Below are 115103 nucleotides of genomic sequence, written 5' to 3'. Positions count from 1 at the left end.
ACTTGGCCGGGGCCGCCTTTTCGGCCTTTTGCGCCTTAGCGGCCTGAGCCGCGGCCTTGGCCGGGGTGGTGGCCACAGGCGCCGCCTTCTTGGCAGCGGCCTTTTTGGCTGCAGCCTTCTTGGCTGCGGGCTTGGCTTCGACCTCAGGCTTGGGCGCGCCCAGCTTCAAGCGAACCGGGGTGGCACCCCAAATTTCTTCCAAGCGGTAGTACTGGCGAATGGCGGGCTGCATCACATGCACCACGGCTTGGCCGCAGTCCACAATGATCCATTCGCCGTTTTCTTCGCCTTCGGTGCGGGGCTTGTTGAAGCCGGCTTCACGCACAGCATCGCGCACGCTGCCGGCCAGGGCCTTGGTCTGGCGGTTCGAGGTGCCCGAGGCCACGATCACACGCTCAAACAGCGGCGACAGGGCTTCGGTGTTGAACACCTGGATGTCTTGGGCCTTCACGTCCTCCAGGCCATCGACGATGGCCCGCTGGAGTTTCTGGATGTCTTTTTTGGCGGTGGAGTCCGTGGAGGTGGTCATCAGGCGGATTTGTAAAGATGATGTTGTTCAATATAGCGCGCAACGCCGGCTGGAACCAGATGGTGAATGTCCAGACCTGAGGCGACGCGCCACCTGATGTCCGTTGCACTCACGGACATGAGGGGCCATTGCAGCGGCTCCCATCGCCCTCCCGGGGGATGTTGGAGCTCAAATAGACCGCCGGCCTTCGCAGAATTTTCGCGGCCAGCTACCGAAATTATAGCTTTGTGCAAAATGTCCTGATAACGGTGCCACTGCGGAAAGGCCGCAGCTTGGTCGCCACCGATGATCAAAACCAGTTGTGAGCCGGGGTATTCGCCCTGCAATTCGTCCAGGGTGTCGACGGTGTAACTGGGGCCAGAGCGTGCAAATTCGCGCGCGTCGACCACCACATCCGGCAGTTCGGCAAAAGCCAGACGGGCCATGGCGAGCCGGTGTTCGCCAGCGCTCACAGGGCGACTGCGGTGGGCGGGCCGGCCCGTGGGCAGGATGTGCAACCGGGTCAGTCCCAGCTGCGTCAAGGCCGCGCCGGCCAGGGCCACATGCGCCAGGTGGGGCGGATCAAAAGCCCCACCAAAGACGCCGATGCGGGGCTGCGCGTGGCTCAGACCCACGCCCGGGGCACCAGGAAGTGATCGGTCAATTGCGCCTCATGCGAGCCCGGCTCGCTCTGGCGCTGGTAAGACCAGCTGGCCAACGGGGGCATGGACAGCAAAATCGACTCGGTGCGACCACCCGACTGCAGTCCAAAATGGGTCCCCCGGTCCCAGACCAGGTTGAACTCCACATAGCGGCCTCGGCGGTACAGCTGGAACTCACGCTCGCGCTCGCCATAGGGCTGGTCGCGGCGGCGCTCCACGATGGGCAGGTAGGCGCTCAAAAACGCATCCCCCACGGCCTGCGTCATGGCCAGGCTGCCCTCCAAACCAAGGGCTGAGAAGTCGTCAAAAAAGACCCCACCCACGCCGCGTGCCTCTTGCCGGTGTTTGAGGAAGAAGTACTCGTCGCACCAGGTCTTGAAGCGCGGGTATTTGTCCTCACCGAACGGCGCCAGCGCGTCACGGCACACGCCGTGAAAGTGCTGTGCGTCCTCGTCATAGCCATAAAAAGGCGTCAGGTCCATGCCCCCCCCAAACCAGCACACGGGCGCTTGGCCCGCCGGCGTGGCGGCGATCATGCGCACGTTCATGTGCACGGTGGGCACATAGGGGTTGCGCGGGTGAAAGACCAGCGACACGCCCATGGCCTCAAAGGGCGCACCCGCCAATTCGGGCCGGTGCTGCGTCGCCGACGGGGGCAACTGGGGGCCACGCACATGCGAAAAGCCACAGCCAGCGCGCTCGAAGACGGTGCCGCCTTCCAGGATCTTGGTCAGGCCATGGCCTTGCAGCTTTTCACCCTCGGGCTTGTGCCAAGCGTCAGCCAGGAAACGGGCCTGGCCGCCTCCGGCTTGCTCTTGCGCCTCCACAGCGTCGGTGATGCGGGCTTGCAAGCCCAGCAGCCAGGCGCTGACGGCTTCAACGGAGGTCGACTGGCTCATCTCAGCTCTTGAGAGCGCGGTAGCCGATGTCCCGGCGGTACTGGGCGCCATCGAAGTGGATGCCCGCAGCCACTTCGTAGACACGTTGCTGCGCCAGCCTGACGCTGTCGGCCAAAGCCGTCACGCACAGCACGCGGCCTCCGGTGACGCGCACTTCGCCATCCTTCAGTTCGGTGCCGGCATGGAACACCACGGCATCGTCGGCCTCGGCGGGCAGGCCCGTGATGACATCGCCCTTGCGCGGGTTCATGGGGTAGCCGTGAGCGGCCATGACCACACCCAGCGCAGTGCGGCGGTCCCATTGCAACTCGACCTGGTCGAGCTTGACATCGACAGCTGCCGACAGCACGTCGGACAGGTCGCTCTTCAAGCGCATCATGATCGGCTGGGTCTCTGGGTCGCCCATGCGGCAGTTGAATTCCAGCGTCTTGGGACGGCCTTGGGCATCGATCATCAGACCGGCGTACAGGAAGCCGGTGTAGGGAATGCCGTCCTTTTCCATGCCACGGATGGTGGGCAGGATGATCTCGCGCATGGCGCGGGCGTGCACATCCGCCGTCACCACGGGGGCGGGCGAATACGCGCCCATGCCGCCGGTGTTGGGGCCTTCGTCGCCGTCGAGCAGGCGCTTGTGGTCTTGGCTGGTGGCCAAAGCGGTGACGTTCTTGCCGTCGCACAAGACGATGAAGCTGGCTTCTTCGCCTTGCAGGAACTCTTCGATCACGACGCGCGCGCCGCCATCGTTGTGCACCACGCCCAGCTTGTTGTCGAGCAGCATGAAGTCGATGGCCTCATGGGCCTCGGCAGCGGTCATGGCCACGACCACGCCCTTGCCTGCGGCCAGACCATCGGCCTTGACCACGATCGGCGCCCCCTTGGCGTCCACATAGGCGTGGGCCAGTGCCGCGTCGGTGAAGCTTTCGTATTCGGCGGTCGGGATGCCGTGGCGCTTCATGAAGGCCTTGGAGAAAGCCTTGGAGCTCTCCAGCTGAGCCGCGGCCTTGGTCGGACCAAAGACACGCAGCCCGTGGGCGCGGAACTCGTCCACCACGCCCGCGGCCAGAGGCGCCTCGGGGCCAACCACGCTGAGGCCGATTTTTTCAGCCTGGGCCCATTCACGCAGCGCCTTCACATCGGTGATGGGCACGTTGATCAGGCGGCTGTCCAGGGCCGTGCCGCCGTTGCCAGGGGCCACATAGACCTTGTGCACCTTGGGCGACTGGTTGAGCTTCCACGCCAGAGCGTGTTCGCGGCCACCGCCGCCAATGACTAGAACTTTCATGCTTACTTTTACAGTGCCGCGTTGTGATAGACCTCCTGGACATCGTCCAGGTCTTCAAGGATATCGAGCAGTTTTTGCATCTTGGCCGCCTCTTCGCCGACCAGCTCGATGGTGTTTTCGGCCCGCATGGTGACTTCCGCCACCTCGGGTTGGAGGCCTGCCGCCTCCAGCGCATTCTTGACCGATTCAAAGTCAGCGAAAGCGGTCAGCACTTCAATGGCGCCGTCGTCATCGGTGATGACGTCCTCGGCGCCCGCTTCCAAAGCCACTTCCATGACTTTGTCTTCGCTGGTGCCGGGCGCAAAAATCAGCTGCCCGCAGTGCTTGAACTGGAAGGACACCGAACCTTCGGTGCCCATGTTGCCGCCGTGCTTGCTGAAGGCATGACGCACTTCAGCCACAGTCCGCACCCGATTGTCGGTCATTGTGTCGACGATGATGGCTGCGCCCCCGATGCCGTAGCCCTCGTAGCGGATTTCTTCGTAGCTCACGCCTTCGAGGTTGCCCGTGGCCTTGTCGATGTTGCGCTTGATGGTGTCGGCCGGCATGTTGGCGGCCTTGGCCTTGTCCACGGCCAGGCGCAGGCGCGGGTTGGCCGTGAGATCACCGCCACCGGTGCGGGCTGCCACCATGATTTCGCGGATGACGCGGGTCCAGACCTTGCCGCGCTTTTCGTCCTGACGGCCCTTGCGGTGTTGGATATTGGCCCATTTACTGTGTCCAGCCACGGGGGAGTTCCTTCATTAATTGTTTAATCTACTGGCCTGATTTTACTTTTCGCACACCCACCCATGGCCGAACCGATCCTGATTGCCCAAAATGCCCACGCCCAATGCCAGTTGCTGCCGGCTTTGGCCAACCGCCACGGCCTGATCACCGGGGCCACCGGCACGGGCAAAACCGTCACCTTGCAAACCTTGGCGGAGAGCTTCTCCAAGATCGGGGTGCCCGTCTTCATGGCCGATGTAAAGGGCGACTTGACCGGCATCAGCCAGGCCGGCCACCTGAGCGACAAGTTGGCCGCTGCGTTGAAAGAGCGCCAACTGCCCACGCCCACCGCCCTGGCCTGCCCCACCACGCTGTGGGATGTGTTTGGCGAGCAAGGCCACCCCGTGCGCGCCACGGTGTCCGACATGGGCCCGCTGCTGCTGGGCCGCATGCTGAACCTCAACGAGACGCAAAGCGGCGTGCTCAACCTGGTGTTCAAGATCGCCGACGACCACGGCCTGCTCCTGCTCGACCTCAAAGACCTGCGCGCCATGCTGCAACATGTGGCCGAGCACGCGTCCGACTTCACCACCAGCTACGGCAACATCAGCGCCGCCAGCGTGGGCGCCATCCAACGTGGCCTGGTGCAGATCGAGACCCAGGGCGGTGACCGCTTCTTCGGCGAGCCCATGCTCAACATCAGCGACCTGATGCAGACGGTGGACGGCCAAGGCGTGGTCAACATCCTGGCCGCCGACAAGCTGATGAACTCGCCGCGCCTGTACGCCACCTTCCTGCTGTGGATGTTGTCCGAACTGTTTGAGCAGCTGCCCGAAATCGGCGACCCAGACCAGCCCAAGCTGGTGTTCTTCTTCGACGAGGCCCACCTGCTGTTCAACGAAGCCCCCAAGGTGCTTGTCGAGCGCATCGAACTGGTCGTGCGCCTGGTGCGCTCCAAGGGCGTGGGCGTCTACTTTGTGACGCAAAACCCGCTGGACATTCCCGACACCGTGTTGGCCCAACTGGGCAACCGCGTGCAGCACGCGCTGCGTGCCTTCACCCCGCGCGACCAGAAGGCGGTCAAGGCCACGGCCCAGACCATGCGCCCGAAGGCCGGTCTCAACATCGAGGCCGCCATCACCGAACTGGGCGTGGGCGAGGCCCTGATCAGCCTGCTGGACGCCAAGGGCCGCCCGACCGAGACCGAACGCGTCTACGTGCTGCCGCCGGGCAGCCAGATCGGCCCCATCACGCCAGCCCAGCGCCAGGCCTTGCTGCAAAACTCCCTGGTCGCCGGGGTGTACGAAAAGGCGGTGGACCGCGAATCCGCCTACGAAGTGCTCAAGGGCCGCAGCGCCAGCGCCCCGCCCGCCCCCAGTGCGCCGGGCACCAAGCCGACTTTGCCTGGGCTGACCCCAGCTGCTGGCAGCGCCGACGCCAGCAGTGGCCTGGGCTCAGTGCTCAACGACGTGTTGTTTGGCACCACCGGCCCACGCGGCGGCCACCGCGACGGCCTGGCCCAGACCCTGGCCAAATCAGCCCTGCGAACCATGGGTACCACCGTGGGCAAGGAAATCATCCGCGGCGTGCTGGGTGGCATTTTCGGCAGCAAGAGCCGCTGAGTGACGCGAAGCGTCGACCGCCCTGCCCGCCTCTGCTGCCCCAACGCCCCAACCACACCATGACCGATCTGACCCTGCCCACCTACGCCGATGTCGAAGCCGCTGCCGCACGCCTGGCCGGTGTCGCCCACCGCACCCCTGTGCTGCGCTCGCGCCAGGCCGACGAGGCCCTCGGTGCCCAGCTGTTCTTCAAATGTGAAAACTTCCAGCGCATGGGCGCTTTCAAGTTCCGGGGCGGCTTCAATGCGCTGAGCCGCTTCACGCCTGAGCAGCGGCGCCAAGGCGCGATTGCGTTTTCATCGGGCAACCATGCCCAGGCCATCGCCCTGTCAGCCCGTGATCTGGGCATGCCCGCCGTCATCGTGATGCCAGCCGACGCCCCCGCGGCCAAGCTGGCCGCCACGCGCGGCTATGGCGCCGAAGTCATCACCTACGACCGCTACACCGAAGACCGTGACGCCATCACCCGGCGTCTGGCCCAAGAGCGGGGCATGACCCTGATCCCGCCTTTTGACCACGCGGATGTGATCAGCGGCCAGGGCACGGCTGCCAAGGAGCTGATCGACGAAGTGGGGCCACTCGACGTGCTGCTGGTCTGCCTGGGCGGCGGCGGTCTCTTGTCCGGCAGTGCCTTGGCCGCGCGGGCTTTGTCGCCCCAATGCCGGGTTTATGGCGTGGAGCCTGAAGCGGGGAACGACGGCCAGCAATCGCTGCGGGCGGGCCAGGTGGTGCACATCGCGCCGCCGCGCACCATCGCCGACGGTGCCCAGACCCAGCACCTGGGCCAGTTGACCTTTGCGATCATCCAGCGCGAGGTCAGTGACATCCTGACCGTGACCGATGCCCAGTTGGTGGAAGGGATGCGCTTTTATGCCGAACGCATGAAGATGGTGGTCGAACCCACTGGCGCGCTGAGCCTGGCCGGCGCCCGGCACGGCGGCCTGGACCTGCGCGGTGCCCGCGTGGGCCTGATCGTCAGCGGCGGCAATGTGGACTTGGCGCAGTACGCGCGCCTGCTCAGCGAAGGCCCGGGCGCCTGATCACAGCTCGGGACAGGCCCTCTTTCCAAGGCGACCAACGGGCGTCAGAATGCACTCAACAGGCGCTGCAAGCTGGTGCAGCACCACCCAATTTTCTTGACCGTTTGATCAAAAATGGTGCCTGATCGGCACCACCCGGGGGCACGAGCATGGTATTCTCCGCGCGCATTTCAAGCGCGTGCCTCGTCGCGGCGGGCCTGGCTTGCTGCGAAAAGCAGAGCAAACTGGCTGAGTCCGGGCCCTTGCGGACCGGCACAAACGCAGTCTGCAGCCCCCTTCGCGGCCCCTGGCCCCCTGCAGGACTCGCCCTCCGCCCCCGATCACCCCAAGCCCCCAGCCGTGCGCCTGACCTGCCAGCCGCCCTGGTTGGCACACGGCTTGCGTTAAAGCCCCTGGGCACCGTGGGGCCCACCTGGGCCGACCACGCGCTTGGGACACCTGACCCCCTTTGCCTGGAGACCTCTTATGAGCAACGTTCACGTCATTGACCACCCCTTGGTTCAGCACAAGCTGACCCTGATGCGCAACAAGGAAGCCAGCACCAACAGCTTCCGCCGCCTGCTGGGCGAACTCGCCAGCCTCATGACCTATGAGATCACGCGCGACATGGCGCTGCAAGACATCGAGGTGCAAACCCCGCTGGAGACCATGACCGCCAAGGTCATTGATGGCAAGAAGCTGGTCTTCGTGTCCATCCTGCGTGCGGGCAACGGCATCCTGGAAGGCATGCTCAACGTGGTGCCGGGCGCCCGCGTGGGCCACATCGGCCTGTACCGCGACCCCGAGACCCTCAAGCCAGTCGAGTACTACTTCAAGATGCCCTCGGAAATGACCGAGCGCGACGTCATCGTGGTCGACCCCATGCTGGCCACGGGCAACTCGGCGATTGCCGCCATCGACAAGCTCAAGAGCCTGAACCCCAAGTCGATCAAGTTCGTCTGCCTGCTGACATGCCCCGAAGGCGTGGCCGCCATGCAGGCCGCCCACCCCGACGTGGCCATCTACACCGCCTCCATCGACCGCCAACTCAACGAGCACGGCTACATCCTGCCGGGCCTGGGGGATGCGGGCGATCGGATCTTCGGCACCCAATAAGGCGCAGCGGCCATCCGGGCCTGGCGCCAGCGAAGCTTTTCACCCCTCGTCAAGGAGCTTTCATGTCCGTTCGTTCCGTTCTGTCCCGTCGCCAAGTGATGACCGCTGTCGCGGCCCTGGCCGCCGCATCGACGCTGCCGGCCCAGGCCCAAGCCAAGATCAAGGTGGCCGCCATCTACACCGTGCCCTTCGAGCAGCAGTGGGTGAGCCGCATCCACAAGGCCTTGAAGGCGGCGGAGGCGCGCGGCGAGATCGAATACAAGGCTTCGGAGAACGTGGCCAATGCGGACTGCGAACGTGTCATGCGCGAGTACATCGCGGCTGGCAACCAGTTGATCGTGGGCGAAGTCTTCGGCGTGGAGGCGGCGGCCCGCAAGGTGGCCAAGGACTTTCCCAAGATCAGTTTCTTGATGGGCTCCTCGGGCAAGCCCCAGGCCCCCAATTTCAGCGTATTTGATAACTTCATCCAGGAACCGGCCTACCTCAGCGGCCTGGTCGCGGGTGGCATGACCAAGAGCCACAAAATCGGCATGGTGGGCGGCTTCCCCATCCCCGAGGTGAACCGCCTGATGAACGCCTTCATGGCCGGCGCCAAGGAAGTCAACCCCAAGGTGGAGTTCAGCGTGAGCTTCATCAACAGCTGGTTTGACCCACCCAAGGCCAAGGAAGCGACCTTCGCCATGATCGACCAGGGCGCCGACGTGCTCTACGCCGAACGCTTTGGCGTCAGCGACGCCGCTAAGGAAAAAGGCAAGCTGGCCATCGGCAATGTGATCAACACCCAGGACAAGTACCCCGACACCGTGGTGGCTTCGGCACTGTGGCACATGGAGCCCAGCATCGACCGCGCCCTGAAGCTGGTCAAGGACGGTAAGTTCAGCGCCGAGGACTACGGCCCCTACTCGATGATGAAGTACAAGGGCTCGGAATTGGCGCCGCTGGGCACCTTCGAGAAGAAGGTGCCCGCCGAGGTGGTGGCCAAGGTCAAGGCCCGCGAAGCGGACATCCTGGCGGGCAAGTTCACCGTCAAGGTGGACGACAGCCAGCCCAAGTCCTCCGCCAAATAAGGCGCCCATGAGCCTGGTCGTCGCCCCCGTGCTGCGCCTGCAAGGCATCACCAAGCGCTTCGGCGCTCTGGTGGCCAATGACGACATCTCGCTGGACCTGGGGCCCGGCGAAGTGTTGGCACTTCTGGGTGAAAACGGCGCGGGCAAATCCACGCTCATGTCCATCCTGTTTGGCCACTACCGGGCCGATGCCGGTCACATCAGCGTGCACGGCCAGCCCCTGCCGCCGGGCAACCCCAAGGCTGCGCTGGCCGCCGGCATTGGCATGGTGCACCAGCATTTCACGCTGGCCGACAACCTCAGCGTGCTGGACAACGTCATCCTGGGCACCGAGCCCTTGTGGCGCCCCTGGTCGGCACGGGCCCAGGCGCGTGAACGGCTGATGGCCGTGGGGCAGCGCTTTGGGCTGACGGTGCAGCCCGACGCCCGGGTCGGGCAGTTGTCGGTGGGCGAGCGCCAGCGTGTCGAGATCCTCAAAGCGCTCTACCGGGGGGCGCGCATTCTGATCCTGGACGAGCCCACGGCCGTGCTCACCCCCCAGGAAAGCGAAGCTTTGTTTGCCACGCTGGGCCAGTTGGTGGCCCAGGGCCTGTCGGTGATCTTCATCAGCCACAAGCTGGCGGAGGTGCTGCGCGTCTCGCACCGCGTGGCCGTCCTGCGTGGAGGCCGCCTGGTGGCCCAGGCCGCAGCCGCGGGCACCAGCCAGGCCCAACTGGCGCAATGGATGGTGGGGCATGCGGTGTCTGCGCCCCAACGGCGGCCCAGCCCAGGTCGCGGTGGGGTGGTCTGCGAGCTCGCCGGCGTCGACACCGATCCACGGCAACGCGAACGTCTGAAGCAGGCCTCGCTGACCCTCTATGCGGGCGAAATCGTGGCCGTGGCCGGTGTCTCGGGCAACGGCCAACTGGCGCTGGCCGAGTTGCTGTGCGGCACCCGGCAGGTCAGTGCGGGCCAGGTGCAACTCAAGGGCCAGGCTTGGCGCGCCTCACCGGCTTGGCTGGTGCAGCAAGGCGTGGCCCGCATCCCCGAAGACCGCTATGGCGTGGGCGTGGTGGGCGACCTGCCCGTGTGGGAGAACGCCGTGTCCGAGCGTCTGCGCAGTCCCAGCCTGTCGCGCTGGGGCTGGGTGCGCCGGCGCAGCGCACGGGCCTTGGCGCAGCAACTGATGGAACGCTTTGACGTGCGCGGCGGCGGCCCACTGAGCCCGGCGCGGGCGCTGTCGGGCGGCAACATGCAAAAGCTCATCCTGGGTCGGGCCCTGCTGCCGCCCGCCGGGGCTCAGGCGGGTCAGCCCCCCAGCCTGATCGTGGCGCACCAACCCACTTGGGGCTTGGACATTGGTGCCGTGGCTTACGTGCAGCGGCAGCTGATCGAGGCACGCGACGCGGGCGCTGCGGTGCTGTTGATCTCTGACGACCTGGACGAGGTGCTGGCCCTGGGCGACCGCATCGCCGTGCTGCACCACGGTCAGATCAGCCAGGCCCGTGCTGCGGCCGACTGGACGCGCGACGCCATCGGCCTGGCCATGGCCGGCGCCCACAACGACTTCAACGCCCACACCGCATGAGACTCGAAAAGCGAAACACCCCCTCCCGCTGGGCCCTGCTGCTGGCCCCTGTGGGGGCCATCGGCGCCACGCTGCTGATCAGCGCTTTGCTGGTGTTGTGGGCTGGCGCCCCCGTGGGGCAGACCTACGCCTTGCTGCTGCGCGGTGGCTTTGGCTCGGTGTTTGCCTGGAGCGAGACCCTGACCCGGGCCACGCCCTTGATCTTCACCGGCCTGGCGGCTGCGCTCGCCTTTCGAGCGCGCTTGTTCAACATCGGCGCCGAGGGGCAGCTCTACGCCGGGGCGCTGGCGGCGGTGGCGGTCGGCGGCATGCACGATGGCAGCGGCTGGGCCCTGCCCTGGCCGCTGTTGTTGCCCCTGATGCTGTTGGCGGCAGCCGCTGCCGGCGCCTTGCTGCTGCTGGGGCCGACCTTGCTCAAAACCCGGCTCGGCGTGGACGAGGTGGTCACCACCTTGCTGCTCAATTTCATGGCCCTGCTGGCGGTATCGGCGCTGCTGGATGGCCCCATGAAAGACCCCAGCGCCCTGGGCTGGCCGCAGAGCGTGGCCTTGCAAAGCGAACTGGAATTGTCGCGGCTGGTGGAAGGCACCCGCGTCCACACCGGACTGCTGCTGGGCGCTGCGCTGGCCTGGGCCCTGTGGGCCTTGATGAAGTACAGCGTGCTGGGCTTTGACATCCGCGCCAGCGGCGCCAACGCGCGTGCAGCGGCGTTTGCAGGCGTGCCCACCGGCCGCACGGCCTGGGTGGTGGCCGTGCTCTCAGGCGGACTCGCAGGCTTGGCCGGCGCGGTGGAAGTGGCCGGCCGCACCAGCTACGTGACCCTGGACCTGTCACCGGGCTATGGCTACAGCGGCATCGTGATCGCCATGCTGGCGGGCCTGAACCCCTTGGGCGTGCTGGCGGCCAGCGTGTTTGTGGCGGGGGTGTTGGTCGGCGCCGACAGCATGAGTCGCGCCGTGGGCGTGCCCACCTACATCGCCGATGTGATCGTGGCGGCCTCGCTGATTGCGGTGCTGGTGGCCACCTTGCTGACGCAGTACCGGGTGCGCCTCAAATGATGGAATGGATGAACCTCCTGGCCCAAGAGGCCTTCTGGATCGCGGTGCTGCGCATCGCCACACCGCTGATCTTTGGCACGCTGGGCGTGCTGCTGTGTGAACGTGCCGGCGTCTTGAACCTCGGCATCGAGGGCATTTTGGTGGCGGGCGCCTTCAGCGGCTGGCTGGCGGTTTACCTGGGCCTGCCCCTGTGGGGTGGCGTGGCGGTGGCGGCCTGCACGGGCGCGGTCTTTGGCCTGCTACACGCACTGCTGACCGTGGGCCTGGCCCTGTCCCAGCATGTGGCCGGGCTGGGCATCACCTTGCTGGCCACCGCCCTGAGCTATTACGGCTACCGGGTGAGCTTTCCCAAGGTGAGCACCCCGCCCACGATCACACCGTTCGCCCCCTTGCAGGAATGGGGGATTCCCGTTCTGTCAGCCCAAACGGCTCTCACCTGGCTCGCTTTGATCTGCGTTCCCCTGCTGGGCTGGTGGCTGCAAGCCACCCCGGCTGGCCTCGCTTTGCGCATGGTGGGCGAAAACCCGCAGGCTGCCGAGGGCCAGGGCATCAGCGTGGCGCGCACGCGAACGGCCGCCATCGTCGCCGGCTCGGCCTTGATGGGGGTGGCCGGGTCATTTTTGACGCTATCGGCCTTCAACGCCTTCTTCTTCAACATGGTCAATGGCCGGGGCTGGATTTGCGTGGCCCTGGTGGTGTTCGCTTCCTGGCGTCCTGGCAAGGCCTTGCTGGGGGCCTTGCTGTTCGCCTTCTTTGATGCCTTGCAACTGCGCCTGCAGCAGTCAGGCCAGTCGCTCCTGCCCTACCAGGTCTACCTGATGCTGCCCTATGCGCTGTCCATCCTGGCGCTGGTGGTGGTGGCGCGCAAAGCCAGCTACCCCCAGGCCCTGATGAAGCCCTACCGCAAAGGCGAGCGCTGAGCACGCCCAGGCTCAGCGCCTGGATTGGCCCCTTCCCACACACCGCACCCAGACTACCCCATGCTTGACTTGCTGATCCAACACGCGACCTTGCCAGATGGTCGACAAGACCAATCGATCGCGGTGCAAAACGGCCGCATTGTGGACGTCGCGCCCGGACTCCACGCCCCAGCCCACGACACCCTGGACGCCCAGGGCTTGCTGCTCAGCCCCCCCTTTGTGGATGCGCACTTCCACCTGGATTCAGCCCTCAGCTACGGCCAACCGCGCGTCAACCAAAGCGGCACCTTGCTGGAAGGCATTGCGCTGTGGGGGGAGCTCAAACCCCACCTGACCCATGACGCCATCGTGGAGCGCGCCCTGCGCTACTGCGACTGGGCCGTGGGGCGCGGCCTGCTGGCCATCCGCTCGCACGTCGATGTCTGCGACGACCGCCTGCTGGCCGTGCAGGCCTTGTTGCAGGTCAAGCGCCAGGTCGCGCCCTACCTGGACTTGCAACTGGTGGCCTTCCCCCAGGACGGCGTGCTGCGCTCCCCGACGGCTCTGGCCAACCTGAAACGCGCGCTGGACCTGGGGGTGGAGGTGGTGGGCGGAATTCCCCACTTCGAACGCACCATGGCCCAGGGCAGCGACAGCGTGCAGCTGCTGTGTGAACTGGCTGCCGAACGCGGCCTGCTGGTCGACATGCATTGCGACGAGTCGGACGACCCGATGTCACGCCACGTCGAGACGCTGGCCCTGCACACCCAGCGCCTGGGCCTGCAGGGGCGCGTCACAGGCTCGCACCTGACCTCCATGCACAGCATGGACAACTACTACGTCAGCAAACTGCTGGCCTTGATGGCCGAAGCCGACCTGGGTGTGGTGGCCAACCCCCTGATCAACATCACCTTGCAAGGCCGCCACGACAGCTACCCCAAGCGCCGGGGCATGACCCGCGTGCCTGAACAGCTGGCGGCCGGCCTGACCGTGGCTTTCGGCCAAGACTGCGTGATGGACCCCTGGTACAGCCTGGGCTCGGGGGATTTGCTGGAGGTGGCGTCCATGGGTCTGCATGTGGCCCAGATGACCAGCCAGGCGGCCATGCGCCAGTGCTTCGAGGCCATCACCACCGCGCCAGCGCGCTTGCTGCACCTGAAAGATTACGGTTTGGCCCCGGGCTGCCATGCCGACTTTGTGCTGCTGGACGCGCGCGACCCGGTCGAAGCGCTGCGCCTGAAACCCGCCCGTCTGCGCGTGTACCGGCGTGGCCAGTGCATCGCCCAGACCGCCGCGAGCCCCACCCAATTGAGCTTGCCGGGGCGTCCTGAAGCCACCCAGTTCCGGCTCTGAAATTTGGACAGCCTTCCACTTTAGCGAGTATTTGTTCGCTCGTCGCGGGCAAAACGAAAAAATCGAGCTGATAAATTAAACTATTTTTAACAGCAAAGTCTGCAAGATTGACACTCCCAACCAACATCCGGCAAGATGTAAGTCATTGTCACGGGGAGCGAGTTCAATGCAGATGGAGGCACATGACGCGCCCAGCGCACACCCAGCTCACTGGATGCTTCTTGGCGGGAGCCTGCTGGCCGCCTTGAGCTGGACTGCCGCCTGGTGGCTGGGCCTGGGCTGGCTGAGCACCTTGAGCGCCGTGGCCCTGATCCTGTTGGCCCTGGCCCAAAGCCTGCTGCGGCTGCGCCCGGCAAGCAGCCACCCAGCGTCAGGCACCGCCGCCAACCCGGCCCAACTGGTGGTTCAACGGGTGAGCCAAGGGGTACAACGCTGGTCCCTGCACATCGAGAGCGCTCAAACCCAGATGCGCCAAGGCACCGATGAGTTGCTGCAGGGCTTCATCGCCATCCTGGACCAGCTCGACCGCATCACCCAATCCCCGGCCGACGCCGCGCACGCCAACCCAAACGATCAAGCCCATACCCTGGCCGCTTGCGAAAGCGAGCTGCGTGATTTGGTGGGGCAGTTCAGCGCCTTCGTGCAGTCCCGTGACCGCATGCTGGCCACCGTGGTCTCACTCAACCAAAGCTCGGCGGGCCTGCGGGGCATGGCCGAAGACGTGGCCATGATCGCGCGTCAGACCAACCTGCTGTCCGTCAACGCCACCATCGAAGCCGCCCGGGCCGGGGCCTCGGGTCGGGGCTTTGCCGTCGTGGCGGCGGAAGTTCGGCGCCTGTCCAGTGCCTCAGGGGACACGGGCAAACGCATTGGCGATCAGGTTGAAGCCTTCAGCGCCCAGGTCCAACAAACCCTCAACGACACCGCCAGCCGGGCCGAAACGGACACCCGCCTGGTCAAGGCCTCGCAAGACACCATCAACACCGTGGTGGAACGGGTGACCTCCACCGTCGCCGTGCTCAACCATCGCGCAGACCAACTGGGCGAAAGCAGCCAGGCGGTGCGCGCGCTGGTGGAGCAGATGATGATGTCCTTCCAATTCCAGGACCGGGTGCAACAGATCCTGGAGCAGGTGACCCAATCCATGCAGCGCGGCAGCCAGCGTTTGAGCGAGGGTCTGCCACAAGGCCACTGGCCCGATGAGGCCGAGTGGGAAGCCCTGCTGAGCGCCGGCTACACCACGGCCGAGCAGCGCCAACTCCGCGTGGAGCGCAGCGGCGACCGGAACAGCGCCACGGCCAAGGCCGACGCCAGCCCCGAATCCGCCACCTTTTTCTGAACCAAGCCCCTGACCCCAAGAGCATGAGCAAAACCATTCTGATCGTCGACGACTCCTCCTCCCTGCGCCAGGTGGTGAACCTGAGCCTGACGCGCGCGGGCTACCAAGTGCTCGAAGCCGTTGACGGCGAAGACGCCCTGCGCCAGCTCGACGGCCGCAAGATCAACCTCATCGTCAGCGACGTCAACATGCCGCGCATGGATGGCATCACCTTCGTCACCCGGGTCAAGCAATTGCCTCGCTACAAATTCACGCCGGTGATCATGCTCACCACCGAAGGCCAGGCCGAAAAGAAAGAGCAAGGCCGCGCCGCCGGTGCCAAGGCCTGGATCGTCAAGCCCTTCAGCCCCGCCGTGCTGCTGGACGCCGTGTCCAAGCTGGTGCTGCCTTGAAAGTCACCCCATGAGCGAGCCCTTCACCCTGCCCGACGAGCTCACCATCTACACGGTGGAGTCCACCCGCCAAGCCCTTTTGCTCTGGCTGCAGGACCCCCATCAGAGCAACGTGATGAGCCGTGCGGTGCACGGGGGGGCCGTCAACGACGTCGACGGGGCCGGCTTGCAATTGCTCGGGGCGCTCGCCAACAGCCTCAGCGCCCAAGGCCAAGCCATGGACTTGATCGAGCCCAGCCCCTTGTTGCGCGATGCTTTGCAAGCCCTGGGCTGCGCCCATTGGTTTGCCCTCAACCCGGAGGACAGCACCCCATGAGCCAGACGGATTCAGACGCCGACTACGACTTCATCGCGGCCGCCATGCCGGCCTTCATCAATGAGGCCCGCGAGCAGGTGACGCAAATCGAGCAACTGCTGTTGCAGCTGGAAGAAGACCCGCACAACCGGGAGCAACTCGACGCCTTGTTCCGCTGCGCCCACACCGTCAAAGGCTCGGCCGGCATCTTCGGTCTGGACCAGGTGGTGAACTTCACCCACCACATCGAAACCCTGCTCGACGAATTGCGCGAAGGTCACCTGCGGCTGGACACCGTGCTCAGCTCCCTGCTGCTGGCCTGCAATGATCAGATTTTGGCCCTGGTCAACCAAGCCGCAGGCGAGGCCCAGGACGATGCGGCGCAACAAGACCGCCGGGAGGCCTTGGTCCGCCAACTGCGACAAGCCATGGGGGGGCCCAGCGAGGCGCCCGCGGTGGAGGCCGCCGACAGCGCAAGTCCGTCAGCGGCTGAAGCCCGCTTGGGCCGCTGGCACTTGTCGGCGCACTTTGGGGCCGACTGCTTTCGCCATGGCATGGACCCCCTCAGCGTGGTGCGCTACCTGAGCAGCCACACCGAAGTCATGGCCTTGGCCAGCGACCGCAGCCGCATTCCCGCTTTGGCCGACCTCGACCCCGAAAACTGCCACCTGAGTGTGGAAGTGTCGATGCGCTCCGACGGCCCGCAAGCTGCCGTGGACGACGCCTTCAGCTTCATCCGCGACGACTGCCAGCTGCACCTGATCCCGCCGACCGCGCCCACCTCCCGTTTTGTCGACCTGATCGAAGACCTGCCTGACCACCCCCGCCTGGGTGACTTGCTGGTCAGTGTCGGCGCCATCACAGAAGACCAACTGGCGGCGGGCCTGGAGCAACAAGCACAGGACCGGGTTCTGCGCCCGCTGGGGACAGCGCCCCGGCTCGGTGAAATCCTGCAAGAGCAGGCCGGCCTGGACCAGGAGGTGCTGGCCGCGGCGGTCCACAAGCAGCAACGCCCGCGCGAAGCCGCCAGCGACGAGCAGCGCTACATCCGCATCCCAGCCGACCGGCTGGACGCCGTGATCAACCTGCTGGGCGAACTGGTCACCGCCGCCGCCGGGGCTGACATGCTGGCCCGTCAAACCCGGCAGAGCCGCTTGATCGAGACCAATGAGCACATCGGCCACCTGATCGAAGAGATCCGCAACGGCACCTTGCAACTGCGCATGGTGCCGATGGGCGCCACGTTCAACCGCTTCCGCCGGGTGGTGCGCGACACCGCCGCCGAGTTGGGCAAGGAAGTGGCGCTGGAAATCGTCGGAGCAGACACCGAATTGGACAAGGCGGTGGTCGAAAAAATTGGCGACCCCCTGATGCACTTGGTGCGCAACGGCCTGGACCACGGGCTGGAAACACCCGCCGAGCGCTTGGCCAAGGGCAAGCCGGCCCAAGGCCGCCTGGTGCTCAGTGCCCAGCATGAATCGGGCAGCATCCTGATCCGCATCAGCGATGACGGGCGCGGCGTGGACCGCCAACGCGTGCTGCAACGCGCCTGGGAGCGTGGCTTGGTCGAGCCGGGCGTGGTGCCTCCGGATGAAGACATCCTGCAGCTGATTTTTGAGCCTGGTTTCTCGACCGCCGCGCAGGTGACCAATCTGTCGGGCCGGGGCGTGGGCATGGACGTGGTGCGGCAGAACATCGAGGCCTTGCGCGGCAGCGTCACGGTGTACAGCGAAGCCGGCCAAGGCACGGACATCGACATCCGCCTGCCCCTGACCTTGGCCATCATCGATGGCTTTTTGATCAGCGTCGGCCCCTCCAAATTCGTGCTGCCGCTGGAAGCGGTGGTGGAAGTGGTCGAAGGCCAGGCCGGGCAGCACGAGGCGCAACTGGCGCCATCGGCTGACCCATCCGGCCGTTTTTGCATGCCCCTGCGCGGCCAGTTGCTGCCGGTGATCAGCCTGCGCCAGCTTTACGGGTTGGACAGCCCCCGCCCAGACCGGGTCAGCATCGTCGTGGTGCAAGCCGGCCCGACCCGCTTTGGTCTGGAAGTTGACCAGTTGCTGGGCCAACACCAGACCGTGATCAAGCCCCTGGGGCGCCTGTTCCACACGCTGCGCGGGATCTCGGGCTCCTCCGTCCTGGGCAGCGGAGAGGTGGCCCTGATTTTTGACGTCCTGGCCCTGGGGTCACTCGCGGTGCAGGGGCTGCGTCGCCCCAGCCCCCAAGCCAGCAGCCTGTCGCCCTGAGTCGCCCTGCCTCACAACGTCCTTCAGAACAACCCTGTCCAAAAGAGAGCGTCCCATGTCCAACACCAGCCACCAAACCTCCTGGATCTCCCGCGTTTTTTCCTCTGGGCCCAGCCCGGAAGAACTGGCGCAAGCCGCCAAAGAGGCCGAGCTGATGAAGCAGGCCCAGGCTGCCATGCAGGCGGCCGCCCTGGGGGACCTGTCACAGCGCATCGACGTGGGTGATCAAAGCAGCGCGCTGGCGCAGCTGTGCAAGGGCATCAACACGCTGCTGGTGGAATCGGAGCGCAACTTCCGCATCAAGACCGCGCTGGACAACTGCTCCACCAACGTCATGATTGCCGACGACAGCAACCACATCGTCTACATGAACCAGACGGTGACGGAGATGATGCAAAAGAACGAAAGCGAGCTGCGCAAGATGCTGCCCGAGTTCGACGCCCGCCGCCTGATTGGTCAAAGCATCGACACCTTCCACAAAAATCCGGCCCACCAGACCAGCATGCTGGCCAGCCTGCGTGGCACCCACCGCACGCAAATCAAGGTGGGTTCGGTGAGCTTTGGCTTGGTGGCCAACCCCATCTTGGACGCCGCCGGCACCCGCCTGGGCACGGTGGTCGAGTGGGCTGACCGCACGGCCGAAGTCGCGGCTCAGGCACGCGAGCAGGCCGCAGCGGCGGCAGCGGCCGAGGTGGCTGCGGAGAACGCCCGCATCCGCAATGCGCTGGACCGCTGCAGCACCAATGTGATGATTGCCGACGCCGGCAACCACATCATCTACATGAACGAAACCGTCACGCAGATGATGCAGCGCAACGAACCCGAGCTGCGCAAGAGCCTGCCGCACTTTGACAGCCGCAACCTGATTGGCCAAAGCATCGACGTGTTCCACAAGAACCCGGCCCACCAGGCCGGCATGCTGGCCCTGCTGCGCAGCACGCACCGCACCCAGATCCGTGTCGGCGCCCTGCATTTCGGCCTGACGGCCAACCCCATCATCGATGCCGAAGGCCAGCGCATTGGCACCGTGGTCGAGTGGGAGGACCGCACCCAGGAAGTGGGCATTGAAAACGAAGTGGCCGCCATCGTCGAAGCCGCCACCCACGGCGACTTTGCCAAGCGCGTCAACCTGGACGGCAAGAGCGGCTTCTTTGCCAAGCTGGGCTCCGGCGTGAACGCCTTGATGGAAACCAGTGAAGACGGGCTGAACGATGTGGCCAGCCTGCTGGAGGCCTTCTCGCGCGGCGACCTGACCTTCCGCATCGAGCGCGACTACGACGGCCTGTTTGGCCGCGTCAAAGCCAGTGGCAACAAGACCGCCGACGAACTGACCCGGATCATGGGCGAGGTGCGCGCCGCAGCCAGCGCGCTCAGCGGGGCGGCGGGCCAGGTCAGCGCCACCGCGCAATCGCTGTCGCAAGCGGCCAGTGAACAGGCCGCCTCGGTGGAAGAAACCACGGCGTCGATCGAGCAGATGTCCGCCTCGATCTCGCAAAACAGCGACAACGCCAAGGTCACCGACTCCATGGCCACCAAGACCGCGGCTGAAGCCGATGAGGGCGGCGGCGCCGTGGCTGACACGGTCAAGGCCATGAAACAGATCGCCTCCAAGATCGGCATCGTCGACGACATCGCCTACCAAACCAACCTGCTGGCACTCAACGCCGCCATCGAAGCTGCGCGGGCCGGTGAACATGGCAAAGGTTTTGCCGTGGTGGCCGCCGAGGTGCGCAAGCTCGCCGAACGCAGCCAGGAAGCGGCCAAGGAAATTGGCGACCTCGCCAGCCACAGCGTGTCCACCGCCGAGCGTGCTGGCAAGCTGCTGGACGAGATCGTGCCCTCGATCAAGCGCACCTCGGACCTGGTGCAGGAGATCACCGCAGCCTCGGAGGAGCAAAGCACCACTGTCAACCAGATCGGCAGCGCCATGAACCAGCTCAGCAAGGCCACGCAGCAAAACGCGTCGGCGTCGGAAGAACTGGCGGCCACCTCGGAAGAACTGTCGGGCCAGGCCGAGCAACTGCAGGACGTGATCGGTTTCTTCAACGTGGCCGAGCTTGAACTGACGCCCGTGCGCACCCGCCGCAGCGATGCCGAAGCCCTGCCCCGCCGCCGACTGGCCGACAGCGCCCCCGTGCCGCGCCTGGGTGGTGCAGGCCTGCGTGGGGCCAGCGGTGAAGCCAACTTCCGCCCCTACTGAAGCCCACCGACCGCAGCGCCTCCCGCCCCCCTTGAGACCAAAGGTTCCCATGAGCATCCGCCAGGCACCGACCCGCGACGAGCCGCCCAGCGAGGCCGCCGCCCAGTACCTCACCTTCGTGTTGGCCGATGGCGTCTACGCCATGGACATCAGCAGCGTGCGGGAGATCATCCAGCCCGGCCCCCTGACGCCCGTGCCCTTGATGCCGGCGTTTGTGCGGGGCGTCATCAACCTGCGCGGTGCCGTGGTGCCGGTGATTGATCTGCAAGCCCGACTGGGCAAGCCGCCCGCCGTGGCCGGCAAGAAGACCTGTATCGTGATCTTTCAGGCTGAGCGCGAGGGCGAAACCATCGCCCTGGGCCTGTTGGTGGACGCGGTCAGTGAAGTGCTGGACATTCCCGCCACCGAGATCGAGCCCCCACCGCCTTTTGGCACCAGCATCCAGCGTGAATTCATCCTCGGCATGGGCAAGGTGAAGGGGCGATTTGTCATCATCCTGGACCCGGCCAAGGCCCTGGACGTGGACGAGATGGCCGCCCTCGCGGCGCCGGGCGGCTCGCCTGCAACGGCTGGCTGAGAACGCCCTTCGATGCCCCAACTCAGCGACGCAACCTTCCAACGCATCAGCGCCCTCATGTACGAGAGTGTGGGGCTCTCCTTTGCCGACCATAAAAAAGCCTTGATGTCCTCGCGCCTCGCGCTTCGCCTGCAACGCCTGGGGCTGAGCCGCTTCGAGGACTATGCCGAGTTGCTGGAAGACCCCGACGAAGGGGCCGAATTCCAGATGGCGGTCGACCTGTTGACCACCAACGAAACGTATTTCTTCCGCGAGCCGCGCCATTTCGAGTGGCTGCAGCAGGAACTGCTCAGCCAGCGCCCCCGGCCAGGCTTGTCGATCTGGAGCGCAGCCTCGTCTTTTGGCGACGAAGCCTTCAGCCTGGCCATGCTGCTGTCCGACTTGCAGGCCCAGGGCTTGGTGAACAACAACTGGTCCATCCTGGCCACCGACATCAGTCACCGGGTGTTGACCGCCGCGCGCGAAGGCATTTACCCCGAAAGCCGGCTGCGCTATGTCAGCCCCGAGCGCCTGCGCCGCTACTGCCTGTGCGGCGAGGGCCCCGCCGAAGGCCAGGCCATGATCAAACCCGAGTTGCGCACGCGCGTGAAGTTTGGCCAGCTCAACCTGACCCAGCCTTTCAGCGGCCTGGGCCCCTTCGACGCGATTTTTCTGCGCAATGTGCTGATCTACTTTGACCCACCCACCAAAACCGCGGTCGTCGACCGCGTGCTGGGCGCACTCAAGCCCGGGGGCCTGTTTTTTGTCGGCACGGCCGAAGGCCGCGTGCCTTGCAAGACGCCGCTGCAAGCCCTGTCGCCCGGGGTGTTTCGGAAGATGGCATGAGCCGCCCTTTTGAGTTTTTGCCCTCCCAACCCCTGGAACCACGGGTGCGCTTCTTGCACCCGGGTGACGTGGCGCTGGCTCAACGCGGCGAGCGCCTGGACACCTTGCTGGGCTCCTGCGTGGCGGTGCTGCTGACCGACCCCAAACGCACGGTGGGAGCGATGTGCCACATCGTCCACACCTCGCAGCGCGCGCCACAGGACCCACACGACACCCGACACGGACAAGCCGCCATGCGCACGCTGTTCGCCCAGTTGCGCGCCGTGGGCTTCGCGCCCGAGCATTGCGAGGCCTGGGTCTGCGGCGGTGGCAACATGTTCCCGGAGCGGGTGAACAGCTACGCCGTCGGCGATGCCAACCTAGACTGGGTCAATGAATTCTTGGCCAACGCCGGCATCCCGGTGCTGGCGGAATCCGTCGGAGGCCCGTTTTACCGCCGCATCGCCTGGACGATTGGCGACGCCGAACCCATCATCGAAGAAATTCCGGTCGAAGACCTGAGCCACTGAGTACAAGGACACGTTTCGTTATGGCCGCCATCAAGGTCTTTCTCGTCGACGACTCCGCCGTGATGCGGCAGACCATCGCCTATTTGCTCAAAGACTTGCCCGATGTGGAGCTGCTGGGCAGCGCCCCCAACCCCTTGATCGCCATGCGCAGCCTGCAACAGCAGCGCCCCGACGTGCTGCTGCTGGACATCGAAATGCCGGGCATGGATGGGCTGACTTTTTTGCGCCAGGTGATGGCCCAAGACCCCATCCCCACGGTGATCTGCTCCAGCCTCAGCACCCAGGGCAGCAAGGTGGCCCTGGACGCCTTGGCCGCCGGGGCCGTGTCGGTGGTGGCCAAACCCAAGCTGGGCTTGAAGCAGTTTTTAGAAGAGTCACGCCAAGAACTGGTGGCTGCCCTCAAGGCGGCGGCCCGGGCCCACCCGCGTTTGCGGGTGCAAAACGCACCGGCGCTACGCCAAAGCGCGGGCCCCACCACGGGCGCGATGAGCACGCCAGCGCGCGTGGCGGGCAGCAGCGGGCTGCACGCTTTTGCCGTCAACAAGCCGGTGGTGATTGGCAGCTCCACCGGTGGCACGCAGGCCCTGGAACAGATCCTGACGGCCCTGCCGGCCGATGCGCCCGGCATCGCCATCACCCAACACATGCCGGAGAAGTTCACCGCCATGTATGCCGACCGCATGAACCAAGCCTGCGCCATGCAGGTGCGCGAAGCGCGCGATGGTGACCGGCTGGAGCGTGGCCTGGTGCTGATCGCCCCGGGAGGTCGCCACCTGCACCTGCGCAAGGCCGCAGGCCAGTACTTTGCCGTGGTCAGCGATGGCCCGCCCGTGAACCGGCATCGCCCCTCGGTGGACGTGCTGTTCAAGTCGGTGGCGGAATGTGCGGGCCGTGACGCCTTGGCCATCATCCTGACCGGCATGGGCGACGATGGGGCTCGGGGCATGAAACTGATGCACGACGGCGGCGCCCGCACCATCGCGCAAAACGAAGCCAGCTGCGTGGTGTTTGGCATGCCGAACGAAGCCATCAAGCTCGGTGGCGTGGACGACATCCTGCCACTGGATCAGGTGGCGCGCGCCATTTTGCAGTTCGACGCGCGCGGCTGAGGCTGCGCTGCCGAGCCCTCTGCGCGGGACGCTCTGCCGAGCCCCCCGGCGTGGGGACCCGGTCCAAGCGCTCGCTCAGCCCAGGGCTTGAGCGAAGTCAGCGATCAGGTCTTCCGCCTCCTCCAAACCCACCGACAGCCGGATCAAGCTGTCGCCAATGCCCATGGCAGCGCGCACCTCGGGGCCGGCCTCCCAGAAGATGGTGTGCGCCACCGGGATGATCAGCGTGCGGGTGTCCGCCAGGCCCGTGGCCTTGATCGGCAGCTGCAGGCGGTTGCACAGGCCCAGACAGTCGTCGGCGTTCTTCAACTCAAAAGACAGCAGCCAGGAGCCCGCCTTGAAATGCTTTTTGGCGCGTGCATGCTGCGGGTGCGAGGCCAGCATCGGGTAGTGGACGCGGGCAATGGCGGGGTGCTGCTCCAGCCACTGGGCCAGGGCCAGGGCGGTGGCACTGGTGCGGTCCATGCGCAGGCCCAGGGTCTCGGCGCCGGCAGCGATCTGGTGAGCGGCGGTGGACGACAGCGTGCCGCCCAGGTCGCGCAAGCCCTTTTTGCGGATCTGCTGCAGGCCCCAGCCCTTGGCGTCGCCCTTGCGGTAAGCCGGGAAGATGTTGGGGTAGCTCGCCCAGTCAAACAAACCCGTGTCGGTGACCGAGCCGCCCAAGGCATTGCCGTGGCCACCAATGCTCTTGGTCAGCGAGTGAACCACCAGGCCGGCGCCCACGCTGGCGGGCTTGAACAGGTACGGCGAGCCCACGGTGTTGTCCACCACGTAGAGCAGCCCCTTGTCGCGGCACAGCTGACCAATGCCTTCGAGGTCGGCCACCTGCGTGCCGGGGTTGGCAATGGTTTCAACAAACACCATGCGCGTGTTGGGCTGCACGGCGGCGGCCACTTGGGCGGCGTCGGTGGCGTCCACCGTGGTCACGCTGATGCCCAGATCGGCCAAAGTGCCAAAGACGCTGTTGGTGTTGCCAAACACATAGCGGCTGGCCACCAGGTGGTCGCCGGCCTTCAACAAGGTGAAGAAGATGGCGCTGATGCCGGCCATGCCCGTGGCGAAGGTGATGGTGCCCAGGCCTTGCTCCATCTGGGTCAGCTTGGCCTCGAGCGCGTTGGTGGTCGGCGTGCCTTGGCGGGCATAGTTGAAGCCGCCCTTGGCCGTGCCCTGGAACACGGCAATCAGGTCTTCCACCCGATCAAACCCATACTGCACCGAGGTGTGGATGGGCTTGTGGATGGCACCGTGCTCCACGGTAGCGCGGCGGTCGGCATGGACGATTTGCGTCGTGAAGCCGGGGGTGTGGGAATCGGTCATGGCAAAAATCAGTTCGGGTCAGGGTCGAATTGGGGTCAAGCGGAGGAGCTGCAGCTCAAAACTCGGGGGCAATGTGTTCGGCGTAATCGTACAGGGCGCCCAGCAAGGCCTCGCCTCGCTCGTCTGCGGTCTCGGAAAGCGTGTCGATCTCGGCAAACAGCTGGTCCAGGGTGCGGGCCCCACCCTCCCCTTCAAACAGGCGCGCCGCACGCAAGGCCTCCCAGCGCTGCGCCTCTTCAGGCTGCAAGGTGTGCGGAAAGTTGCGCGCCCGGTAGCGGAACAGCAGCTCACTCAAGCGCGGGTCGTCAAAGCCAGTGCGGTTGGTGGCCAGCTCTTCGGGTGACTGGGCGCGCACCTGGTTGAGGCGGCGGCGGTCGTTGTTGCCGACAAAACCACCGTACAGGTCCTGGTCCACATCGGCTGGGGCCTCGAGGGCGCGGGTGAACACCTCAGCCCACAGCGCACTGAGGTCGGGCAAAGCCAAGGCACGCTCGGCGTGTTGCAAGGCCAGCGGCAGGTCGGTGCCCCAGCGCGCGGCCATGGCCGGGCTCAGGGTTTTCAAGTTGCCCACCACCATGGGCGACTTGTTCAGGTGAACCGACTTGAGGGGCAGACGGGTGACACCCTCGGGCAGTTCGTCGCGCTTGCTGAACAGGCGCTGGCGCACGGTGGCCGCGTCCAGGCTGGCCAACTCACTGGGGTCGTGGGCCAGGTCCCAGGCCAGCAATTCGTTCTTGTTGCTGGGGTGGCTGGCGAGCGGCCACATCACGGCCAGGCAGCCCTGGGCTGCCGGGAACATGCCCGAGACATGCAAAAACGGCTTGGCGTGCTGGGGCGAGGTGGGTAAGCCCAGTTCGCTGGCGACGCGGTCTTTTTTGTGCAGGCTGAAGCAGAAGTCAAACAGGCGCGGCTGCTTGTCGCGGATCAAGCGCGCCAACGCGATGGTGGCACGCACATCCGACAAGGCATCGTGCGCCGCTTCGTGCAACAGGCCATTGGCCCGGCTCAAGTCCTCCAGCTTGAAACTGGGGTTGCCATCCTCTTTGGGTGGAAACACGATGCCATCAGGCCGCAGCGCATACGCCATGCGCACCACATCCAACAGGTCCCAGCGGCCACAGCCGTTTTGCCACTCGCGCGCATAGGGGTCGATGAGGTTGCGCCAGAACATGAAGCGCGTGATCTCGTCATCGAAGCGAATGGTGTTGTAGCCCACGCCGACGGTACCGGGCTCGGAGAATGCCGCCTCGATGCGCGCAGCGAAATCGTGCTCGGGCAGGCCTTTTTCCAGGCACAGCTGCGGCGTGATGCCCGTGATCAGGCAAGACTGTGGGTCGGGCAGGTAGTCTGGCGCCGGCTGGCAGTAGAACATCATCGGCGCGCCGATTTCGTTCAGGTCCGCATCGGTGCGGATGGCCGCAAACTGAGCCGGTCGGTCACGCCGGGTGTTGGCGCCAAAGGTTTCGTAATCGTGCCAGAGAAAGGTATGCGACATGGGCGCCCATTATCCTTGCCCGCGCAGCCGTGACTGGACAAGCAAGCGCCAAAGCACGCTGCCGCGGCCCCAAGTCCCAAGAAAAAAGGCGGTGCACTGCACCGCCTTTTGGCATGAACCTGGGCTGAGCCACGGCTCTTGGGGCTGGGTCGCTTCAGTCGGCGGCAGCGGCCTCTTCGGGCTCGGTCGGCTCGGCCTTGGCCTTGCCTTCCTTCTTGGGCAGCGGCTGGATGTCCAGCATGACCTCGGGCTTGGCCGCATCCTTCTCGTCCAGGTCCACGGTCAAGCGACCGCCATCGGTCAGGCGACCGAACAGCAGCTCGTCGGCCAGGGCCCGGCGGATGGTGTCCTGGATCAGGCGCTGCATCGGGCGGGCGCCCATGAGCGGATCGAAGCCCTTCTTGGCCAGGTGCTTGCGCAGCTTGTCGGTGAAGGTGACATCCACCTTCTTCTCGGCCAGTTGCGTTTCGAGCTGCAGCAAGAACTTGTCGACCACGCGCAGGATGATCTGCTCGTCCAGCGCCTTGAAGCCAACGATGGCATCCAGACGGTTGCGGAACTCAGGCGTGAACAAGCGCTTGATGTCGGCCATCTCGTCACCCGCTTCGCGCGGGTTGGTGAAGCCGATGGTGGCCTTGTTCATGGTCTCGGCACCCGCGTTCGTGGTCATGATCAGGATCACGTTGCGGAAGTCGGCCTTGCGCCCGTTGTTGTCGGTCAAGGTGCCATGGTCCATGACCTGCAGCAGCACGTTGAAGATGTCCGGGTGCGCCTTCTCGATTTCATCGAGCAGCAGCACCGCGTGCGGCTTCTTGGTGATGGCTTCGGTCAACAGACCGCCCTGGTCAAAGCCCACATAGCCGGGCGGCGCGCCAATCAGGCGGCTCACGGCATGGCGCTCCATGTACTCCGACATGTCGAAGCGGATCAGGTCGATGCCCATGATGTAGGCCAGCTGCTTGGCCGCTTCGGTCTTGCCCACGCCGGTGGGGCCGCTGAACAAGAAGGTGCCAATCGGCTTGTCGCCCTTGCCCAGGCCCGAACGCGCCATCTTGACCGAGGAGGCCAGCACTTCGAGGGCCTTGTCCTGGCCGAAGACCACGCTCTTGAGGTCGCGCTCCAGGGTTTGCAGCTTGCCGCGGTCGTCGTTGGAGACGTTGGCGGGCGGAATGCGGGCGATCTTGGCCACGATCTCCTCGACCTCGGTCTTGCCAATGGTCTTCTTGCGCTTGGACGGCGCCAGGATGCGCTGGGCCGCACCGGCTTCATCGATCACGTCGATGGCTTTGTCAGGCAGGTGGCGGTCGTTGATGTACTTGGCGCTCAGCTCGGCAGCGGCTTGCAGGGCCGCCGCAGCGTACTTCACGTTGTGGTGCTCTTCGAAGCGCGACTTCAGGCCCTTGAGGATTTCCACGGTCTGGTCCACGGTGGGCTCGACCACGTCAACCTTCTGGAAGCGGCGCGACAGGGCGGCGTCTTTTTCAAAGATGCCACGGTACTCGGTGAAGGTGGTCGCACCCAAGCACTTGAGCTGGCCACTGGACAGGGCAGGCTTGAGCAGGTTGGAAGCATCCAGCGTGCCACCCGAGGCGGCACCGGCACCGATCAAGGTGTGGATTTCGTCAATGAACAGGATCGCGTTGGGCTTTTCCTTGAGCACCTTGAGCACGCCCTTGAGGCGCTGCTCGAAGTCGCCGCGGTACTTGGTACCCGCCAGCAAAGCGCCCATGTCCAGCGAATACACCTGCGCTTCGGCCAGGATTTCCGGCACGTCGTTTTGGGTGATGCGCCAGGCCAGACCTTCCGCGATGGCGGTCTTGCCCACACCGGCCTCGCCGACCAGCAGCGGGTTGTTCTTGCGGCGGCGGCACAGGATCTGGATGACGCGCTCGACCTCGTAGTCGCGCCCGATCAGGGGATCGATCTTGCCGTCCTTGGCCATCTGGTTGAGGTTCTGCGTGAACTGCTCCAGTGGCGAGGCCTTTTCGTTGCGCTCGCCGCCTTCTTCCTGCTCCGCAGGGGCTGCGTCAGCGCCCTTGACAGGCTCTGGCGGCTCGCCCTTCTTGATGCCGTGGGCGATGAAGTTGACCACGTCCAAACGGGTCACGCCCTGCTGGTGCAGGTAATAGACCGCGTGGGAGTCTTTTTCACCAAAGATCGCCACCAGCACATTGGCGCCGGTGACTTCTTTTTTGCCATTGCCAGTCGACTGGACGTGCATGATGGCGCGCTGAATGACGCGCTGGAAGCCCAAGGTGGGTTGGGTGTCGACATCGTCGGTCCCGGCCACCTGGGGCGTGTTGTCCTTGATGAAGTTAGTCAAGGACTTTCGCAAGTCGTCGATGCTGGCCGAGCAGGCGCGCAGCACCTCGGCGGCGCTGGGGTTGTCCAACAAGGCGAGCAACAGGTGCTCCACGGTGATGAACTCGTGACGTTGCTGACGGGCCTCAACAAAGGCCATGTGCAAGCTGACTTCCAATTCCTGGGCAATCATGTGAATTCCTTTTGCCTTGCGTTGAGTGGTTTAACTTTAAATCGGATTGAAAGCCATTTATTCAACAGGCTCACTCACGCATTGCAATGGATGACCCGCCTTGTTGGCCGCATCCATGACCTGGTCAACCTTGGTGGCCGCCACGTCGCGTGAATAAACCCCACAAATCCCTTTGCCGTCGAGGTGAATCTTCAGCATGATTTGGGTCGCCGTTTCACGGTCCTTGTTGAAAAACTCTTGAATCACGAACACCACGAACTCCATCGGGGTGTAATCGTCATTGAGCATGACCACCTGGTACATCTGAGGCGGCTGCACTTTTTGGGTCAGTCGCTCCAGCACCACCGAGGCGCCGCCCTCGCCATCGGAGGGCGTGAGCTTGGGTGCGGCAGGTTGGGAAGGTGATTTCGTTGCCATGATGAATTTCATTCTAATGACGCCGCAGGGGCTCGCCGAGGCTGGCCGTCCATTTGGCCGGTTCTGGAAGGGTTTTCCAGGCCATCTTTTTCATTTGATGCTGAATTAGCGCAGTTCAAGCCCAGTTCGGAAGCCGCCGCGGGCAGCCAAGCCTGCGGCGGCGACGGCCAGCGCCTTCTCAACATCAGTCATACACGATGCGGGCGCGCCCCTCGTGGGCCTGGGCCACCCAACTGGCCAAAGCCGCGTCGGTGGGGAAGAACTTGGCGCCATCGCCCAAATGCAGCTCGGCCGTGGCCGCCACGCCGTCTTTTTCACGGTGAACCAGCAGGCGGATGTCCAGCCCGCGCTCGAAAGTGCCTTGTTCAGACTCCTCCACCTTGGCGGGGAACTCGCGCAGCAGCCTGGCGATGTCAGGCGCGCGCCCATTGACCGCCACCTGCAGGTGCTTGCCGAAGCGGCAGCGCGCCGTGGGCAGGTCCCAGACCTGCTGCACGCTCAGGCGCAATCCACCGGAGAACCGGTCCGGCTGGCACTTGACGCTGACGATGAGCATTTCATCGTCCTTGAGCAGGTTCTTGTTGGCGTTGATCACGGCCTCGTCGGCGGTGGCTTCGATGGTGCGGGTCTTGTCATCCAACTTGAAGATGGCCAGTTTGCCGCGCTGCCCATTGATGACGCGCAAGTCGCTCACGATGCCGGCCACCATTTGCGGGTCGCGGCTCTCGGCGAGTTCATCGAGCTGGCGGCGCACGAAGCGGCGCACTTCGGTCGAGACCTCATCGAACAAGTGCCCGGAGAGGTAGAAACCGATCGCCGTCTTCTCGAGGGTCAAGCGCTCCTTGATGCCCCAGGGCAGCACTTCGACCAGGTCGGGCTCCTGGGTGCTGGAGCCGTGGGCGTCATCGCCCATCATGTCGAACAGGCCGCCCTGATTGGCGTTGGCCGCCGTCGCGGCAGCGAATTCAAAGGCGCGGTCGATGCTGGCCACCAGCGAGGCGCGGTGCGGATTGATGGCATCAAACGCACCGCCTTTGATCAAGGCCTCGACCGTGCGCTTGTTCATGCGGCTCTTGTCCACACGAACGCAGAAGTCAAACAGACTCTTGAAGGGGCCGTCCTTCTCACGCGCAGCCACCATGGCTTCGATCGCCGCCTGGCCCGTGCCCTTGATGGCGCCCAGGCCGTAGCGGATGATTTTGTTGGTGACCGGCTCAAAACGGTAGCGGCCCCGGTTGACGTCCGGCGGCTCAAAGGTCAGTCCCATCTTCACAGCGTCCTCGTACAAGACCTTGAGCTTGTCCGTGTCGTCCATTTCGACGGTCATGTTGGCGCAGAAGAACTCCGCCGTGTAGTGCACCTTGAGCCAGGCCGTGTGGTAGGCCAAGAGCGAGTAAGCAGCGGCGTGCGACTTGTTGAAGCCGTAGCCTGCGAACTTCTCCATCAAGTCGAAGACCTCGTCGGCCTTTTCTTGATCAATGCCCTTCTCGGCCGCGCCCTTGCGGAAGATGGTCCGGTGCTCGGCCATTTCTTCGGCTTTTTTCTTGCCCATGGCGCGGCGCAGCATGTCGGCGCCCCCGAGGGAGTAGCCGCCCAGCACCTGGGCGGTCTGCATCACCTGCTCCTGGTACACCATGATGCCGTAGGTCTCGGCCAGCACGGGCTCGACCAAGGGGTGGGGGTAGATCACCTCTTCGCGGCCGTGCTTGCGCGCCACGAAGCTGGGAATCAGGTCCATCGGGCCGGGGCGGTACAGCGCGTTCAGGGCGATCAGGTCTTCCAGGCGCGAGGGCTTGGCGTCGCGCAACATGCCTTGCATGCCGCGGCTTTCAAACTGGAACACGGCCTCGGTCTTGCCCTCTTGGAACAGGCGGTAGGTGGGACCGTCGTCCAGTGGAATGGTCTCGAAGGTGAAGTCCTCCTGCCCCTTGTGGCGCTTCATGATGAATTCGCGCGCAATTTCCAGGATGGTCAGCGTGGCCAGCCCCAAGAAGTCGAACTTCACCAGGCCGATGGCCTCCACGTCGTCCTTGTCGTACTGACTCACCGCCGACTCACTGCCCGGCTGTTGGTAGAGCGGGCAGAAATCGGTCAGCTTGCCCGGCGCAATCAACACGCCCCCGGCGTGCATGCCGATGTTGCGGGTCATGCCTTCGAGTTTTTGCGCCATCTCGATGATGGTCTTGACGTCTTCTTCCTTCTGGATGCGTTCGGCCAGCACCGGCTCCAGCTCGATGGCGTAGTTGTTCTTGTCGCCTTCCTTTTTGGGATTGGGCGGGTACTGCAAGGTGTAGGACATGCCCGGCTTGCCCGGCACCAGCTTGGAAATGCCGTCGCAGAAGGTGTAGCTCATGTCCATCACCCGGCCCACGTCGCGGATGGCGGCCTTGGCCGCCATGGTGCCGAAGGTGGCGATCTGGCTGACAGCGTTCTTGCCGTACTTGTCCTTCACGTAGTCGATCACGCGGTCGCGGTTGCTTTGACAGAAATCGATGTCAAAGTCAGGCATGGACACCCGCTCCGGGTTCAGAAAACGCTCGAACAGCAGGTTGTATTGCAGCGGGTCCAAGTCGGTGATCTTGAGCGCATAGGCCACCAGAGAGCCTGCACCCGAGCCCCGGCCCGGTCCCACCGGACAGCCATTGTTCTTGGCCCATTGAATGAAATCACCCACGATCAGGAAGTAGCCCGGAAAGCCCATCTTCAAAATCGTGACGAGTTCAAACTCCAGCCGCTCCACATAGCGCGGGCGCTGGGCGTCGCGCTCAGCGTCGGTGGCGAACAGCAGCTTCAGACGCTCTTCCAGGCCCTCATGCGACGCGAAGCGGAAGTACTCGTCAATCGGCATGCCGTTGGGCGTGGGGAAGTTGGGCAACTGCGGTTTGCCCAGCACCAGGGTCAGGCTGCAACGGCGCGCGATCTCCAGGGTGTTTTCCAAGGCGGACGGCAGGTCGGCGAACAAGGCCTGCATCTGCTCAGTGCTCTTGAAGTACTGCTCCCGGGTGAACTTGCGCACCCGGCGCTGGTTGCCCAGGATTTCGCCCTCGGAAATGCAAACCCGTGCCTCATGGGCCTCATAGTCATCGGGCCCGGCAAACTGCACCGGGTGGGTGGCCACCACCGGCAGCTTCAAACGGGCCGCCAATTTGACGGCGGCGATCACATGCGCCTCATCGTCGGCGCGCCCCGCGCGTTGCAGCTCCAGGTAGAAGCGGTGCGGAAACAGGCCTGCCATCTGCAGGGCCAGCTCCGACGCACCCGCCTCATCGCCGCGCAGCAAGGCCTGACCCACTGCCCCGGAATGGGCCCCGGACAAGGCAATCAAACCCTCGTTGAGCTCGGCCAGCCACTCGCGCTGGCACACCGCCAGGGCACCCACCACATTGCGCGTCCAGCCACGGGCCAACAGTTCGCACAGGTTCAGGTAGCCCTGGGTGTTTTGAACCAGCAGCAGCATGCGCGACAACTGCGTCGGCGCGTGGGGGGGCCCCTCTAGCACGATTTCGGCCCCGATGATGGGCTTGACGCCCTTGCCCCGGGCTTCCTTGTAGAGCTTGATGGCGCCAAACAGGTTGTTGAAGTCCGTCAAGGCCAGAGCGGGCTGGCCGTTCTTGGCGGCCATTTTGACGACTTCGTCGATGCGGGTGGTTCCGTCAACGACGGAGAACTCGGAGTGAAGGCGCAGGTGAACAAACATCTGCCCATTGTAGGAAACGGCGGCACCGCCCCTCATCAAACTGACGCCCAAGCTGAGCCGCTCACCATCCGCTCAGCGGTCAGATGCACCACTCATCGTTCACTTTCGGCCAATCATCTGGCAAAACCGTCAAAAATGAACGATTACGAACCTTGCTGCTAAATTTCAACAAGGATGTTAAATACCCTACATCCGGTTACGTAACAGAAACACATGAAAAACAGCCCCCCCCCTGCCCCGTGTGCCCCCTTGCCCGGCCAAAGCCAGGCAGCGGCGCTGCCACAAGCGCCGCGTCGTGCCCGGGGTTTTTCTTTGCTGGAAGTGCTGGTGGCCATCTTTGTTTTGTCGTTCGGCATGCTGGGCATGGTAGGGATGCAGGCCTTTGCCTTGCAGTCCAACACCCAAGCCCGGCTCCAGTCCAGCGCGGCAGCCCTGGCCCGGGAACTGGCCGAAATGATGCGCGGCAACAAGGACGAAGGTCTGAGAGCCGCCGGCGCCAACCTTTACCTGGGCACGTTCAGTGGCAGCGCCATGGCGCCCGCCACCACCTCCTACTGCTTGAACGCCACCGCCACCACCAACTGCACCAGCACCGCCGACGTGGCCAACGCTGAGATGACGGATTGGCTGACCCGCGTGGCGCAAGAGCTGCCCGGTGCCCGCGTCAGCATCTGCTATGACAACGCCCCCTACGACAGCAACGGCCTGCCGGTCTGGGCCTGCAGCGGCACCGGGACCGACGGGCTGATCATGATCAAGATGGGCTGGACCCAGACCAGCACCAACCGCAGCAACACCGGCGAAAGCGCGTTCAACCTGAGCGGCGCCACAGGCTCGCGCCCCGCTTTGGTCTTCCCGGTCACCAGTGGTAACTCATGATGCGAAACCATTGGCATCTTTTCAAGCTCCCGGCGCCGGGCCAGGGAGCCCGCGAGACCCAAAAGGGCTTGACCCTGGTGGAGTTGATGGTGGCACTGGCCATCAGCACGGTCGTGGCCCTGGCGGCCGTGGCGGCCCTGAGCATTGCGCGCCAGGGCTTCAACGCCAACGACGCCAGCTCGCAACTGCGGGACAGCGCCCGCTTCGTGACCGACCTGCTGCAACGCCTGGGGGTGCAAACCGGGTTCCGAGACCTGACCTACGTCGCGACCCCCCGCGAAACCAACACCAACGGCATTGCGGTCACGCCCATCCCCAATGTTTATGGGTTGAACAACGCCAGCCGCGTCAGCACCGACGCCTGGGATGGTGGCACCACCCGCACCGCCAACACCTTGGGCGATGGCAGCGACATCCTGGTGCTGCGCTTTCAGCCAGCCAGCACCTCCCTCAACGCCAGCAGCACCGACGCCAGCATGATTGACTGCACGGGAACGCCCCTCGCCACCGTGCCGCTCAACCGGGATGACCGCTCCACCAGCATCTTGCATGTGGGAGCCGACGTCGACGGCGAACCGGCACTGCTGTGCTCGGTGGCCAATGCCGGCACCACCACCTTCACCGTCACCCCCTTGGTGCGCGGGGTGGAAAACTTCCAAGTGCTTTACGGGGTGGACGGCATCGGTGCCAACAACACGACGGTCACGGCCACCTCCACCCCCACCACGGCAGACTCGGTGCCCGACCGCTACCTGCGGGCCGACCAGATCACGGTCACAGGCAACCAAACCGCCACCTACTTCAACTGGAGCCGAGTGCGCGCCTTGCGCGTGGGCATGGTGGTGCGCGGGGCCCCGAACCAGGCGCCGGACAGGAGCACCACGCTCACCTACTACCCCCTGGGTCTGGGCAAGGACAGCAACTCGGGCACGCTGGGCTCCGCGATGTCCAACACCAACTCCAACGACCGCAATACGGTCTACAGCCCCACGCCCGACGGCCGCATGCGCAAGGCCTTCACTTTCACCATCCACCTGCGCAATGCCCAGGACCTCTGACATGCACGCCCAGCCCATCTCATTGCATCGGTCACCAGCGCGCCCGCTCCAGAGCGGGGCGTCGCTGGTGGTCGTGCTGCTGCTGCTGGTGGTCGTGTCTTTGCTGGGGATTGGCGGCATCCAGATCGCCACCATGGCCGAGCGCACCACCCGCAACGACCGTGATCTGCAAATCGCCTGGCAAGGGGCCGAAGCCGCCCTGATGGACGCGGAGTTCGACATCGACACGGAAAGCGTGGGGGGAATCACCGGCACCCGGCGCGCCCTGTTCAGCGACAAACCCGACCTGACCAACTTCATCGCCGACTGCGGCACCACGGGCAATCAAAAAGGCCTGTGCGCCTATGTCGAGGGCGATCGCCCCTACTGGCTGACGGTCGATTTTTTGGCCACCAGCAGCACCAGGTACGTGACCTACGGTGATTTCACCAGTGCGTCAGGAAGTGCTCGCCCGTTCAGCGTCGGCAAGGGCTTGCAAGCCGCCTTGAAGCCCCGTTACGTGATCGAAGCCATTCCCGACCCGCGCGACGCCGAAGTCGAAAAGCCTGCCGACCGCCGCTATGTGTACCGCGTCACCGCCATGGGCTTCGGGCCCAACCCGACCACCCAAGGGGTGCTGCAAATGATTTACCGCGATTGACCGCCAGAGGCCGCCCATGAACCAGACCTTGTCCCCCGCCGCCTCCTGGCTCGCGCGCCTGCGCCCCCAATGGACAGGCACCCCCCGGCAAACGCTCAGCTGGGCCCTCGGCGCCCTGGTGCTGGGCAGCCTGGGCCTGTCGTTCATGGTGCGGGGGGCTGCGACGCCGCCCAACATCCAGGCCATTGCCCTGTCGTCCACGCCGCTGTACGCTGCCACGCCAATCGACAAGCCTTCGTTGGCGCTGGCCCTGTCGGTGGAATTCCCGACCGTGGGTTCGCAATACCCGTCAGGGGGCTCCAACGACAGCAGCTACGCCAACACCACCGAGTACCTGGGCTACTACGACGCCGAGAGTTGCTACACCTACAACGACGCGCCCAGCGAAACCCCAGCCGGTGGACTCACCACCACCGATTACAAGCGCTTTGACCGCAGTGGCGCCGCCACCAACCGCAAGTGCAGCAACGCTTTCAGCGGCAACTTCCTGAACTGGGCCACCAGCTCGGCCATCGACATGCTGCGCCTGGCCCTGTCGGGGGGCGACCGCTACATCGATCAGGATGGTTTGACCATCCTGCAGCGCGCCGTGCTGCCCAACGGCGACCCGACCTGCTTCTGGAACACCAGCAACTTCCCCGCCAAGCAACTGACCCGCAACGGTGGCGGCAGTGGCACCTACTGGGGCGCCGTGCCCACGGCCATGATCACCGCCGCAAACGGCAACGACATCTACGTGGCCAACACGCTCAACCGCATTTACTTTGGCACCTCGGCCACAGGGGATTGCTGGAGCGGCCCAGCCAACTATGTGCTCAATTCGCCAGCCTCCAACAAGGCGATCGGAACCGTGAGCTCCACCGTCAGTTCCCGCGGTAGCGGCACCACCAAGTGCGCGGATGAAGGTGGCGTCTGCAACTTCACTGGCACCAAGCAAGTTTGGTACGGCGCCTCCAACAAATGGCGCTGGGCGCCCGCCTCCAACGGGGTGGACTGCACCAACGGCGTGTTTGGCGACCCCATCCCCGGCACGGGCAAGGCCTGCTACATCAAGGACTACACGGGCACTTGGACCCCGCCAGAGGGCCAGGGCACGATGTTGAATTCAGACGGCTATTTCTTCTCTCGGGTTCAGGTCTGCAACAAGGTCAGTGGCGTACTGGCCGATGTGCGCGACTACGGCCTGTGCAAGCTCTACCCCAGCGGCAACTACAAGCCCGCCGGTGTGATCCAGAAGTACAGCGACCAGCTGCGCTTGGCGGCCTTTGGCTACCTGATGGATCAAACCGCCAGCTACAGCGACGGCCGCTATGGCGGCGTCTTGCGCGCCCCCATGAAGTACGTGGGCTACAAGACCTTCGACGAAAACGGCGCCGACACCACCCCCAGCACCGGCAACGCCAACATGGAGTGGGACAACACCACCGGGGTGTTCAAGACCAACCCGGACGGCGACTCCAGCTTCAGCATCAGCGGGGTGATCAACTACCTCAACAAGTTCGGTCGCACGGGCTCCGTGGCGGGCCGCTACAAGCAATACGATCCTGTGGGTGAACTGCATTACGAGACCCTGCGCTACCTGCAAGGCCTGAGCCCCAGCGCCGACGCCATCAGCAACATCACCACCGACATGAAGGACGGCTTCCCCGTCTACACCACCTGGACCGATCCCTATGGCGGCACCCGCTCGGCCACGGCGGATTACTCCTGTGTGCGCAGCAACATCGTGGTGATCGGTGACATCAACACCCACGACGGCAACCGCCTGCCCTCCCCCAGCGTGGCCAACAACATCATTGACATCAATGCCTGGCGCACGGTGGTGCAGAACTTCGAGCAAAACGTGACCAGTGCCACCTATGTCGACGGTCAAGGTGTCACCCGCAACACGGGCAACCCCAATGGCGCCAACGGCGGCGTGCCCAGCGGCAGCAGCACCAGCCAGATCATGGGCAGCGCCTACTGGTCGCACACCCACGACATCCGCCCCAGCACTTGGACCAACGCCCCGACCAAGGTGCGCCCCGGTTTGCGGGTGAAAAACTACCTGTTTGACGTCAACGAATACGGCAGTCAATCCGACGCGAACAACCGCCGTTTCAGCAACCAGTTCTTCATGGCCTCCAAATACGGTGGTTTTGAAAGTGACGCCAGCAACACCGGCAGCAACCCCTACAACACCTGGGGCAACCCCTTCCGCAACCAAAGCGGTGGCGCCGACAACAACGTCTGGCAAAACCTCAGCTCCCCCGGCGAAGCCAGCACCTATTACCTGCAAAGCAGTGCGCGCGGCGTGCTGAGCGCCTTCGACGGCATCTTCAGCCGGGCAGCCAACTCCTCGCGCAACATCGCCGGCGTCGCCATCCAGTCGCGCGAAGTCAGCACCACGGTGGACAACGTGATCTACCAAGGTGCTTTTGACACCAGCAGCTGGACCGGCGATGTGCTGGCCTTGCCGCTGACCGTGGTCGGCACCAGCACCCTGACCCTGAGCAGCCAGGCGGACTGGAGCGCCGCCGACATCCTGACCAACCGGGCCAACCCATCGACCACCCGCACCATCGTCATGGGCCGACCCGGCGCCACGGCCAACCCGACCGCCACCGACTTCACCTGGGCCGCCATCACCGACGCCAGCATCAAAAGTGACCTGAACAAGGCTTCGAGCAATGCCGCTGCCGACGGGCTGGGTTCCAGCCGGGTGGCCTTTCTGCGCGGAGACCGATCACTGGAAGGCAGCACCTTCCGCTCACGCAGCAAGCTGCTGGGCGACATCATCAACTCCAGCGTGGTGTATTCAGGCACACCCACCACGGCCTACATCGAAAACAGCTACAGCACCTTCTACACCAACAACAAGAGCCGCACGCCGGCCGTGTTCGTGGGCGCCAATGACGGCATGCTGCACGCCTTCAACGCCAGCAAGGGCACCAGCGGTGGCACGGAGTTGTTCGCCTACATCCCCAGCTGGATGTCCTCCAAGCTCTCTGAGCTGACCTCCACCAGCTACCTCAACAACCACCAAAGCTATGTGGATGGCGTCCCCGTCGTGGGCGAAGCCTGCGTGGGCCCCGCCCACACCCTGACCGCCACCACCTGCACTTGGAAGACGGTGCTGGCCTCGGGCACCGGCGCCGGTGGCCAAGGTGTCTTTGCCCTGGATGTGACTGATCCGACCGCCTTCTCGGCCTCCAAGGTCATGTGGGAGTTCACCAAGACCGACGACGCCGACATGGGCTATGTGGTCGGCGCACCGCAAATCGTGAAGATGAAGGTCAGCAGCAACACCGCCACCACGCCGACCTACCGCTGGTTTGTCGCCGTGGCCAGCGGCGTCAATAACTACGTGAGCGACAGCGCCGGCCGCTTCAGCACCACCGGCAACCCCGCCATCTTCTTCTTGGCCCTGGACAAGGCCGCCGGGGACGCCTGGACCCAAGGGACCAACTACTACAAGGTCTTGCTGCCCTTTGACGCCACGCTGGCCATCACCAAAGCCACCGGGGTGGCCAACTTCACGCCCATGTACGGGGGCGCCGGTGAGGTGACCTATCTGTTTGCAGGCGACTTGCACGGCAAGCTGTGGAAGCTCGACTTCACACCACGTGACGCCACCCACCCCACCAGTGCCTTCGACCCCAGCAACAGCAGCCACTGGACCATGGAGCGCCTGTCCTTCTTCAACAAGGGCACCGCCACCACCCCCATCCCCTACCCCATGTACAGCGCCACGGACGCGGCCACGACACCCAATATCCAGCCGATTTTCTCGGCACCGCGCATCTTCACCGGGCCGGTGGTGAACGGCAAAAAGACCTACTACGTGCTGTTTGGGACCGGTAAATTCCTGGAAGCCAGTGACAAGACCTCGACCGCCCAGAACACGATCTACACCATCTTTGACAACGGCGTCACCGGGGTGAACCAGTCCGACTCCAGCCCCACCAGCGCAACCACGGCCAACGTCATCAGTGGCCGGGGCCGCCTGCAGAGCGGCACCGTGAACACCAGCACCTTGACCATCACCGTGCCGGCCTTCCTGTGGGGCCGAGCCGCCTCCAACGCCGACACCACCCAGCGTTCGGGCTGGTACTTCGACCTGCCCAGCACGGGCGAGAAGATGATCAGCGCCTTCCTGGGCCTGACCAACTACGCCACCTTCAACACCATCGTCCCGGGCGCAGCCGGGGCGGCGGGCTCATGCACGGCCACGCCGGGCTCGGGCAACTCTTACAGCGTGAACATTGCGACAGGCAACGGCACCTACATTTCGTCCTCTGTAGGGCTGCTGGGCTCGACCATGTACGTCAAAAACTCGGGGCTGATCACGCCAGGCCCCAGCAACAGCACGGGGCGCAAAGAAAGAAAAATCACCTACGAGTCCATCAGCACCGGCTCGTCCGGCTCGGCCCTGACCAACACCAAGGTCGAAATCAAGGAAGCCTATGGTCGCCTGAGCTGGCGCCAAGTCAATAATTACTGGGACCTGCACCAGAAAGCCACCGAATGACCTACGCCCCTCACCCCACCCAGCGGGGTTTCACCCTCATCGAACTCATGATCACCGTGGCCATCGTGGCCATCCTGGCCAAGGTGGGCCTGGGGGCCTATCAGGACTCGGTGCTGAAAGGCAAACGGGCCCAGGGCCGCAGCGCGGTGATCGAGCTGATGCAGCAGCAAGAGCGCTTCATGACCCAGCGCAACTGCTACCTGGCCTTCACCTCGACGGCGCCCGGCGCAGCGACGGTGGCCTCGGGCGATTACGGCGGCACGCTGTGCGGTGGCGTCACCCCCAGCTTCACCTCGTCCACCTTCCCATTCAAGAACTTCTCGGGCGATACCGCCAGCAATGCGGCCTACCTGCTGAGTTCGGCCAAGTGCAGCACCACGCTGACGATTGACCTGTGCGTGCGGGTGGCGGCCACCCCCATCGTGGCGGACCCGGTGGTGGGCACCTTGCAGATGACCAGCACCGGCACCAAGACCTGCACCGGAACGGCCTCCTCGGGCAACCCCAAACTGTGCTGGCCATGACGCTGCAGCGCGGGCCCACGCGGGGCTTCACCTTGATCGAATTGATGGTCGTGCTGGCCCTGGTGGCCGTGCTGGCCACCATCGCCGCGCCCAGCTTCATCGCTTACCAGCGCAACTCCGAGCTGACCTCGATCAGCAACACGCTGCTGGCCTCGATCAATGCCGCCCGCAGCGAGGCCATGAAGCGCAACCAACATGCCTTGGTCGTGCCTGTCAGTGGCACCAACTGGGCTGGGGGCTGGCGCGTTTACGTGTCCCAGACCTACGGCGCGAATGCGACCACCTACACCGAAGGCACCGACCTGCTGATTCAGCAACAAGAGGCCATGCCAGGCTACATCGCCGTCAGCACCAGCGACACCACGGGCACGGCGGTGAACCAAATCCGGTTTGATGGCTCAGGCTATTCCCGAAACGCTGCTGGCGCCGCCTTCCAAGCCATGACACTGCGGGTGCGGCGCACCGATGTCGCCAGCAGCGCCCAAAGCACCGAATCGCGCATCGTGGTGGTTTCGCAATCCGGTAGGGTGCGTGTCTGCAAGCCCGCCACCGACACGACCTGCACCACCACAGCCACCCAGTGACGCGCTGGCGCTGACCCGGGCACATCCCCTCAACCCGCTGGCCCCCAGCTCACTGCCAGGCGGGGCCCCTACAATGCGCGCCGTGAACACCGTCCTCAACATCTCCTGCTACAAGTTCGTCCCCTTGCCCGACGCCGAGGCCTGGCGCGAACGCCTGGCCGCCCAATGCCAAGCCCTGGGCCTCAAAGGCACCATCTTGCTGGCCGAGGAAGGCATCAATTTCTTTCTGGCCGGGCCCCCTGAAGCCGTCCACGCCGTGGTGGGCACGCTGCGCGCCGATCCGCGCCTGGCGGACCTGGCGCCCAAAGAAAGCTGGTCCGCTGAACAGCCTTTCAAGAAGATGCTGGTCAAGGTCAAGCGTGAAATCATCCGCATGAACCACCCCACCATCCGACCCGCTGAAGGCCGGGCCCCCGCCGTGGCAGCCGCCACCGTGCGGCGCTGGCTGGACCAGGGGCATGACGATGCGGGCCGGCCCGTGGTGACGCTGGACACGCGCAACGCGTTCGAGGTGGACCATGGCACCTTCACGGGCGCCATCGACTGGCGCATCAGCAAGTTCACCGAATTTCCCGATGCCTTGCGCGCCCACAAGCAAGACCTGCAGGACAAGACCGTGGTGAGCTTTTGCACCGGTGGCATCCGCTGCGAAAAAGCCGCCATCCTGATGCGTGAAGAAGGCCTGGAGCACGTCTACCAGCTCGAAGGCGGCATCCTCAAGTACTTTGAAGAAACCGATGGCGCCCATTACCAAGGGCACTGCTTTGTGTTTGACGAGCGCGAAGCCTTGGCGCCCGACCTCGCTGCCCTGAAAAACGGGGGCTGACGCGCCCCCGCCCTGGTCTGGCCACGCGCCTCAGTGCGCGCCTGGTCGCGGCGGCATGGGGATGCGCTCGGTTTCACCAGGCACCTGCCCCATGCCGGCCTCGGCCACGCCGGCTTCCCAATCGCGCCCGGCTTGATCCAGGCGGGCGGGATCGGAGGACACAAAATTCCAGCGGATGTGCCGGTGCCCCAGGGGTTGACCGCCCACCAACACCAGACGGCACCCCTCAGGCCCCGCCTGCAACACGCTGGCCTGGCTGAGCACCCCGAGGTGCCGCTCGGGCAAGACCTCGCCCGAGAGCGAGACGCTGCCTGTGACGGCATAAAGGGCCTGTTCCTGAGCCAGCATGGGCAAGTCAAACGACTGACCCGGTGCCAGGTTCAGATCCAGGTACAGCGTGGGCGACAGCGTGGCCACAGGCGAGCGCAGACCAAAGGCCTCCCCCACCAGCACCCGCACGGCAGCGCCCTGCACCGCGGCCTGCGGAATCGCATCGGCCGGGGTGTGGACAAAGCTCGGCGCCACCTGCTCCAGCGCTGCAGGCAAAGCCACCCACAGTTGCAGGCCGTGGTTGGTGTAGTGCTGGCCCGCCAGATCGGCGGGACGGCGCTCGGAATGCACGATGCCGCGCCCCGCCGTCATCCAATTGATGGCGCCCGGCTCGATGCGCTGCTCAAAACCCAGGTTGTCGCGGTGCAGGATGGCGCCCTCGAAGAGGTAGGTCACTGTGGCCAGGCCGATGTGGGGGTGCGGCCGCACATCAAACTGATCGTCGGGCCGAACAGACACCGGGCCAAAGTGGTCAAAAAACAAAAACGGTCCCACCGCCTGGCGCAGCGCCGAGGGTAGCAGGCGGCGCACCACAAAGCCGCCGCCCAGGTCTTTTTCGTGGGGCTTGATGGCTTGCAGGGCACTCATGCCTGGTGCTCCACCGTGGTGCTGATCTCGGTGGTGACCGAACTCATGAGCTTGTGCACCGGGCATTTGTCGGCCACCGTGCGCAACTCGGCCACCTGGGCGGGCGTGAGCTGGGGGCCCACGATCACCAAATGGGCGGCCAGGCGGTACACGCCCTGGCGCTCGGCCGAATCGTCGCGCTTCACCTCCGAGCGCACATCCTCTACCGGCAAGCCTTTGCGCCGGGCGTACCACAGCACGGTCAGGGCCTTGCAGGCACCCAAAGCGGCGTCATAGAGGTCGTGTGGGCTGGGGCCGGCGTCCTCGCCGCCTTCCGCCACCGACACATCGGACAGCAAGCGGTGGCTGCGGATTTGCAGGCGCTGCGCCATGGCAGCCCCCGGCTCACGTTGAAGCTCGACGGACATGGGGTCTCCTTGGGTCACGGGCCCCGTGGGGCCCAGAAGCCCGCCACACACTGCGTGGCGGGGCCTGCGGGCTTACTTCACCCAGCGGGCGGCAGCTGCGGCGACTCGGGTGCCGAACAGGCGGGCCGTGTCCAGGTCGCCCTGGGGCATTTCAGCGGGCGAAGCGTCCGACGGCGATTGCGCCATGGCGCCCGAGAACGAGCCCACGAAGTTGATGTCGTTGCGCTGAGCCGCCTTGCTGTTGCTGGGCATCTGGCCCGTGCCGACCCACAGGCCGCTGTGCTGCATGGCCAGGGTGAACAGGTAGTGCAGCGTGGACAGCTTGTCACCGTTCATGGTGGCGCTGTTGGTGAAGCCGGCGAACAGCTTGTCCTTCCAGGCTTGGGTGAACCAGGCCTTGGACGAGGCATCCGCAAACTTCTTGAACTGCCAGCTCACGCTGCCCATGTAGGTGGGCGAGCCCATGATGATGGCGTCGGCGGCGTTCAGCGTGTCCCAGCCGCCCTCGGGCAGATTGCCTTCGGCGTCGATGGCCAGCAGCGTGGCATCAGCGCCTTCAGCCACGGCTTGCGCCAGACGCAGGGTGTGGCCGTAGCCCGAGTGAAAAACAACAACGATCTTTGCCATGAAAAACTCCGGTTAGGGGGGTGAAACTTCAGTCTATTTTGCGGTCAATTCGGCCGTTCAGGGCGCCAAATCGAACACCAGCACCTCGGCCCCAAGGCCTTGGTTCAGTTGCAGCAGCGCCACGCCTTCGGCCTGCACGGCGTCGCCTGCCTCCAGGGCCTGGCCGTTCACGCTGATCTGGCCTTGAAGCACCTGCACATAGGCCTTGCGCCCGGGTGCCAGCGCCAGCTCCGCCTGCTCCCCAGCGTCAAACAAGCCGGCGTAAAGCCGGGCGTCGGCATGGATCAGCACCGAGCCCTGCGCCGCGTCAGGCGAGGCTACCAGGCGCAGTTGGCCACGCTTGTCGCTCTCGGGAAAAGCTTTTTGCTCGTAACTGGGCGGGATGCCCGTCACGTTCGGCTCGATCCAGATTTGCAGAAAATGCGTGGTCTGCTCTGGCGCATGGTTGAACTCGCTGTGCTGTACGCCGCGGCCCGCGCTCATGCGCTGGACTTCGCCCGGCGGGATGCCGACCACGTTGCCCAGGCTGTCCTTGTGCGCCAGCTCACCGCTGAGCACATAGCTGATGATTTCCATGTCACGGTGGCCATGGGTGCCAAAGCCAGCGCCGGGGGCGATGCGGTCTTCGTTGATGACGCGCAGATTGCCCCAGCCCATGTGGCGGGGGTCGTAATAACCCGCGAAAGAAAAACTGTGGTGCGACTTCAACCAGCCGTGATCGGCCCAGCCGCGGTCTCGTGATTTGCGAACGGTCAACATGGTGTGCTCCTGTGAGTTCGTACTGTAGGCCGCAGCACCGGCAGCGCGTTGCGCGGGCTTTGATGGCATCATTCACTTTTTTTGAAGCTCATGGCCGGCCACCCTCCCACCCCCCGCGATGTGCTCACGCCCGACGCCCTGGGCATGCTGCAAGAGATCGCCCAAAGCGGCAGTTTTGCGGCGGCAGCGCGCCAGCTGGACCTGGTGCCCAGCGCACTGACCTACCGGGTGCGCGCGATCGAAGAAGCACTGGACGTGCTGCTGTTCGACCGCAGCAGCCGCCAGGCCAAGCTGACCGAGGCTGGCCAGGAGCTGCTGCGCGAGGGCGAACGCCTGCTCAATGAGATCGACGCCGTGGCCAACCGGGTCAAACGCGTGGCCACCGGCTGGGAACCCCAGTTCACCCTGGCCTGCGACGGCATCATCAACCGCACCACCACCCTGGAAATATGTGGTGACTTCTTCGCCCTGCAACCGCCCACGCGCTTGCGCATCCGCGACGAGATCATGACAGGCACCTTGCAAGCCCTGGTGCTGGGCCAGGCCGATCTGGCCCTGGGGGTGGTGATGGACACCTCCACGCAAACTGACATCCAGCAGCGCGAATTGGGCGTGATGAACTTTGTCTATGTGGTGGCCCCCCACCACCCCCTGGCCGCCATCGAGGGCCCGCTGCGCGACGAGCAGGTACGCCAGCACCGCGCTGTGGCCGTGGCCGACACCAGCCAGCGCGGGCGCGGCATGACCGTCAACCTGCTGCCCGGCCAGGACGTCTTCACCGTGCCCACCATGCAGGCCAAGGTCGACGCCCAGCTGCGCGGCCTGGGCGCAGGCTACCTGCCCGAGTCCATGGTCAAGGCCTACCTGGACACCGGCATGTTGGTCCAAAAGACCTTGGAGCGCCCCCCGCGGGTCATCCGCAGCGGCTACGCCTGGCGTGCCGCCCCAGGCACCCGGCCCGGCCGGGCCTTGCAGTGGTGGCTGGACCGTCTGGAGTCGCCCGCCACGCGCCAGGCCCTGCTGCAACAGGCCTACATCTCTGCCCAGTGAAGCGCGACGCAGGCCCACACACCCAAGGGAAATCCCCCAGCGCAAAGCGGCTGCGGCGCGACCCAACTCAAGAGGCGGTGCTCTGAATTGCGTTAGTCTTTGCTTGTCCACATCCCCAACGGAGACACGCCATGGCATCCCGCTCACGCAACACCCCCGGCCCCCGCAAGAAGGCAGCGTCCGCCCCCCTGCCGCGCCAGCGCATCGCCGTCATTGGCGCCGGCATGGCCGGCATCAGTTGTGCCCGCACCCTGGTCCAGGCCGGCCACGATGTGACCGTGTTTGAAAAGAGCCAGGGCGCCAGCGGGCGCATGGCCAGCACCGAATCCCCCTTTGGCAGTTTTGACAGCGGTGCCCAGTACTTCACCGTGCGCGACCCACGCTTTCAGCAAGCCCTGGCCACCACGCCACAAGCCGCCCGCCCCTGGAGCGCCAACGCCGTGCGCGTGCTCGACGAACACGGCCAACTGTCCTCGCCCAGCCTGGCCCACCCCGAGGCCCACTGGGTCGGCGCACCAGCCATGAACCGCCTGGTGCGCGGCTGGGCCGCGCCCTTGCAAGCCGCTGGCCGCTTGCACCTGAACACCCTCGTCAGCGCCATTGAGCGCGACAGCCTGAACCCTGAACGCTGGCAACTGCGCTGCGAAGGCAGCGGCCCCAGCCAAGGCGTGCACGCCGGATTTGACACCGTGCTGCTGGCCCTGCCCGCTCCGCAGGCCGCCGCCCTGCTGGCCCCGCTGAGCGTGGCCGCCGAGCTGGCCACCGCCGCCCAACAAACCCGCACCGCCCCGTGCTGGACGCTGATGCTGGCCTTCCCGCAGGCCGAGCAACCGGGTCTGATCACCCTGGGCCCGCAGTGGAACGTGGCGCGCAGCACCCACCACCGCATCGCCTGGCTGGCACGCGAGTCGTCCAAGCCTGGCCGCAGCCAGGTCGAACGCTGGACTGTGCAAGCCAGCGACGTGTGGTCCACCGAACACCTGAACGACGATCCGGCCCGCGTGCAGGCCAAACTGCTGCGCGCCTTTGTCGACGTGACCGGCATCCGCGCGGAGCCTGCGCACCAGGAGGTCAAGCTGTGGCGCTACGCCAAGACCTTGCAGCCCTTGGGCCAGACCCATGTCTGGGACCCGGCCAACGGCCTGGGCCTGTGCGGTGACTGGTGCCTGGGCCACCGTGTGGAAGACGCTTTTGTCTCCGGTCTGAGCCTGGCCCTGACCCTGGCCTGAGCGGTTCCCCGTGATGTGATGCGCCACGCCCCACACCGGGAGCGTGGCGCGGCCCCTGCCTTTGCCCCATGCCCGACGAATTGAGTTCTCGCCCGCCGCAACCCATCGCTGCGGAGGCTCCAGCCCTCGCGCGGCCTTACATCGGCCGCTTCGCCCCCTCGCCCACCGGCCCGCTGCACGCGGGCTCGCTGGTGGCGGCCCTGGCCAGTTGGCTCGATGCCCGGGCCCACCAGGGCCAATGGCTGCTGCGCATCGAAGACATCGACCCGCCCCGTTGCCAGGTAGGCGCAGACCGGGTGCTGCTCAAGCAGTTGCAGGACTGCGCCTTGCTGCCCGATGCGCCGCCCGTGTGGCAGTCCCAGCGCCATGCACACTACGACCAAGCCCTGCAGCAACTGCTCAAGGGCGGCTTGGCCTATGGCTGCGCCTGCACGCGCAAGGACATTGAAGACGCACTGGCGGCCAGCGGACAGACCCGGGCCCGCCACCAGGCGGCGGTCTACCCAGGCACTTGCCGCCAGGGGCTGAAGGGTCGCGCCGCCCGCGCCTGGCGTTTGCGCACCGACCCCCACACGTCACAGATCGCCTGGCAAGACCGCCGTTTGGGCGCGCAACAGCAGGATGTGGCGGCTGAGGTGGGTGACTTTGTGCTGCGCCGCGCTGACGGCCTGTGGGCCTACCAGTTGGCCGTGGTGGTGGATGACGCCGCCCAAGGCGTGAGCCACATCGTGCGTGGCGCTGACCTGTGCGACAACACCGCACGCCAGATCCTGCTGCAGCGGGCCCTGGGCCTGCCCATCCCGGGCTACCTGCACACCCCCTTGGTGTTGGACGCGCGCGGCGACAAGCTCTCCAAACAACACGGCGCGCCGGCCGTGCCCACCGAAGGGACGCCCGCGGCCAGTGCCGCCCTGTGCGCAGCCGCCAGCGCACTGGGGCTGCCTGTGGAGGGCAGCGCCCGAACACCAGCTGAATGGCTGCAACGCTGGGTGCCTGCCTGGCAAGCGTTGTACAGCCCGCGCCACGGGTGAGCGCCCAGCGCGCCTCCAGCTTGCCTACAATTCAGCCCTCACGCCCGACCGGACAGCCCAGCGCTGACCCGGCCGGCACGATTGACCCCCAAGGCCCCCATGCAAGAACCCCAAGCCACCACCCCGCCCTCGTCCCCTGACACCGATGCCGCTCCCGGCACCACGGTGGGCGGGGCTCCCGCCGGCGTGGCCTTCCCCAAGACCATCAAGAGCTTTGTGCGCCGTGCAGGCCGCACCACCACGGGCCAGGCCAAGGCCTTTGAAGCCTGGGGCCCCGCCTATGTGCTGCCCTACCAGGCCCAGACCCTGGACCTTGAAAAAGCCTTTGGCGGCCCCGGCCCGGTGGTGATGGAAATTGGCTTTGGCATGGGCGACGCCACCGCCCACATTGCCGGCCTGATGCCCGAGACCCACTTCTTGTGCTGCGAGGTGCACGAGCCCGGCGTCGGCGCCCTGCTCAAGCACATTGGCGAGCGCAACCTGACCAACATCCGCATCCTGCAGCACGACGCGGTCGAGGTGATTGACCACATGCTGCCCGAGCAAGTGCTGGACGGCGTCCACATCTTCTTTCCCGACCCCTGGCACAAGACCAAGCACAACAAGCGCCGCCTGATTCAAAGCCCGCTGGTGGCCAAGTTGGCGGCTCGCCTGCGCCCGGGCGGCTACCTGCACTGCGCCACCGACTGGCAGCCCTATGCCGAGCAGATCCTGGAAGTGCTGGGCGCAGAGCCCAGCCTGCGCAACCGCCAAGCCGATGGCGGGTATGCCGAAAAACCTGCTTACCGGCCCCTGACCAAGTTTGAAAAACGCGGCCTCAAACTGGGCCACGGCGTCTGGGACGTGGTGTTCGAAAAGCGCTGAGGCCCTGAGGCGTCGCCCCAACCTGCGGCGCCCACGCGACAAATGAATGACATATTTTTTATTTGCACGCACTTGACCATCAAATACCCTCGTTCGTCATATTTTTTAGCTAACATCGCGCGTTTCCGACCCTGCAATGGGCCAAACAAGCCTCAGCCTGGCTGATGCCTTTGGCGGCTGCACCCCGTGCAGCCAGTCCACTGAGGGGTCGACGGGCCGCCGTGGTCATTGCCTGCACGGATGGATGAGAGCTCGGTTGATCACAGCGCAAAGCGGTTCTGACAATGAAGCCTTTACTGCAGCATCTGGTTGAAATCACGGGTCACCGTGATCATGCACGCTTGGAAATTTCCGTCATCTCAGCCCTGCACCAGCTGGGCGAAGTGAAGGAAATTCGCGCCTTGGAGGTGGTCAGCATTGGCGAGGAAACCCACGTCCGACCCAAGGCCTGGATTCAGGATGGCAAGCTGCACTCCATCGAAGAGTCTGAACACGCCGACCTGCCCCGGCTGCCGCTGGCCGCCTACCCGGCGCTCGGTGAGTGCATTCAAAAGCACCTGAGCAACCTTGAGACCCAAGGCGAGGCGGGAGAGACCGAGTTGTGGTTGCCCGTGTGGTTGCACGAAAAGGTGGTGGCCTGCCTGGAGTTGCGCAATGACAAGCCGCTCAGCCAAGACATGCTCAATGTCATCCATGGCATTTTTCATGTTTACCGCAACTACCAAAGCCTGCTCGATTACAGCGAGCGCGACGCCCTGACGGGCTTGTTCAACCGCAAAACCTTTGATGCGGAGTTTGCCCGCCCTGGCGCCACCGGCTCGGCCGGGACCGCCACCCCGGCCGATGCGCCGCAGCACTGGCTGGCAGTCGTGGACATCGACCACTTCAAGCAAGTCAACGACCGCTTTGGCCACCTTTACGGGGACGAAGTGCTGATCCTGATGGCCAATTTGCTGCGCTCGTCCTTCCGCGCGCAGGATCGCATCTTCCGCTTTGGCGGCGAAGAATTCGTCATCTTGCTGCGCTCGGCCACGTTGGAGACCGCACGCCAGATCTTCAACCGCTTCCGGGCCTCGGTGGAGTCACACGCTTTTCCACAGGTGGGACAGGTCACCGTCAGCCTGGGCTTTGTCAGCACCCAGCGCGGCACGGCCGTGGAGATCCTGGGCCACGCGGACCAGGCGCTGTATTACGCCAAAGAGCATGGTCGCAACCAGGTCTGCCACTACGACGAGCTGGTCAACAGCGGTGAATTGGCCACCCAAACGGTGGTGGCCGAGGACGTCGAACTGTTCTGAGTCTGGCGCAGCTGGGCGGCTGGCCCGTGCCCGCGGCCAGCGCCCCCCTCAGGCGCGCAGCAACTCGGTTTGCATGCGCTTGGCGTACTCTTGCAAGGCGGCCAGGGACAAGGGGCGACTGAAGTAAAAGCCCTGCATGCAACGGCAGCCATGGGCCAGCAAAAAGTCGGCCTGGCTGCGGGTCTCCACCCCTTCCGCGATGACGTCCAGTCGCAAATGCTGGGCCAGGTCGATGATGGCGGTGATCACCGCCATGTTCTTGGGGTGGGTCGCGTAGGCGTCGACAAAGAACTTGTCGATCTTCAGCACATCCACAGGCAAGGAGGCCAGGTAAGCCAGGCTGGAATAGCCGGTGCCGAAGTCGTCAATGGCAATGCGCACGCCCAGCGCCTTGATCTTGCCCAGCACCTCGGCGGCGGCCTCCATGTTTTGCATCAGGACGCTCTCGGTGACCTCGATCTCCAACGCGTGACCTGGCAGACCGCTCTCGGCCAGGGCCGCCTTCAAGTCCCCAATGAAGCCGGGATCCGTCAGTTGACGAATCGACACATTCACCGCCACCGGCACCGAGAACAAAGGCCCCACCAGCACCTCACAGGCATCACGGCAAGCGGTGCGCAGCACATGGCGGCCGATCTCCACAATCTGGCCGCTGTCTTCAGCCACGGGAATGAATTGGGCGGGCGACACCACCTGCCCATTGCGGCGCCAGCGCACCAGGGCTTCCACCCCGACCAGCTCATCGCTGCTGAAGTCCACCTTGGGCTGGTACTCCACATAGATTTCTTGGTTTTGCAGGGCCGACTTCAGCGCCTGCTCTTGCTGCAAGCGCTCCTGCGCTGCCACCCCCAAGGCCCGGGTGAAGAAATGGAAGCGGTTGCGCCCAGCGCTCTTGGCCGCGTACAGCGCGGCGTCGGCATGCTTGGCCAACTCGTCAAAACTCTCACCATCGCCGGGGTAAAGGCTGATGCCGATCGAGGCCGACACATTGAGCTCGTGGCCGTGGAGCATGAAGGGCGCAGCGCACAGGCGCAACAATTTCTGAGCCAACTGCCCGGCCTGGGCTGGGTCGCTGAGCCCGGTTTGCAGCACCACAAACTCGTCGCCGCCCTGGCGACTCAGGATGTCGGTGTTGCGGATGGCGGTGGACAGGCGCCGCGAGAACTCCACCAGCAAGCGGTCACCGGCCTCGTGTCCCAGCGAGTCGTTGACCGTCTTGAAGCGGTCCAGGTCCAGGTACATCACCGCCACCTGACGCCCATCACGCTGCGCCATGTCAATCGCGTGCTGGGCCCGGTCGTGCAGGAGCAAGCGGTTGGGCAGGCCTGTGAGCGCATCGTGCTGTGCCAGGTGGGCCATGCGGATGGCCATGGAGCGCATCTCCGAGATGTCGTGGAAGACCATCACCGCGCCAATGATGTCGCCATGCCGGTCCGTGATGGGGGCGGCCGAGTCCTCGATGTCAAAGCGCTGGCCATCCAGGCGCACGAGAGCGCTTTCGGTGGCCAGACCGACGGTCTTTTGGAGCTCCAGCGCCACCCGGACCGGGCTGCGCACCGGGCTGCCGTCCTGGGAGTGCACGATGGGCATCACCCGCTCCACCGCCAAACCTTGGGCCAGGTCATTGCGCCATCCGGTCATCAGTTCTGCCACCGGGTTGAGGTAGGTGACCCGACCGTGCACATCCACCGTGATCACGGCGTCACCAATGGAGCTGAGGGTGACGCGAAAGCGCTCCTTCTCCTCAAACACCTGGGCCTCGGCCTGCTTGCGTTCGCTGATGTCCACAATTTGCGCAAACACCCCTGCCACCTCGCCCGCGCGCAGGTCGGGGGCCAGTGACACCAGCAAGGTGCGCGGCACGTGATCCGGCCCCTGGACCGGCCACTCAAAAGTCTGGGCCCGGCCCAACAAAGCCTGTTCCAGGTGGTAGCCATAGCGGCGGGTCATGGTCGCGCCCAGCAGATCAGGCAAGCGCTCACCACGCATGAACTCCGGCAGCAGGCCAAACCAGTCCCGATGCAAATGGTTGGCAAACAAATTGCGCCAATCCCGGTCCCAGTAGCTGACCAGGGATGGCAGGTGGTTGAGGATGGTGCGCAAATGCCCTTCAGCGTGGCTCAGCTGCAGGGACACCCGCTGGCGGCGTCGCAGTTCACGCTCAAACAAAGCGGCCATGCCCAGGCAGCCGATCATCAGCATCAGGGTCACCCCGGCAATGCCGGCCGTGCGTTGCCACCAGGCCGCCTCGATGGACCCCCGGCTGCGGGCCAACACCAGCCGCAGCGGCCAATCCTGCACATTGAGGTAACTGATCACCCGCGTCGGCAGGCCGCGCGCCGCCGGCAGGCGCAGGTGCCCAGGGCCGGACAGCTCGGAGAGCTGCGGGAGCCACTCAGTGGCCTCGGCAGGCCGAGGTGCCCCCGCCAGCCAGGTGCCATCCCGGCGCTCCAGCCACAGCGCAGCCCCGTGCTCCAACTCCAGCCCTTCGATCAGGTTCTGCAAATAAGCCTGGTTGAGCGTCCCCAGCACCACGCCCTGGAACTGACCTTGGCCCCCATTGAGGCGGCGACTCAGACCCAGCTCGCGTTGCCCCGTCACCTTGGACAGGTAAGGCCCGCTCACGAACAGGGCATCTTCATTGGCGTCACGCTGAGCACGGAAGTAGTCGCGCTCGTCCACCTCGCCAGGGGCAGAGTTCAGACTGGCCGCCTCTTCCTTCACCAGGCCGAATCGGTCCATCACCTGCAGGGAGCCCAGGGCGGGCCGGTCTTGCAGACGCCCAAACAACAAGCGGTGGCGCAAGACAGGGGAGGCGCTCTGCACCAGCGGGTCGTGCAGATCGCTTTGCAGCCCCTGCAACGTACTGTCAGCGGCCGAGAACAGGCGGTCGAGTTGTTGGCCCACGTGGATCAGCAAATGGGCATCGCGTTCATCAGCCCGGTCCCAGGTCGCCTGGAAGTCGGCGCGTGCCAAGTAGGCCGACAAACCCGCAATCAGCAGTGTCAAGGCCAGGGCTAAAAACAACAACCGGCGAGAGATCAAGGAACGGAGCATCAGATGGGGTGGGTCGGGCTGGGCCGATTCTAGAAACGCCCTTGAATCGCCTGTTGATCCCAGTCAAGAAACGGCCAAGCCAGCCCGGCTGTCAAGTCCTTGACATGCGCCCTGCCCGGCCTCGGGCAAGATGCGCCAGGGCCGCAATCAGCCCCCCATCAAACCGGAGACAGACACCATGAACATCCCCTCGCTCAAGAACCAGGTCAGCGCCGAAGAATGGCAGCTGCGGGTCGACCTCGCGGCCTGCTACCGCCTGGTCGCTGCCTACGGCTGGAGCGACCTGGTCTTCACCCACATCAGCGCCAAGCTGCCGCACTCCGTCTCGGGTGATGAGCACCAGTTCCTGATCAACCCCTACGGCTTGATGTTCGATGAAATCACGGCGTCCAGCCTGGTGAAGGTCGACATGCAGTGCAACAAGCTCCATGAGAGCCCGTTCCCGGTCAACCCGGCCGGCTTTGTCATCCACAGCGCCGTGCACGAAGCTCGGCCTGAAGCGGGCTGCGTGCTGCACACCCACACCCGTGCCGGCATTGCCGTCAGCGCGCAAAAAACCGGCATCCTGCCCATCAGCCAGCAGTCCACCTTTGTGCTGAGCTCGCTGGCCTACCATGACTACGAGGGCGTGGCCATCCGCGACGACGAGAAGGCCCGCCTGCAAGCCGACCTGGGCAAAGCCAACTACCTGGTGCTGCGCAACCATGGCTTGCTGACCGTGGGGCGAGGCATTGCCGAGGCCTTTTTGTCCATGTACACGTTTGAGAACACCTGCCGCATCCAGGTCGACGCGCTGGCGGGTGGGCTGGACTTGGTGCAGGTGGACCCCAACATCCTCAACGGCGTGGCGCACGCCATGAAGGTGCAGACCGGCGGCATTGGGGGCGCTTTTGTGTGGCCGTCCTTGCTGCGCAAGCTGGAGCGGCTGGACCCCAGCTACAAGGATTGAGCTTCAGGGCCCAGGCCCAGGCCTGCTGGCTGGGCCCCGCCTCAGCCGCTGACCGACACCCGGTTGCGACCTTCGGTCTTGGCGTGGTAGAGCATGGCGTCGGCACGGGCCAGCAAGTCGGCCACACCCTCGTCGGGACCACACTGGGCCACGCCAAAACTGGCCGTCATGGGCACCAGACGGCCTTCGACATGCACGGGCTGGGCCTCGATCATTTCGCGCAAGCGGTTGGCCGCGCGCGAGGCGTGGTCCAAGTCGCTTTCGGGCAGCACAATCAAAAACTCCTCACCGCCGTAGCGGGCTACCCAGTCCACCGGCGTGCGCAACTGCCCCAGCAACAGGGCGCCGACATCGCGCAACACCGAATCCCCCGCGGCATGCCCCAGGCCATCGTTGATGGTCTTGAAGTGGTCGATGTCGACAAAAATCACCGACAAAGGTCGGGCATAGCGGCGCGAGCGTTCGATTTCAGCGGGCAGGCGCTCCTCAATCACACGGCGGTTGTAGCAGCCGGTCAGAGCGTCGGTGATGGACAGGCGATGGACTTCCTCGATCAGGCGCTCCAGCTGCTGGGTGCGCTCAGCCACCATCTGGTCCAGGTTGGCAATGTGGCTGCGCAGATCGCTTTGCAACTGCGCAAAACCCTGGGTGACCAAATCGATCTCATCTTGGTGGTCGCGCGGCGGGCGTTCCAGCAACAAGGGGCGCGACAGCTCTTGCGGCTTGAGCTCCGCGGCGAAGCGTGCAATTTGCTGCATCGGTCGCTGCAGGTCACGGCGCAGCATCCAGCCCACCAAGAGGCACAGCAGCACCGTGAACAACACATAGCCTGCCACGATGCCCAGGGTGTCGTGCAGCACCTGCTCAGCTTGGTAGCCAGGCTCGACCCACAACTCCAAACGCCCCACCGGCTTGACGCCCTGCGGAGCCGGGATCTCCAGGGTGCGCAGGGGCTCGCCCCGCAAATCCATGGCCAACGCACCGGCTTCGAAAGTCTGCCCGGTGCTGGCCAACACGCGCACGCGCCCAATCTCGGGCAGGCTGGCCAACCAGTTGACCTGGCGCTGCACCACCTCGGGCTCGATGTCCCACAGTGACACCGACAACATGGGCAGGCTGTTGTCTGCAATTTCGGCCAGGGCATGGTCCATGCGCAGTTGGGTCTCGCGGAAGGTCAACCAGCCCTGCAACACCAGCATGACCAGCAAGCACCCCCCCGCCAGCCACACGATGCGCTGGATCAGCGTGGCCGCGATGGAGCGAAAACGAGATCGGTTCTGAAACATGAATGCTTGCTAGCGTAACAGCACCGCGACATCAAATTGATAGCGCTGCACACGGGGATTCAGGGCCTTGCTGTACTGGCGAAAGTCCAGCGGCAGCTGCGCGCCGCCAAAGCGCTGCACAAAATAACGGGCGCGCTCCGGGTTGAACAGGGTGAACATCGGGCGCACCAAATCCAGGCCTTCCTCGCTGAAGTCACGCCCCCGGGCGTGGTCGTGAACCATGACCAGTCCCCAGGCCCCCGCCAGAAAATGGCCACCTGCCAAGGCGCTGAGTTCACCGCGCTGAATGGCCTCCATGGCTTGGGTCGAGGTGTTCACGCCACTGAACAAGCCGTCACGGCCAGGGGTGCCACCCCGTTCGCGCCAGGCCTTCATGGCACCAAACGCGATTTGATCGCTGCCCGACCACAGCAGCCGGGCCTCGGGGTGACGGCGGATCAGCCAGCGGGTCTTCTCGGCCGCCTTGTCCAGATTCCAGTTGGCGTAGACCAGTTGATCCAAAACCACATCGGGCGCCTCGGCCAGAGCCCGCTGCAAGCCGGAATTGCGGGCGGCTGAACTCGGGGTGGATCGGTCCCCCGCCAATGCCAGCAAATGCAGCAGACCATCCGCGCCTTGCAGCCGCGCTTGCCGTCCTTTTTCGATCAGGGATTTGGCCGTCAGGTAGCCCGCCTCCTCGGCATCGGGCTCCAGCGAGCCCAACCAGAAGGGGTACTTCTCGCGCGGCCGGCCCACCTGGCGCTGATCCGCCCCGTGAATGGAGCTGAAGACCAAAAGCACCCGGATGCCCGAGCCGTCGACCAGGCGCAACATTTCAGGAGCCGTGCCGTAGTCATTGGAAAACAGGAGGTAATCGGGCCGCTCGGCCGGCGGCCGGGCCACCAGGGCTTTGACCAGCTCCAGCCCGCGCAGGTGCTCGCGCTCGGCGTAGAGCACTTCGAGGCGAATGCCCAGACTCTGCGAGGCCTGGGCCATCGCATTGGAAGCCGCCAGCCAAAACGCCTCGGAGGATCGACCAGGGTTGATGAAGGCCACCGACACCGCCTGGGCAGGCCAGGACAGGAGGGCGGCGATCAAAAACAAGGCCAGGCGTTGCAACATAGGTGGGACAGGTTCAGCGAGCCCCCGCAGCGGGCATCCACATCCATGGCGCGCCGGCAGGATCAAAGGCATTGGACAAGAGCATGAAAGGCATTATCAATGCCTTGGCTGCGCCTGAGGTCCGCAGAAAAACCCCTAAGCGAGGGGCTCAGGTCACCATGTGGCGCTGGGACCCAAGCCGGTGCCGGGGGACCTGCCCCCCACCGCCGTCCAGCCCAAAGGGCCGGACGCAGTGGGTTCAGGCTCAGGCGCGGTCGGCGACCCAGGCCGGCACCGAAGCCAGGGCCTTGGCCAGACCGGACGGGTCGGTGCCGCCAGCCATGGCCATGTCGGGCTTGCCACCGCCCTTGCCACCCACTTGGCTGGCCACAAAGTTGACCAGCTCGCCGGCCTTGACCTTGCCAATGCTGTCAGCGGTCACACCTGCGGCCAGCTGCACCTTGCCGCCGTCGACAGCGGCCAGCACGATGGCGGCGGTCTTGAGCTTGTCCTTGAGCTTGTCCAGGGTGTCGCGCAGCGTCTTGGCGTCGGCGCCGTCCAGCAAGGCGGCCAGCACCTTGATGCCCTTGACCTCCACGGCCTGGCCCACCAGTTCATCGCCTTGCGACGAAGCCAGCTTGCCCTTGAGCGCGGCGACTTCCTTCTCCAGCGTCTTGACCTGCTCCAGCACCTGGCTGATGCGGCCTTGCAGCTCGGCGGTCGGGGCCTTCAGCGTGCCGGCGGCCTGGTTGACCGTGTCTTCCAGGTTTTGCAGGTACGCCAGCGCGTTGGCGCCCGTGACGGCTTCGATGCGGCGCACGCCAGCGGCCACACCGCCCTCGCCCACCACCTTGAACAGGCCGATGTCACCGGTGCGCTGCACGTGGGTGCCGCCACACAGTTCGCGGCTGCTGCCGATGTCGAGCACCCGCACGGTTTCGCCGTACTTCTCGCCGAACAGCATCATGGCGCCGGTCTTCTGGGCCGATTCGATGTCCATCACCCGCGCCTGGGTCGGCGAGTTGGCGAAGATTTCGGCGTTGACGCGGGCCTCGATCTCACGGATCTGCGCGTCGGTGACGGCGGCGTTGTGCGCGAAGTCGAAACGGGTGCGCTCGGCATTCACCAGCGAGCCCTTTTGCTGCACGTGGTCACCCAGCACTTCGCGCAAGGCCTTGTGCATGATGTGGGTGACCGAGTGGTTGCGCATGGTGGCGGCGCGCACCGTGGTGTTGACGGCCGCCGTCACGGTGTCACCCACGTTCAGCGTGCCCGCTTCCAGCGTGCCGTGGTGGCCAAACACATCGGCCTTGATCTTGAGCGTGTCGCCCACCGCGAAGCTGGCCGAGCCACTGCGGATCCAGCCTTCGTCGCCCACTTGGCCGCCGCTTTCAGCGTAGAACGGGGTGGTGTCGAGCACCACCACGCCGGTCTGGCCGGCCTTCAGTTCGGCGGCCGGCGTGCCGTCCACGTACAGGGCGACGATCTTGGCCGGGGCTTCGAGCTGCTCGTAGCCCACGAAGGTGTTGCCAGCGCCGGTGTATTCGAGGGCGCGGTCCATCTTGAACTTGCCGGCGGCGCGGGCCTGCGCCTTTTGCTTGTCCATGGCGACCTTGAAGCCGTCTTCGTCAACGGCCACATCGCGCTCGCGGCAGACGTCGGCTGACAGGTCGAGCGGGAAGCCATAGGTGTCGTGCAGCTTGAAGGCCACTTCGCCCGGCAGGGTCTTGCCGCCGTCGGCGAGGGCCGCGTCGAGGATCTCCATGCCATTGGCCAGGGTTTCAAAGAAGCGCTCTTCTTCGGCCTTCAGCACCTCGGTGATGCGCTTTTCGTCTTCGCGCAGCTTGGGGTAAGCCTCGCCCATCAGCACGACCAGGTCCTTCACCAGCTTGTGGAAGAACGGGGTCTTCTGGCCCAGCTTGTAGCCGTGGCGGATGGCTCGGCGCACGATGCGGCGCTGCACATAGCCGCGGCCTTCGTTGGACGGGATCACGCCGTCGCTCACCAGGAAGGCGGTGGCGCGGATGTGGTCGGCGATCACGCGCAGGCTCTTGTTGCCCAGGTCTTGTTCGCCGGTTTCGCGCGAAGCGGCCTTGATCAGGGCATCAAAGATGTCGATTTCGTAATTGCTGTGCACGTGCTGCAGGATGGCGGCCAGGCGCTCCAGGCCCATGCCGGTGTCCACGCAGGGCGCGGGCAGCGGCTTGACCGAGCCATCGGGCTGCATGTCGAACTGCATGAACACGTTGTTCCAGATCTCGATGTAGCGGTCGCCGTCCTGATCGGGGCTGCCCGGGGGGCCGCCAGCGATTTCGGGGCCGTGGTCGTAGAAGATTTCCGAGCAAGGGCCGCAAGGGCCGGTGTCGGCCATCATCCAGAAGTTGTCGGAGGCGTACTTGGCGCCCTTGTTGTCGCCAATGCGCACCACGCGCTCGGGCGGCAGGCCGATTTCCTTCGTCCAGATGTCGTAGGCCTCGTCGTCATCGATGTAGACCGTGGCCCAGAGCTTGTCCGCGGGCAGCTTGTAGACCTCGGTCAGCAGCTCCCAGGCCCACTTCAGCGACTCGCGCTTGAAGTAGTCGCCAAAGCTCCAGTTGCCCAGCATTTCAAAGAAGGTGTGGTGGCGCGCGGTGTAGCCCACGTTCTCCAGGTCGTTGTGCTTGCCACCGGCACGCAGGCAGGCCTGCACCGAGGCCGCGCGCACGTAGGGGCGCTTGTCGGTGCCCAGGAACACGTCCTTGAACTGCACCATGCCGGAGTTGGTGAACATCAGCGTCGGGTCGTTGCCCGGCACCAGCGAGCTCGACGCCACCACGGTGTGGCCCTTGGAGGCAAAGAAGTCGAGGAAGGTCTTGCGGATCTGCGCGACGGTGATGTTAGGTGTGCTCATGAGGTGCCAACGGATCGTTCTGGGATGAGAGGGGCGGCTCGGGACGCCAACCGCCCCGGTCGTGCCCTGTGCACCCGGCCTGAGGCCGGTCGGGCCAAACCCCGGATTATAGGATTTGGCGCCGCCTCACTGGGCGAGCTGCTGGCCTTGCTCGATGCGCTGGGCCAGAAAGCGCCACAGGCGCTCGTCCTCGCTGAAGGCGACGTTGAAGCGCAACCAGCCCGTGGGGCGCGGTTCGACCAAAAACAACTGGCCCGGGCCGAGCATGATGCCCTCCTGCGTGCCCAGTTGGGACAGCTCAGCGCTGTCGGGCAGGTCGGGGTGGCGCGCCCACAGGTACATGCCCGCCTCGGGTTCGTGAAAGAGCTCAAAACCCAGGCTGTCCAGGCGCCGGCCGACCCGGCGGTGCGCCTCGGCCAGGCGATCGCGCAAGGACTTGAGGTGCTTGCGCCAGCGCCCATCGGTGATGACGCCAAAGGTCACCCGCTCGGCAATGTCCGAGGAGGTCAGGCCGGCGATCATCTTGAGCTGCACCAGCTCGGCCAGCAAATCAGGCCGCGCCAGCAGGTAGCCCACGCGCAGGTTGGGTGAAATGGTTTTGGAATAGCTGCCGATGTAGATGACGCGGTGTAATTGATCCAGGCTGGCCAGGGACGGCCGCGAGCTGGCATCCATGTCGGCGTAGAGGTCGTTCTCGACCAGCAGGAAGTCATGCTGCTCCGCCAATTGCAGCAGGCGGTGCAGGTGGGCCGCCGAGGCCATCGAGCAGGTGGGGCTTTGCAGCCGAGGCTGGGTGAAAAAAGCCTTGGGCTTGTGTTCAAGGATCAAGGCCTCCAGCGCCACCAGGTCGTAACCCGTGGGCGTGCGCGGCACGCCGATCGGGCGCGCACCCACAAAGTGCAGCATGAACAGCAAATTGGGGTAGCCGGGGTCGTCGACCAGCACGGCATCGCCGGGCTTCAGCACCCGCCGCGCCACCAGGTCCAGCGCCTGGCTGGAGCCATGGGTCAGCAGCACCTGCTCGGCTTCGACGGCGATCTGGTGCTCGGCCAGCGACTCCGCAATCATCATGCGCAGCGCCATGTGGCCCGAGGGCAGGCCATAGCCGTCGAGTTCGGGCCCCTCGTTGGAAAGCTGCCGCATGCTGCGCCGCACAGCATCGCCAAACAACCAATCGTGTGGCAACCAGCCACAACCCGGCTTGAGCGGCAGGTTGCGGTTCTCAAAAATCTGCTTGAGGTACCAGCGTGCATCAAAACGGGGCGCCTCACGCGCCACCGAGGCCGCGCCCACCAAGGGCCCGCCCTCATCGCGGCGCTTGACGAAAAAGCCCGCATTGGCGCGCGACACCAGCCAACCCTGGGCCACCAGGCGGTCATAGGCCTCGACCACGGTGAACACGCTGACGCCGTGGGTGACCGCAAAAGCGCGGATGGAAGGCAGCTTGCTGCCGGGTTTGAGCACCTGGCCGGCAATCAGGCCCCGCAGGCCGTCCACGATCTGGCTGACCAAGGGAGTCTGGAGTTCAGGGCTGAGTGTGAGCATCTGGGAAGGAAAAAGAACGAAGTGCGCTGGCGCCGGACGCACCAAATCAGGGAAACCCTGTACAGGATTTTAGACCTGCACAGTGTGTGGAAATTCTCGTGGCGGTGTACATGGACGGCGGGTGGCGGGCTTTTTACAGTCCATCCATTCCTTCAACGCCCGGTGCACACCATGCAAAACGAACGCCATTTCACCAACGCCGCCCTCCTCACCCGCCGCCAAGCCGCCGTGGCCCGAGGCGTGGGTCAGTCGCACGAAATCTTCATCCAGAAAGCGCTGAACGCCGAGTTCTGGGACGTCGAAGGCCGCCGGTACATCGACTTCGCCGGCGGCATTGCCGTGCTCAACACGGGCCACCTGCACCCCGAGATCATCGAGGCCGTCAAGGCCCAGCTCGACCTCTACACCCACACCTGCTTCCAAGTCGTGGCCTATGAGCCCTACGTCGAAGTGTGCGAACGCCTCAACACCCTGGCCCCGGGCGCCTTTGCCAAGAAGAGCCTGCTGCTGACCACCGGCGCCGAAGCCGTGGAAAACGCCATCAAGATCGCCCGCGCCTACACCAAGCGCCCCGGCGTCATCGCCTTCACCGGCGGCTACCACGGCCGCACCAACCTGACCCTCGGCCTGACCGGCAAGGTCGCGCCCTACAAGATCGGCTTCGGCCCCTTCCCCGGCGAGGTCTACCACGCCCTGTTCCCCAATGCCCTGCACGGGGTCAGCGTGGCCGACGCCCTGCACTCGGTGGAACTGATCTTCAAGAACGACATCGAGCCCGAGCGCGTGGCGGCCTTCATCGTCGAGCCGGTGCAAGGCGAAGGCGGTTTCTATGTGGCGCCGGCTGAATTCATCAGCGGCCTCAAGGCCCTGGCCGACCGTTACGGCATCTTGCTGATCGCCGACGAAGTGCAGACCGGCGCCGGCCGCACCGGCACCTGGTTTGCCTGCGAACAATGGCCCGTGGCACCCGACCTGATCACCACCGCCAAGTCGATGGCCGGCGGCTTCCCGCTGTCGGGCGTGGTGGGCCGCGCCGAGGTGATCGACGCCCCCGCAGCGGGCGGCCTGGGCGGCACCTACGCGGGCAGCCCGGTGGCTTGCGCCGCCGCCCTGGCCGTGTTGAAGGTGTTTGAAGAGGAACAACTGCTGGCCCGCAGCCAGGCCATGGGCCAACACCTGGTCCAAAGCTTGCAAGCACTGGCCACCAAGGTCCCTGCCATTGGTGATGTGCGCGGTCTGGGTGCCATGGTCGCCATCGAGCTGTTTGAAGAAGGTGGCGAAGGCCTGCGACCCGACGCGGCCCTGACCAAGCGCGTGGTGACCGAAGCCGCCCAACGGGGCCTGGTGCTGCTGTCCTGCGGTACCTACGGCAACGTGATCCGCATCCTGGTGCCCCTGACCGCTTCCGACGCCCTTCTTGACGAAGGCCTGGCCATCCTGGCCGACAGCTTCGCCGCCGCGCGCTGAGCTGCCAACGCCCACCTCCCCCGCCAAACCAGAACAACATGTCTCACGCAGAACCCTTGGTGCGCTTCACTGGCGTGCAAAAAACCTACGACGGCGAACAGCTGGTGGTGCGCGATCTGAACCTGGACATCCAGCGCGGCGAGTTTCTCAGCCTGCTGGGCCCGTCCGGTTCGGGCAAAACCACGACGCTGATGATGCTGGCCGGGTTCGAGTCGCCCACCGCGGGCGACATCCTGCTCGATGGTCGCCAGATCACCGGCACGCCGCCCCACAAGCGCAACTTCGGCATGGTGTTTCAGAACTACGCGCTGTTTCCCCACCTCACCGTGGGGCAGAACGTGGCCTACCCGCTGACCGTGCGCAAAGTGCCCAAGGACGAGCAGGCCCGTCGCGTCGCCAAGGCCCTGGACATGGTGCGCTTGGGGGGCATGGCCGACCGCTTGCCCACCCGGCTGTCGGGCGGCCAGCAGCAGCGCGTGGCCCTGGCCCGCGCCCTGGTGTTCGAGCCGCAGCTGGTGCTGATGGACGAGCCCCTGGGCGCGCTGGACAAGCAGCTGCGCGAGCACATGCAGATCGAACTCAAGGAGCTGCACCGCCAGCTCGGCGTGACCTTTGTCTACGTGACCCACGACCAAGGCGAAGCCCTGACCATGAGCGACCGCGTGGCCGTCTTCAACGAAGGCGTGATCCAGCACCTGGCCTCGCCCGAGGCCTTGTACGAAACCCCGGCCAACCGCTTTGTGGCGGGCTTTGTGGGCGACAGCACGGTGCTGCAAGGCACGCTGGAAGGCCGTGACACCCTGCGACTGCCCGACGGCCAATGCCTGCAAGGCGTGAACGTCAACCAGGCCGCCGCCGGTGCCCGCGTGGAAGCCTGTGTGCGCCCCGAGCGCATCGCCTTGCAAGCGGCCAGCGGCCCCACCCCGGCCAATGCCCTGGACGCCCGCGTGGCCCGCGCCATCTACTACGGTGACCACCTGCGCCTGTTGTGCGCGCTGGGCGCTGGCCAGGCCGAAGCCACCGTCAAGGTGCCGCTGACCCGCGCCGACAGCAACCCCCACCCGCAAGCGGGCGAGGCGGTGCGTCTGGTGTTCGAAGCGCCCTCCACCCGTTTGTATGCCGTTTGAGCCGAGCGCGCCGCCCGACGCGCTCGCCCCTTCCCCTGTGTTTGTTGTAAGTCGATTTTTTCTCTCCCAACCTCAAGGAACCCGTGCCATGAAAAAGAGCCTGATCACCTGCGCCGCCCTGGCCGCCTGTGTGGCGCTGCCCAGCTTTGCGCAGCAGCAACTGACCATCGTCAACTTTGGCGGTGCCAATGCCAACGCCCAGAAGAAGGCGTACTACGAGCCCTTCGAGAAGACGGGCACCAAGGTGGTGGCTGTCGAATACAACGGCGAACAGGCCAAGATCAAGGCCATGGTCGAGACCAAGAAAGTGACCTGGGACGTGGTGGAAGTCGAATCGCCCGACGCGGTGCGCGGCTGCGATGAAGGCCTGTTCGAGAAGCTCGACTACAGCAAGATCGGCGACAAGGCGGACTTCCTGCCCGCGGCCGTCACCGAGTGCGGTGTGGGCGTGTTCGTGTGGTCCACCGTCATGGCCTACAACGGCGACAAGCTCAAGACCGCCCCGAACAGCTGGGCCGACTTCTTTGACACCAAGAAGATCCCGGGCAAGCGCGGCATGCGCAAGGGCGCCCGCTACAACCTCGAGTTCGCGCTGATCGCCGATGGCGTCAAGCCCGCTGACGTCTACAAGGTGCTGGCCACCAAGGAAGGCGCTGACCGCGCCTTCAAGAAGCTGACCGAACTCAAACCCAACATCCAGTGGTGGGAAGCCGGTGCCCAGGCGCCGCAGTTCCTGGTCGCGGGCGACGTGGTGCTGAGCACGGTCTACAACGGCCGCATCGACGCCGCCAACCGCGAAGGCCGCAACCTGAAGATCTACTGGCCGGGCGGCATTTACGACCTGGACTACTGGGTCATCCCCAAGGGCGCCCCGAACAAGGACCTGGCCATGAAGTTCCTGGCCTTCGGCACCCAAGCCAACAACCAGGCCGTGTACGCCCAGAACATCGCCTACGGCCCGACCAACACCAAGGCCCTGGCCAAGCTCGACAAGAAGGTGCTCGACGACCTGCCGACCTCGGCCAGCAACGCCAAGGAAGCCCTGCAGTTCAACGTGAGCTTCTGGGCCGACCAGGGTGAGGCGCTGGAGAAGCGTTTCGCCGCCTGGGCCACCCAGTAAGCCCCGCCCACCTGACCGACCCTGAGTAGAAGACGGAGCCCCGACCCCATGGCCGACACCCTGACCGCCCTCGACGGCGCTGAGCCCGGCGCGCTGCGCCGCGCCCTCTCCCGCGCTGAATCGCGCCGCCAATGGCGGGCGTTCGGGCTGACCCTGCCTTTGCTGGTGTTTTTGCTCCTGACCCTGCTGGTGCCCATCGTCGCGCTGCTGCAGCGCGCGGTGGAGAACCCCGAGGTCGCCAATGCCCTGCCCCAGACCGTGCGTGCGCTGGACGGCTGGGATGGGCGCGAGGCCCCGGGCGCCTCGGCCTACGCCGCGCTGATGCGCGACCTGGCCCACCTGCCCGACAGCGCCGACGCCGGGCAACTGGCGCGGCGCCTCAATTCCGAAGTGCCCGGCGCCCGCTCGCTGGTGATGGGCGCTTACCGCGCGCTGCCCATGGCGGGCAGTGCCGACGAGGTGCGCGAGCGCCTGCTGCAAACCGACGCCCGCTGGGGCCAGCCCAGCTTCTGGCAGGCGATTGCCAAGAATGGCTCGCGCTGGACGCCCGACTACCTCTTGGCCTCGGTCGACCTCAAGCGCGACGCGCAAGGCCAGGTCGAGCGCATGCCCGAAGACCAGCGCGCGTTTGGCGCCATCTTGCTGCGCACCTTCCACATCAGCCTGGTGGTGACCGTGCTGTGCCTGTTGCTGGCCTACCCGCTGGCCTGGTGGCTGGCCTCGCTGCCCGAGCGCAGCGCCAATGTGCTGATGATCGTGGTGCTGGTGCCGTTCTGGACCTCCATCCTGGTGCGCGTGGCCGCCTGGATCGTGCTGCTGCAGTCCGAAGGCCTGGTCAACCGCGGCCTGATGGGCATCGGCCTGATCAGCGAGCCCCTGCCCCTGCTGTTCAACCGCACTGGCGTGGTGATTGCCATGGTGCACATCCTGCTGCCCTTCATGATCTTGCCGCTGTACAGCGTGATGAAAAGCGTGCCGCCCACCTACCTGCGCGCAGCGGTGTCGCTGGGCAGCTCCCCGCTGGCCGCCTTCTTCCGCGTCTACGTGCCCCAAACCTACCCCGGGATCGGCGCAGGCGCCCTGCTGGTTTTCATCCTGTCGATTGGCTACTACGTGACCCCGGCCTTGCTGGGCGGTGCGGACGACCAGATGCTGAGCTACTACATCGCCCGCTACACCAATGTGGAAGTGAACTGGGGCATGGCCTGCGCCCTGGGCGCCCTGCTGCTGGCCGCCACGCTGCTGCTGTACGGCGTGTACCGCCGCATCGGCAAAGCAGAACTCAGTCTGGGCTAACCCAGAAAGGACGACAACATGATCAAAATGCCTGTGTTCCCCCTCTATGCCACGGCGGCCGACAAGGCCGGCTGGTGGCTGGTGCGCATCGTCTGCGTGCTGGTGCTGGCTTTTTTGCTGGCCCCCATCCTGGTGATGGTGCCGCTGTCGTTCTCGGACAGCTCCTTCCTGGCCTACCCGATTCCGGCTTGGTCGACCAAGTGGTATGTGCATTTGTTTGAGTCGCCCGAATGGGCCCGCGCCACCCGCAACAGCTTCATGGTGGCCCCTGCGGCCACGCTCATTGCCACGACGCTGGGCACGCTGGCGGCGGTGGGTCTCTCGCGCGCCAGCTTCCCCTTCAAGGGCTTGCTGATGGGCATCCTGATCGCGCCCATGGTGGTGCCCATCGTGGTGGTGGGCGTGGCCGCTTACCTGTACTTTGCACCGCTGGGCCTGGCCGACAGCTATGTGGGCCTGATCATCGTGCACGCCGCGCTGGGCGCGCCCTTTGTGCTGACCACGGTGCTGGCCACGCTGGCGGGCTTCAACCACAACCTGGTGCGAGCCTCGCTGAGCCTGGGCGAAACGCCGTTCAACACCTTCTTCCGCATCACCCTGCCGGTGATCGCACCGGGCGTGGTGTCGGGCGCGCTGTTTGCCTTTGCCACGTCTTTTGACGAGGTGGTGGTGACGCTGTTCCTGGCTGGTGCCGAGCAGGCCACGCTGCCGCGCCAGATGTTCACCGGCATCCGCGAAAACATCTCTCCCACCATCGCCGCGGTGGCCACCCTGCTGATCCTGTTCACCACCAGCTTGCTGCTGGCCCTTGAATGGCTGCGCGGTCGCAAGCGCTGATCGGCCCCGAGACCTGGTCATGACCACTTCATCCGACCTCAACCAGCCCTTGGGCGGCAACACCATGCCGCGCTTTGGCGGCATCGCTAGCATGATGCGCCTGCCCGTGGTGAACACCGCGCAAGGCCTGAACGCCGCCTTCATTGGCGTGCCGCTGGACCTGGGCACCTCGAACCGATCGGGCGCCCGCTTCGGGCCGCGCCAGATCCGCGCCGAGTCCTGCCTGCTGCGGCCCTACAACATGGCCACCGGGGCCGCGCCGTTTGACGCGCTGCAAGTGGCCGACCTCGGCGATGTGCCGATCAACCCCTACTCGCTGAGCAAGTCGGTGGATTTGATCGAGTCCTTCTACGACGAGGTGCTGGCCCACGGCTGCACGCCCCTGACCCTGGGCGGTGACCACACGATTGCCCTGCCGATCCTGCGCGCGGTGGCCAAGCGCCATGGTCCCGTGGCCCTGATCCACGTGGACGCGCACGCCGACGTCAACGAACACATGTTTGGCGAACCCATCGCCCACGGCACGCCCTTTCGCCGGGCCGTGGAGGAAGGCCTGCTGGCGGGCGACAAGGTCTGGCAGATCGGCCTGCGCGGCACCGGCTACGCGAGCGACGACTTCGACTGGCCGCGCCAGCAAGGCTTCACCGTCGTGCCCGCGCACGAGGTCTGGTGGCAGTCGCTGGCCCCGCTGATGGCCCAGGTGCGCAAGCGCATCGGCCCCGATCACCCGGTGTACATCAGCTTCGACATCGACGGCCTGGACCCCAGCTTTGCAGGCGGCACCGGCACCCCGGAAATCGGCGGTCTGAGTGTCGCGCAAGGCCTTGAAATCGTGCGCGGCTGCCGTGGCCTGAACGTGATAGGCTGCGACCTCGTTGAAGTCAGCCCACCCTACGACAGCAGCGGCAACACCGCCTTGCTGGCGGCCAACCTGCTGTACGAAATGCTGTGTGTGTTGCCTGGCGTGCCCTGCCGCTGAGCGCCACGCCTCCCTGATCAACGACCCCTTCCAACCCAGGAAATCCAAGCCATGGACATGAAGACCTCCCCCCTCGCCCTGCTCAACGACCCCAGCCTGCTCAAGACCGACGCCTTGATCAACGGCCAATGGGTGCCTGGCAGCAGCCGTTTTGACGTGCACGACCCGGCCACCGGCCTGAAGCTGGCCGACGTCGCCAACCTGGGCCCGGCCGACGCCGAAGCCGCCATCGCCGCCGCCAACGCCGCCTGGCCCGCCTGGCGCGCCAAGACCGGCAAAGAGCGCCACGCCATCCTGCTGAAGTGGTTCCACCTGCTGATGGCCCACCAGGAAGACCTGGGCCGCATCATGACCGCCGAGCAAGGCAAGCCCTTTGCCGAAGCCAAGGGCGAAGTCGCCTATGGCGCCAGCTTTGTGGAGTGGTTTGCCGAAGAAGCCAAACGCGTCAACGGTGAAACCCTGCCCCAGTTCGACAACAACCGCCGCCTGATGGTGATGAAGCAGCCGATCGGGGTCTGCGCCGCCATCACGCCCTGGAACTTCCCGCTGGCCATGATCACGCGCAAGGTCGCCCCGGCCCTGGCCGCCGGCTGCACCGTGGTCATCAAGCCCGCCGAGCTGACCCCGCTGACCGCCCTGGCCGCAGCCGAACTGGCCGTGCGCGCCGGCATCCCCGCCGGCGTGCTGAACCTGCTGAGCGCCGATGGCGACAACAGCATTGCCGTGGGCAAGGTGTTCTGCGCCAGCGACATCGTGCGCCACATCAGCTTCACGGGCAGCACCGAGGTGGGTCGCATCCTGATGGCGCAAAGCGCGCCCACGGTCAAGAAGATGTCGCTCGAACTGGGCGGCAACGCGCCCTTCATCGTGTTTGACGACGCCGACCTGGACAGCGCCGTCGAAGGCGCCATGGCCAGCAAGTACCGCAACGCGGGCCAGACCTGCGTCTGTGCCAACCGCCTCTACGTGCAAGACGGTGTGTACGACGCCTTCGTCGAGAAGTTTGCCGCCAAGGTCAAGGCCCTGAAGGTGGGCAATGGTTTCACCGACGGCGTGAACCAAGGCCCGCTGATCGAGCCCGCCGCGGTGCAGAAAGTGCAGCGCCACCTGGCCGACGCCCTGGCCAAGGGTGGCCGCGTGGTGGCGGGCGGCACGCCCCTGGAAGGCCAGTTTGTTGAACCCACCGTGGTGGCCGACGCCACGGCCGACATGCTGTGCGCCCGTGAAGAGACCTTTGGTCCCTTCGCCCCGGTGTTCCGCTTCAAGACCGAGCAAGAAGCCATCGATGCGGCCAACAACACCGAGTTCGGCCTGGCCAGCTACTTCTACAGCCGCGACGTGGGCCGCATCTTCCGCGTCAGCGAGGCGCTGGAGTACGGCATGGTCGGCATCAACGCGGGCGTCATTGCCACCGAGCACGTGCCGTTTGGCGGCGTCAAGCAGTCCGGCCTGGGCCGCGAAGGCTCGCACCACGGCATGGACGACTACGTGGAACTCAAGTACCTGTGCCTGGGCGACATCCTGAAGTAAGCCCTGCGCTGCCGGGTTGACACCACAAAGGCCCCGCTGGACTGCATCCAGCGGGGCCTTTTTTTTCATGTTGCCAGACCGCGATGAACGTCAGCCGGGCTGACGCCGGTGGGGCTGAGCGCCGATCAGAATTCCGCGTGCAAGCGCACAGAACCCACGTTGACCGGGCCCCGGTCCGCGTTGTAGGCCGGGTTGGCAATGCGCTGGTAGTCCAGCGACACCCACAGGCCCTTGCTCACCTTCATGTTGTAGTAGACCTCGAACAAGGTCTCGGGCCGGTAGCGCAGCGCGCCGTCGCCAATGAAGAAAGAAATGCCACCCGCCGCCAGGTACTTGCGCCGGTCGGCCGAGAGCATGTTGCGCGCGTACATCAGGCCCAAGGTGTCCTGGTCGCGCGACCAGGCGGTGCCCCGGGTCGAATAGCCGGTGGAGAACGAGGCATCGGCTTCGGCAAAAGCGTAGGTTTCGGTCTTGCCATCGCCCTTCATGGCGCGCAGGAAGACGCCCGACCGGTCGTTGACGGCCTGCTCCACGTTCAGGCCCAGACCGTACTTGGTCTTGTCACCGTTGCGCACCGCCGAAATCCACTCTTTGCTGGCGTTCGGGTTGGCTTGGCCATAGGCCAAGGCTTCGGCATAACTGGACAGCAAGGCCCGAGAGCGCCAGGCCAGCACCCGCACCTTGCCCGGCTGACCGGCCAGGGTGTGGGCGTGTTCGACTTCAACTTGGTCGCCGTAGTGCTTGAAGATGCGCAGATCGGTGGGCAAACCATTGGGCGTGGTGGGCCCGGTCATGCGACCGGCGCGCAGCACCCAGTCCCCCGTGTACCACTCCAGCGCCGCCCCCCAGCCAAAGCCGCGCGCGTCGGCCGCGTAGTCGTAGGCGAGGTGCGACATGCCCGACCAATTGAGAAACTGGCTGCGCGGGTCCTTGGCGTAGAGGTTGTCGTCAAAGATGTCCAGGGTAGAAAAGTTACCGGCGGTCAGAACCACCCGGTCACGGTCCACAAAACCGGCCAACTGGTCGACATCGGCATCCACCCTTTGCTGGCCACCGCCCTGGTTCCAGGTCTGGCGCAGGAAGAGCTTTTGGCGGTAAAGCGTGGGGTTGGTGCCGCTGACCCGGGTCGCCTCACCACTGGTGAAGCCGCCCAGGCCCGTCAGGTTGGACAAAGGCAGGCCCTGGGTGATCTCGGGCACAAAGTACAACTCGGCGTTTTGCCAGGGCCGAAAGCCAAAGTAGCCATCAAAAGTCAGCGTGTAGCTGCGCTCAGATCGCGGGATCAGGCTGTTGGGTCCCGAGTAGGCCGCAGAAAAGTTGGACTTCTTTTGCCAGATGTAGGTGCTTTGGAAGCGCGCCATGGCCTGCTCGGTGTCGGCAGCGCCTGCTGACTCATCGGCTGCCGAGGCCAGGCCGCCCCACAACAAGGGCCAGGTACAAGCCAAGAGGCCCAGGGGTTTGAGGATGCGGTTCTTCATGGGTTTCCAGTCACCAGAGCCGGCGAGTATAGGTGGCGCAAATGACCTTCCGGTGACGAAGCCAGCCTCGGTCTGACCGTATAATGCGAGGCTTCGCGGGTGTAGTTCAATGGTAGAACGGCAGCTTCCCAAGCTTCATACGAGGGTTCGATTCCCTTCACCCGCTCCAGATTCCTGTCTCACCCGGCCTCAAGGCCCCTCAGAACCCGCTGACCTTCCTCTGGCAGCGGGTTTTTTGTTGCCCGGTCTTCCATGCCACCAGATCACCGCCACTCGGTTATTTCTGTGAGCAGTGGCTCTGGTCGCAGGGGCTGCCACCGCCCCCACTGAGCGGCCTCAGCCGGCGGGCTCCCTGGTCGTCTTGTACAGCTGGCTGGCCCGTGTCAGGTGCGCCCGCATGGCTTGGTCGGCGGCCTCGGGGTCGTGTTGGGCAATGGCCTCCACGATGCGCTCGTGCTCGGCCAGGGTCAGGTCCTCCACCCCAGGGGCGCGCACCATGGCCTGGTAGTACTCCCCCGCCCAGCGGAACAAGGCCTCGACGATGGCCGGGAAGATGGGGTTGCCGCTGACCATGGCCAGTTCGCGGTGGAACACCATGTCCAGCTCCATGAAGGTTTCCAGGTCATTCAGCGAGGCGCGGTGCCGGGCCACGGCCTCACGCAGGCGCGCGATGTCCGCCGCCGTGGCGCGTTCGGCCGCCAGGCGCGCCATGCCGGTCTCCAGAAAAAGCCGCGCGTCCTTCAGGTGCTCCAGCGAATCGGGCTGACTGCGCAGCAAGTGCATGGCGCCTCCGGCCACCTGGCCGATCAGGCGCGCCGCCGTGGGCACCACCACGCGTGCACGCTCGCCATGCGCGATTTCCACGATGCCCGAGCGCTCCAGGGTTTGCAGAGCCTCGCGCACGGCGGGGCGTCCCACCCCGTATTCCTCCATCAGCTCCCGCTCCGACGGCAGCTGCGCGCCGGGCGGGATGTCCCCCGAACGGATGCGCTTCATCAATCGGTCCAGAACCTCTTGGAACAGTTTGCGGCGCTGAATCGGTTCGGTCATGCAGGGCTTGGGGGAATGGGGAGGTCTGAGGGCTTGGACGGGTGGCACGGGCCACCGCTTTGGATTATGGCCCGGGCCGATTCACCCAGCCGTGCAGGGACCCTGTCCGTGAAAACCCCAGTTTTTCCTGAAATCACAAAGTGGTCTACTCATCACACCAGTTAAGCCAAATGCGGTGTCGACGCTGCGCAAACCCAAGGGGTGCGATGCCGCCTTTTTCAATTCAGCGCCCCCACAGCGGGGCCAGCCCTCAAGGAGATCAGCCCGTGAATCCCAAAATTGCCTTGTTTGGCGCCGGCGGCAAGATGGGCGTACGCCTGTCCAAGAACCTGTTGAACTCGCGCTTCCGCGTGGCCCACGTCGAACCCGGTGCCGCTGGCCAGCAGCGCCTGCGCGATGAGCTGGGCCTGTCGGTGGTCAGCACCGAAGACGCTTTGCAAGGTGCTGATGTCGTCATCCTCGCCGTACCCGACAACCTGATTGGCAAGATCTCGCACCAGATCGAGCCCCTGCTCAAGCCCGGCACCATGGTCATGGTGCTGGACGCAGCCGCCCCATTTGCGGGCCACCTGCCGCAACGGGACGACCTGACCTACTTCGTGGCCCACCCTTGCCACCCACCGATCTACAACAACGAAACCACCGAAGCGGCCCGCAAGGACTACTTTGGCGGCGGCTTTGCCAAGCAGTCCATCACCAGCGCGCTGATGCAAGGCCCCGAGTCGGCCTTTGACCTGGGCGAAGAACTGGCCAAGACCATTTACGCCCCCATCCTCAACTCCTACCGCCTGACCGTGGAGCAGATGGCGCTGCTGGAGCCCGGCCTGTCCGAAACCGTCTGCGCCACCCTGCTCGACGTGATGCGCGAAGCCATGGACGAAACCGTGCGCCGGGGCGTGCCCGCCGAGTGCGCGCGCGACTTCCTGCTGGGCCACATGAACATCCTGGCCGCGGTGATCTTCAAGGAAGTGCCAGGCGCCTTCTCGGACGCCTGCAACAAGGCCATCACTTTCGGCAAGCCTCGCCTGATGCGCGACGACTGGATCAAGGTCTTCGAGCGCGACGAGATCGCCGAAAGCATCCGCCGCATCACCTGAGCCCCCTTTGGACACCATGGAACGCATCTACGCCACCTACTGGCTGGAGACCGGCGACGACCCAGCGCACGCGGCCGAGGTGATTGCTGGCGAGCAGTCCAGCGGCACCTTTGTCGCCCTGCCCACCGAGACGCCCGAACTCAAGGCCCGGGCCGGAGCCCGGGTCGAGCACTTGGAAGTCCTGGGCCACAGCGCCCAGCCCAGCCTGCCCACGCCGGCCCCAGCGCCCAGCGGCCGCTACACCCAGGTGCGCTTGACGCTGTCCTGGCCCTTGGCCAACCTGGGCCCTTGCCTGCCCACGCTGATGGCCACGGTGGCTGGCAACCTGTTTGAGCTGCGCTGCGTCACCGGCTTGCGCCTGCTGGACCTGCAACTGCCGCCCGCCTTTGCCCAGGCCTACCCAGGTCCGGCCTTTGGGGTGGACGGCACGCGGCACCTGAGTGGGGTGGCGCACGGCCCTTTGATCGGCACCATCATCAAGCCCAGCGTCGGCCTCAGCGTGGCCGAAACCGAGCAGCAGGTGCAACTGCTGGTGGACGGCGGCATCGACTTCATCAAGGACGACGAGCTGCAGGCCGACGGCCCCGCCTGCCCCTTTGACGAGCGCGTGCGCGCCGTGATGCGTGTGGTGCGCCAGGCCGCCGACAAGCTGGGCCGCCAGCCCATGGTGGCCTTCAACCTGACGGGCAACCTGGACCAGATGAAGCGGCGCCACGACCTGGTGCTGGCCGAGGGCGGTACCTGCGTGATGGCCTGCCTCAACTCGATCGGGCTGGTCGGCATGACCGAACTGCGCCGCCACGCCCAACTGCCCATCCACGCCCACCGGGCCGGCTGGGGTTACCTGAGCCGCTCGCCCCAACTGGGCTTCGATTACGGCCCCTGGCAAAAAATCTGGCGCCTGGCCGGGGCCGACCACCTGCATGTGAACGGCCTGCGCAACAAATTCAGCGAAGCCGACGACAGCGTGATGGCCGCGGCGCGCACGGTCCTGGCCCCGGTCATGGAAAGCGCCCCCATGACCGCCATGCCCGTCTTCAGCTCGGGCCAGACCGGGCTGCAGGCCCAGGACACCTTTGACGGCCTGGGCTGCGCCGACCTGATCCACACCGCAGGGGGCGGCATTTTTGGCCACCCCGGGGGCGTGGCCGCTGGGGTGCAATCGTTTCGCGATGCCTGGCAAGCCGCGCAAGAGGGGGTCCCGCTGGCGCAGGCAGCCCAACAATCGCCGGCGCTGCGGCAGGCTTTGGAGTTTTGGCGATGAGCCCCAACGACGACCACCAGCCTGCCCCACTGCCCGAGGGCCTGCTGCTGGCCTATTACGGCGATGACTTCACGGGCTCCACCGACGCCATGGAAGCCATGACGGCGGCGGGCGTGCCCACCGTGCTGTTTCTGGCGCCCCCCACGCCCGAGGCCCTGCAGCGCTTTCCCGGTGTGCGCTGCGTGGGCCTGGCTGGCTCCTCACGGGGCCGCTCCCCCGAGTGGATGCGCGCTGAACTGCCCCAGGCCTTTGCCAGCTTGAAGGCCCTGGGCGCCCCGATCCTGCATTACAAGGTGTGCTCCACCTTTGATTCATCGCCCAGCCTCGGCTCGATTGGCTGCGCCATCGAGATCGGCCTGCAGCACATGGGCGGCCACTGGAGCCCCACCGTGGTCGGCGCGCCCCGGCTGCGCCGCTACCAAGTGTTTGGCCACCTGTTTGCGGCCGTGGACGGCGTGGGCTACCGGCTGGACCGCCACCCCACCATGTCGCGCCACCCCGTCACCCCCATGGGCGAATCGGACCTGCGCCGCCATCTGGCCGCGCAAACCCCCCGCCGCATGGGCCTGGTGGACATGGTGCAACTGAAATCGGGCGACGCCCATGCCCAGCTCACGGCCTGCCGCCAGCCTGAGGCCGACGAAGCGGGCGCGACGTCCCCCCAGGCGGAGGCCCCCATCGTGTTCATCGACGTGCTGGACGAGGACACCCTGCTCGAAGCGGGCCGGCTGGTCTGGCGCCAACGGGGCCAGGGTTTGTTCAGCGCCTCGTCCTCGGGTCTGTGCTATGCCCTCACCGCCTACTGGCGCAGCGAGGGCTGGCTGCCGGCCCACACGGCGTTGCCCGAGACCCAGCCCGTGTCCCAGATCGCCGCCGTCAGTGGCAGCTGTTCCCCCGTGTCAGCCGCCCAGATCCGCTGGGCGCGCGCGCACGGCTTTGCCACCGAACGCCTGGCCGTGGCGGCCTGCTTGCAGCCGGCGCGGCGCGAGGCCGAACTGCAGCGCGTGCTGGCCCAGGCGGGCCAGGCGCTGTCGGCCGGGCGCAGCGCCCTGGTCTTCAGCGCCGAAGGCCCTGATGACCCGGAGGTACTGGCCTTCGACCAGCATGCCGCGCAAGCCGGGCTGAGCCGGACCGAGGCCGCCCGCTGCGTGGGGGCCTGCCTGGCCGAGGTCATGAAACGCCTGCTCGACCAACACCCGCTGCGGCGCATTGTGGTGGCTGGCGGGGACAGCTCTGGCGAAGTGGCCAGCGTGCTGGGACTTGACGCGCTGACCGTGCTGGCCCGGCTCACCCCCGGGGCACCGCTGTGCCGCGCCTGGTCCACCCACCCCCAGCGGGATGGGCTGGAAGTGGTGCTCAAGGGCGGGCAGATGGGGGGCGAGTCCTTTTACGGACAGGCCTTGCACGGGGGCTGAACGGCGCCAGGGGCCGCGGGCCCGCTCCCCGGGGACTACCATGGCGGACTGACTAGATTTCAACCGATCCCCGCCATGACCCGTCAATCCCGTTTCACCGCCGCCTGCGCCCCCTGGGGCGACGCCTTTGAAGGCCCCATCCAAGCGGGTGGCCATTACCTGCCGGTGCTGCAGCACGGCGAGACGCTCTATGTCAGCGGCCAGGTGCCGCGCGTGGGCAGCACCGTGGTGGTCACGGGCCGGGTGGGCAGCGACACCTCGCTGGACCAAGCCCGCACCGGCGCCCAGATCAGCATCTTGCGCGCCCTGGCCCTGCTGGCCCGGCACCTGGGCAGCCTGGACGACCTGGCCCAGGTGCTGCGGGTGACGGTGTATGTGCAGTGCAGCGACGACTTCACCCAGCACAGCGAGGTGGCCGACGCCGCGTCTGACCTGCTGTTTGACATCCTCGGCGATGCGGGCCGGCACACGCGCACCTCGGTGGGCGTGCGGCAACTGCCCAAGAACGCCAGCGTGGAAATCGACCTGATCGCCGCCTGCAACCCGCCGCCGCCCCGGCTGGAAATGCCCGGCGGCTGAGGCCTCAGTCCTTCATGGCGGGCCAACTCAGCTGCAGCCCGCTGCTGAAGCGCCGCGACTGGCCCGTGACCGGGTCCTCAAAAGCGAGCCCGCGCGCCAACAAGCGCAGCGGCTGGGCGTAGTCACCTTCGGGTGGGTCGTTCACCACCGGGTAGAAGTGGTCGTCCAGGATGGGCAGGCCCAGGGCGTTCATGTGCACACGCAGTTGGTGGCGCTTGCCGGTCACAGGGCTCAAGCGGTAGAGCGCCAGGTCACCGCGCACCTCCTGGACCTCGATGGTGGTGTCGGCATTGGGCTCACCAGGCACCTCGCAGCAGCGGAAGAACTGCTCACTCTCCACGATGCGGCTTTGGCGGCGCAACGGAAAGCTCAACCCGGGGCGCCAGGGCGCGATGGCCTCGTACTGCTTGCCCACCTGACGCTCGCGGAACAGGGCCTGGTAAGCGCCCCGCGTGGCCGGGTTGACCGAGAACAGCACCAGGCCCGCGGTCTCGCGGTCGATGCGGTGGATGGGCGACAAGGTGTCGATGCCGAGCTTGTGCTTCAAGCGCACCAGCAAGGTCTCATGCAGGTAGCGCCCGCCCGGGGTGACCGGCATGAAATGGGGCTTGTCGGCGACCAGCAGCTCCTCGTCCTGGAACACCACCGACTCGTCAAACGGCAACTGAGGCTCGGTGTCGAGCTGGCGGTAATAGAACAGGCGCAGGCTGTGCTCGAAAGGCCGCTCGGGCGTCACGGGCTGACCGCGCTCGTCCACCACATCGCCCTGGGCCATGCGCTCCAGCCATTGCTCGCGGGTCACCGCCGGCAAGCGGTGCAGCAAGAAATCAAGCAAGGTGGGCCAAGGCCCCGCGGGCACCGCCACGCAGCTGGGGCTGACGCCCTGGCGGGTGGGCAGGACCTGGGGACGATCGGGTTTGTGCATGGGGCGGTGTCAAAGAGGCCTGGGCCGGCCGCAGAACCGGGCCAGCGCAAGGCCCCGAACTATAAGCCAGACCCGGCCCTGGCCTGCCGGGTCTGGGGACTCTGCGCTGGGTCAAGCACCGACAGCACCACACCCAGGCAAAATCGAGGCATGAGCAAAACCAGTACCTCCATCGCCGACCTGCGCAAAAGCTATGAGCGCGCCGAACTCAGCGAAGACGCCTCGCAAGCCGATCCGCTGAAGCAGTTTGAGCAGTGGCTCAACGAGGCCATCTCCAGCGAGGTGCCTGAGCCCAACGCCATGACCCTGGCCACCGTCGGCGCCGACCTGCGCCCCAGCACCCGCGTGGTGCTGATCAAGGGCTTGGATGAGCGTGGCATCGTCTGGTACACCAATTACGACAGCCGCAAGGGCCGCGAACTGGCCGGCAACCCCTTTGCCGCCTTGCAGTTCCATTGGGTGGAACTGGAGCGCGTGGTGCGCATCGAGGGCGTGGTCGAGAAGGTCAGCGACGAAGAGAGCGACGCCTACTTCCACAGCCGCCCGCTGGACTCGCGCATTGGCGCCTGGGCCAGCCCGCAAAGCGAAGTCATTGGCGGTCGGGCCGTGCTGGTGGCCAATGCCGCGCGCTACGGCGCGCAGTTCATGCTGCAGCCGCCGCGTCCACCGCATTGGGGCGGCTACCGACTCAAGCCCGAGCAGTGGCAGTTCTGGCAAGGCCGCAAGAGCCGTCTGCATGACCGCCTGCGCTACCGCCAGGACGACACCGGCCTGTGGGTGCGCGAACGCCTGGCGCCCTGAACCCCGCTGGCCGCCTCACAGGTGGCCAGCCAGCAACATCACCAGCGGCAAAGTCACCAGGGCCATGACGGTGGTGACGGCCACGCTGGCCGTGGTCAGGTCTTCGGCCACGCCGTAGCGCTGCGAAAACAAATAAACATTGGCCCCGATTGGCAGCCCGGCCGTGACCACCATCACGGTCAGCGGCACGCCCCCCAGACCCAGCAGCCAGCCCAGCGCCCCCACCATGGCCGGGTGCAACAGGTTCTTCACCCCAACCATGGCCAAAGCCCCCTTGAGCTGGGCGCCCACTGAGCCATAGGCCAGGGTCACGCCCACCAGCACCAGGGCCATGGGGCCCATGGCACTGCCCAGCAGCTGCAAGGGCTGGTCCAGCAACGGCGGAATGCTCAGCCCGGTCAGGCCAAACAGCAGGCCGGCCATGATGGGCAGGGGAATGGGGTGGATGATGCCGTTGCGCAAGGCGCGCAGCACGGTCACCCACACTGAATGGGCAGGCGCGATGCCCCGCAATCGGTCCTCGCGCTGGGCGGCCAGCTCCAGCACGATGTTGCCCGCCGTCAACAGCACCAGCGAGTGCAGCGAGATCAGCGTGAACAAGGTCACCAGGCCCGGCTGGCCGTACGCCAGGCCAATCAGCGGGATGCCGATCATGCCGGTGTTGCTGAACGTGCCCGCCAGGGCCAGCACCGCCCCCCGGCGGTTGTAGCCCTGCACCAGCAACACCAGGGCATAGACCAGGCTGGCGGCCAGGAAGTACATGCCAATCGGCTTGAAGTCCAGCTGCTCCAGGTGCACCGCGCTCATGGTGCGAAACAGCAGCGCCGGCAACAGCAGCATGAACACCAGGTTGGACAGGTCGCGCACCGCGCCCCCACCGATCCAGCGGCGCCGGCCGGCCACGAAGCCCGCCAAAATGAAGAGAACAACAGGCAGCAGCGCGGTGATGACGGGGTGGTTCACGGGGGCCCAAAAACGGTCGGGGTGGACAGAAACGGGCCCGGTGCAGGCTCCCTGTCGTTCACGCACCGGCAGCCGGGTGGATGGCGGGCGGGGATCGCAGGCCTTGAGGGCTCGAATTGTCGCCGCTTTTAGCCCAGCCTGCCGGGCCCACCCACCGAGCCCGTCCCTCAGAACGCGAGCTGCAAGCCCACTTTGAGGCTGCGCCCTGGCAGCGGGGCCTTGGGGAAGGCCGTGGTGGTCAGAATGGACGTGGCGCTGTAGGCCAGCTGATTGGTCAGGTTGTCCAGGCGCGCATACCACAGCAGTTGGGTGCGCTGGCCGCCCCACTGGGCGGTGGTCTTGTAGCTGCCCATGGCATTCCACAAGGTGTAGGCCGCCGTGGCACGGCTGTCGCTGGGGACCCGGCTTTGCGCCGCCGCGTGGTCAAAGCCGCCGCGCAGCGACCAGGGGCCCAGGCTCCAGGCCAGGCTGGCGCCCAAGCGGGCCGGGGCGATGCGGGGTAAGGCCTCCTGGGTGTCGGCATTGATGGCGCGCACCAGGTCGCCGCGCAGTTGCAAGTCCAAAGCCCCCCAGTGGCTGACGGGGCGCAGGCCGCCCGGGCCCTGCAGCCGCACTGTGGCACGGCCTTCCAAGCCGGTGAAGCGCGCGCGGATGCCCACATAGCGGTACTCCGGGTAGGTGCTCACGCTGGCGTCGCTGGGGTTGCGTTGGCCCTCGGCACTCAGCACATCGCCACTGGGCAGCAGGCCGATGTAGTTGGCAAAGCGGGTCTGGTAGGCGTTCAGGGCCGCTTGGTGCGGGCCCGACTTCCACTGCGCGCCCAACTCGAGGCTGGTCGAGCGCTCCTTGCCCAGCGCACTGTTGCCGGTCTCCCAGGCCGCCGTGGCCAGGTGGGGGCCGTTGGCAAACAACTCGTAGTCCTTGGGCGCACGTTCGGTGTAAGCCAGGTTACTGGTCAGTTGCCAGGCGGGCGCCACGTTCCACAGCGCGCCGAGCGCCAGGCTGTGCGGGTTGAAGCGACGCTCGCCGACCTGGAAGCGGTCCACGTCGGCATTGCCCAGCGAGCGCACCGTGACCTGCTCCGTGCGGGCCCCCGCACTCAGCTTGCCCCAAGCCGTGGGCAGCTCTTCATGCACAAACAAGGCTTGGCTGCTGCTGCGGCTGTAGGGCGCAAAGGCCTCGTCCCCCACGGCCGCAAAGCGCCCGGATTCGGCCTGAAAGCCGACCACGCCCTGCACGCCCGACCAAGGCTGGTGCCGCGCCTCCAGGCGCAGGTCGTTGCCCTGGTTGCTGAAGCGCGTGCCGGCCACCCCGGATTCGTACTCGGTGTGGCGGTAGTCGCTGTGGCTGAACTGGAACTTCAGGTTCTCCAGCAGCGCCACAGGTTGGCGCCATTCGCCTTCCAGCGCGTAGCGGTTGGAGCGCATGCCAATGCTCACGTTGTCCTCGGCCACGGTGCCGTAGGTGGTTTGGTAGGTGGCCACAGACGCGCCCAGGTAGCCCCGGTCAAAAAACACGCTGCCGCCCAGCGCCCCGCCCTGCGCCCGGCTGGCCGAGTTGCAGATGCGGCTGGCCTGGGCAGGCGAGCCAGCGCGCTCGCAAGCCAGGCTGAGGGGCACCTTGACGTCATCGGTGCGGCGGTCAAAGCCGTCGACGTGCAGGGCATAGCGTTCATTACCGCCCTCGACCATGGCGGCGCTGCTGCGCTCGCCATTGCCGGTGGCCCCGCCCAGGTCCACCTTGCCGGTGACCCCATTCAGTGCTTCACGCGGGATGCGGTTGTCGATCACATTGACCACGCCCCCGACCGCGCTGCCGCCGTACTGCAGGGCACCTGGGCCGCGCAGCACCTCGATGCGGTCCACGGTGATGGGCTCCAGCGGCACGGCGTGGTCAAAACTCAGGGCCGACGCGTCCAACGTGGCGCCACCGTTGTTCAGCACGCGGATGCGGTCACCGTCCAGCCCGCGGATGATGGGGCGGCTGGCATTGGGGCCAAAGTAGGTGCTGCTGACGCCGGGCGTGCCGTTCAAGGTCTCCCCCAGGGTGCCACGCGCCTGCTGGGCCAGTTCAGCCCCCTGCAACGTGCTGACGGGCACGATCAAGTCGGTGGCCCCCAAGGGGTTGCCGGTCACGGTGACCTCACGCAGGCTGGGGCCTGAGGCTGCCGCCGTCGCCGCCGGGGGGCTGGCCTCTTGGGCCTGCACCGGGTGACTGAACCCGGCGACCGCCCCGGCCAAGCAGGCCATTGACAGCGCACTGAGGCGAAAACGTGGCCCCGTCAAAGAAGCCGCCGCAGAGGAAGACAAAGGAGAGAAAAAGACGCCCGACACAGCGGCGCCCAGCGAGCCACGCCCGCGAGACATTGAAAAAGCCATGAAAAAATCCGGTTGAAACCATCAAAACCCGCGTGGCTGTGCGCACTCAAGCCGCACAGCCCCACGTGGGAGCCCTGTCAGGGCCCCCGCTGGGTGAGAGAGATCAACGCAGGACCGGGGGGGCGCGCGCCTGGCAAGGCGCGGCGGTGGTGGCCACCAAGGCGGCGTCCAGCCACCAGGCCACAAAACGCAGGGGCGGCAAAGCCGCATCTGGCATCACCCACTGGGTGGCGGCCGAATCAGGGCTGAGCTGGTCGAAGACCAAGCAGTCGGCATCGCTGGTGTGGGCGGCGAACAGGCGCTCCAGCCAGGACTGCGCGCCCGGCCCTTCAGCCTTCGCGCTGTGCCCGCGTTCAGGGGCCCGCCAAGGCGCCGAAACCGCCAACCCGGCCGTTGGGGGGCTGGCGAAAGACGCCTGCAGCCCGGCCGTCGGCACCGCTCGCGGCCCGCTGGCGTGGTAGGCCCGGTGCATCTGCCCCAAGACCGGGGCCAGCCACAAGGCCAACAGCAGCAGCCACCCGAGGCTCAGCGAGAAAGCGCCCCGGACCACGGCGTGCCCACGCGAGCGCCGACCCGAGCGTGCAGCCCGAGCCCCAGTGCGGTGAACCATCCGATTGGCCATCAATGAAATGAAAACAAAAATCCGGGGGAGAAGGGGTGGCGGGACTTCAGGCGTGAAGTGGCTGCCAACCCTGAAGCTTAACCGCCCCAAGGGCCTTCGGCGCGACCCAAACAAGCCATCAGCCCCCCGACGCGCCCCAAGCGCCCCTTCAGTCCTTGGCGAACTGGGCGAAGGTCTTTTGGAACTTCTCCACCTTGGGGCCCACCACGAAAGCGCAATATCCCTGGTTGGGGTGCTGCTCAAAATAGTCCTGGTGGTAGTCCTCGGCAGGCCAGTAGTTGTCGCGCAACACCGCTTCTGTCACCACAGGGCTGCGCCAGGTGCTGTCCTGCCGCGCGGCCTCCAGCCAAGCCGTGACCTCGGCCAACTGAGCCGCGTCTTGGGCGTAAATGCCGCTGCGGTACTGCGTGCCCACATCGTTGCCTTGGCGGTTCAGCGTGGTCGGATCGTGAATGACAAAAAAGATCTCCAGCAACTGCGCCAGGCTGATCACCGCCGGATCAAACACCAGTTGCACCACCTCCACATGGCCCGTGGTGCCGCTGCACACCTGCTCGTATTGGGGCCGCTGGATGTGGCCGTTGCAGTAGCCCGACTCGACGTCGAGCACACCTTTGACGCGCACGTACACGGCTTCGGTGCACCAGAAGCAACCGCCGCCCAAGGTAATGGTTTGTGAAGCCATGGGATCTTTCCTGAAAACAAGAACTCAACTCAGAGCCTGCCACTGTAGGGCCTGCGCCTTACCTGAGGGCCGCCGGGGTCAAAGCCCGGCCGGGCGCCCTGCGGGCTTCAAACTTGACGGACGGCAAAGCCGAACGTTATATTACTAACCGACCAGTCATTAACAACCATGCCGCTCCCCAAGTTCCCCTGTTGCCCCCTGGCCGAGAGCCAGGCCAAACGCGAGCGCCGCAAAGAGGCTCGGCCGGGCGAACTGCTGGCGGCAGCGCTGGACCTGTTTGTCGAAAAAGGGTTTGCGGCCACCCGCGCAGAGGAAGTGGCGGCCCGTGCCGGGGTGTCCAAAGGCACGCTGTTTTTGTATTTTGGCAGCAAGGAAGAGCTGTTCAAGGCTGTGGTGCGTGAAAACATCTCGGGCCGTTTCACCGAGTGGGAAGCGGAGCTGAACAACTTCACCGGCACCACCCCCGAAATGCTGGCCTATGCGATGCGCAGTTGGTGGGAGCGCGTGGGCATGACCAAAGCCTCGGGCATCACCAAGCTGATGATGAGCGAGGCGCGCAACTTCCCCGAGATTGCCAGCTTCTACCAAGCCGAAGTCATCCTGCCCGGACACCAACTGATCCGCCGCATCCTGGAGCGCGGCATCGAGCGCGGCGAATTCCGGGTGCTGGACCTGGACCACGCGGTCTACAGCGTGATCGCCCCCATGATTTTCCTGATGATGTGGAAGCATTCCGTGGGGGCCTGCGCCCCGGCTTCCTTTGACATGCAGCCCGACTTGTTCATCACCCAGCAAATCGAGTTGTTGCTCAACGGCCTGACGGGAAAAGCTGAACGGGCCGTCACCCGGCCTCCTCTCTCATCCCAACCATAACAAGAGACACGATGAACGCACCAACCCCCCGGCGGGCCCGCCCCTGGCTGAAGTGGATTTTGATCGCCCTGCTGGTGGGCGGCATCGGCGCCGGCGTGCTGCGCGCGCTGTCGGCACGCAAGGCCCAGCAAGCCGCGGTGGCCGCCTCGGCCCACCAGGGCGTGCAGTCGGTGGTCGAACTGGCCCCTGGGGATGTGATTCAAGCCCGGGTCCACGAACTGAGCCAGGGCTTGGCGGTGTCGGGTGCGCTGCGGGCCGTCAACTCGGCCTTCATCCGCACCCGGGTGCCAGGCGAGCTGCAAGACTTGAAGGTGCGCGAAGGCGACGCCGTGCAAGCGGGCCAGGTGCTGGCGCGCATCGAGGTCACTGAATTCCAATTCCGCCTGCGCCAGGCGCAGGACCAGGCCGAGTCGGCCAAGGCCCAGATCGACATCGCCCAGCGCCAGTACAACAACAACAAGGCCCTGGTGGCCCAAGGCTTCATCTCGCAAACCGCGCTGGACACCTCGCAAGCCACGCTGAACTCGGCCATCTCCACCTACCGCGCCGCGCAAGCCGCCGCCGAGGTGTCGCGCAAAGCCTTTGACGACACCGTGCTCAAGGCCCCCATCAGCGGCCTGGTGGCCCAACGCCTGGCCCAGCCTGGGGAGCGCCTGCCCATCGACACCCGGGTCTTGGAGATCGTGGACCTGAGCCAACTCGAACTCGAAGCCACCTTCAGCCCCGCCGAATCGCTGGGCCTGCGGGTGGGCCAGCGCGCCCGCCTGAACATCGAACAAAGCAACGGTAGCAACCAGACCGTGGGCGCCACCGTGTCGCGCATCAACCCCAGCACCCAGGCGGGCAGCCGCAGCGTGGTGGCCTACCTGACGCTGGACAAGCCCGGCGCCAACGGCCCCGTGCTGCGCCAAGGTCTGTTCGCCCAGGGCCTTCTGGAGACCGACAAGGTCCGCGCCGTGGCCCTGCCCCTGAGCGCGGTGCGCACCGACAAGCCCCGGCCCTATGTGCAGGTGGTCGAACAGGCCGCTGTGCGCCACCTGCCGGTGCAACTGGGCCAGCGTGGCGAGTTGGAGCAAGCCCCCTGGGTCACGCTGCAAGGCGTGAGCGAAGGCACCCAGGTGCTGCAAGGCGCCGTGGGCCCCTTGCGAGAAGGCACGGCCGTGCGCTTCACGGGCGCCGCATCGCCTTCGGCCGCCGCCACGCCTGCGGCGCCCGACGCAGCCGCAGCCCCTGCCCCTGCCCCGGCTGCTGCCCGCTGACCCGCCATGTGGTTCACCCAAGTCAGCCTCAAAAACCCGGTCTTCGCCACCATGGTCATGTTGGCCTTGGTCGTGCTGGGCCTGTTCTCGTACCAGCGCCTCAACGTTGACCAGTTCCCCAACATCGACTTCCCGGTGGTGGTGGTCAGCACCGATTACCCCGGTGCCTCGCCTGAAATCGTGGAGAGCGAAGTCACCAAGAAGGTCGAAGAAGGCGTCAACGCCATTGCCGGCATCAATGCCCTGACCTCGCGCACCTACCAAGGGCAGTCGGTGGTGATCATCGAGTTTCAACTGCACATCGATGGCCGCAAGGCCGCCGAAGACGTGCGCGAGAAGGTCGCCGCGATCCGCCCCAACTTCCGCACCGAGGTCAAAGAACCCCGCGTGCTGCGCTTTGACCCGGCCAGCCGGGCCGTCTGGTCCTTGGCAGTCCTGCCCTCGGCCCAGGGCGGCGCTGGCAGCGCCATGAGCCCAGTGGAACTCACCAACTGGGCTGACCAGGTGCTCAAGAAGCGGCTGGAAAACGTGCGCGGCGTGGGCTCGGTCACCCTGGTGGGTGGCACCAAGCGCGAGATCAACATCTACCTCAACCCGACGGCACTCGAGTCTTTTGGCATCACCGCCGACCAGGTGGCCACCGCCATCCGCAACGAAAGCCAGGACCTGCCCGTGGGCGCCGTGCGCTCGCTGACGCAAGAGCGCGTGGTGCAGATCGACGCACGCATGCAGCGCCCCGAGGACTTTGGCCGCATCATCGTGGCGCGCCGCGGCGGCAGCCCGGTGCGGGTGGAACAGGTGGCGCGGGTCAGCGACGGCGCACAGGAAATCGACAACCTGGCCCTCTACAACGGCCAGCGCACCTTGCTGCTGTCGGTGCAAAAAGCCCAGGACGAAAACACCATCCAGGTGGTGGATGGCCTGGCCCGTACGGTGGCCGAACTGCAAAACCAGCTGCCCCCAGGCGTGCAGCTGCAGCCCATTCTGGACGCCTCCCGCCCCATCCGCGTGGCGGTGGACAACGTGCAGCGCACCCTGATCGAAGGCGCCATCCTGACCGTGCTGATCGTGTTCCTGTTCCTGAACTCCTGGCGCTCGACCCTGATCACCGGCCTGACCCTGCCCATCGCCCTGATCGGCACCTTCCTGTTCATGAACCTGTTCGGCTTCACCATCAACATGATCACGCTGATGGCCTTGTCGCTGTGCGTGGGCCTGCTGATCGACGACGCCATCGTGGTGCGCGAGAACATCGTGCGCCATGTGCAGATGGGCAAGAGCGCCTACCAGGCTTCGCTGGAAGGCACGCAGGAAATCGGCCTGGCGGTGCTGGCCACCACCCTGTCCATCGTGGCGGTGTTTTTGCCGATTGGCTTCATGCAAGGCATCATCGGCAAGTTTTTCCACGAGTTCGGCATCACCATCGTGGCCGCCGTGATGATCTCCATGTTCGTGAGCTTCACACTCGACCCGATGCTGTCGTCCATCTGGCACGACCCCAGCATCCACGCGCACGGCGAAAAGCGCGCCCCAGTGGGCTTTTACGACAAGACCATTGGCCGCGTCACGGGCTGGTTTGACGACGCCACCGAGCGCCTGGCCGAGGGCTACCAAAGCCTGCTGCGCTGGGCCCTGGGCCACCGGCTCATGACCCTGGGCCTGGCCCTGGTGATTTTTGTGCTGAGCGTGGTCATGGTGCCGCTGCTGGGCACCGAGTTCGTGCCCAAGGCCGACTTCTCCGAAACCACCTTGAATTTCTACACCCCGGTGGGCTCCTCGCTCGAGGCCACCGAGGCCAAGGCGCGCCAGGTCGAGTCCATCGTGCGCGAGTTCCCTGAGGTTCGCTACACCCTGGCCACCATCAACACCGGCAATGCCCAGGGCAAGATGTACGCCAGCATCTACGTGCGCCTGGTCGACCGCCAGCAGCGCCAGCGCAGCGTGGACGCCATGTCCGCCGTGCTGCGTGAGCGCCTGCGCCAGGTGCCCGGCATCACCGTGACCCACGTTGGTCTGCTGGACTCGGTGGGCGGCAACAAGCAGGTGGAGTTTTCTTTGCAAGGCCCTGACCTCAAGGAGCTGGAGCGCCTGAGCCGCCTGGTCATGGAGCGGGTGCGCCCCATCCCCGGCCTGGTCGACCTGGACTCCAGCGTCAAGGACGGCGTGCCGCAAATCTCGGTCGAGCTGCGCCGTGACGCGGCCTCCGACCTGGGCCTGAACGTGGGCCAGTTGGGTAAGTCGCTGCGCTTGCTGGTGGCCGGTGAAACCGAAGGCACTTGGCGCGCCCCGGACGACCAGACCTACGACATCAACGTGCGCCTGGCACCCGACGCGCGCAACGCCCCCGAGGACCTGGAACGCCTGCCCTTCGCGCTGAGCAACGCCAGCGACGGCAGCAGCCGCGTGGTGCGCCTGAACCAGATCGCCCGCGTCAAAGAGTCGCTGGGCAGCAACCAGATCAACCGCCGTGACCTGATGCGCGAAGTGGCCATCAACGCCAACGTCTACCAGCGCTCGGCCGGTGAGGTGTCGGGCGACATCAAGAAGGTGCTGGAAGGCCTGCAGCTGCCACCGGGCTACCGCTACAGCTTCAGCGGCTCGGCCAAGAACATGGCCGAATCGTTTGGCTACGCGGTGTCGGCCCTGGCCCTGGCCATCATCTTCATCTACATGATCCTGGCCAGCCAGTTCAAGAGCTTCTTGCAGCCGCTGGCACTGATGACCTCGCTGCCCCTGACCTTGATCGGCGTGGTGCTGGCCTTGCTGATGTTTGGCTCCACCTTGTCGATGTTCTCCATCATTGGCGTGGTCATGCTGATGGGCCTGGTGACCAAGAACGCGATTTTGCTGGTCGACTTTGCCATCCGCGCCCGCGAAGGCGGCGTGGACGCCCAGGGCCAGCCCGTGCCCGGCCTGGAGCGCTCGGCCGCCCTGCTGCTGGCCGCCCGGGTGCGGCTGCGCCCCATCCTGATGACCACGCTGGCCATGATCTTCGGCATGGTGCCCCTGGCCTTTGCCATCAGCGAAGGTTCCGAGCAGCGCGCCCCCATGGGCCAGGCCGTGATTGGTGGGGTCATCACCTCCTCCTTGCTGACCCTGGTGGTGGTGCCGGTGGTGTATTGCTACATGGACGATTTGGCTTCTTGGGCCCGTCGTGTGCTGGGCCGCGGCCAAACCCCGGCCAGCCCGCCTAAAATCGATGGTTTGTCCTGATCCAACGCCGGAGTTACCCCATGTCACAGCCCCTGAACCTCGCCCAAGCCCGCTTCAACATGATCGAGCAGCAAATCCGCCCCTGGGATGTGCTGGACGCCGACATCCTGGCGCTGCTCAACGAAATCCACCGCGAGGACTACCTGCCCCTGGCCAGCAAGGCCCTGGCCTTTGTCGACATGGAAGTGCCCCTGCCCGCTGGCCAATCCATGCTGGCCCCGCGCGTGGAAGCCCGCGCGCTGCAGGACCTGAAGGTGCAAAAGAATGAAAAGGTGCTGGAAATCGGCACCGGCTCGGGCTTCATGGCCGCCCTGCTGGCCCACCGTGCCCAACGCGTGATCTCGCTCGAAATCAAGCCGGAGCTGGCCGAATTCGCCCGTGGCAACCTGCAAAAAGCCGGTGTCAGCAACGTCGAAGTGCGCGTCGCCGACGGTGCCCGTGACGTGCAGGCCGATGGCCCCTTCGACGTGATCGTGCTCAGCGGCTCGGTGGCAGAAGTGCCCGCCGCCTTGCTCGACCAACTCAAGGTCGGTGGCCGCCTGTTCGCCATCGTTGGCTATGAGCCCGTGATGCGCGCCACCTTCATCACCCGCAACAGCGACAAGACCTTCAGCACCGTGCAGCCCTGGGACACCGTGGCCGCTCGACTGCACAACTTCCCCGAGCCTTCGCGCTTCAAACTCTGACCTTCACAGGAACCCTGGAATGATCACCCAAGTCCGTCCCGCCAGCCTCAGTGCCTGGCTCCACAGCGTCAGCGACGCCCAGCCCATCGTGCTGGATGTGCGCGAACCCTGGGAACTGCAAACCGCCAGCGTGCGGCCAACGGACTTTCGGCTGGTCAGCATTCCCATGAACGAGATTCCGACGCGGCTGGCGGAGCTGGACCCGGCCACGCCCGTGGCCTGCCTGTGCCACCACGGGGCCCGCAGCCTGCGCGTCGCTGCCTTTTTGGCAGAAAACGGATTTGAGAACGTCGTGAACATCGCCGGGGGCATCCATGCCTGGACGGTGGAACGCGACCCCGAAGTCCCCGTTTATTGAACTTGTCTGGAGTGCCCCTTCCATGTTTTCTCCTCTGTTTGCCTTGCGGCAGATCCCGGCCTGCCTGAGTCTGGGCCTCGTGTCGGCCCTGGCCTGGCCCAGCGCCCAGGCACAAAGCCTCACCGAGCTGTACCAGGTGGCGCGCGATTACGACGCCTCCTACCGCGCCGCGCGCTCCCAATACGAAGCCACCCAGGCCCGGGCCGACCAGGCCAAGGCCAACCTGCGCCCCACGCTGAACTTGCAAAGCACGGTGTCGCGCAGCCAGGTGTCGGGCAACATCGACGGCGTGCCTTACTTCAAGCACCCCTATGGTCTGCGGCAAAACGGGCTCAGCCTGAGCCAGCCGCTGTACCGCCCAGGCAATCTGGCGTCCTACCGTCAAGGCGAAAAGCTGCTCATCCAGGCCGATGCCCAGTTGGCCTTGGCCGAACAAGACCTGATCGTGCGGGTCAGCCAGGCCTACTTTGACGTGCTGGCGGCCCATGACAGCCTGGTCTTTGTGCAGGCCCAAAAAGTGGCTGTGAAAGAGCAACTGGCCTCGGCCAAGCGCAACTTTGAAGTGGGCACCGCCACCATCACCGACACCCGCGAAGCCCAGGCCCGCGAAGACCTGGTGATCAGCCAGGAGATTGCCGCCCAGAACGAGCTGCGCGTGAAGCAACTCTTCCTGGACCAACTGGTGGGCCGCAGCAACACGCAACCGCTGCCGCTGAAGCCGCAAGCCGAACTGCCCACCCTGCCTTCGGACCGGGTCGAGTCTTGGGTCGAAAGCGCGCAGGAGCACCCCCAGGTGCAACTGGCCCAAACCACCCTGGACGTGGCCACGCTGGAAATTGCCAAGGCTGAAGCAGGGCAAAAGCCCACGGTGGACCTCAATGGCAGCTATGCCGTGGCGCACAACATGGATGGCTCCAGCTTGTCGCCCACCAGCCGGGTGAGCTCGCGCATCACGCAGGCCTCCATCGGTGTGACGCTGAACTTCCCGCTCTATGCCGGGGGCGCACTGCAGTCGCGTGTGCGCGAAGCCCTGTCGCTGCAAGAGAAGGCGCAAGCAGACCTGGACACCGCCCGCCGCAGCACGGCGCAGGCCACACGCACCGCCTTCTATGGCGTGCTCTCTGGCACCAGCCAGGTCAAGGCCTTGCAGGCCGCCGAGGTGTCCAGCCAAAGCGCGCTGGACGCCAACATGCTGGGCTACAAGGTGGGGGTGCGCATCAACATTGATGTGCTGAACTCACAAAGCCAGCTCTACCAAACCAAGCGCGACCTCGCTTTGGCGCGCTACAGCGTGCTGGTCGGTGGGCTCAAACTGCGTCAGGCCAATGGCAGCCTGACGCCGGACGACCTGCAGTCCGTCAACGCCCTGCTCGCGCCCTGAGAGAACAGGGCTTGCGGGGGCTGGTGAAACGCCCCCGCCCGCCACCTCACAAACGCCTGGGTGCCAGGCTGTGCAAGCGCTGGCTCAGCAACAGTTCAGCGGCAACGTGTGCCGTGCGCGCCGCGGCACCCCGGTGCGCCGCAGCAAAGCCTTGGGCGGCCTGCGAGGCCGCTTGCAAACGCTCGGGTTGGGCCAGCAGTTCAGCCAACAGGGTCAAGGCAGCAGGCACATCGGCGACGCGCCAGGCCGCACCCGAAGCCTCTGACAGCGCCGCCGCATCGGCAAAGTTGAAGGTGTGCGGGCCCATCAGCACCGGGCAGGCGCAGGCCGCGGCCTCGATCAGGTTCTGGCCGCCCAGGGGCTCGAAGCTGCCCCCCAGCAAGGCAGCGCGGCTCAGGCTGTAGTAGAGCGCCATGTCCCCCAGCGTATCGCCCAGCCACACGTCCGCCACGGGGGGCAGGTCATCGGGCTGCTGGCTCGACCATTGGCTGCGTCGGGCCACCGACAGCCCCGCCTCGGCACACAGCGCCGCCACGGCGTCAAAGCGTTGCGGGTGGCGGGGCACCAAGAGCCATTGCACACCGGGCAGGGGCGGCACCTGGCGCAGGGCTTGCAGCCACAGTGCTTCTTCCCCCTCGCGCGAACTGGCCAACAAAAGCACCCGCTGGCCACGCTCCACCCACAAACGCTGCGCCAGGGACTGCCCCAGGCTGTGTTGGGTCGGATCAGGCCGGGCATCAAATTTGACGTTGCCCAACACGGCCTGAACGGGCGCACCGAGTTGGCGCAAGCGCTGGGCGTCGGCCTCGGTTTGCGCCCACACGGCGCGAAAGCCCTGGTAAGCCGGCTCGCTGAGCCAGCGCAAGCGCTGGGCCGAGGCCAGTGATTTGGCATTCAAGCGGGCATTGGCCAATGCCAGCGGCAGGCCTTGACTGCGGCAAGCCGCCACCAGATTGGGCCAGACCTCGGTTTCCATCAACAGCCCCAGGGCGGGACGGAACTGACGCAAAAAGCGCTGCACGGCGGCCGGGGTGTCCCAGGGCTGCCAGACCTGCACATCGCCCTCGCGCAACAAGCGCTGCCCTTCGGCCCGGCCTGTGGCCGTGCCATGGGTCAACAGCAGGTGAAACGGCCAGCCCCGGCGCGCCCATTCAGCGCGCAAAGCCTCGATCAGGATGCCAGCGGCCCGGGTCTCCCCCAAAGACACCGCGTGCACCCAAACCCAGCCCTGGCTGGGCGCCTGGCTGTAGTGGCCAAAGCGCTCCTCCACATGGGTCAGGTAGCCCGGCTCGGTGCGCCCACGCCGCGCCAGCTTGCGGCGCAGCAGGGGCTGCGCCAGGCGCAGCACCGTCGAGTACAGCGCACGCGCCACGCTCATGCGCCGCTTTCCCGGGCGCCCAGGGCACGGTCGGCGAGCCGCATCAGTGCGCTGCGCTGCCCACGTGGGCGTCGGGCTTGACGCTGTGCAACAGGGCCAGCATGTCGCCCTCGATGCGGGCCAGGGCCTCGGCGTTTTGGCCTTCAAAGCGCAGCACCAGCACCGGCGTGGTGTTGGAGGCGCGGATCAGGCCAAAGCCGTCGGCCCAGTCCACGCGCAGGCCGTCGATGGTGGAGATTTGCGGGGCTGCTTCAGCGCCACGTGCCGCAGCACGGGCTGCCAAGAAGGCCGGGGCGGCGGTTTGCAGCTCGGCGGTGACGCGGTGCGGCTCACCTTCGGCGCAGGCCACATTCAGCTCGGGCGTGGAGTGGCTTTGCGGCAGGCCGTTGAGCACGGCGTTCGCGTCGGGCGAGCGGCTCAGGATTTCCAGCAGGCGGCAGCCGGCGTAAGTGCCGTCGTCAAAGCCGAACCAGCGCTCCTTGAAGAAGATGTGGCCACTCATTTCGCCACCCAAGGGGGCATTGGTCTCGCGCATGCGTGCCTTGATCAGCGAGTGCCCCGTCTTGAACATCACGGGCACGCCGCCAGCGGCCGCGATCTCGGGCGCCAGGCGCTGGGTGCACTTGACGTCGAAGACGATCTCGCCGCCGGGCACGCGGCTGAGCACATCGCGGGCAAACAGCATCATCTGGCGGTCGGGGAAGATGTTCTGGCCGTCCTTGGTGACGATGCCCAGTCGGTCGCCATCGCCGTCGAAAGCCAGGCCCAGCTCGGCGTCGCCGGCCTGGAGCGCAGCGATCAGGTCGTTCAGGTTCTCGGGCTTGCTCGGGTCGGGGTGGTGGTTGGGGAAGTTGCCATCGACCTCGCTGAACAGCTCGGTCACCTCGCAGCCCAGGGCGCGGAAGATGCCCGGGGCGGTGGCCCCGGCAATGCCGTTGCCCGAATCCACCACGATCTTCATCGGGCGGGCCAGTTTGACGTCGCCCACAATGCGTTCGACATAGGCCTGGGTCACATCGGCCTGGCGCACGCTGCCGCCGGCGCGGCGCGGGGCGCTGTCAGCCTCCATGGTGCGGCGCAGGGCCTGGATTTCTTCGCCATAGATGGCCTTGCTGGCCAACACCATCTTGAAGCCGTTGTAGTCCTTGGGGTTGTGGCTGCCCGTGACCTGGATGCCGCTGCGGCACAGGGTGCTGGCCGCAAAGTACAGCATGGGGGTGGTGACCGCGCCCACATCAATCACCTCGATGCCGGCAGCCACCAGGCCACGCACCAGGGCCTGCACCAGGGCCGGGCCGCTCAAGCGGCCATCGCGGCCCACGGCCACCGTCGTTTCACCCTGTGCCAAGGCAGCGGCCCCAAAGGCCAGGCCCAGGCCTTCGGCCACGCTTTCGTTGAGGGTGCTGGGCACGATGCCGCGGATGTCGTAAGCCTTGAAGATCGCTGCGTTGACTTGCATGGAAGATGTTGGGTTGGGACAGGTTGAAGAACAGCCGGACAGGGCCAAGCCCGACCTGCAGGCCGGGCTGGCAAACGCTTTGGATTGTAGAGGGCGAGCCCGGACCAAATGACAAACTTCAGACGCCGCGTTAGACAAGGATCAAGTCCGAAAACGGCCAGTCAGCGCCACAGGGCCTGCGTATCATCGTCCCACCATGTCCAGACGCCGCCTTGACTGCCCCCCTGCCGAGCCCCAGCCCGACCTGAGGTCGGCCCACCCCGGCCACCTGAGCCAGGACGCCGACGCCTGTTACCTGGCCTTGCAAACCCGGGATGCGCGCTTTGACGGACAGTTCTTCACCGGCGTCACCAGCACCGGCATTTACTGCAGGCCCGTCTGCGCCGTGCGGGCGCCCAAGCGTGAAAACTGTCGGTTTTTTGAGTTGGCGGCCCAAGCCGAACAGGCCGGCTTTCGACCCTGCTTGCGCTGCCGTCCGGAACTGGCCCCCCAGTTGGGGGCCTGGTCCCACACCGACGCCACACGCATCATGGTGGCGGAAGCCGCCCGCTGGCTGGATGAACCCGCCCACTGGCCCCGGCCCCACGGCGCTTCAGCCCAGGCCAGGAGCGAGGGGCCCTTGATGGCGCGGCTGGCCGCGCGCCTGGGCGTCAGTGACCGCCACCTGCGGCGCCTGTTTGAAACCACGCTGGGCGTGTCGCCCCTGCAGTACCTGCAAACCCAACGCCTGCTGTGCGCCAAGCAACTGCTGGCCGACACCGACCTGCCCATCACCGAGATCGCCTTGGCCAGCGGATTTGCCAGCGTGCGCCGTTTCAACGCGGCCTTCCTGGCGCACTATGGCCTGTCGCCCAGCGCGCTGAGGCGGCCCCGGCTGGAGCCCGCACGGACCCGCGATGCGACGCCTGGACCACGCCCTCGGGCTGTCGAGCCCCGCACGCCCTCGGGCCCCGCGACAGCGCCCATCCGCCTGGGCTACCGACCGCCTTACGACCTGGCCACCCTGGGCCGTTTCATGGCCGCGCGGGCCGTGATGGGCCTGGAGACCGTCGAGCCGTCAGTCGACGGCCTGCGGCTCCAGCGCACCCTGCAACTGCAGGCACCCGCCGATGGCCGACGCCTGACAGGCTGGCTGCGGGTCGAATGGCAGCCTGCGCGGCAGCAGGTCCAACTGAGCTTGAGCGACGCCTTGCGCCCCGCCCTGCCCAGCCTGATCCGGCGGGTGCGCCAGTGGCTGGACCTGGACGCCGACCCGGCTGCCATCGACGCCGTTCTGGCCCCCCACTTCGGCCCCCTGCAGGGCCTGCGTGTGCCCGGCGCACTGGACGGCTTTGAGATGGCGGTGCGGGCCATCCTGGGCCAACAGATCACCGTGGCCGCCGCCCGCACTCTGTGCCAACGCCTGGTCACCCAGTGGGGTGCCCCCCTCCCCCCCGAGCCCGGCCTGCCCCCCGGCCTGAGTCACCTGTTCCCCGACGCCGCCACCTTGGCGGGTGAAGGCGATGGCAGCGCGCTGTGCGCCACGCTGGGTGCCCTGGGCGTGGTGCGGCAACGCCAACAGGCCATCCTGGCCCTGGCCCGGGCGGTGCACGCCGGGCAGTTGGTGCTGGACGGCAGTGCGCCGCTCGCGGCAACCCTGGCTGACTTGCAAGCCCTGCCGGGGGTGGGCGACTGGACCGCGCAGTACATCGCCATGCGCGCCCTGCGCTGGCCTGACGCATTTCCAGCCGGTGACGTGGTGCTGCAAAACGCGCTGGCCACACGCCTGGTCCCAGCGGCCGACCCCCACAGGGCAAGGCCGGCCGGTGGCCCTGGGCCGCGCCCCTCACCACGCGCCGCGGCCCAGGCCACAGAAGCCGCGTCAGCGCCATGGCGGCCCTGGCGCAGCTATGCTGTCGTCCGGATTTGGGAACACGGTGCTCCGACCGCCCTCCAGGCAGTGGCTGACGCAGCGCCGACCGAAGCCGACATGACACCCCATTCCTTGTGAGGCGGCCCCCAGATGCCCCCACACCCGTCTTCTTCACTCCCCGCCGAGGACCTTCTCACCATGAGCCCCACCCCACGCCCTTCGGCGACGGCCCCGCTTCAACTGGCCTTCGACAGCCCCTTGGGACCGCTTCACCTGGCCGCCACCGAGCGCGGCCTGTGCGGGGCCTGGTTCCTGGGCCAGCGCCATGCCCCCGCCGAACTGACAGGCCCACAAGCCTGGCCCCAGGCGCCCACGCACCCGCTGCTCTGCGCGGCGCGGGACCAGCTCCAGGCCTACCTCCGGGGTGAAAGCACCGGCTTCTCCGTGCCGCTGGACCTGAGCCAAGGCACCCCTTTCCAGCAAGCTGTCTGGCAGGCTTTGTGCGCCATTCCCCGAGGCCAATGCACGGGCTATGGCGCCTTGGCCGCGCAACTGGGTCGCCCCCAGGCGGCACGGGCGGTCGGGGCCGCCGTGGGCCGCAACCCCGTGTCGGTGATCGTGCCCTGCCACCGGGTGCTGGGCGCCGACGGCAGCCTGACCGGCTATGCCGGCGGCCTGGACCGCAAGACCGCCCTGCTGCAACTGGAAGGATTGGCCCTGCCGACCGTGGCGCAAGCCCAGCCGCAGGCCCGCACGCGGGCCCACGCGGCGTCGACGCAAGGCGTCTTGTTCACCGGAGCCACCGCATGAAGCTGGGCTGGAGTCTGGAGTACCTGATCCTGGCCGCCCTGTGGGGTGCGTCCTTTTTGTTCATGCGCCTGGGCGCGGCCGAGTTTGGCCCGCTGGTCACCGCTGGTCTGCGCGTCAGCCTGGCCACCTTGTTCCTCTGGCCCATCATGGCGATGCGCGGCCAGTGGCCGGCCCTGCGCCAGCACTGGCGCCCGATCTTGCTGGCGGGCGTGGTCAACTCCGCCGTGCCTTTTGCGCTGTACGCCTGGGCCGTCCTGTCGATCAACACCGGCCTGGCCTCCATCCTCAACGCCACCACGCCTTTGTGCGGCGCCTTGCTGGCCTGGGTCTGGCTGGGCGAGCGCCCGGGCAGCAGCAAAGCAACAGGCCTGGCCATTGGCTTTGCCGGGGTGGCCTTGCTGGCGGCAGGCAAAGCCAGCTTCAAGCCCGGGGGCACCGGCTTGGCCATCTTGGCCTGCTTGGCCGCCACCCTGTGCTATGGCTGGGCTGCCACCTTCACGCGGCGCTACCTCAGTGGTGTGCCGGCGCTGGCCCTGGCCACTGGCAGCCAACTGGGCTCAGCCCTGGTGCTGCTGCTGCCCACGTGGTGGCTTTGGCCGGCCACGCCCCCCAGCGCGGCGGCCTGGGCCTCGATTGCCGCGATTGCGGTGTTCTGCACCGGCATCGCCTACATCCTGTACTTCCGCCTGATCGAGCACGCAGGCCCCGCCCGGGCGCTGACGGTGACCTTTGTCACCCCTTTGTTTGCCGTGCTCTATGGCAGCGTCTTCCTGAACGAGCAAATCACCGCCTGGATGGTGGGCTGCGGCCTGGTCATCGTGTGTGGCACAGCCTTGTCAACGGGGTTGATCCGGATTGGCCGGCAGGCTCGGCCAGCCTCGTAACAGTTTTACACTACTTCTTGTACAAGTTCGCAGAACGCACGGTTGAAAAGCGTTCTGCGGCGCGGCGTGATGCCTTGAACTCTTCCCGGCATGGGTTCAGGGCACACAAGTCGGGTGGGGTTGATGCGGCGTCTGGATTGGGAGAACTTCCTGACCTGTGCACCGTGCCAGACCCGGCCAAAGGTGGCTACTGGCCACCGTAGACAACAAGAATGAGGTGTCCGGGTGATCGATTTTCCGCTGGATGTGGCGGTCAACAGCGTCGTGATGGCGGCCGTGGTGGGCACTTTGTTGCTCCTGCCCCCGCAATGGTTGATCGCACCCCAAGGTCGGCAACGTTGGCTCATTGCCTTGCTGATGGGCACGGCCACGACCGTGGCCATGTTCTGGTCCCCGCTGGCCGGCCAGAGCAATGAAGCGGTGCTGCGCCCCGCCTACCAGGCCCTGGGCATTTTCCTGCTGGGCCGCCAGATCGGTGTGGCGGCGACCTTGATCCCCGCAGCCGTCGCGATCCTCCTGCAATTGCCGCACACCCTGGGCCACCTGGCCGTGATGGGGGTGGTGCTCGTGTGGTCCGAGGGCTGCCGAACGCTCTACCACCGCCGCAACACCCGACTGCAGCTGTGGCTGTCGTTGTTGATGCTGTCCGCAGGGGTGCAGGCCGTGGTCACCGTGTGCTACCACCTGAATTGGCTGGGCCCGCTGCCCGAGAGCCACCTGTGGCGCTTCATGGGCAGCACCTTGCTGCTGGGCCTGTGCCTCGAATTGCTGCTGGGGCGGGCCCGCTATGAGGTGCAACTCAAGCGCCGCGAAAACGAGTTGCTGCAGGTGTTGGACGCCTCGGGCGGTGGGCGCTGGGTGTGGGAGCCCTTGAGCCGCATCACTACGTTTCAAGGCCACTTCTACAACCAGTTCGAGCTTCAAGTCCAGCCCGGTGAAGACCCCTGGAGCAGTTGGCAGCGCATGTGGCATCCGGAAGACGCGGCTCGCCTGAGTGGTGTTCGGATCAGCCTTTTGAAGCGTCCTGAGGACAACTTTGAAGCAGAGTTCCGGGTGCGCAACCGCCAGGGCCAATGGCGCTGGATTCTGGTCCGGGGCCGCATCGTGGACCGCAACGCCCAAGGGGAGACCGTGCGGGTGGTCGGTATGCACCTGGACGTCACCTCGGGGCATGAAGCCCATGAGGCCTTGCTGCTGTCGCAAACCAAGTTCCAGACCATTTACGAAGCCTTTCCGGACGCGGCCGGCATCACCCGGGTCAGCGATGGCACCTACATCGAGGTCAATCCCGCCTTTTGCCGTTTGCTGGGGCATGAGCGCGACGAGCTCATCGGGCGCAGTTCGATTGAGCTGAACATCTGGAACAGCCCGGAGGAACGCAGCAAACTGCTGCTGGCCTTCCATGAAAAAGGCCAGGTCGACAGCCTGCCACTGATCGCCCGAGCGGCCGACGGGCGCGTGGTGCCCGGGCGCATGTCGGCGCGGCAAATCAACATGGATGGCGAGCCCTGCTTCATCTTCCTGTTCCACGACATGAGCGAGCAGCAGGCCATGCAGGACCAGTTGGTGCGCGTGAACGCCTTGCTGCTGCAGGCGGGTCGGATTGCCCGGTTGGGGGTGTGGGAGGACTCTCCCCGGCCCGAAGAGCGCTATTGGTCCGAGGTCTGTTACGAACTGCACGGCCTGTCGCCCGACGCGGGCCCCCCCAGCGACTACGCTGGCCAGTGCGTGGCACCCGAGTACCAAGCCCGGTTCAGAGAGCTTCTGCGCCGCTGCGTGCAAGAACAAAGAGCCTTTCAAGAAGAACTGGAAGTGGTGCGCGGCGATGGCCGACGGATCTGGGTCCAGGCCATGGCAGAGCCGGTGCTGAGCAATGGCCAAGTGGACCGGGTTCGGGGCGTGATTCGTGACATCGACGAAGCCAAGCGCAGCCTGGACCGCCTGCGCCAGTCCGAAGACCGCTTTGCGCGCATCTTCCGCGCCATTCCCGACCCCATGGGCATTTCGCGCAAGTCGGACGGGCACTACCTGGATGTGAACCCAGCCTGGGAGCAGACCATGGGGGTGCCGCGCCAGGAGGCCTTGTGTGGGCAGTCGGTGGTGGAGATGGGGCTTTACACGCTGGCCGAACGCACGGCCCTGGTCGAGGCCGCCAACGCCACCGGCATGCTCAATGCCTTTGAGATCAATTTCACGTCCCGCGATGGCCAGGTTCACACGGCATTGCAGTCGATGCAGACCATCGAAGTCGACGGCGTTGAATGCTGGCTGTTCGGCCTGAAAGACATCACCGAGCGCAAACGCGCCGAGCGCCTGGTGCAAGAGCGCGAAGCCCTGCTGTCGCTGACCATCGAGGCCGCCGCCCTCGCCTTGTGGGACTTGAACATGATCACGGTCGAGGTCACTGGCGACCGCCACTGGCGCGAGCTGCGCGGACTGCCCGCCCTGGCTGGCGAGAACCCGAGCGAGCACTGGAACGACGTGGTCCACCCGGATGACCGCCAAACCGCGATGGCCGCATTGGCCCGTCACCAAGCCAATCCATCCCAGCCCTTTGACGTGACCCTGCGCCTGCGGCACGCCGATGGGGGCTCGCGCTGGGTGCGCAACCTGGGACGGGTGATTGCCCACTCGTCCCGTGGCACGCCCTTGCGCATGGTCGGGGTCGCGCTGGACGTGACACGGCAGCGCGAACAGGAAGACCAGTTGCAAAAGATGGCGCACTTCGATGCGCTCACCGGATTGCCCAACCGCGTGCAACTGGCCCAGGCGTTGGACCACGCCATGCTGCAAGCCCGCCAACACGGCAACCTGCTCGGGGTGGCCTACCTGGACCTGGATGGCTTCAAACCCGTCAACGACCGACTGGGCCACGGCATTGGGGACCAATTGCTGATCGAAATTGGCCGGCGCTTGCAGGCCGCCATCCGCCCTCAGGATCTGGTGGCCCGCTTGGGAGGCGACGAATTCGTCATCCTGTTGAGCAACCCAGGCTGCCTGAGCGACTGCGAAACCATGCTCAAGCGCTTGATGAACCGCATGGCCGAGCCGGTGCTGCTGGAAGGCGAACGGCTGGGGGTCACGGCCAGCATCGGCCTGACGCTGTTTCCGAACGACGACGCCGACGCTGACGCCCTGCTGCGCCACGCCGATCAGGCCATGTACCTGGCCAAACAAGCCGGGCGCAACCGCATCCATTTGTTCGATGCAGAACGCGAGCGCGCCTCGCGCGAACAGCACAGCCGCCTGGACCGCCTGAGCAGCGCGCTGGCCGCTGGCGAGTTCTGCCTGTATGTCCAGCCCAAGGTCGACATGCTGGAAGGCACCCTGGTCGGCGCCGAGGCACTGGCACGCTGGCAGCACCCGGAACGGGGTCTGCTGGGGCCTGGGGAGTTCCTGCCCCAAATCGAAGGCTCATCGCTGGAAGTGGCGTTTGGCGAATGGGTGCTGGGCCACTCGCTGCAGTTGCAGCAAGCGTGGCTGGCCCAGGGCCTGCGCGTGCCCTTGAGCCTGAACATCTCGGCGCGCCACCTGCAGACCCCGGACTTCCCGGAGCGCGTGCGCCAACGCTTGGCGTCCTGCCCCGATGTACCGACCTCCCTGCTGGAAATCGAGATCACCGAAAGCGCGGCCCTGACCGACATCCATGCCGTCACGTCCACCTTGACCCAGCTGCGCAACATGGGTTTGTCGATCGCCATCGATGACTTTGGCACCGGCTATTCGTCGCTGACCTACCTGCGCCAGCTGCCGGCCGATGCGCTCAAGATCGACCGCAGCTTTGTGAACGGGATGATGACCGACATCGGCGACATGGCCATCGTGGATGGCGTGATCGGCCTGTCCCGCTCCTTCGGTTTGACCTTGATTGCCGAAGGCGTGGAGACCAGCGCCCAGGGCCAGCGCCTGCTGGAGATGGGCTGCCGCCTGGGCCAGGGCTACGGCATTGCGCGCCCCATGCCGCCCAGCGAGTTGCAGGCCTGGGCGCGGCAGTGGCAAGCACCGGCCGAATGGCGTCTGCCGCAAGCCTGAACGCAGGGCTTGCGCGGCGAGCGGCGCGGCATGCTCAATGCAGCAGGCCGGCCAGCACATTGATGCCCAGCGCCAGCACAAACATATTGAATACAAAGGCCAACACGCTTTGCACCAGGGTCAGGCGCCGCAGCGAGCGCGACTGGACCTGCACATCCGACACCTGAGACGTCATGCCCACCACCAGGGCGTAATAGAGAAAGTCAGCGTAGTCAGGCGATTCACCGCCCGGAAACAGCAGCGCTGGCGCAGCGCCTGCCGGTTGCCAGCGCGCGTGGTAGTACATATGGGCGTAGCGAAAGGCGAACAGGGTGTGGATCAGCACCCAAGCCGCCGCCAGCGCCAACAGGGCCAGGCCCATGTGCAAGGCCTGAACGGCATCTTGCGGGCCCACCTGGGCTGTCAGCAACATGGCAATGGCGGCCACGCTGGCGAGCATGGCCAACACCGCCATGGAGAACGCCAGCCAGCCCGGCGGGTCCAGGGCCAGCGCCCGGGCCCGGGTGCGGTGGGCATCCAAACGCAGGGCCAGACACCAGGCCAGGCTCAGGTAAGCCATGGCGCCGACCGACCAGGCCAGCAGCAACCTGGTCGGCCAGGCCAAAGGCACCAGCAGCATCAGGCCCGCCAGGGTCAGGCCCAGCGGCAGGCGCCGCAGGGCCAGGCGTTCAATCCAGGGGATGGGAGGATGGGTCATGGCGCATTGTGGCCTTGTGGCCGCAGCGCCCTGCGCCGCCAAGCCACCCGGGTGGGCCGAAAACCGGCCCCCACAGGTGACCCGGGCTGACACTCAGGCCGCGGGGGCCATCAAATCGCGCACCTGTTGCAGGGCGGCGGGGTCGTCCATGGTGGTCAGGTCACCAGGGTCGCGGCCCTCGCAGACGGCTTGCAAGGCACGGCGCAACAACTTGCCGCTGCGCGTCTTGGGCAACACATTGACGATGAGCACACGCGAGGGGCGCGCCACAGCGCCCAGCTGGCCGTCGACCACTTTCATGATCTCGCCTTCCAGGCGCAGACGCGCCTCGGGCGAATCGGCGCTGCTGGCGTCCTTGGGCACGACAAAGGCCATCGCCACCTGGCCCTTGAGCTTGTCGGCCACGCCGACCACAGCCACCTCGGCCACATTGGGGTGGCTGGAGATGCTTTCTTCAATCTCACGCGTGCCCAGGCGGTGGCCAGCCACATTGATCACGTCGTCGGTGCGGCCCAGGATGAAGAAGTAGCCGTCTTCGTCGCGGATGCCCCAGTCGAAGGTGCTGTAGACCAGCTTGCCCGGGATGCTCTTCCAGTAGGTGTTGACGAAGCGCTGGTCATCGCGCCACACCGTCTGCATGCAGCCCGGCGGCAGCGGGCCTTCGATGGCGACCACGCCCTTCTGGTGGGCGCCGTGCAGCTCTTCACCGGTGGATTCGTCAAACAGCTTGACGTCGTAGCCATACATGGCCACGCCCGGGCTGCCGAACTTGGAGGCCTGGGCCTGCACCCCGTTGGCCAGGGTCAGGATGGGCCAGCCCGATTCGGTCTGCCAGTAGTTGTCGATGATGGGCACGTTGAGCGCGCTGCTGATCCACTGGGCCGTGGGCTCGTCCAGCGGCTCGCCGGCCAGGTACAAGGCCTTGAGGCTGGAGAGGTCGTACTTGCTCAGGTAGGCCGGGTCTTGCTTCTTGAGCACGCGCACCGCCGTGGGGGCGCTGAACATGCGGGTGACCTTGTATTTCTCGACGAGCTGCCACCAGATGCCGGCGTCCGGGCGGGTGGGCAAGCCCTCGTACATGATGGTGGCCATGCCAGCAATCAGCGGGCCGTAGACGATGTAGCTGTGGCCCACCACCCAGCCAATGTCGCTGGTGGAGAAGTAGGTCTCGCCCGGCTGGCCCTGGAAGATGTGCTTCATGCTGGCCGCCAGCGCCACTGCGTAGCCACCGGTGTCGCGTTGCACGCCCTTGGGCTTGCCCGTGGTGCCGCTGGTGTAGAGGGTGTAGCTGGGGTGGGTGGCGTCGACCCACTCGCAGGGCACGACCGCGTTCAGATGCTTGTCGCGCAGGGCGCGCCAGCTGTGGTCACGCCCGGCCAGGAAGGTCAAGGGCACCAGGCCACGCTCGACCAGCAACACGGCGCCGGGCTTGTGTTGGGCCAACTGAATGGCGTCGTCCAGCAGTGGTTTGTAGGGCACGGGCTTGCCGCCACGCGAGCCACCGTCCGCACTGACGATGACCTTGGGTTCGGCATCGTCGATGCGCGAAGCCAGCGCGCCCGAGGCAAAGCCGCCAAACACCACCGTGTGCAGGGCCCCGATGCGGGTGCAGGCCAGCATGGCGAACGCGGCCTCGGCGATCATGGGCATGTAGATCAGCACCCGATCGCCCTTGCCCACCCCCAGCTCCTGCAAGGCGGCGGCCATGCGCTGCACCTCCTGGTGCAGCTCGCTGAAGGTGTAGGTGCGCTCGGTGTCGGTCTCGGTGGAGACGGCAATCAGCGCGGCCTGGTCGCCCCGGCTGGCCACGTGGCGGTCGACGGCGTTGTGACACAAATTGGTCAAGCCCCCCACAAACCAACGCGCAAACGGCGGGTTGCTGTAGTCACAGATCTGCTGCGGCGGCTGGTGCCAGTCGATCAGCGCGGCCTGCTCAGACCAGAAAGCGTCGCGATCCGTGAGGGAACGCTGGTGAAAAGCCTTGTAACTCATGGAATGTGTCTCCTCGCTCCGACGCTGAGCGCACAGCGGATCGCCCCCGACCCGACCTGGCAGCAGCGCAATTGAATTCATAATTATTCATGACGGGCTTGCGGGGACCTGACAAAGGCCCCAAGACCCATGGGCATTCCGGTCAGGCTGCGGTCTGTTGACCGGCGTGAAGGGGCGGCCGGTCGTGACGTGGGGAGGTGTCTGCCCCGTGCTCAGGGGGCGGGCTGACTGAGGGCGCCCGCCAGGAACATCGCCTCGATCATGCCCGGCAGGCTGGCCCGCGCAATGCGCCCCCGCCGCTCGGCATCCATGAGGCCGGACAGCAGGGAGATGAGGCTCTCACTGAGAACGGCGGCCCCTATCTCGATGCGAAAGAGACCATCGCGCTGGCCCCGGAGAAAAAACCCATCGAGCACGGCGAAATACGCCGACCATGTCGCAGCAGCCCTGACGTCCTGCAAGGTGTCGGGCTTCCAGTGGTAAATCATGAAGGCCGCCAGCTCACTGTGACGGAGCTGCCCCTCGATGAAACGCCGCAGGGCTTCGACCGCGGGGGCCTTGTCGAGTTCGGCCTCTTCGAGCGCCCGGTTCATGAGCTGGGCACCATGGGCCATCAGGCGATCCACCAGTTCTTCCCGGGTACGACTGAAGCGGTACAAAGTCGCCTTGCTGACGCCAATGGCTTGCGCGAGCTCCTGCAGCGTGGCGCGCGGCTTGTCGACCATCGCAAGCGCAAGGGCGGCAAGAACTCGCTCGTCTTCGGCATTCAAAAGGGGACTGGTCATCAATAAGGCCTGCTTTCGTGCATCGGTTTCAAAACCCCGGCGGCATGGGTCATGCACAGGTGCTGCGAGCATTCTAAATTCGCTATCCCGGACTCTTTGAGAATCCAACCCAACTACAATGAAACTTTTTTGATTCACTTGAATCAATATGCAGTCTCAACTTGCCATCAAGCCCCCCGTCCCAGGGTCACCCACCATGCTCCAGTTTTCCAAGCGAACCGCCCTCTCGGCCACCGTGACCGCCCTGGGCAGCCTGTTGGCCGCATGCCAACCCCAGGGGTCGGTCGCACCGTCAGATGCGGCACGCCCCCGGGTCGAAGTGGTGCAGGTTCAGATGCAAACCCTGCCCTTGGTGCAGGAGTTGCCGGGTCGTTTGGCCTCCACCCGGGTGGCCGAGGTGCGGGCCCGGGTGGCGGGGATTGTGGTGGCACGTCATTTTCAGGAGGGCACCGATGTCAAAGCGGGCCAGTTGCTGTTCAGCATCGACTCAGCCCCGTTCCGCGTGGCGCTGAACCGCGCTGAGGCCGAGTTGGCCAAAGCGGAGGCCGCCCTGGCAGACGCCGAAGGCGTGCTGCGCCGCTACCAGCCCCTGGTGAAGGCGAATGCCATCAGCCAGCAGGAGTTCGACGCCGCAGCGACGGCTGTCAAAACACAGCAAGCCAATCGCCTGGCGGCCAAAGCGGATGTGGAATCGGCCCAGCTCAACCTGGCGCATTGCGAGGTCAGAGCCCCTATCGCGGGACGCATTGGTCGCGCCCTGGTGTCACAGGGGGCCCTGGTGGGACAGGGTGAAGCGACGGCGCTGGCCAACATCCAGCAATGGAGTCCGATCTATGTCGACTTTGTGCAACCGGTCGCCGAAGTGGTTCGGCTCCGAGAAGCCCAAGCCAGCCAGCCCAAAGGTCACCAGCCACTGCCGCGCCTGCAAATCAAGCTGGAGGGCTCTGACCGACTGCACGAGGGCCGTCTGCTGTTTTCGGACATCACGGTCGACCCCAGCACCAGCCAGGTTTCCTTGCGAGGCGAAATCGCCAACACAGAAGGCGTTTTGATGCCAGGCATGTATGTGCGGGTGCGGATGGCTCAGCGCCAGGACTCACAAGCGGTTTTGCTGCCGCAGCGGGCGGTCAAGCCAACGGCTGAAGGCTTGTCCCAGGTCCAAGTGCTTGGAGCGGATGACCAGGTGGAGGCCCGGACCGTGCAAACAGGCGCCATGTACGGAGCGAACTGGCACATCACACAGGGCCTGCGCGCTGGTGAAAAGGTGATCGTCGGCGGCCAGCAGGTCCGCCCGGGCGAGCTGGTCAACGCCACTTCAGCCGCCGCGTCCAGCGCAGCGTCAGTGGACAAGCGCTGACGATCCGAATCCCTTGCTCGCACCCGAGAACCCCACGATGTCCTCCTTCTTCATTGGCCGCCCCAAGCTCGCTTGGGTGGTCGCCATCTTCATCACGCTGGCAGGTCTGTTGGCGATTCCCTCGCTGCCGGTGTCACAGTTCCCAGTGGTGGCGCCCCCTCAAATCACGGTGACCGCCACTTACCCGGGGGCCTCCGCCAGCGCCGTGGTCAATTCGGTCACCAGCATCCTGGAAGAGGAACTCAACGGGGCGCGAGGGCTTTTGTACTTCGACTCGTCGAGTTCCAACAGCTCAGCCGAGATCACCGCCACCTTCAAACCCGGAACCGACCCCGCCTTGGCCCAGGTGGACGTGCAGAACCGCCTGAAGAAAGCCGAAGCGCGCCTGCCTGCAGCGGTGACGCGCCAGGGCGTGCAGGTCGAGCAGGCCAACGCCAGCTTCTTGCTCATCTATGCCCTGAATTTCAAGGGCGAGGATGAGGGCAAAGACGTGGTCGCCCTGGCGGATTACGCGGCACGCACCCTGAACAATGAAATCCGCCGCGTGCCGGGTGTGGGCAAACTGCAGTTGTTCGGGTCTGAGGCGGCCATGCGGGTCTGGGTATCGCCACAGAAGTTGTTGGGCTATGGCCTCACGGTCGCGGATGTGAACAGTGCCATCGCAGCCCAGAATGTGCAGGTGCCTGCGGGCAGCTTTGGCAGCCGCCCCGGCACGGCGGCGCAGGAACTGAGCGCCACGCTGGCCGTCAAGGGCATGTTGGAGTCTCCCGAGGAATTCGGGCGCATCGTGCTGCGGGCCAACCGCGATGGGTCCACGGTCAGGCTGTCGGATGTGGCCAGGCTGGAGATCGGGCGCCAGGACTACAGCGCCGAGAGCCGACAAAACGGCAAGAAGGCAGTGGCGGGTGCGGTGCAGCTCGCGCCGGGGGCCAACGCCATCCAGACCGCCGATGCGGTCAAGGCCCGCCTGCGGGAACTGGCGGCCCAGATGCCTTCGGACATGGAGTACTCGATCGCCTACGACACGTCTTTGTTTGTCAAGGTGGCCATCGAGAAGGTCATCCACACCTTGCTGGAAGCCGTCGTGCTGGTGTTCCTGGTGATGTTCCTGTTCTTGCAGAACGTGCGCTACACCTTGATCCCCACCATCGTGGTGCCGGTTTGCCTCATGGGGACCTTCGCTGTGATGTGGGGGCTGGACTTCTCAGTCAACATGATGACCATGTTCGGCCTGGTGCTGGCCATTGGCATTCTGGTGGACGACGCCATCGTGGTGGTGGAGAACGTCGAACGGATCATGGCGGAAGAAGGCCTGTCGCCCAAAGACGCCACCCGCAAGGCCATGACCCAGGTGAGCGGCGCCATCATTGGCATCACCTTGGTCCTGGTGGCGGTGTTTTTGCCACTGGCCTTCATGACCGGGTCGGTGGGGGTGATCTACCGCCAGTTCTCCTTGTCCTTGGCCGTGTCGATCTTGTTCTCGGGGTTCTTGGCCCTCACCCTCACACCGGCTTTGTGTGCCACCTTGCTACAGCCCCCCAAGCGAGGCGTACACGCTGAACAGCAGGGGTTCTTTGGCGGCTTCAACCGCGTCCTCATGCGCCTGACCCATCGCTTCGAATCGCTCAATGTCCGATTGCTGCGCCGCACAGGCCGCGCCATGGGGGTGTACCTGCTGGCCGTCGCGCTGCTGGGCTGGCTGTATGTGCGGGTACCCGAATCGTTTGTGCCCCCTGAAGACCAAGGCTACTGGATGGTCGACATGCAGTTGCCGCCTGGGGCCACTTACCCTCGTACGGAAGCTCTGGTGAAGCAGGTCGATCAGTACCTGATGTCGCGTGAAGGCATGGACTCCGCATTCAGCATCCTGGGTTTCAGTTTCTCCGGCATGGGGCAAAACGCGGCCCTGGGCTTTCCCAGCCTCAAGGATTGGCCGCAGCGCCCTCGGGGCCAGACGGTCGAGAGCGAAATCGCGGCTTTCAACGAGCGCTTTGGCCAGTTGCCTGACGGCACGGCCATGGCAGTGATGCCGCCCCCCATCGAAGGCCTGGGCAATGCGGGCGGATTTGCCCTGCGGCTGCAGGACCGGGCCGGGCTGGGCCGGGCCGCGCTGACCCAGGCCCGCGACCAACTGCTGGCGCAAGCCAGCGCCTCGCCCTTGCTGGCCTATGCCGTGATGGAAGGGCTGCAGGACGCTCCTCAGCTTCGCCTGGATGTGGACCGAAGCAAGGCCGAGGCCTTGGGGGTCGGATTTGAGAACATCGCCACCACCCTGTCCACGGCATTTGGCTCAGCGCTGGTGAATGACTTTGCCAATGCAGGACGACTGCAGCGCGTGATCGTGCAGGCCGACGCGCAGGAGCGCATGACGCCAGAAAGTCTCATGGCCTTGCATGTGCCTGGGCGAAACGGAGCCCAGGTGCCCCTGAGTGCCTTCGTGACCGCCGCCTGGGAGATGGGCCCCGTCCAGATCTCGCGTTACAACGGCTATCCCGCCTACCGCATCATGGGGGATGCCGCCCCAGGTCACAGCACGGGGGAGGCCATGGCCGAGATCGAGCGCATGCTGGCGACCTTGCCCAAAGGCATTGGCCACGAATGGACCGCCCTGTCTTACCAGGAGCGCTTCGCCGGGCAGCAGGCACCTTTCCTGTTTGTGCTGGCGGTCGTGGTGGTGTTCCTGCTGCTGGTGGCTTTGTATGAGAGCTGGACCCTGCCAGCCTCCGTCATGCTGATTGTTCCATTGGGGGCTTTGGGCTCGGTTGCCGCCGTGTCCTTGCTGGGCTTGACCAACGATGTTTACTTCAAGGTGGGCCTGATCACCATCATTGGCCTGAGTGCCAAGAACGCCATCCTGATCGTCGAGTTTGCCAAGGCCTTGCGCGAGCAAGGGCACCCCCTGGTGGAGGCCGCCTGCATGGCCGCTCGCTTGCGTTTTCGCCCCATTGTCATGACCTCGATGGCCTTCATCCTGGGGGTGCTGCCTTTGGCACTGGCACAAGGTGCGGGAGCCGCCAGCCAGCGCTCGCTGGGCACAGGGGTGATCGGCGGCATGGTCAGTGCCACCGTGCTTGGCGTGGTGTTCGCCCCGGTGTTCTACGTCTGGGTGATGGGCCTCTTCAAGTCCAAAGCCCCTGACGAGACCGCGCCCCCCCAGGCCTAGGCCGCTCAGTAAGCACTGCGCGCTCAACGAAGAGTGCCAGCCGCACCAGGGCAGAGGCGTGCCGAGGAGGTCGGGCTGAAGCGTGCTTGAGTCCCACCACCGACACAAAGGCACCCGCACCAGCTTGATGTAGATCAATTTATGAGGATACTGTGGGCTGCGTCGTCAGACAGCCATGCTCCAATCACCGATCTTCTTTTGACCGCTGCGAGCCTCCCCTACCCCACGCCATGACCGACTCACCTGCGCACTACCTCGTCGACCTGTTCCGGGGAACGCACAGCCTGAGTGAACGTCTGCGCCAGATGCATGAGCGGCTGCTGCCCACCATGCCTTCGCTGGACCGCATTGCCTGCGCCCTGCACGACGCCCGCGATGACTGCCTGAAAACCTTCATCCACAGCACCCGGCATGGGGCGCCTCTGCAGGGCTATGAATGGCCACTGGCCGACAGCCAATCGCTGTTGAAGCTGGCGCAGACCGGGGATTTCCGGGTGCTCGATGAACTCTCCTGCCTGCAGCAAAGCGAGCACCCCCACTCGCGCTGGTTGCTGGAACAGGGCTACCAATCGTCATTCACCGTGCCCATGTACGGGCCGCAGGGCTTGATTGGCTTTTTGTTTTTTGACTCCACCGAAGCCGCGGCTTTTGATGTGCGGGTACAGCGCGACCTGGTCATGTTCTGCAGCCAGGTGGCCATGCTGATCAGCAACGAAATGGCCATGGTGCAGGCCATGTTGGCGTCGACCCAGGTGGCGCGCGACTTTGCCAACCTGCGTGACTTTGAAACCGGCGCCCACCTGGAGCGCATGGCGCGCTACGCCCGCTTGATTGCGCGGGGCGTGGCCGAGCACTACCAACTGGACGATGAATTTGTCGAGCACCTGTACCTGTTCGCACCGCTGCACGACATTGGCAAGATCGGCATCCCGGACCGCATCCTGCTCAAAGAGGGCCGGCTCAACCCGCAAGAGCACAAGCTGATGGAAACCCATGTCGAACTGGGCTGCGCCTTGGTCGAGAAAATCATGGGTGACTTCAACCTCAAGCGCCTGCCCGACGCCAAGCTGATGCTCAACATCGTGGCCTGCCACCACGAGTTGCTGGACGGCTCGGGCTACCCCAAGGGCTTGTCGGGGGATCAAATCCCGATCGAGGCGCGCATCGTGACCGTGGCCGACATCTTTGACGCCTTGACCAGCCCTCGGCCCTACAAAGACGGTTGGCGCACCGAGGAGGCCATGGCTGAATTGCAGCGCATGGCCGCCGCCGGCCAACTGGACCCCCATTGCGTGCAAGCCCTGGTGGCCGCCCGCGAGCAGGTGATCAAGATCACCCAGCGCTACCAGGACAGCGACTGAGGCACGGGCCGGCACCGGCCCGCGTCAGGCTCACTTGATCAGCGCTTGCACGGCCTTGAACTGCGGGTGTTCGGCGCTGCGCAGCCACTCGAACACGACCATTTCAGTCGTCACCAGCTCGGCGCCAGCGCCGGCCAGGCGGTCAAAGGCGGCGTCGCGGTTGCGTTCGGTGCGCGAGGCGCAGGCGTCGGTCACCACCCACACGTCAAACTCGTCTTCCAGCAGGTCCAGCGCGGTCTGCAGCAGGCAAACATGGGCCTCGCAACCGGCCAGCACGATGGCGCTGCGCTCAGGCGCGGCCTGGGCCGGCTTTTGCAGGTGGCGCGGCAGGCTGCGGGCATTGCCTTGCACGGGCTTGGCCGGGGGGCGCAGCCACTCCGACAGGCCTTCTTCGCAGGCGCTGAACTGCATCTTCACCAGTGTGTCGCGGCACAAGGCCTTGAGCTCCGCTGGGTTCTCACCCAGGCCCGAAGGGTTTTGCTCGGTGCCCCACACGGGCACCTGCAGCAGCTTGGCGGCCTGGGCCAGGCGCAGCGCGTTGGCCAGCACCAGTGGGCCTTCGTGCAAGGCGGGCATCAGGCGGGTTTGGTAGTCCACCAGCACGAGCTGGGATTCTTGGGCGTCAATCAACATGGTCGTTCAAAATAAAAATGGGGCTGCAAAGCCATGGCCTTATTAGACATCAGCCCAGAGTCATGAGAAAAATCAATGAGTTAGCGCATTTTCGTGCTTGACGTGAAACGCCCCCCCGGCTAACCTCTGCGCCCATGTCTCGTTGGCTCTGCCTCCTTCTCCTCGGCCTCACACTTTTCGGTTTTGCCCTTCGGGCACAAGCGGTGCCCAGCACCCAACCGGTTGACGACGTCGAAAAACTCCTCGCTGACCGCGGTCTGTTGACCCAACTCAGTTACGTGCGCCAAAGCCTCAGCAGCCGCGCTTCCGAGCTGGTGGTCAACGCCATGGGATTCCTGGGCGTGCCCTACCGCCGGGGCGGCAACACCGCTGAGACCGGCTTTGACTGCAGTGGCTTTGTTCGCGCCATGTACGAACAAACCGTGGGCCTGGTGCTGCCACGCCGTGCCGACCAGCAAGCAGCCGCCACCCAAACCATCGACAAACAAGATTTGCAGCCCGGTGACCTGGTGTTCTTCAACACCATGCGCCACGCCTTCAGCCATGTCGGCATTTACGTGGGTGACGGCAAGTTCATCCACTCGCCGCGCTCGGGCAGCCAGGTGCGTGTCGAAGACATGCGTGAAAGCTATTGGCAGCGCCGCTTTGATGGCGCGCGCCGGGTTTCCGTGCCTGCCGTGTCCGCCACCCTGGACGCCAACAGCCCACGCTGAGCGCCCAGCCCAGCCCAGCTCAAGCCCGCCCCGCCAACAGGCCTGCCGCTCCCAGCGCCAGGCCTTTTGTTTGGGGCACGGGGTTGATTCAGAGCACAAACCACTTCAAACCCAAGGTCAGCCGATCCCGCACCAGGCTGCCGAACTCGGTCTGCACCCCGCCCACGCTGTGCCCCAGCACCGCGAAGGCAGACAGCCGGGTGCCCAGGCTCTTTTCCGCATACAGCACAACCTGGCCACTGCGGTCGGCCCATTGGCTGCTGTACTCCAGACGCCAGTAGAAGCGGCTTTGTTGAGGGTTGCTTTGCAGCCCGACCCACGCATAGTCACGCCCCAAGAGGCGAGGCGCCTGGCCCAGGGCCTGGCCCAGACTGACATAGGCCAGTGCGGGGTTCTGGGTCAGCAGCCCTTGGGCGCGCTGGGCTTGGGCCCAGTAGGCCGCCTGACCGGCCTGGCTGTACCCCTCCCCGCTGTGCAGCCACTCCCCGGTCAGCACATGGCCGCTCTCCAGCGTGTAGCTGGCGCCCAGCAAGGTGTTGGTGCTGCGCGGTGCAGGCTGCTGCCAGCGGTACAAAGGGCCGGGTCCCGCGCCCAGGGCCTGCAATCGACCGCGTTGGCGGGTGCTGCCGAACTCGGCGTAGAGCAGCCAGGCGTCGTCCGGGGTCCATTGGGCAAAGCCACCCACAAAAAGAGCACCGCCGCGCTGCTGGCTCAGGACCAGGCTCAGCAGGTGGGCCGGCCCCTGCTGGTCCAGCTTGAGCCAGGCGCTGTGGCCCTGGTCGGTGGCGGGGCTGATCTGCGAGGTCGAGAACACATAGCCCCCACCGCCGCGCCAGCCCGGTGCCAATGGGCCGCTGTAGCGCAGCAAGTCGACCCCAGGCGTGGCCGCCAATGGGTTGGTGCGGCCCGCGTCAAAATAAAAGGGATTGCTGGGCGAGCGGAAGTTGGCGGGGCCCCAGCTCAGCAACTCGCGCCCCACGGTCCACACGCCCTCACCTGCGCGGTAACGGGCGAAAGCCTGGCCCCATTGCTGGCTGTCGTCGCTGTCGTGCTGGGCCGGGGCCGCCACGCGATCCGTGCGTCGGCTTTGGGACAACAGGCGCACCGCGCCCACCAGCGCCAAGGGCCCCTGCTCGGCACGCGCATTCACACGCAGGTCCCATGCGTTGGCCTCGCGGGGCAGCCCCGCCAGGCGATTGCCTGGGTTGAGCAGGCTGGCACTGGCCAGGTCGGTGTGGGTGGTGTAGCCCCAAGCCTCGGTGCTGCCGCTCAGGCGCCAGTCGGACTCGGGCGGCGCTTCGCTCTGGACGTCCATAGGGTCTTCGGAGGCGGAGGTGCCCTCGGCCACCTGCGCCTGGCTGGGCCCCAGCAGGCAGGCCCAAAGCGCCAGCGCCACCCCAGCGGGTCGGCGGCCCGGCCAGCGGCCCGAGGCGCGGCTCATTGCAAATTCCCCACATCAAACTCAGAAGACGCCAAGGCCTGGGCCCTGATGCGGCTGTAAACCAAGGTGGTGCGCGCATCGCTCAAGGCGTCGGCAATCGCCATGCGGCTGACAAAAAGAAGGGTCTTGCCGCCCACGCTGAGGCTGTTGCCATACTCGAACTGGGCGCTCTTGAGCTTCTTGCCCGACAAGGACAGGAAGTCGGCCTGCACCGCCACGCCCCGGCGCACCGAGATCCAGTAGGTGATGCGGTCGTAGGTGGTCTGGCGGCTGTTGGCCGACAGCTCCAGCACATGGCAGGGCTCGTCGCCCACATCTTCTTGGCGCAGGTAGCGGGCCTGGTAGTCCTGGGCGTAGTTGGTGGCGGCGATGTCGCCAATCGCGGCCTGGCCGGTCAGGCGCTGGCGCGGCGAGATGGCCACCGGTTTTTTCAGGCCCGGCTTGCTGAGCCACATGTTGCGCTCCACTTGCAGCAGGCGGGAGCCCTTGCTGCTCTGAGGCTCCAGCACTTCGGCCAGGCTGGCCTGGGCGGTGGCCTTGATGCGCAGGCGCTGGTCGGGCTGGTCCTCGGCCTGGCTGCCGCTGTTGTGGGCCTGCACCTCCCAGATCAAACCAGTGAACCCACCGCCCCGGGCCTGGTCGGCCGCACGCAGCAGTTGCTCGGCATCGGGCTCAGCGGCCTGCGCCATCGGGGCGGCCAGAGCCAGGCTGCCCCACAGCGTCCAGGCCAGGGCCTGACGGCGGCCCAGCGGCGCCTGAAAAGTCGAAACAGAACAGCTCATACATGCCCCAAGGATTCAGTGATGGAATGGTGCGCGGCGCGGCGCGCTGGCCAGTAAGCGGCCAAGACGGCCAGCACGGCCAGCACGGCGGCAGCCAGCGCCGTGCGCGCGGCGTCAAAACCGATGTAGATCGGCACGCTTTGGGTGTTGCCCGGCGGCACGTAGCGGATGTCGGCGGCATTCACGCCATGGCGCACCAGCGCGGTCAGCAACAGGCCGGTCAGCGTGCCCACGAGCACCAGCATCAAGGCCTCGCTGACGAACAGGCGGGTGATGCCCGCTCGCCGCACACCGATGGCGCGCAGGGTGCCGATCTCCCGGGTGCGCTCCACCACTGCCATGCCCATGGCGTTGGCGATCGACAGCACCACGATGGCCAGCACCACCGCCAGCATGAGCGCAAAAATCATGTCGTACATGCCTTTGACCTGGCGGAAGAAGGCCGACATCTCCTGCCAGGTGCGCACTTCCAGGTCCAGGCCAGCGGCTTTGAAGTCTGCCGTCAGTTGGGTGCGCAGGGCGTCCGATTGCGCCTCGCTGGGCGCCGGTCGGGTGTACATGTCACGCAGGCGCTGCTCGGCATCGGGGCTGTCGACCGCGCCCTCGCCGGGCAGCAACAAGGTCAGACTGTCGGCGCGGCCAGCCGCGTCCATCAGGCCTTGGACCAAGGCCAAAGGCATGAACATCAGCTTGTCATTGGTGGCCACGTTGCCGGTGTTGACGGTGTCGCTCACATCCACATCGGCCGCGTTGGCCTGGCCGTGCAACGTGCTGGCCAAGACCGAGGCGCTGTCGCCCATCTTGAGCCCCAGCACATCGGCCAAGCCCTGGGCGGCAGTCACGCCCTGGGGCTTGTCGGCTTGCAGCGCGCCCGGCGCGAAGCGAAAGGGGCCGCGCAACAGGTCCAGGTCAGCCGGGGCGATGCCCGTGGCCACAAAAATGGTGCTGCTGGTGCCGTTGGACAGCAGGCCCGAGGCGCTGAGCTTGGGCACCAGGCGCGCGCCCGGCAAGCGGCGCTCGACCAGGCTGCGCACCTGGGCGATCTCCTCGGCGCGCAGCAGGTACTTGTCGGGGTGCAGCTTGCCCTCGGTCTGCCAGCCCTGGCGGTTGATGGTCAGGTGACCGATCAGCTCAGCATGGATGGCCGCATTGCTGAGGGCGCCATAGACCGCGAAGGTGTAGCCCGCGAACAAGGCCACGGCGGCAAAGCCAAAGGCCAGGCTGAGCAAGGTGGCGGCGCTGCGGCGCCGGTTGCGCCACAGGTTGCGCCAGGCCAGTTGAAGATAAACACGGCCGTTCATGCAGCCTCCTGGTAGCTGTCTTGGGAGATCACCCCGTCTTGCAAGCGCAGTTGGCGCGGCACCCGCGCCAGCAGGCGGGGGTCGTGGGTGGTGAAGATGCAGGTGACGCCGGTGTCGCGGTTCAGGCGCTCGATCAGGTCGATCACCTCGCGGCTGGTTTGCGAGTCCAGGTTGGCCGTGGGCTCGTCGGCAATCAACAAGCGCGGCGCCCCCACCAGGGCGCGGGCAATCGCCACGCGCTGGCGTTGGCCACCGCTGAGGCGGTCTGGGCGGAAGTGCAAAAAGTCCCCCAGGCCCACCTGCTCCAGCCACTCGGTGGCACGCCGTCGCACCTCGGTCGCTGGCACGCCCTGCACCTGCAGGGACAAGCCCACGTTGTCCAGGGCGCTGAGCACGG

At 65.7% G+C, this 115103-nt stretch carries 92 protein-coding genes and 1 tRNA gene (2 of these 93 cut by a window edge); 57 read left to right on the top strand and 36 right to left on the bottom strand.

All coding sequences use genetic code 11. From position 1 onward, the window contains the following. The 5 genes in view from rsfS to PSQ39_RS10650 are tightly spaced (at most 8 nt apart) and all read right to left on the bottom strand, a layout consistent with a single transcriptional unit that may run on beyond the window. Positions 1 to 529: the 5' portion of a ribosome silencing factor gene (rsfS, locus tag PSQ39_RS10670; protein WP_273926751.1), read on the bottom strand. 176 nt of this gene lie to the left of the window's left edge; 529 of the gene's 705 nt are visible here — the first part of the coding sequence; it begins with the start codon at positions 527 to 529; its stop codon lies off the left edge, out of view. Next, a complete protein-coding gene (gene nadD / locus PSQ39_RS10665) occupies positions 529 to 1143 on the bottom strand; it encodes a nicotinate (nicotinamide) nucleotide adenylyltransferase (protein WP_409242017.1) in 615 nt (204 codons plus the stop codon). The genes rsfS and nadD overlap by 1 nt, the downstream gene beginning before the upstream one ends. Continuing rightward, on the bottom strand, positions 1134 to 2069 hold the full coding sequence (gene hemF, locus PSQ39_RS10660) for an oxygen-dependent coproporphyrinogen oxidase (RefSeq protein WP_273926750.1): 936 nt from the start codon (positions 2067 to 2069) through the stop codon (positions 1134 to 1136). Before hemF ends, nadD begins: the two co-directional genes overlap by 10 nt. 1 nt (position 2070) lies before the next feature. Further along, positions 2071 to 3351 (bottom strand): phosphoribosylamine--glycine ligase, encoded by a 1281-nt coding sequence (gene purD, locus PSQ39_RS10655; RefSeq protein WP_273926749.1) that lies wholly within the window; start codon positions 3349 to 3351, stop codon positions 2071 to 2073. A gap of 8 nt (positions 3352 to 3359) precedes the next feature. Further along, the gene (locus PSQ39_RS10650; protein WP_273926748.1) at positions 3360 to 4079 is read right to left on the bottom strand and encodes a YebC/PmpR family DNA-binding transcriptional regulator; all 720 of its coding nucleotides are present in this window, start codon (positions 4077 to 4079) and stop codon (positions 3360 to 3362) included. Between the two features lie 63 nt (positions 4080 to 4142). On the opposite strand from PSQ39_RS10650, the gene PSQ39_RS10645 reads away from it, so the two are divergent. From PSQ39_RS10645 to PSQ39_RS10565, 17 genes are all read left to right on the top strand, one after another. Next, positions 4143 to 5681, top strand: a complete 1539-nt coding sequence (locus PSQ39_RS10645) for a helicase HerA-like domain-containing protein (protein WP_273926747.1) — start codon at positions 4143 to 4145, stop codon at positions 5679 to 5681. Positions 5682 to 5740: 59 nt separating this feature from the next. After that, the gene (locus PSQ39_RS10640) at positions 5741 to 6721 is read left to right on the top strand and encodes a threo-3-hydroxy-L-aspartate ammonia-lyase (protein ID WP_273926746.1); all 981 of its coding nucleotides are present in this window, start codon (positions 5741 to 5743) and stop codon (positions 6719 to 6721) included. A gap of 465 nt (positions 6722 to 7186) precedes the next feature. Further along, positions 7187 to 7816 (top strand): uracil phosphoribosyltransferase, encoded by a 630-nt coding sequence (gene upp / locus PSQ39_RS10635; protein WP_273926745.1) that lies wholly within the window; start codon positions 7187 to 7189, stop codon positions 7814 to 7816. 62 nt (positions 7817 to 7878) lie between these two features. Then, positions 7879 to 8883 (top strand): BMP family protein, encoded by a 1005-nt coding sequence (locus PSQ39_RS10630; RefSeq protein ID WP_273926744.1) that lies wholly within the window; start codon positions 7879 to 7881, stop codon positions 8881 to 8883. A gap of 7 nt (positions 8884 to 8890) precedes the next feature. Continuing rightward, on the top strand, positions 8891 to 10450 hold the full coding sequence (locus PSQ39_RS10625; RefSeq protein ID WP_273926743.1) for an ABC transporter ATP-binding protein: 1560 nt from the start codon (positions 8891 to 8893) through the stop codon (positions 10448 to 10450). Beyond that, on the top strand, positions 10447 to 11508 hold the full coding sequence (locus tag PSQ39_RS10620) for an ABC transporter permease (RefSeq protein WP_273926742.1): 1062 nt from the start codon (positions 10447 to 10449) through the stop codon (positions 11506 to 11508). Before PSQ39_RS10625 ends, PSQ39_RS10620 begins: the two co-directional genes overlap by 4 nt. Beyond that, complete coding sequence (locus PSQ39_RS10615; RefSeq protein ID WP_409242023.1) at positions 11508 to 12428, top strand: ABC transporter permease; 921 nt, start codon at positions 11508 to 11510, stop codon at positions 12426 to 12428. Before PSQ39_RS10620 ends, PSQ39_RS10615 begins: the two co-directional genes overlap by 1 nt. A 60-nt stretch (positions 12429 to 12488) precedes the next feature. After that, positions 12489 to 13760 carry an amidohydrolase family protein gene (locus tag PSQ39_RS10610; RefSeq protein ID WP_273926740.1) on the top strand — a complete coding sequence of 424 codons (1272 nt, stop codon included), beginning with the start codon at positions 12489 to 12491 and terminating at the stop codon, positions 13758 to 13760. A 214-nt stretch (positions 13761 to 13974) separates the two neighbouring features. Further along, positions 13975 to 15099, top strand: coding sequence for a methyl-accepting chemotaxis protein (locus PSQ39_RS10605; RefSeq protein WP_273926739.1), 1125 nt, complete (start codon positions 13975 to 13977; stop codon positions 15097 to 15099). Between the two features lie 23 nt (positions 15100 to 15122). Continuing rightward, positions 15123 to 15491 carry a response regulator gene (locus PSQ39_RS10600; protein WP_273926738.1) on the top strand — a complete coding sequence of 123 codons (369 nt, stop codon included), beginning with the start codon at positions 15123 to 15125 and terminating at the stop codon, positions 15489 to 15491. 10 nt (positions 15492 to 15501) lie between these two features. Beyond that, on the top strand, positions 15502 to 15807 hold the full coding sequence (locus PSQ39_RS10595) for an STAS domain-containing protein (RefSeq protein ID WP_273926737.1): 306 nt from the start codon (positions 15502 to 15504) through the stop codon (positions 15805 to 15807). Further along, positions 15804 to 18032, top strand: coding sequence for a chemotaxis protein CheA (locus PSQ39_RS10590; protein ID WP_273926736.1), 2229 nt, complete (start codon positions 15804 to 15806; stop codon positions 18030 to 18032). Before PSQ39_RS10595 ends, PSQ39_RS10590 begins: the two co-directional genes overlap by 4 nt. A gap of 55 nt (positions 18033 to 18087) precedes the next feature. After that, positions 18088 to 20232 (top strand): methyl-accepting chemotaxis protein, encoded by a 2145-nt coding sequence (locus tag PSQ39_RS10585; protein WP_273926735.1) that lies wholly within the window; start codon positions 18088 to 18090, stop codon positions 20230 to 20232. 49 nt (positions 20233 to 20281) lie between these two features. Beyond that, a complete protein-coding gene (locus tag PSQ39_RS10580; RefSeq protein ID WP_273926734.1) occupies positions 20282 to 20809 on the top strand; it encodes a chemotaxis protein CheW in 528 nt (175 codons plus the stop codon). A gap of 12 nt (positions 20810 to 20821) precedes the next feature. Next, positions 20822 to 21634, top strand: a complete 813-nt coding sequence (locus PSQ39_RS10575; RefSeq protein WP_273926733.1) for a CheR family methyltransferase — start codon at positions 20822 to 20824, stop codon at positions 21632 to 21634. Then, positions 21631 to 22143: a chemotaxis protein CheD gene (locus PSQ39_RS10570; protein ID WP_273926732.1), complete on the top strand. Its 513-nt coding sequence runs from the start codon at positions 21631 to 21633 to the stop codon at positions 22141 to 22143. Before PSQ39_RS10575 ends, PSQ39_RS10570 begins: the two co-directional genes overlap by 4 nt. 20 nt (positions 22144 to 22163) lie before the next feature. Continuing rightward, complete coding sequence (locus PSQ39_RS10565; RefSeq protein ID WP_273926731.1) at positions 22164 to 23252, top strand: protein-glutamate methylesterase/protein-glutamine glutaminase; 1089 nt, start codon at positions 22164 to 22166, stop codon at positions 23250 to 23252. A gap of 75 nt (positions 23253 to 23327) precedes the next feature. On the opposite strand, the gene PSQ39_RS10560 is transcribed toward PSQ39_RS10565, so the two are convergent. The 5 genes from PSQ39_RS10560 to dnaE all read right to left on the bottom strand — a co-directional run bounded on the left by PSQ39_RS10560 (position 23328) and on the right by dnaE (position 32672). Further along, positions 23328 to 24569, bottom strand: a complete 1242-nt coding sequence (locus tag PSQ39_RS10560) for a cystathionine gamma-synthase family protein (RefSeq protein ID WP_273926730.1) — start codon at positions 24567 to 24569, stop codon at positions 23328 to 23330. Positions 24570 to 24624: 55 nt separating this feature from the next. Further along, positions 24625 to 26064 (bottom strand): exodeoxyribonuclease I, encoded by a 1440-nt coding sequence (gene sbcB, locus PSQ39_RS10555; protein WP_273926729.1) that lies wholly within the window; start codon positions 26062 to 26064, stop codon positions 24625 to 24627. Positions 26065 to 26218: 154 nt separating this feature from the next. Beyond that, positions 26219 to 28558, bottom strand: a complete 2340-nt coding sequence (clpA, locus tag PSQ39_RS10550; protein WP_273926728.1) for an ATP-dependent Clp protease ATP-binding subunit ClpA — start codon at positions 28556 to 28558, stop codon at positions 26219 to 26221. A gap of 57 nt (positions 28559 to 28615) precedes the next feature. Then, positions 28616 to 28987, bottom strand: a complete 372-nt coding sequence (clpS, locus tag PSQ39_RS10545) for an ATP-dependent Clp protease adapter ClpS (protein WP_273926727.1) — start codon at positions 28985 to 28987, stop codon at positions 28616 to 28618. A 172-nt stretch (positions 28988 to 29159) separates the two neighbouring features. After that, positions 29160 to 32672 carry a DNA polymerase III subunit alpha gene (dnaE, locus tag PSQ39_RS10540; protein ID WP_273926726.1) on the bottom strand — a complete coding sequence of 1171 codons (3513 nt, stop codon included), beginning with the start codon at positions 32670 to 32672 and terminating at the stop codon, positions 29160 to 29162. A 213-nt stretch (positions 32673 to 32885) separates the two neighbouring features. Between dnaE and pilV the strand changes: the two genes are divergently transcribed. From pilV to PSQ39_RS10505, 7 genes are all read left to right on the top strand, one after another. Next, on the top strand, positions 32886 to 33551 hold the full coding sequence (gene pilV / locus PSQ39_RS10535; RefSeq protein WP_273926725.1) for a type IV pilus modification protein PilV: 666 nt from the start codon (positions 32886 to 32888) through the stop codon (positions 33549 to 33551). Next, a complete protein-coding gene (locus PSQ39_RS10530) occupies positions 33548 to 34609 on the top strand; it encodes a PilW family protein (protein WP_337961936.1) in 1062 nt (353 codons plus the stop codon). Before pilV ends, PSQ39_RS10530 begins: the two co-directional genes overlap by 4 nt. A gap of 1 nt (position 34610) precedes the next feature. Continuing rightward, a complete protein-coding gene (locus tag PSQ39_RS10525) occupies positions 34611 to 35249 on the top strand; it encodes a pilus assembly PilX family protein (RefSeq protein ID WP_273926724.1) in 639 nt (212 codons plus the stop codon). 16 nt (positions 35250 to 35265) lie between these two features. Further along, positions 35266 to 39759, top strand: coding sequence for a pilus assembly protein (locus tag PSQ39_RS10520; protein ID WP_273926723.1), 4494 nt, complete (start codon positions 35266 to 35268; stop codon positions 39757 to 39759). Continuing rightward, positions 39756 to 40283: a type IV pilin protein gene (locus PSQ39_RS10515; RefSeq protein WP_273926722.1), complete on the top strand. Its 528-nt coding sequence runs from the start codon at positions 39756 to 39758 to the stop codon at positions 40281 to 40283. Before PSQ39_RS10520 ends, PSQ39_RS10515 begins: the two co-directional genes overlap by 4 nt. Further along, a complete protein-coding gene (locus PSQ39_RS10510; protein ID WP_273926721.1) occupies positions 40280 to 40867 on the top strand; it encodes a GspH/FimT family pseudopilin in 588 nt (195 codons plus the stop codon). The genes PSQ39_RS10515 and PSQ39_RS10510 overlap by 4 nt, the downstream gene beginning before the upstream one ends. Positions 40868 to 40940: 73 nt before the next feature. Then, on the top strand, positions 40941 to 41693 hold the full coding sequence (locus PSQ39_RS10505) for a sulfurtransferase (protein WP_273926720.1): 753 nt from the start codon (positions 40941 to 40943) through the stop codon (positions 41691 to 41693). Positions 41694 to 41723: 30 nt separating this feature from the next. Here PSQ39_RS10505 and PSQ39_RS10500 read toward each other — a convergent pair whose 3' ends face one another. The 4 genes from PSQ39_RS10500 to PSQ39_RS10485 all read right to left on the bottom strand — a co-directional run bounded on the left by PSQ39_RS10500 (position 41724) and on the right by PSQ39_RS10485 (position 44404). After that, entirely contained in the window at positions 41724 to 42611 is an 888-nt protein-coding gene (locus PSQ39_RS10500; protein WP_273926719.1) for a pirin family protein, read from the bottom strand. Continuing rightward, positions 42608 to 43018, bottom strand: coding sequence for an OsmC family protein (locus PSQ39_RS10495; protein WP_273926718.1), 411 nt, complete (start codon positions 43016 to 43018; stop codon positions 42608 to 42610). The genes PSQ39_RS10500 and PSQ39_RS10495 overlap by 4 nt, the downstream gene beginning before the upstream one ends. 72 nt (positions 43019 to 43090) lie before the next feature. Beyond that, positions 43091 to 43645: a flavodoxin family protein gene (locus tag PSQ39_RS10490; protein WP_273926717.1), complete on the bottom strand. Its 555-nt coding sequence runs from the start codon at positions 43643 to 43645 to the stop codon at positions 43091 to 43093. A gap of 57 nt (positions 43646 to 43702) precedes the next feature. Continuing rightward, entirely contained in the window at positions 43703 to 44404 is a 702-nt protein-coding gene (locus tag PSQ39_RS10485) for a pirin family protein (protein WP_273926716.1), read from the bottom strand. A gap of 90 nt (positions 44405 to 44494) precedes the next feature. Between PSQ39_RS10485 and PSQ39_RS10480 the strand changes: the two genes are divergently transcribed. The 5 genes from PSQ39_RS10480 (at position 44495) to PSQ39_RS10460 (ending at position 49876) form a co-directional block, all read left to right on the top strand. Beyond that, complete coding sequence (locus tag PSQ39_RS10480) at positions 44495 to 45454, top strand: LysR substrate-binding domain-containing protein (RefSeq protein WP_273926715.1); 960 nt, start codon at positions 44495 to 44497, stop codon at positions 45452 to 45454. A 131-nt stretch (positions 45455 to 45585) separates the two neighbouring features. Next, positions 45586 to 46683, top strand: a complete 1098-nt coding sequence (locus PSQ39_RS10475; protein WP_273926714.1) for an NAD(P)/FAD-dependent oxidoreductase — start codon at positions 45586 to 45588, stop codon at positions 46681 to 46683. Positions 46684 to 46751: 68 nt separating this feature from the next. Next, positions 46752 to 47714: a tRNA glutamyl-Q(34) synthetase GluQRS gene (gluQRS, locus tag PSQ39_RS10470; RefSeq protein WP_273926713.1), complete on the top strand. Its 963-nt coding sequence runs from the start codon at positions 46752 to 46754 to the stop codon at positions 47712 to 47714. A gap of 99 nt (positions 47715 to 47813) precedes the next feature. After that, positions 47814 to 48578 carry a tRNA (guanosine(46)-N7)-methyltransferase TrmB gene (gene trmB / locus PSQ39_RS10465; RefSeq protein ID WP_273926712.1) on the top strand — a complete coding sequence of 255 codons (765 nt, stop codon included), beginning with the start codon at positions 47814 to 47816 and terminating at the stop codon, positions 48576 to 48578. Between the two features lie 284 nt (positions 48579 to 48862). After that, positions 48863 to 49876 (top strand): GGDEF domain-containing protein, encoded by a 1014-nt coding sequence (locus PSQ39_RS10460; protein ID WP_273926711.1) that lies wholly within the window; start codon positions 48863 to 48865, stop codon positions 49874 to 49876. 48 nt (positions 49877 to 49924) lie between these two features. On the opposite strand, the gene PSQ39_RS10455 is transcribed toward PSQ39_RS10460, so the two are convergent. Beyond that, positions 49925 to 52933: a bifunctional diguanylate cyclase/phosphodiesterase gene (locus tag PSQ39_RS10455; protein WP_273926710.1), complete on the bottom strand. Its 3009-nt coding sequence runs from the start codon at positions 52931 to 52933 to the stop codon at positions 49925 to 49927. A 178-nt stretch (positions 52934 to 53111) separates the two neighbouring features. Here PSQ39_RS10455 and PSQ39_RS10450 point away from each other — a divergent pair, with 178 nt between their 5' ends. Then, positions 53112 to 53882, top strand: a complete 771-nt coding sequence (locus PSQ39_RS10450; protein WP_273926709.1) for a class II aldolase/adducin family protein — start codon at positions 53112 to 53114, stop codon at positions 53880 to 53882. Positions 53883 to 53923: 41 nt separating this feature from the next. On the opposite strand, the gene PSQ39_RS10445 is transcribed toward PSQ39_RS10450, so the two are convergent. From PSQ39_RS10445 to PSQ39_RS10430, 4 genes are all read right to left on the bottom strand, one after another. Continuing rightward, entirely contained in the window at positions 53924 to 55168 is a 1245-nt protein-coding gene (locus PSQ39_RS10445; RefSeq protein WP_273926708.1) for a sensor domain-containing diguanylate cyclase, read from the bottom strand. A gap of 9 nt (positions 55169 to 55177) precedes the next feature. Continuing rightward, on the bottom strand, positions 55178 to 56269 hold the full coding sequence (locus PSQ39_RS10440) for an ABC transporter substrate-binding protein (RefSeq protein ID WP_273926707.1): 1092 nt from the start codon (positions 56267 to 56269) through the stop codon (positions 55178 to 55180). Positions 56270 to 56513: 244 nt separating this feature from the next. After that, positions 56514 to 59138: an alanine--tRNA ligase gene (gene alaS / locus PSQ39_RS10435; RefSeq protein ID WP_273926706.1), complete on the bottom strand. Its 2625-nt coding sequence runs from the start codon at positions 59136 to 59138 to the stop codon at positions 56514 to 56516. A gap of 126 nt (positions 59139 to 59264) precedes the next feature. Continuing rightward, positions 59265 to 60683 (bottom strand): aminotransferase-like domain-containing protein, encoded by a 1419-nt coding sequence (locus tag PSQ39_RS10430; RefSeq protein ID WP_273926705.1) that lies wholly within the window; start codon positions 60681 to 60683, stop codon positions 59265 to 59267. Positions 60684 to 60854: 171 nt separating this feature from the next. Here PSQ39_RS10430 and gabT point away from each other — a divergent pair, with 171 nt between their 5' ends. From gabT to PSQ39_RS10395, 7 genes are all read left to right on the top strand, one after another. Then, positions 60855 to 62150 carry a 4-aminobutyrate--2-oxoglutarate transaminase gene (gene gabT, locus PSQ39_RS10425; RefSeq protein ID WP_273926704.1) on the top strand — a complete coding sequence of 432 codons (1296 nt, stop codon included), beginning with the start codon at positions 60855 to 60857 and terminating at the stop codon, positions 62148 to 62150. A gap of 38 nt (positions 62151 to 62188) precedes the next feature. Beyond that, positions 62189 to 63277: an ABC transporter ATP-binding protein gene (locus PSQ39_RS10420; RefSeq protein WP_273926703.1), complete on the top strand. Its 1089-nt coding sequence runs from the start codon at positions 62189 to 62191 to the stop codon at positions 63275 to 63277. Between the two features lie 88 nt (positions 63278 to 63365). Then, complete coding sequence (locus tag PSQ39_RS10415) at positions 63366 to 64397, top strand: ABC transporter substrate-binding protein (RefSeq protein WP_273926702.1); 1032 nt, start codon at positions 63366 to 63368, stop codon at positions 64395 to 64397. Positions 64398 to 64445: 48 nt separating this feature from the next. Next, entirely contained in the window at positions 64446 to 65693 is a 1248-nt protein-coding gene (locus tag PSQ39_RS10410; protein WP_273926701.1) for an ABC transporter permease, read from the top strand. A gap of 18 nt (positions 65694 to 65711) precedes the next feature. Then, complete coding sequence (locus PSQ39_RS10405; RefSeq protein ID WP_273926700.1) at positions 65712 to 66530, top strand: ABC transporter permease; 819 nt, start codon at positions 65712 to 65714, stop codon at positions 66528 to 66530. A gap of 19 nt (positions 66531 to 66549) precedes the next feature. Continuing rightward, the gene (gene speB, locus PSQ39_RS10400; RefSeq protein ID WP_273926699.1) at positions 66550 to 67509 is read left to right on the top strand and encodes an agmatinase; all 960 of its coding nucleotides are present in this window, start codon (positions 66550 to 66552) and stop codon (positions 67507 to 67509) included. Positions 67510 to 67560: 51 nt separating this feature from the next. Then, positions 67561 to 69039, top strand: a complete 1479-nt coding sequence (locus PSQ39_RS10395) for an NAD-dependent succinate-semialdehyde dehydrogenase (RefSeq protein ID WP_273926698.1) — start codon at positions 67561 to 67563, stop codon at positions 69037 to 69039. Between the two features lie 125 nt (positions 69040 to 69164). Here PSQ39_RS10395 and PSQ39_RS10390 read toward each other — a convergent pair whose 3' ends face one another. Then, entirely contained in the window at positions 69165 to 70517 is a 1353-nt protein-coding gene (locus tag PSQ39_RS10390) for a carbohydrate porin (protein ID WP_273926697.1), read from the bottom strand. 95 nt (positions 70518 to 70612) lie between these two features. Here PSQ39_RS10390 and PSQ39_RS10385 point away from each other — a divergent pair. Further along, a tRNA-Gly gene (locus PSQ39_RS10385) sits at positions 70613 to 70686 on the top strand. Between the two features lie 167 nt (positions 70687 to 70853). Here the strand turns inward: PSQ39_RS10385 and PSQ39_RS10380 are convergent. After that, positions 70854 to 71567 (bottom strand): transcriptional regulator NanR, encoded by a 714-nt coding sequence (locus PSQ39_RS10380; RefSeq protein ID WP_273926696.1) that lies wholly within the window; start codon positions 71565 to 71567, stop codon positions 70854 to 70856. Between the two features lie 266 nt (positions 71568 to 71833). Between PSQ39_RS10380 and PSQ39_RS10375 the strand changes: the two genes are divergently transcribed. The 4 genes from PSQ39_RS10375 (at position 71834) to PSQ39_RS10360 (ending at position 75922) form a co-directional block, all read left to right on the top strand. Further along, the gene (locus PSQ39_RS10375) at positions 71834 to 72664 is read left to right on the top strand and encodes a phosphogluconate dehydrogenase C-terminal domain-containing protein (RefSeq protein ID WP_273926695.1); all 831 of its coding nucleotides are present in this window, start codon (positions 71834 to 71836) and stop codon (positions 72662 to 72664) included. A 16-nt stretch (positions 72665 to 72680) separates the two neighbouring features. Beyond that, complete coding sequence (locus PSQ39_RS10370; RefSeq protein ID WP_273926694.1) at positions 72681 to 73928, top strand: ribulose-bisphosphate carboxylase large subunit family protein; 1248 nt, start codon at positions 72681 to 72683, stop codon at positions 73926 to 73928. Further along, positions 73925 to 75343, top strand: a complete 1419-nt coding sequence (oiaK, locus tag PSQ39_RS10365; protein WP_273926693.1) for a 3-oxo-isoapionate kinase OiaK — start codon at positions 73925 to 73927, stop codon at positions 75341 to 75343. The genes PSQ39_RS10370 and oiaK overlap by 4 nt, the downstream gene beginning before the upstream one ends. 75 nt (positions 75344 to 75418) lie before the next feature. Further along, positions 75419 to 75922, top strand: a complete 504-nt coding sequence (locus tag PSQ39_RS10360; protein WP_273926692.1) for a RidA family protein — start codon at positions 75419 to 75421, stop codon at positions 75920 to 75922. Between the two features lie 4 nt (positions 75923 to 75926). Here the strand turns inward: PSQ39_RS10360 and PSQ39_RS10355 are convergent, their stop codons facing one another. Then, positions 75927 to 76847: a pseudouridine synthase gene (locus PSQ39_RS10355; RefSeq protein WP_273926691.1), complete on the bottom strand. Its 921-nt coding sequence runs from the start codon at positions 76845 to 76847 to the stop codon at positions 75927 to 75929. A 150-nt stretch (positions 76848 to 76997) separates the two neighbouring features. On the opposite strand from PSQ39_RS10355, the gene pdxH reads away from it, so the two are divergent. Further along, positions 76998 to 77648 carry a pyridoxamine 5'-phosphate oxidase gene (pdxH, locus tag PSQ39_RS10350; RefSeq protein WP_273926690.1) on the top strand — a complete coding sequence of 217 codons (651 nt, stop codon included), beginning with the start codon at positions 76998 to 77000 and terminating at the stop codon, positions 77646 to 77648. A 15-nt stretch (positions 77649 to 77663) separates the two neighbouring features. Here pdxH and PSQ39_RS10345 read toward each other — a convergent pair whose 3' ends face one another. The 4 genes from PSQ39_RS10345 to msrA form a co-directional block, all read right to left on the bottom strand. Then, entirely contained in the window at positions 77664 to 78611 is a 948-nt protein-coding gene (locus PSQ39_RS10345; protein ID WP_273926689.1) for an AEC family transporter, read from the bottom strand. A 167-nt stretch (positions 78612 to 78778) separates the two neighbouring features. Continuing rightward, positions 78779 to 80860 (bottom strand): TonB-dependent receptor, encoded by a 2082-nt coding sequence (locus tag PSQ39_RS10340; RefSeq protein ID WP_273926688.1) that lies wholly within the window; start codon positions 80858 to 80860, stop codon positions 78779 to 78781. A 232-nt stretch (positions 80861 to 81092) separates the two neighbouring features. After that, the gene (locus PSQ39_RS10335; RefSeq protein WP_273926687.1) at positions 81093 to 81599 is read right to left on the bottom strand and encodes a hypothetical protein; all 507 of its coding nucleotides are present in this window, start codon (positions 81597 to 81599) and stop codon (positions 81093 to 81095) included. Between the two features lie 160 nt (positions 81600 to 81759). Continuing rightward, positions 81760 to 82296, bottom strand: coding sequence for a peptide-methionine (S)-S-oxide reductase MsrA (msrA, locus tag PSQ39_RS10330; RefSeq protein ID WP_273926686.1), 537 nt, complete (start codon positions 82294 to 82296; stop codon positions 81760 to 81762). Positions 82297 to 82464: 168 nt separating this feature from the next. Between msrA and PSQ39_RS10325 the strand changes: the two genes are divergently transcribed. From PSQ39_RS10325 to PSQ39_RS10300, 6 genes are read left to right on the top strand one after another with little or no spacing between them, the layout of a single operon-like run. Next, entirely contained in the window at positions 82465 to 83169 is a 705-nt protein-coding gene (locus PSQ39_RS10325; RefSeq protein WP_273926685.1) for a TetR family transcriptional regulator, read from the top strand. Between the two features lie 11 nt (positions 83170 to 83180). Next, on the top strand, positions 83181 to 84428 hold the full coding sequence (locus tag PSQ39_RS10320) for an efflux RND transporter periplasmic adaptor subunit (protein WP_273926684.1): 1248 nt from the start codon (positions 83181 to 83183) through the stop codon (positions 84426 to 84428). 6 nt (positions 84429 to 84434) lie between these two features. Next, entirely contained in the window at positions 84435 to 87641 is a 3207-nt protein-coding gene (locus PSQ39_RS10315) for an efflux RND transporter permease subunit (protein WP_273926683.1), read from the top strand. Between the two features lie 20 nt (positions 87642 to 87661). Beyond that, positions 87662 to 88327, top strand: coding sequence for a protein-L-isoaspartate O-methyltransferase family protein (locus PSQ39_RS10310; RefSeq protein WP_409242016.1), 666 nt, complete (start codon positions 87662 to 87664; stop codon positions 88325 to 88327). Between the two features lie 19 nt (positions 88328 to 88346). Then, positions 88347 to 88685 carry a rhodanese-like domain-containing protein gene (locus tag PSQ39_RS10305; RefSeq protein ID WP_273926682.1) on the top strand — a complete coding sequence of 113 codons (339 nt, stop codon included), beginning with the start codon at positions 88347 to 88349 and terminating at the stop codon, positions 88683 to 88685. Between the two features lie 22 nt (positions 88686 to 88707). Next, positions 88708 to 90066, top strand: coding sequence for a TolC family outer membrane protein (locus PSQ39_RS10300; RefSeq protein WP_273926681.1), 1359 nt, complete (start codon positions 88708 to 88710; stop codon positions 90064 to 90066). Between the two features lie 46 nt (positions 90067 to 90112). Here PSQ39_RS10300 and PSQ39_RS10295 read toward each other — a convergent pair whose 3' ends face one another. After that, positions 90113 to 91444, bottom strand: coding sequence for a 3-deoxy-D-manno-octulosonic acid transferase (locus PSQ39_RS10295; RefSeq protein WP_273926680.1), 1332 nt, complete (start codon positions 91442 to 91444; stop codon positions 90113 to 90115). Positions 91445 to 91487: 43 nt separating this feature from the next. After that, entirely contained in the window at positions 91488 to 92903 is a 1416-nt protein-coding gene (locus tag PSQ39_RS10290; protein ID WP_273926679.1) for a phosphomannomutase/phosphoglucomutase, read from the bottom strand. Positions 92904 to 93099: 196 nt separating this feature from the next. On the opposite strand from PSQ39_RS10290, the gene PSQ39_RS10285 reads away from it, so the two are divergent. The 4 genes from PSQ39_RS10285 to PSQ39_RS10270 all read left to right on the top strand — a co-directional run bounded on the left by PSQ39_RS10285 (position 93100) and on the right by PSQ39_RS10270 (position 100481). Then, on the top strand, positions 93100 to 94893 hold the full coding sequence (locus PSQ39_RS10285) for a DNA-3-methyladenine glycosylase 2 family protein (RefSeq protein WP_273926678.1): 1794 nt from the start codon (positions 93100 to 93102) through the stop codon (positions 94891 to 94893). 60 nt (positions 94894 to 94953) lie between these two features. After that, a complete protein-coding gene (locus PSQ39_RS10280) occupies positions 94954 to 95565 on the top strand; it encodes a methylated-DNA--[protein]-cysteine S-methyltransferase (protein WP_273926677.1) in 612 nt (203 codons plus the stop codon). After that, positions 95562 to 96449 carry a DMT family transporter gene (locus PSQ39_RS10275; protein ID WP_273926676.1) on the top strand — a complete coding sequence of 296 codons (888 nt, stop codon included), beginning with the start codon at positions 95562 to 95564 and terminating at the stop codon, positions 96447 to 96449. Before PSQ39_RS10280 ends, PSQ39_RS10275 begins: the two co-directional genes overlap by 4 nt. A gap of 225 nt (positions 96450 to 96674) precedes the next feature. Next, positions 96675 to 100481, top strand: a complete 3807-nt coding sequence (locus tag PSQ39_RS10270) for an EAL domain-containing protein (RefSeq protein WP_273926675.1) — start codon at positions 96675 to 96677, stop codon at positions 100479 to 100481. Between the two features lie 34 nt (positions 100482 to 100515). On the opposite strand, the gene PSQ39_RS10265 is transcribed toward PSQ39_RS10270, so the two are convergent. From PSQ39_RS10265 to PSQ39_RS10255, 3 genes are all read right to left on the bottom strand, one after another. Continuing rightward, positions 100516 to 101178 (bottom strand): DUF1345 domain-containing protein, encoded by a 663-nt coding sequence (locus PSQ39_RS10265; protein WP_273926674.1) that lies wholly within the window; start codon positions 101176 to 101178, stop codon positions 100516 to 100518. A gap of 93 nt (positions 101179 to 101271) precedes the next feature. After that, a complete protein-coding gene (locus PSQ39_RS10260) occupies positions 101272 to 103170 on the bottom strand; it encodes a propionate--CoA ligase (protein WP_273926673.1) in 1899 nt (632 codons plus the stop codon). Positions 103171 to 103382: 212 nt separating this feature from the next. Beyond that, positions 103383 to 103955: a TetR family transcriptional regulator gene (locus PSQ39_RS10255; RefSeq protein ID WP_273926672.1), complete on the bottom strand. Its 573-nt coding sequence runs from the start codon at positions 103953 to 103955 to the stop codon at positions 103383 to 103385. Positions 103956 to 104151: 196 nt separating this feature from the next. Here PSQ39_RS10255 and PSQ39_RS10250 point away from each other — a divergent pair, with 196 nt between their 5' ends. The 3 genes from PSQ39_RS10250 to PSQ39_RS10240 all read left to right on the top strand — a co-directional run bounded on the left by PSQ39_RS10250 (position 104152) and on the right by PSQ39_RS10240 (position 109836). After that, a complete protein-coding gene (locus PSQ39_RS10250) occupies positions 104152 to 105312 on the top strand; it encodes an efflux RND transporter periplasmic adaptor subunit (protein ID WP_273926671.1) in 1161 nt (386 codons plus the stop codon). Between the two features lie 37 nt (positions 105313 to 105349). Beyond that, the gene (locus tag PSQ39_RS10245) at positions 105350 to 108475 is read left to right on the top strand and encodes a multidrug efflux RND transporter permease subunit (RefSeq protein ID WP_273926670.1); all 3126 of its coding nucleotides are present in this window, start codon (positions 105350 to 105352) and stop codon (positions 108473 to 108475) included. 230 nt (positions 108476 to 108705) lie between these two features. Further along, complete coding sequence (locus tag PSQ39_RS10240; RefSeq protein WP_273926669.1) at positions 108706 to 109836, top strand: HD domain-containing phosphohydrolase; 1131 nt, start codon at positions 108706 to 108708, stop codon at positions 109834 to 109836. A gap of 30 nt (positions 109837 to 109866) precedes the next feature. On the opposite strand, the gene PSQ39_RS10235 is transcribed toward PSQ39_RS10240, so the two are convergent. Continuing rightward, positions 109867 to 110469 carry an isochorismatase family protein gene (locus PSQ39_RS10235; protein WP_273926668.1) on the bottom strand — a complete coding sequence of 201 codons (603 nt, stop codon included), beginning with the start codon at positions 110467 to 110469 and terminating at the stop codon, positions 109867 to 109869. Between the two features lie 134 nt (positions 110470 to 110603). Between PSQ39_RS10235 and PSQ39_RS10230 the strand changes: the two genes are divergently transcribed. Beyond that, the gene (locus tag PSQ39_RS10230) at positions 110604 to 111182 is read left to right on the top strand and encodes a C40 family peptidase (RefSeq protein ID WP_273926667.1); all 579 of its coding nucleotides are present in this window, start codon (positions 110604 to 110606) and stop codon (positions 111180 to 111182) included. 88 nt (positions 111183 to 111270) lie between these two features. Here PSQ39_RS10230 and PSQ39_RS10225 read toward each other — a convergent pair whose 3' ends face one another. The 4 genes in view from PSQ39_RS10225 to PSQ39_RS10210 are tightly spaced (each overlapping or abutting the next) and all read right to left on the bottom strand, a layout consistent with a single transcriptional unit that may run on beyond the window. After that, positions 111271 to 112623 carry a hypothetical protein gene (locus tag PSQ39_RS10225; RefSeq protein WP_273926666.1) on the bottom strand — a complete coding sequence of 451 codons (1353 nt, stop codon included), beginning with the start codon at positions 112621 to 112623 and terminating at the stop codon, positions 111271 to 111273. Then, positions 112620 to 113405 (bottom strand): outer membrane lipoprotein-sorting protein, encoded by a 786-nt coding sequence (locus PSQ39_RS10220; RefSeq protein WP_273926665.1) that lies wholly within the window; start codon positions 113403 to 113405, stop codon positions 112620 to 112622. Before PSQ39_RS10220 ends, PSQ39_RS10225 begins: the two co-directional genes overlap by 4 nt. Then, positions 113402 to 114706 (bottom strand): ABC transporter permease, encoded by a 1305-nt coding sequence (locus PSQ39_RS10215; RefSeq protein WP_273926664.1) that lies wholly within the window; start codon positions 114704 to 114706, stop codon positions 113402 to 113404. Before PSQ39_RS10215 ends, PSQ39_RS10220 begins: the two co-directional genes overlap by 4 nt. After that, positions 114703 to 115103, bottom strand: partial view of an ABC transporter ATP-binding protein gene (locus PSQ39_RS10210; RefSeq protein WP_273926663.1) — the 3' portion only. The gene runs 313 nt beyond the window's last position; only the last 401 of its 714 coding nucleotides appear in the window; its start codon lies off the right edge, out of view; the stop codon is at positions 114703 to 114705. The genes PSQ39_RS10215 and PSQ39_RS10210 overlap by 4 nt, the downstream gene beginning before the upstream one ends.

Source organism: Curvibacter microcysteis, assembly GCF_028649455.1.
Lineage (GTDB): Bacteria > Pseudomonadota > Gammaproteobacteria > Burkholderiales > Burkholderiaceae_C > Curvibacter > Curvibacter microcysteis.
The sequence above is the reverse complement of the archived record's forward strand: the minus strand, read 5'-3'. Positions and strand labels throughout refer to the sequence as shown.

What these genes read in the sequence shown, in the direction of transcription:
- hemF (WP_273926750.1), bottom strand. Translation starts at nt 2,069, where the DNA reads ATGAGCCAGTCGACCTCCGTTGAAGCCGTCAGCGCCTGGCTGCTGGGC.
- purD (WP_273926749.1), bottom strand. Translation starts at nt 3,351, where the DNA reads ATGAAAGTTCTAGTCATTGGCGGCGGTGGCCGCGAACACGCTCTGGCG.
- PSQ39_RS10645 (WP_273926747.1), top strand. Translation starts at nt 4,143, where the DNA reads ATGGCCGAACCGATCCTGATTGCCCAAAATGCCCACGCCCAATGCCAG.
- PSQ39_RS10640 (WP_273926746.1), top strand. Translation starts at nt 5,741, where the DNA reads ATGACCGATCTGACCCTGCCCACCTACGCCGATGTCGAAGCCGCTGCC.
- upp (WP_273926745.1), top strand. Translation starts at nt 7,187, where the DNA reads ATGAGCAACGTTCACGTCATTGACCACCCCTTGGTTCAGCACAAGCTG.
- PSQ39_RS10630 (WP_273926744.1), top strand. Translation starts at nt 7,879, where the DNA reads ATGTCCGTTCGTTCCGTTCTGTCCCGTCGCCAAGTGATGACCGCTGTC.
- PSQ39_RS10625 (WP_273926743.1), top strand. Translation starts at nt 8,891, where the DNA reads ATGAGCCTGGTCGTCGCCCCCGTGCTGCGCCTGCAAGGCATCACCAAG.
- PSQ39_RS10620 (WP_273926742.1), top strand. Translation starts at nt 10,447, where the DNA reads ATGAGACTCGAAAAGCGAAACACCCCCTCCCGCTGGGCCCTGCTGCTG.
- PSQ39_RS10615 (WP_409242023.1), top strand. Translation starts at nt 11,508, where the DNA reads ATGGAATGGATGAACCTCCTGGCCCAAGAGGCCTTCTGGATCGCGGTG.
- PSQ39_RS10610 (WP_273926740.1), top strand. Translation starts at nt 12,489, where the DNA reads ATGCTTGACTTGCTGATCCAACACGCGACCTTGCCAGATGGTCGACAA.
- PSQ39_RS10605 (WP_273926739.1), top strand. Translation starts at nt 13,975, where the DNA reads ATGCTTCTTGGCGGGAGCCTGCTGGCCGCCTTGAGCTGGACTGCCGCC.
- PSQ39_RS10600 (WP_273926738.1), top strand. Translation starts at nt 15,123, where the DNA reads ATGAGCAAAACCATTCTGATCGTCGACGACTCCTCCTCCCTGCGCCAG.
- PSQ39_RS10595 (WP_273926737.1), top strand. Translation starts at nt 15,502, where the DNA reads ATGAGCGAGCCCTTCACCCTGCCCGACGAGCTCACCATCTACACGGTG.
- PSQ39_RS10590 (WP_273926736.1), top strand. Translation starts at nt 15,804, where the DNA reads ATGAGCCAGACGGATTCAGACGCCGACTACGACTTCATCGCGGCCGCC.
- PSQ39_RS10585 (WP_273926735.1), top strand. Translation starts at nt 18,088, where the DNA reads ATGTCCAACACCAGCCACCAAACCTCCTGGATCTCCCGCGTTTTTTCC.
- PSQ39_RS10580 (WP_273926734.1), top strand. Translation starts at nt 20,282, where the DNA reads ATGAGCATCCGCCAGGCACCGACCCGCGACGAGCCGCCCAGCGAGGCC.
- PSQ39_RS10575 (WP_273926733.1), top strand. Translation starts at nt 20,822, where the DNA reads ATGCCCCAACTCAGCGACGCAACCTTCCAACGCATCAGCGCCCTCATG.
- PSQ39_RS10570 (WP_273926732.1), top strand. Translation starts at nt 21,631, where the DNA reads ATGAGCCGCCCTTTTGAGTTTTTGCCCTCCCAACCCCTGGAACCACGG.
- PSQ39_RS10565 (WP_273926731.1), top strand. Translation starts at nt 22,164, where the DNA reads ATGGCCGCCATCAAGGTCTTTCTCGTCGACGACTCCGCCGTGATGCGG.
- PSQ39_RS10560 (WP_273926730.1), bottom strand. Translation starts at nt 24,569, where the DNA reads ATGACCGATTCCCACACCCCCGGCTTCACGACGCAAATCGTCCATGCC.
- sbcB (WP_273926729.1), bottom strand. Translation starts at nt 26,064, where the DNA reads ATGTCGCATACCTTTCTCTGGCACGATTACGAAACCTTTGGCGCCAAC.
- clpA (WP_273926728.1), bottom strand. Translation starts at nt 28,558, where the DNA reads ATGATTGCCCAGGAATTGGAAGTCAGCTTGCACATGGCCTTTGTTGAG.
- clpS (WP_273926727.1), bottom strand. Translation starts at nt 28,987, where the DNA reads ATGAAATTCATCATGGCAACGAAATCACCTTCCCAACCTGCCGCACCC.
- dnaE (WP_273926726.1), bottom strand. Translation starts at nt 32,672, where the DNA reads ATGTTTGTTCACCTGCGCCTTCACTCCGAGTTCTCCGTCGTTGACGGA.
- pilV (WP_273926725.1), top strand. Translation starts at nt 32,886, where the DNA reads ATGAAAAACAGCCCCCCCCCTGCCCCGTGTGCCCCCTTGCCCGGCCAA.
- PSQ39_RS10530 (WP_337961936.1), top strand. Translation starts at nt 33,548, where the DNA reads ATGATGCGAAACCATTGGCATCTTTTCAAGCTCCCGGCGCCGGGCCAG.
- PSQ39_RS10525 (WP_273926724.1), top strand. Translation starts at nt 34,611, where the DNA reads ATGCACGCCCAGCCCATCTCATTGCATCGGTCACCAGCGCGCCCGCTC.
- PSQ39_RS10520 (WP_273926723.1), top strand. Translation starts at nt 35,266, where the DNA reads ATGAACCAGACCTTGTCCCCCGCCGCCTCCTGGCTCGCGCGCCTGCGC.
- PSQ39_RS10515 (WP_273926722.1), top strand. Translation starts at nt 39,756, where the DNA reads ATGACCTACGCCCCTCACCCCACCCAGCGGGGTTTCACCCTCATCGAA.
- PSQ39_RS10510 (WP_273926721.1), top strand. Translation starts at nt 40,280, where the DNA reads ATGACGCTGCAGCGCGGGCCCACGCGGGGCTTCACCTTGATCGAATTG.
- PSQ39_RS10505 (WP_273926720.1), top strand. Translation starts at nt 40,941, where the DNA reads ATGCGCGCCGTGAACACCGTCCTCAACATCTCCTGCTACAAGTTCGTC.
- PSQ39_RS10500 (WP_273926719.1), bottom strand. Translation starts at nt 42,611, where the DNA reads ATGAGTGCCCTGCAAGCCATCAAGCCCCACGAAAAAGACCTGGGCGGC.
- PSQ39_RS10495 (WP_273926718.1), bottom strand. Translation starts at nt 43,018, where the DNA reads ATGTCCGTCGAGCTTCAACGTGAGCCGGGGGCTGCCATGGCGCAGCGC.
- PSQ39_RS10490 (WP_273926717.1), bottom strand. Translation starts at nt 43,645, where the DNA reads ATGGCAAAGATCGTTGTTGTTTTTCACTCGGGCTACGGCCACACCCTG.
- PSQ39_RS10485 (WP_273926716.1), bottom strand. Translation starts at nt 44,404, where the DNA reads ATGTTGACCGTTCGCAAATCACGAGACCGCGGCTGGGCCGATCACGGC.
- PSQ39_RS10480 (WP_273926715.1), top strand. Translation starts at nt 44,495, where the DNA reads ATGGCCGGCCACCCTCCCACCCCCCGCGATGTGCTCACGCCCGACGCC.
- PSQ39_RS10475 (WP_273926714.1), top strand. Translation starts at nt 45,586, where the DNA reads ATGGCATCCCGCTCACGCAACACCCCCGGCCCCCGCAAGAAGGCAGCG.
- gluQRS (WP_273926713.1), top strand. Translation starts at nt 46,752, where the DNA reads ATGCCCGACGAATTGAGTTCTCGCCCGCCGCAACCCATCGCTGCGGAG.
- trmB (WP_273926712.1), top strand. Translation starts at nt 47,814, where the DNA reads ATGCAAGAACCCCAAGCCACCACCCCGCCCTCGTCCCCTGACACCGAT.
- PSQ39_RS10460 (WP_273926711.1), top strand. Translation starts at nt 48,863, where the DNA reads ATGAAGCCTTTACTGCAGCATCTGGTTGAAATCACGGGTCACCGTGAT.
- PSQ39_RS10455 (WP_273926710.1), bottom strand. Translation starts at nt 52,933, where the DNA reads ATGCTCCGTTCCTTGATCTCTCGCCGGTTGTTGTTTTTAGCCCTGGCC.
- PSQ39_RS10450 (WP_273926709.1), top strand. Translation starts at nt 53,112, where the DNA reads ATGAACATCCCCTCGCTCAAGAACCAGGTCAGCGCCGAAGAATGGCAG.
- PSQ39_RS10445 (WP_273926708.1), bottom strand. Translation starts at nt 55,168, where the DNA reads ATGTTTCAGAACCGATCTCGTTTTCGCTCCATCGCGGCCACGCTGATC.
- PSQ39_RS10440 (WP_273926707.1), bottom strand. Translation starts at nt 56,269, where the DNA reads ATGTTGCAACGCCTGGCCTTGTTTTTGATCGCCGCCCTCCTGTCCTGG.
- alaS (WP_273926706.1), bottom strand. Translation starts at nt 59,138, where the DNA reads ATGAGCACACCTAACATCACCGTCGCGCAGATCCGCAAGACCTTCCTC.
- PSQ39_RS10430 (WP_273926705.1), bottom strand. Translation starts at nt 60,683, where the DNA reads ATGCTCACACTCAGCCCTGAACTCCAGACTCCCTTGGTCAGCCAGATC.
- gabT (WP_273926704.1), top strand. Translation starts at nt 60,855, where the DNA reads ATGCAAAACGAACGCCATTTCACCAACGCCGCCCTCCTCACCCGCCGC.
- PSQ39_RS10420 (WP_273926703.1), top strand. Translation starts at nt 62,189, where the DNA reads ATGTCTCACGCAGAACCCTTGGTGCGCTTCACTGGCGTGCAAAAAACC.
- PSQ39_RS10415 (WP_273926702.1), top strand. Translation starts at nt 63,366, where the DNA reads ATGAAAAAGAGCCTGATCACCTGCGCCGCCCTGGCCGCCTGTGTGGCG.
- PSQ39_RS10410 (WP_273926701.1), top strand. Translation starts at nt 64,446, where the DNA reads ATGGCCGACACCCTGACCGCCCTCGACGGCGCTGAGCCCGGCGCGCTG.
- PSQ39_RS10405 (WP_273926700.1), top strand. Translation starts at nt 65,712, where the DNA reads ATGATCAAAATGCCTGTGTTCCCCCTCTATGCCACGGCGGCCGACAAG.
- speB (WP_273926699.1), top strand. Translation starts at nt 66,550, where the DNA reads ATGACCACTTCATCCGACCTCAACCAGCCCTTGGGCGGCAACACCATG.
- PSQ39_RS10395 (WP_273926698.1), top strand. Translation starts at nt 67,561, where the DNA reads ATGGACATGAAGACCTCCCCCCTCGCCCTGCTCAACGACCCCAGCCTG.
- PSQ39_RS10390 (WP_273926697.1), bottom strand. Translation starts at nt 70,517, where the DNA reads ATGAAGAACCGCATCCTCAAACCCCTGGGCCTCTTGGCTTGTACCTGG.
- PSQ39_RS10380 (WP_273926696.1), bottom strand. Translation starts at nt 71,567, where the DNA reads ATGACCGAACCGATTCAGCGCCGCAAACTGTTCCAAGAGGTTCTGGAC.
- PSQ39_RS10370 (WP_273926694.1), top strand. Translation starts at nt 72,681, where the DNA reads ATGGAACGCATCTACGCCACCTACTGGCTGGAGACCGGCGACGACCCA.
- oiaK (WP_273926693.1), top strand. Translation starts at nt 73,925, where the DNA reads ATGAGCCCCAACGACGACCACCAGCCTGCCCCACTGCCCGAGGGCCTG.
- PSQ39_RS10360 (WP_273926692.1), top strand. Translation starts at nt 75,419, where the DNA reads ATGACCCGTCAATCCCGTTTCACCGCCGCCTGCGCCCCCTGGGGCGAC.
- PSQ39_RS10355 (WP_273926691.1), bottom strand. Translation starts at nt 76,847, where the DNA reads ATGCACAAACCCGATCGTCCCCAGGTCCTGCCCACCCGCCAGGGCGTC.
- pdxH (WP_273926690.1), top strand. Translation starts at nt 76,998, where the DNA reads ATGAGCAAAACCAGTACCTCCATCGCCGACCTGCGCAAAAGCTATGAG.
- PSQ39_RS10340 (WP_273926688.1), bottom strand. Translation starts at nt 80,860, where the DNA reads ATGGCCTGCTTGGCCGGGGCGGTCGCCGGGTTCAGTCACCCGGTGCAG.
- PSQ39_RS10335 (WP_273926687.1), bottom strand. Translation starts at nt 81,599, where the DNA reads ATGGTTCACCGCACTGGGGCTCGGGCTGCACGCTCGGGTCGGCGCTCG.
- msrA (WP_273926686.1), bottom strand. Translation starts at nt 82,296, where the DNA reads ATGGCTTCACAAACCATTACCTTGGGCGGCGGTTGCTTCTGGTGCACC.
- PSQ39_RS10325 (WP_273926685.1), top strand. Translation starts at nt 82,465, where the DNA reads ATGCCGCTCCCCAAGTTCCCCTGTTGCCCCCTGGCCGAGAGCCAGGCC.
- PSQ39_RS10320 (WP_273926684.1), top strand. Translation starts at nt 83,181, where the DNA reads ATGAACGCACCAACCCCCCGGCGGGCCCGCCCCTGGCTGAAGTGGATT.
- PSQ39_RS10315 (WP_273926683.1), top strand. Translation starts at nt 84,435, where the DNA reads ATGTGGTTCACCCAAGTCAGCCTCAAAAACCCGGTCTTCGCCACCATG.
- PSQ39_RS10310 (WP_409242016.1), top strand. Translation starts at nt 87,662, where the DNA reads ATGTCACAGCCCCTGAACCTCGCCCAAGCCCGCTTCAACATGATCGAG.
- PSQ39_RS10305 (WP_273926682.1), top strand. Translation starts at nt 88,347, where the DNA reads ATGATCACCCAAGTCCGTCCCGCCAGCCTCAGTGCCTGGCTCCACAGC.
- PSQ39_RS10300 (WP_273926681.1), top strand. Translation starts at nt 88,708, where the DNA reads ATGTTTTCTCCTCTGTTTGCCTTGCGGCAGATCCCGGCCTGCCTGAGT.
- PSQ39_RS10295 (WP_273926680.1), bottom strand. Translation starts at nt 91,444, where the DNA reads ATGAGCGTGGCGCGTGCGCTGTACTCGACGGTGCTGCGCCTGGCGCAG.
- PSQ39_RS10290 (WP_273926679.1), bottom strand. Translation starts at nt 92,903, where the DNA reads ATGCAAGTCAACGCAGCGATCTTCAAGGCTTACGACATCCGCGGCATC.
- PSQ39_RS10285 (WP_273926678.1), top strand. Translation starts at nt 93,100, where the DNA reads ATGTCCAGACGCCGCCTTGACTGCCCCCCTGCCGAGCCCCAGCCCGAC.
- PSQ39_RS10280 (WP_273926677.1), top strand. Translation starts at nt 94,954, where the DNA reads ATGAGCCCCACCCCACGCCCTTCGGCGACGGCCCCGCTTCAACTGGCC.
- PSQ39_RS10275 (WP_273926676.1), top strand. Translation starts at nt 95,562, where the DNA reads ATGAAGCTGGGCTGGAGTCTGGAGTACCTGATCCTGGCCGCCCTGTGG.
- PSQ39_RS10265 (WP_273926674.1), bottom strand. Translation starts at nt 101,178, where the DNA reads ATGACCCATCCTCCCATCCCCTGGATTGAACGCCTGGCCCTGCGGCGC.
- PSQ39_RS10260 (WP_273926673.1), bottom strand. Translation starts at nt 103,170, where the DNA reads ATGAGTTACAAGGCTTTTCACCAGCGTTCCCTCACGGATCGCGACGCT.
- PSQ39_RS10255 (WP_273926672.1), bottom strand. Translation starts at nt 103,955, where the DNA reads ATGACCAGTCCCCTTTTGAATGCCGAAGACGAGCGAGTTCTTGCCGCC.
- PSQ39_RS10250 (WP_273926671.1), top strand. Translation starts at nt 104,152, where the DNA reads ATGCTCCAGTTTTCCAAGCGAACCGCCCTCTCGGCCACCGTGACCGCC.
- PSQ39_RS10245 (WP_273926670.1), top strand. Translation starts at nt 105,350, where the DNA reads ATGTCCTCCTTCTTCATTGGCCGCCCCAAGCTCGCTTGGGTGGTCGCC.
- PSQ39_RS10240 (WP_273926669.1), top strand. Translation starts at nt 108,706, where the DNA reads ATGACCGACTCACCTGCGCACTACCTCGTCGACCTGTTCCGGGGAACG.
- PSQ39_RS10235 (WP_273926668.1), bottom strand. Translation starts at nt 110,469, where the DNA reads ATGTTGATTGACGCCCAAGAATCCCAGCTCGTGCTGGTGGACTACCAA.
- PSQ39_RS10230 (WP_273926667.1), top strand. Translation starts at nt 110,604, where the DNA reads ATGTCTCGTTGGCTCTGCCTCCTTCTCCTCGGCCTCACACTTTTCGGT.
- PSQ39_RS10225 (WP_273926666.1), bottom strand. Translation starts at nt 112,623, where the DNA reads ATGAGCCGCGCCTCGGGCCGCTGGCCGGGCCGCCGACCCGCTGGGGTG.
- PSQ39_RS10220 (WP_273926665.1), bottom strand. Translation starts at nt 113,405, where the DNA reads ATGAGCTGTTCTGTTTCGACTTTTCAGGCGCCGCTGGGCCGCCGTCAG.
- PSQ39_RS10215 (WP_273926664.1), bottom strand. Translation starts at nt 114,706, where the DNA reads ATGAACGGCCGTGTTTATCTTCAACTGGCCTGGCGCAACCTGTGGCGC.